Genomic DNA, 115,343 nt, shown 5'->3' with positions numbered 1-115,343 from the left:
GCGCAGAACGGTCATGATGGCGTTCCAGCGGATCGCAGAACGGATACGGCGTTCCAGATCCAGATTACCCGGGTATTCCGGCTCATCTTCAACGGCAATAGTGTTTACGTAACCGCCAGTCGATGCGCCAGCAGCCACTTTCACCCCGCCTTTGCGGGCTTCAGAAAGGAGTTGGTCAATCAGATACTGAGCGCGCTCAACACCTTCTTCACGGATGACCGATTCGATCGCTTGTAGCCAGTCGCGAGTTTCGATCGGATCCACGTCATTGGGTAAACGTTCTGACATGGGGGGTATTCCTTATCTATCTAATCGTTGATTAATCTGGAACCTGTCCCATTGAATTCTCGTCAGAGAATGCAATAAGACAGGTTCTGCGTTTAGTTGCCGCGCTCTAAAAATGGCGCTTAAGAACCGGAGTTCTCATCTTTTCGTTGCTGTAAACGACGCAATGAGCGTTCACGACGGCTCTGCTCACGACTACGATCCAGCAAAATTTCCTCAATGAACGCCAGGTGACGATGCGAGGCTTCACGCGCCTGCTCCGGCTCCCCGGCGATTATCGCCTCGAAAATCCGAGTACGATGATTGCTGACCTGCGGGAGCATCTCCCGGCGGGCGTACAACAATTCAAAATTCTGACGAACGTTCTGGGCCAGCATCGGCTCCATACAGCGTAGTAGATGGAGCAGCACCACATTGTGCGCCGCTTCGGTGACGGCTATTTGATACTGGACGACGGCATCGGATTCGGCGTCAAGGTCGCCGGACTGCTGAGCCCGCTCAATGGCCTGATGCAGTTCGCGAATGCGTTCGCGATCTTCATCGTTGCTGCGCAGCGCTGCGTAATAAGCCGCAATGCCTTCAAGCGCGTGGCGGGTTTCCAGCAGGTCAAATTGGGATTCAGGGTGGTCAGACAGTAGCTCAACCAGCGGATCGCTGAAGCTCTGCCATAAGCGGCTTTGTACAAACGTTCCACCACCCTGCCGACGAAGCAACAAACCCTTAGCTTCGAGGCGTTGAATCGCCTCACGTAGCGAGGGACGGGAAACGTCGAACTGTTTTGCCAGTTCACGTTCAGGCGGGAGTTTTTCACCAGGGCGCAACGTCCCCTCAAGGATTAAAAACTCCAGCTGCTGCTCTATCACATCGGATAGTTTTGGTTGGCGGATCTTGCTGTAGGCCATATTCCCTGTCTCTGCCATTAGCCCGGAGTCAATTGGTCTTACCAATTCATAATTCGTATCGCTAAAGTAACAAAGTATTCACCTTCTGTCCATACAGGTTTTGATTGAAATCATTAAACCAGGCACGTTTTAACAACCTTACAGAAATAACATTTCAAAAATGTAACTTTGCACAAATGTTGTGTTTACCCAGAAAGAGGTAGCGTTAACTTAATCGAAACGAAATACTACGCTATCTGAACCGATTCAACTCACCTATTAATGAATAAAAATTCATTTAATATGCATAGAATTAAAATAAGAGGTAGGAACTGACTATCAGGCCGTGATTTACAAATGGTTTCTTTTTGCTCGCTTCGTCATCATCCCTTCATAAAGCAGGTGCATTCACCAGCGCTTATCACTATTCTCCATGATACGAAAGGCCTTTTCATGAATTACCACCCTGCCTTGCGTAAAGAAATGAGTACATAAACGGAATTTCATAATTACACAAACACAACAATATGTGCGCTGCATCACTCGGGACAAAACGGACCGCAGGCTCACTGAAATTTCGCTGACTATGCTATCAGGCAGGGACGGACAGCGAAGAAGTCACCTGAAGGATGACGCGTACAAACATAATAACCATAACCACACACGAGGTTTCATGATGGAAGGTCAACAGCATGGCGATCGGCTAAAGCGCGGTCTTAAAAACCGCCATATTCAGCTTATTGCGCTGGGAGGCGCTATCGGTACCGGTTTGTTTCTGGGTAGTGCATCCGTCATCCAAAATGCCGGCCCTGGTATTATTCTGGGCTACGCCATTGCCGGTTTCATCGCATTCCTGATCATGCGTCAGCTGGGCGAGATGGTAGTAGAGGAGCCAGTGGCAGGTTCATTTAGCCACTTTGCTTACAAATACTGGGGCGGTTTTGCAGGCTTCGCCTCCGGCTGGAACTACTGGGTACTTTACGTTCTGGTGGCCATGGCCGAGCTGACCGCCGTCGGGAAATACGTTCAGTTCTGGTGGCCGGAAATCCCCACCTGGGTTTCTGCGGCTATTTTCTTTATCGCTATCAACGCCATCAACCTGACCAACGTCAAAGTGTTTGGCGAGATGGAATTCTGGTTCGCTATCATCAAAGTTGTCGCCGTTGTGGCGATGATTCTGTTCGGCGGCTGGCTGCTGTTCAGCGGCAACGGCGGCCCGCAGGCCACCGTACGTAACCTGTGGGAGCAAGGCGGATTCCTGCCGCACGGCTTCACCGGGCTGGTGATGATGATGGCAATTATCATGTTCTCGTTTGGCGGCCTCGAGCTGGTAGGTATCACTGCAGCAGAAGCGGACAACCCAGAGCAAAGCATCCCTAAGGCCACCAACCAGGTTATCTATCGCATCCTGATTTTCTATGTGGGCTCACTGGCCGTTCTGCTTTCCCTGCTGCCGTGGAGCCGCGTGACCGCCGATACCAGCCCGTTCGTCCTGATCTTCCATGAACTGGGCGATACCTTTGTCGCCAATGCTCTGAACATCGTGGTACTGACCGCCGCGCTCTCCGTTTACAACAGCTGCGTTTACTGCAACAGCCGGATGCTGTTCGGCCTGGCTCAGCAGGGTAATGCGCCAAAAGCGCTGATGAGCGTCGATAAACGCGGCGTGCCGGTTAATACGATCATGGTTTCCGCACTGGTTACCGCTCTATGCGTACTGATTAACTACTTCGCGCCGGAGTCCGCATTTGGTCTGCTGATGGCGTTGGTCGTTTCGGCCCTGGTCATTAACTGGGCGATGATTAGCCTGGCACACATCAAATTCCGTCGCGCTAAGCAGCAGCAGGGGGTAGTCACCCGCTTCCCGGCGCTGTTTTATCCGCTAGGAAATTGGATCTGCCTGCTGTTTATGGTTGGGGTGCTGGTTATCATGCTGATTACCCCAGGCATGGCGATTTCCGTCTACCTGATTCCGGTATGGATTGCCGTTCTCGGCGTCGGCTATCTGTTTAAGCAGAAAACGGCCAGCGCGATAAAAGCATAATCATACATCTCAAAAATCTGTGCCCGCTCGCAATTTGCGGGCACAGAGCATTGTTACCTGCTTCACACTTTCCCCGCAACAACCGATTTATCCATATCGTTGACCCTTTACTGCAACACATTTGTCCATTACCCGGCTAATAATTCTCTCCATACCGCAACGGGGAGATCGCCACTATGAATGGCAATAAGCTTTCAGTGAAAGAAAAAATAGGCTACGGGATGGGTGACGCAGGATGTAATATCATCTTCGGCGCCATCATGTTGTTTGTTAACTATTTTTATACGGATATTTTTGGCCTCGCACCGGCGCTGGTTGGTGTGCTGCTGCTTTCCGTACGCGTAATCGATGCGGTCACCGACCCGATTATGGGCGCGATGGCCGACCGCACCCGCAGTAAATATGGCCGTTTTCGTCCATGGCTACTGTGGATTGCTTTCCCGTACGCGCTGTTCAGCGTGCTGATGTTTACCACCCCCGAATGGACCTACAACAGCAAAGTTATCTATGCTTTCGTCACCTACTTCCTGCTCTCGCTGACCTATACCGCTATTAATATTCCCTACTGCTCATTGGGTAGCGTGATTACTAATGACCCGCAGGAACGCGTAGCCTGCCAGTCCTACCGCTTCGTGATGGTCGGTATCGCCACCCTGCTGCTGTCTCTGACGCTGCTGCCAATGGCGGATTGGTTCGGCGGCGAAGATAAAGCCAAAGGCTACCAGATGGCGATGACCGTACTAGCCTTTATCGGTATGTGCATGTTTCTGTTCTGCTTTGCCACGGTTCGTGAACGCGTACGCCCGGCGGTGCAGACTAACGACGAACTGAAAAAAGATCTAAAAGACGTCTGGAAGAACGATCAGTGGGTACGTATCCTGCTGCTAACCCTGTGCAACGTCTGTCCGGGCTTTATCCGCATGGCTGCGACCATGTACTACGTCACCTGGGTTATGCAGCAAAGCACCCACTTCGCCACGCTGTTTATCAGCCTCGGCGTGGTGGGAATGATGATTGGCAGCATGCTGGCAAAAGTACTGACCGACCGCTGGTGCAAACTGCAGGTCTTTTTCTGGACCAACATCGTACTGGCCATTTTCTCCTGCGCCTTCTACTTCTTCGACCCGCACGCCACCATGATGATTATGGTGCTCTACTTCCTGCTGAACATTCTGCATCAGATCCCGTCGCCGCTGCACTGGTCGCTGATGGCCGACGTAGACGACTACGGCGAGTGGAAAACTGGCAAACGCATTACCGGCATCAGCTTCTCCGGTAACCTGTTCTTCCTGAAGGTCGGGCTGGCAATTGCCGGGGCGATGGTTGGCTTCCTGCTTTCCTGGTACGGCTACGATGCCGGTGCGAAACAGCAAAGCGCTTCGGCGATTAATGGAATCGTATTGTTATTCAGCGTCATCCCCGGCGTCGGTTATCTGATTACCGCAGGAGTCGTGCGTATGCTGAAGGTGAACCGCGAATTCATGCGGCAAATTCAGGCTGACCTGGAGAAACGCCGCGTCAACTACAGCGAACTGAATGACTATCAGGATCTGAAAACCGGTGAACATGTAAGGAAAGCGTGATGAAAAACTGGCCGAACCCGTTTATAGAACAACGCGCAGACCCGTATATTCTGCGCCATCAGGGGCAATACTACTTTATTGCCTCAGTACCGGAATATGACCGTCTGGAGATCCGCCGTTCCGCAACCCTCGAAGGCTTACGCGATTCACAGCCGGTAGTCGTCTGGCGTAAACCGGAGAGCGGCCCGATGAGTCAGCTCATTTGGGCTCCGGAGCTGCATGAAATTGATGGTAAATGGTACATCTACTTTGCCGCGACCCATACGCACGACCTGGATGCGTTAGGGATGTTCCAGCACCGCATGTTTGCTCTGGAATGCGCGGATAGCGATCCGTTGACCGGCAAGTGGCAGGAAAAAGGTCAGGTAAAAACACCGTTTGATACCTTTGCGCTGGATGCCACTACCTTTCACCATCAGGGCAAACAGTGGTACCTGTGGGCACAAAAAGACCCCGATATTAAGGGCAATACCAACCTCTATCTGGCTGAGCTGGAAAATCCGTGGACGCTAAAAGGCGAGCCGGTGATGTTAAGTAAACCCAAGTTTGACTGGGAGTGCCGCGGCTTCCTGGTGAACGAAGGTCCGGCGGTGCTGTTCCACGGCGATAAGCTGTTCGTTAGCTATTCCGCCAGCGCCACCGATGAAAACTACTGCATGGGTTTACTGTGGATAGACGTTAACGCCGACCCGCTCTGTCCGGAAAACTGGCATAAAGCGCCGCAGCCGGTATTTCGTACCAGCTATGAGAATCGTCAGTATGGGCCCGGCCACAATAGCTTTACGCAAACGCCGGAGGGAGAAGATGTGCTGGTGTACCACGCACGTAACTACACCGAAATCGAAGGTGACCCGCTGTACGATCCGAATCGTCATACCCGTCTGAAATTAGTTCGCTGGCAAGAAAACGGGATGCCTGATTTTGGCATCCCACCAGCTGATACGTTGTAGCGCTGCGCTTGTAAGAACGTGTTTTGCAGGCCGGGCAAGGCGTAAGCCACCGCCCGGCCTACAAGCGCATCTCAGGTTGTTAAATCAACGTCCCGTAAATCGTCAGCAACGCCATAATCACCACGACCACCAGCGATGTTTTTTTCGCCATTGAGACAGCCGCTTTCGGCGTAGCCACTTTATCCACGTGCGGCTCGCGGGCCAACGAATACTGCGCCAGACGCGTCAACACCTGGTACTGCGAAGAGTGCCGGTCGCCCAGCGATGCAAACCAGGCCGGTAGGGCTTTTTCTCCATGCCCTACCAGCGCGTATACCACGCCAACCAGACGCACCGGAACCCAATCGACCACGTGCAGAATAGCGTCAATTCCCGACTGTAAGCGATGATGCGGCGTCTGATAACGCGCCAGCCACGTCTGCCAGGCTCGCAGCGTACAATAGGCAATAAGAGTTAACGGCCCCCACGGTCCGCCAACAACGAACCAGAACAGCGGCGCGAGATAGTAGCGGTAGTTAATCCACAGCAACGCGTTTTGCAGCTCGCTCAGATATTCACGCTGATCGCAGCCTGGCGGCACACCGTGGATCAGGGTGAGCTCGCTGGCCATGGCGTCGCAGGCGCGGCTATCATCGCGCGCCGCGGCCTTCAGGTAGGCGTGATAGTGCAAACGGACTTTACCTGCGCCAATGCACAGCAGACCCAGCAGGATCCAGAACACCAGCAAAGGAACGTTGAACAGCAGTCCTTGTAGCAGATGCTGAATAATAAAAACCACCGCCACCGCCGCTGCCGTCATCAGTACGGTAGTAAAAAGGGAATAATGTTTCACCCGGCGAAACAGGACCTCCAGCCGGTGATCGAGCTGCCAGTGCTCGCCCAGCTTAAACAAACGCTCGGCAATAAGTACTAACAGCGTAGTAAACAACGTCATGGCATCTCCTTATTCTGACGACAAGGTCAACAGACCGCGAAATTTTACCCAGTCAAAGGCCGGGCCGGGATCCGTTTTACGCACCGGCGCAATATCGCTATGGCCAGTGATATTGTCAGCCATCGCCGGATAGAGCGAAATAAGCTGGCGAGTCACGGCGGCCAGTTGCTGATACTGCGCGTCGGTATAGGCCAGCGTATCGGTCCCTTCCAGCTCAATGCCTATCGAAAAATCATTGCAGCGCTCGCGCCCGTGGTAGCTGGAAATGCCCGCGTGCCATGCGCGTTTATCGAAAGGGACATACTGCACGATTTCGCCATCGCGGCGAATCAGACAATGCGCTGAAACACGAAGATGCGCTATCTCAGCAAAGAAAGGATGCGCACCCGGATCGAGCGTACCGCTGAACAGGGCATCAATCCATGGACCGCCAAATTCACCGGGCGGCAGGCTAATGTTATGCACCACCAGCAAAGAAGGGGTTTCATTATCCGGGCGGCTATCGTGGTGCGGCGAAGGAACCCGACGCGCGCCTACCAGCCATCCTCCGTTCAACTGCATGCTGAGTCTCCTTTTGCCTAACTTATGCGTGGCTAAATAATGCCAGCTGTCTCCACCATTCCGTCGTAAAAAACCGCTCCGATATCAACCCTAAAGCCGCCTGCGCAATGAAGTGAATGTGGTACAGAAACGTCGTTCAGGTTAGCATGTTTCCCACTTCTGAATCTTATCTATCTGGAGCTTTATCATGACGCCTCGTCGCTACAATCCCGACCGCCGCCGTGACGCGCTGCTGGAGCGTATTAATCTTGATATCACCAATGCCGTCGCCCAATCCCTGCGGGAAGATTTAGGCGGCGAAGTGGATGCGAACAATGACATTAGCGCACAATTATTGCCAAAAGACGCGCACTCTCATGCGGTAGTGATCACCCGAGAAGATGGCGTATTTTGCGGTAAGCGCTGGGTAGAAGAAGTCTTTATTCAGCTTGCGGGAGATGACGTCAACTTCACGTGGCATGTTGCAGATGGCGACGCGGTTAAAGCTAACCAGCCGTTGTTCGAGCTGGAAGGTCCCTCGCGTATTTTGCTCACCGGTGAGCGTACCGCACTCAATTTCGTCCAGACATTATCCGGAGTAGCAAGCGAAGTCCGTCGCTATGTCGACCTGCTGGCGGGCACCAAAACGCAGCTTCTCGATACGCGCAAAACGCTGCCTGGCCTGCGCACGGCGCTGAAGTACGCGGTCCTGTGTGGCGGCGGCGCTAACCATCGTCTGGGCCTTTCCGATGCCTTTCTGATTAAAGAGAACCATATTATCGCTTCCGGGTCGGTACGCCAGGCGGTAGAAAAAGCGTTCTGGCTGCATCCTGATGTTCCGGTAGAAGTGGAAGTTGAAACGCTTGAAGAGCTGGACGAAGCGCTGAAAGCCGGCGCCGACATCATTATGCTCGACAACTTTACCACTGACCTGATGCGCGAAGCGGTCAAACTGACCAATGGCCAGGCGGCGCTGGAAGTCTCCGGCAACGTCACTTTCGACACCATTCGGGAATTTGCCGAAACCGGCGTCGATTATATCTCCGTAGGCGCATTGACCAAGCACGTTCGCGCACTCGACCTTTCTATGCGTTTTCGCTAGCCTCTCTGCCCCGGTTTGCACTTTATACCGGGGCCCTCTTTTGCGAGCACACTCGCACGTCATTAACCCGCCAATGCAACCTCGCTAAAAAGCCCGGAACCTTGCTTCCTTAGTCGCAATCTGCAACTCGTCGCGCTGAAAAAAGCCCGGCAAAGTGCTCCCGGAGATAACAAGGAGCAACTTATGGACAAACAACGCGGCTTTACCTTAATCGAATTAATGGTGGTCATCGGGATCATCGCGATTCTCAGCGCAATCGGCATACCGGCTTATCAGAACTACCTGCGAAAAGCGGCGCTTACCGACATGCTGCAAACCTTCGTCCCTTTTCGCACCGCCATTGAGCTTTGTGCGCTGGAACACGGCGGATTAACAACCTGCGACGGCGGCAGCAACGGCATCCCTTCGCCTGCTACCACCCGCTACGTCTCGGCAATGACTGTAGCCACGGGCATCGTTACGCTCACGGGCCAGGAGAGCCTCAATGGATTAAGCGTCACGATGACGCCGAGCTGGGATAACGCCAACGGCATCACCGGCTGGCAGCGCGTTTGCAGCATTACTGGCGATAGCGCGCTTAAGCAGGCCTGCGAAGACGTGTTCCGTTTTAATTGAGGACGAGGCAATGAAAACTGAGCAATTAATACCTCTCTGCCAACGCTATCAGGCATTGCTGCTCGATAGCGATGAGCACACTATCGCCATCGCCGTGGTTGATGCACCAGCACCGGAACTCATGGAAGCGTTACGCTTCGCCACCCAGAAAAGAATCGACATTGAGTGCTGGAGCCAGGACCGGATGGACAAACGGCTGCAGGCGCCGGGAATAGCGGTACTCTCAGCCCATAGCGAAGCTTCAGCCAGCATCGTTGAACAGGTTAATCATCTGCTGGAACAAGCTCTGCGCCAGCGCGCATCGGATATCCATATCGAGCCGGGCGAGAATCATCTGAGGGTGCGCCTGCGGGTAGATGGCGTACTCCACTCGCTTGCACCACTTGCCCCGGAGCTCGCCGCTCCGATAACCGCCCGGCTTAAAGTACTTGGCAATCTGGATATCGCCGAACACCGCGTGCCGCAGGATGGTCAGTTTACCCTCACGCTCTCAGAGCGCCCGATCTCGTTTCGGATCGCCACGCTTCCCTGCCGCAGTGGAGAAAAAATCGTTCTTCGTTTATTGCACCAGGTCGAACAGGCGCTGGATTTGGAAGCGTTGGGACTCTCCTCTCAGCAGCTTGCCGCTTTCCGGTCGGCGCTTAACCAGCCTCAGGGCCTGCTGCTGGTCACTGGCCCCACAGGGAGCGGAAAAACCGTCACTTTATATAGCGCGCTACAGGCGCGAAATCGTGACGAGGTAAATATCTGCAGCGTCGAGGATCCGCTGGAGATCCCTATTGTCGGCATGAATCAAACGCAGATCAATCCCCGAGCCGGGCTGACTTTCCACAGTGTGCTCCGCGCGTTGTTAAGGCAGGATCCCGACATTGTGATGGTAGGCGAAATACGCGATGCGGAAACCGCTGAAATTGCAATCAAAGCGGCACAAACCGGGCATCTGGTACTCTCGACCCTGCACACCAATTCGACCAGCGAAACCCTGGTGCGCCTGCAGCAGATGGGGGTTGCCCGCTGGATGATCTCCTCTGCGCTTTCACTGGTTGTGGCTCAACGTCTGGTCCGAAAGCTATGCCCACACTGTCGCCGGCAAACCGGTAGCTCAACGGATGTTCCGCACAGTCTGTGGCCGCGAGCCCTTCCCCGCTGGCAGGCCCCGGGCTGTCAGCACTGCTATCATGGCTACTACGGTCGCCTGGCGCTCTTTGAACTCATGCCCGTCAATACTTCACTACGCCAGGCCATTACCCAGGGCCTTAGCGCCACAGAAATCGAATCTCTGGCGCGGGAATCAGGCATGATGACGCTGTTTGAAAGCGGCTGTCAGGCCGTAGAGAGGGGGATGACCAGCCTCGAAGAAGTAGTTCGAGTTTTAGGGATCCCTCATGGCGACTAAACGACTCTGGCGCTGGCGCGGCATCAACATTCAGGGTATGCCCTGTCAGGGAACGCTCTGGCAGGATAATCGTCCTGAGGCATTGCAGATGCTACAGCGTGAGCGAATCATCCCGCTGACGCTACGCCGCTGTAGCGTGCAAACTGCGCTCTGGCATCCTCGACACAGCGGTGAAATCATTCGTCAACTTTCCGCGCTCCTTCAGGCCGGTCTTCCGCTGGCTGAGGGGCTGGAACTGCTGGCGCAACAGCAACCTAACGCGCAATGGCAGGCGTTGCTACAAACCCTGGCAGAGGATCTCGCTCAAGGCATTTCGCTGTCTGGCTCCCTGGAAAAGTGGCCTGAAGCATTTCCTCCGCTCTATCTGGCGATGATCCGCACAGGTGAGCTCACCGGTAAACTGGACCTTTGCTGCGCTCATCTGGCCCGCCAGCAGCAAGAACAGCTGCTTCTTACCGAGAAAGTGAAAAAAGCACTGCGCTATCCGATCATTATTTTATCCCTGGCGCTGCTGGTGGTGATGGGAATGCTGTGCTTCGTTTTGCCTGAGTTTGCCGCTATCTATCAGACCTTTAATACCCCACTTCCGCTGCTGACTCGCGCGGTAATGAGCGTCGGCGAGGGACTAACCCATTATTGGCCATTGCTCGCTGTACTGGGCATTTTACCGGTGATTCTCAACCGGCTGATTTACCAGAAGCCCGGCTGGCTGCTGTATCGCCAGAAGCTGCTCCATAAGCTGCCGGTGTTTGGCAAACTGCTGTGCGGGCAGAGGCTTAGCCAGATTTTTACCGTACTCTCCCTAACGCAAAGCGCAGGTATCAGCTTTCTACAGGGTCTGCAAAGCGTGGAGGAAACCCTGAGCTGCCCGCTGTGGCGTCAAAGACTCCAGCAGGTTTGCATAGAGATTACCCACGGCGAGCCCATCTGGCAGGCGATGACTCATAGCGGAGGTTTTACACCGCTCTGCCTGCAGCTGATTCGTACCGGCGAAGCCTCTGGTTCACTGGATACCATGCTGGAGAATCTGGCTCGCCATCATAACGAACAGACACATCAGCAGGCAGATAACCTGGCCACCTTACTTGAGCCCATGATGCTGGTTATAACCGGAACGATTGTCGGCGTGCTGGTGGTGGCGATGTATTTACCCATTTTTCATCTGGGCGACGCCATTAGCGGGATGGGGGGATAAAGCTGGCGCAAACGCGCCAGCAAGCAGCATTACAGACTGTTGAACACGCGGTTCTCTTGTTCCTGTACGCGAATAAAAGTGGTGCGTTTGGTCAGCTCTTTCAGGCGTGAAGCGCCAACGTAGGTACATGCGGAGCGCAGGCCACCCAGGATATCGCGAGCGGTGTTATCAACCGGACCGCGTAGAGGCAGCTTGACGGTTTTGCCCTCAGCCGCACGATACTGGGCGACGCCACCAACGTGACGGGTCATCGCTGACTCAGAGCTCATACCGTAGAACAGCATGAATTTTTCACCGTTCTCTTCTACCACGGTACCGCCGCTCTCTTCGTGACCGGCCAACATACCGCCCAGCATCACGAAATCAGCGCCGCCGCCGAACGCTTTAGCCACATCGCCAGGCATAGTACAGCCGCCATCACTGATAATCTGTCCGCCCAGACCATGCGCCGCATCGGCGCATTCAATCACTGCGGAAAGCTGTGGGTAGCCAACGCCGGTTTTTACGCGAGTCGTACATACGGAACCCGGGCCAATCCCTACTTTCACAATATCGGCGCCAGAAAGAACCAGTTCTTCGCACATTTCACCAGTAACGACGTTACCCGCAATAATGGTTTTCTGCGGCCATGCTTCGCGAGCTTTCGCGACAAACTGCACAAAATGCTCGGAATAACCATTCGCCACATCAATGCACACAAAGCTAAGCTGCGGGTTCTGGGTAAGGATCTGTTTAGTTTTTTCGAAATCCGCATCGGAGGTCCCGGTGGAGACCATTACGTGCTGCAGTACGTCTGCCGATACGCTCTGAACAAACGCCTGCCACTGCTCAACGCTGTAATGTTTATGTACCGCGGTCAGAACGCCAAAAGAAGCCAGGGCTTTAGCCATCGCAAACGTGCCGACGGTATCCATGTTAGCGGCAATAATCGGTACACCAGACCAGGTCTGGCCTGAATGTTTGAAAGTGAATTCACGTTCCAGCTGTACGTCAGAACGGCTTTTAAGGGTAGAACGTTTCGGGCGGATAAGAACGTCTTTAAAACCAAGCTTCAAATCTTCTTCAATACGCATGTGCGAATTCCTGGGGTTAATTGCATTATTGTGAGAGCACAACTCCAGTGACGTTATCATACGCACGAATCATGGCTGCGCAAGACTGCGATTTTCACTTTTTTTACGCTACAATCGTATAAATTTACCTGGTGAATAGCCAAAAGCGAATTCGCGATATTCAATCATCAGCGTATCATTTTTAACCACTTGATTTACATGCGCAAAAGAATTCAGAATGCGTGGTAACAGCAGCTTATTGGTTTGATATCACGTCAATAAAACAGTTGCCGCAGTGTCGTCGTGCCGTCAATAACGGCTCTGTTTATTGAAAAATGTGCATGTAGTCAGTTGCAGGATTGAGGTGTATGGCATACACGGTAGCGTTAACAGGCGGCATCGGCAGTGGTAAAAGTACCGTAGCCGACGCATTCTCACACCTCGGGGTTAACGTTATTGATGCTGACATTATCGCACGTCAGGTTGTCGAACCTGGAACCCCAGCGCTAAGCGCTATTGCTGAACGCTTCGGTCCGCAGATGCTTAATGAAGATGGCACCTTAAACCGTCGCGCTCTGCGTGAACATATCTTCGCTCATGCAGAGGATAAGAGCTGGCTAAACGCACTGCTGCACCCGCAAATCCAGCAGGAAACGCGCCGGCAGATGCAGCTTGCCACCTCGCCTTATATTCTCTGGGTCGTACCATTACTGGTCGAAAACCGTTTGTCTGCCAAAGCCGATCGCGTGCTGGTTGTCGATGTGCCAAAAGAGACGCAAATAGAGCGCACGATGCTTCGCGATCGAGTAACTCGACAACATGCGGAACATATTCTTGCCGCTCAGGCGACGCGCGAGCAGCGCCTTGCCGTAGCGGATGATGTAATTGAAAATATGGGTCCACCTGATGCCATCGCATCGGATGTCGCCCGCCTGCATGCCAAGTATCTACTGCTGGCATCGCAGGTCGCCTCACAGGAAAAACCGTAATGCATACCCCTGTTCTATTTGAACATCCGCTAAATGAAAAAATGCGCACCTGGCTGCGTATCGAATTTTTGCTGCAGCAGCTATCCGTACATCCGGCAATTACCAGCCATGCGGATGCACTTCATTTTTTCCGCAATATCGGCGATCTTTTAGATGTTTTTGAACGCGGCGAAGTTCGTACGGACCTGATGAAAGAGCTGGATCGCCAGCAGAGGAAGCTACAGTCCTGGGCAGAAGTTCCCGGAGTTGATAGGGATCGTATCAACGAGCTGCGGCAGCAGTTGAAGCAAACAGGCAGCACGTTAATGTCAGCTCCGCGTATCGGCCAGTACTTGCGAGAAGACCGCCTGATTGCCCTGGTACGCCAGCGCCTAAGCATTCCAGGAGGCTGCTGTAGCTTTGATCTCCCGACACTGCACATCTGGCTGCATATGCCGCAGGAATATCGCGATGAGCAGGTCGGTAAGTGGCTATCCAGCCTTGAACCACTGACGCAATCGCTGGTGCTGATCCTCGATCTCATCCGCAATTCTGCCCCCTTCCGCAAACAGACCAGCCTGAATGGTTTTTACCAGGACAACGGCGAAGATGCCGATCTGCTGCGTCTGCGTCTGGATCTTGCCAGCCAACTCTATCCACAAATTTCAGGCCATAAGAGCCGCTTTGCTATCCGCTTTATGCCGCTGGACAGCGAACACGGTATCGTACCGGAGCGTTTTGATTTTGAACTGGCCTGCTGTTAAGGAGGAAATATGTCAGAAGAGATAACCGTCAATTGCCCAACATGCGGCAAAATCGTTCTCTGGAATGAGCAGAGCCCGCATCGCCCGTTTTGCTCCAAGCGCTGTCAGCTTATTGATTTAGGTGAATGGGCGGCGGAAGAAAAACGCATCCCGAGCAGCAGCGATCTATCCGACAGCGACGGCTGGAGCGAAGAAAAAGAGTAATCAACTCAAGGCGGGTTCGCGCTGCGCTCTCGCCTTAACTTACCGGGTGGTCATACGGCCTTTATCCGACCTTAGCGTGTTGAATTAATTTCGTAATCACCGGTTCGTTTGCAGGAGGGAAATCCTCAGCAATCAGAGCGCTCTGCGCAATCCATTGTCCCGGCTGCCCTTCTTTACCCCACGGCTCGCCCTCCCAGTTTTCCACCAACCAGAACCAGAGCGTAATGTGGCGGTCAGGAAACTGATATTCCAGCTTATCGAACAGGCTGGGCGACTGTATCGTAATGCCGACTTCTTCCTGTAATTCGCGAACTACCGCCTGTTCTGCTGATTCACCGGCTTCGATTTTTCCGCCAGGGAACTCTAGTTTATTCGCCATGTGCGCGTCAGCTGCCCGCTGGGTGATAAAAATCTCCCCTTGCGAATTACGAATAATACCTACTGAAATTTGCAGATTTTTCATTGTACTTATTCCATAAAAAAGGCGCAGATATCTGCGCCTTAGTGTTTAACGTTGCAGAGCTTAGCTCAGACGACCGTGGCACTGTTTATATTTTTTACCAGAACCGCATGGGCAAGGATCGTTACGGCCCACTTTACGATCGCCAGTTTGTTCGGCCAGCGCGGCGGCAGCGGCAGTATCATCATCCTGATGGCTCAGCTGTTGCATCTGCGCCAGGCGTTCCGCCTCTTCACGACGCTGTTGCTCCATTGCTTCAACCTCTTCCGGCATCCGCACCTGAACCTTGCTCAGCGTGCTGATCACTTCATATTTCAGTGATTCCAGCATCGAAGCAAACATAGAGAAGGATTCGCGCTTATATTCCTGTTTTGGATCTTTCTGCGCATAACCGCGCAGGTGGATGCCCTGACGCAGGTAGTCCATCGCAGCGAGGTGCTCTTTCCACAAAGAATCCAGAGTTTGCAGCATGACGCCTTTTTCAAAATGACGCATCATCTCAGCGCCAACCACTTCCTCTTTACGATGATAGGTTTCAATGGCGTTTTGCAGAATACGCTCGCGCAGAGTCTCTTCGTGCAGCTCCGGCTCTTTATCCAACCACTCCTTGAGCGGCAGATCGAGGTCAAAGTCATTTTTCAGACGCTCCTGCAGACCTTCAACATCCCACATCTCTTCCAGCGACTGCGGAGGAATATGGGCATCAATAGTCGCTTTGAATACGTCTTCACGGATGCTGTTAATGGTTTCGCTCACATCAGACACATCCAACAGCTCGTTACGCTGGCTGTAGATTGCGCGACGCTGGTCGTTAGCGACATCATCATATTCCAGCAGTTGCTTACGAATATCGAAGTTGCGACTCTCGACCTTACGCTGAGCGTTAGCAATCGCTTTGGTCACCCACGGGTGCTCGATAGCCTCGCCCGGTTTCATGCCCAGTTTACGCATCATGCCGGATACGCGGTCAGAAGCGAAGATACGCATCAGAGCATCTTCCATCGACAGGTAGAAACGGGAAGAACCAGCATCCCCCTGACGACCTGAACGACCGCGCAGCTGGTTATCGATACGACGGGATTCATGGCGCTCGGTACCGATGATATGCAGACCGCCCGCAGCCAGCACCGCATCGTGGCGAACCTGCCAGTCGGCTTTGATTTGAGCAATCTGTTCCGGAGTCGGATCTTCCAGCTGAGCGACTTCTGCCTGCCAGCTACCGCCGAGCATAATGTCAGTACCACGACCGGCCATGTTGGTCGCAATGGTCACCGCTGACGGGTAGCCCGCTTGAGCAACGATGTCCGCTTCGCTGGCGTGGAATTTCGCATTCAGCACGTTGTGTTTGATACCCGCTTTCGTCAATTCATTGGAGACCACTTCTGATTTTTCGATAGAAATGGTACCCACCAGAACCGGCTGGCCCGCAGCGGTACGCGTTTTAATATCTTCGATAATGGCCTGAATTTTTTCCGCTTCGGTCATGTAGACCAGATCCGCCATGTCTTTACGAATCATCGGACGGTTGGTCGGAACTACTACGGTATCCAGTTTGTAGATTGAGCTAAACTCAAACGCTTCAGTATCGGCAGTACCGGTCATCCCTGCCAGCTTCTCATACAGACGGAAATAGTTCTGGAAGGTAATGGAAGCCAGCGTCTGGTTTTCGTTCTGAATATCAACGCCTTCTTTCGCTTCAACGGCCTGGTGCAGACCATCGGACCAGCGACGCCCCTGCATCGTACGGCCCGTATGTTCGTCGACGATAATAACTTCACCGTCTTTAACGATGTAATCAACATCGCGGGTGAACAGCACGTGCGCGCGCAGTGCAGCGGTCACATGGTGCATCAGCATGATGTTAGTCGGTGAATACAGTGATTCACCTTCGTCCATAATGCCTTCATTAACCAGCAGCTCTTCAATCAGCACCAGGCCGCGTTCGGTCAGGTTAACCTGACGCGCTTTCTCATCAACAGAGAAGTGACCCTCGCCGGTAAAGGTCTCAGAGTCTTCTTTCTCCTGACGCACCAGGTGCGGGATGATTTTGTTCACTTTCTTATACATTTCGGAGCTGTCTTCAGCCGGGCCAGAAATGATAAGCGGCGTACGCGCCTCATCGATCAAGATGGAGTCGACCTCATCCACCAGCGCATAGTGCAGCTTGCGCTGTACGCGTTCTTCAGGGCTAAACGCCATGTTGTCACGCAGATAGTCAAAACCATATTCGTTGTTGGTACCGTAGGTGATATCAGCAGCGTAAGCTTCGCGTTTGGCCGGAGCCGGCAGGCCGGACATGTTAATCCCAACGGTCATGCCGAGGAATTCAAACAGCGGACGGTTGTTTTCCGCATCACGTTGCGCCAGGTAGTCGTTGACGGTTACCACGTGAACGCCTTTGCCCGTCAGCGCATTAAGATAGGCAGGTAAGGTCGCGGTCAGGGTTTTACCTTCACCTGTACGCATCTCCGCAATGCAACGATCGTTAAGTACCATGCCGCCCAGCAGCTGGACGTCAAAGTGGCGCATACCGAAGACACGTTTACTGGCCTCGCGAACGACCGCAAAGGCTTCAGGAATCAGGCTTTCCAGACTTTCGCCTTTTTCCAGGCGAGCGCGGAACTCAACGGTTTTTCCCTTGAGCTCATCATCAGAAAGCTTCTCCATGGAGGGTTCCATGGCATTGATGACGTTGACGGCTTTGCGCATACGACGCAGCGTACGGTCGTTACGGCTACCGAATACTTTAGTTAATAATTTAATTAGCATAATAAAATCTCAAACGCCCCGCGGTGCGGAGTCAAAAAAAATTGGATGGTCCGTTTTTGGTTTAGCTGAGACGTTGAGGCCCGGCGCGGATGCCCGTTACCTGGCTAATCCAGGTACCGACATGAAACGCGCAAAGGGAACATGATGGGTTGTATGCCGCCAGTCGAACAATAGCCGGAGGTTTGCTCTCCTGCGTTAACAAAGCGCTAAGGGTATCGAGCAGAGCCAGATGCTGTGCCTGAAGCGGCGAAGACTCTTCAACTACCGGCAGCGCCTGCGGCGCCATCGCGAAAGACAGATGGCGGATTACCGTACGAATGGCATGCTGATGCCAGTAGTCAACGGTAAAGTTAGGCCGACGATTGGAAGACTCCAGCAGCGCCAGCTGAGAAAAATTAACTTTAGCGGGGTTGTGATTGCTGGATGTCGTTTTTGCAGGCGATGCGGTCTCATGTTCATGACCGTTGCTAAGCGCAGGCAGGCCAAGGCTAGCCGCGACCATCCCCAACAGGAGATGCGGCCAGAAATACCGTCTGCCAAACTGTCGCCAGCGCGTCAGCAATCCACTCACTTACGTTACCTTTTGTTGGTAGCTACCCTAAGAAATATTTTGCGCCCAAATATTAACATTAATACGCTATCACAGCAGCAGGAATGAAAGCTTCATCGTGGTAAAAACGTTCAAAAAAGGAACGAACGAGCAAGAAAGGCAGCAGCTAAATCAGAGCTGAATAAAGTTCAGAAGGGGGGAAAAAGAAAACGACTGGCTCCCTGGCCGGAGAGAGTACCAGGTTACCAGTCGAATTTAGTGCATGGTCTGACTTATGCCAGAACCAGTGTCGGCGCGCGGAACGCCAGAGGCATTTCTGCGTCGTCTTCGAAGGTCACATACTCCCAGGCTTCCTGTTTTGCCAGAACAGCCTGCAGCAGTTTGTTGTTCAATGCGTGACCTGATTTGTACGCCGTAAATGCGCCAATGATATTGTGACCACACATAAACAGGTCGCCAATCGCATCCAGCATTTTGTGACGGACAAACTCGTCTTCAAAGCGCAAGCCGTCTTCGTTCAGTACGCGATAATCGTCAACAACGATGGCACAATCGAAGCTGCCGCCCAGGCACAGGCCGCGGGACTGCAGATATTCGATATCACGCATGAAACCAAAGGTACGTGCGCGGCTGATCTGGCGCATGAACGCATCAGCCGAGAAGTTCATCGCATAGCGCTGGCTGCTGGAATCAATTGCCGGATGGTTAAAATCAATGGTGAAGTCCAGTGAAAAACCATTGTACGGTTTGAATTCAGCCCATTTATCGCCATCTTCAACGCGAACCGTCTCTTTAATACGCACAAATTTCTTAGCGCTGTTCAGTTCATCAATGCCGGCATCCAGCAACAGATAAACGAACGGAGCCGCACTACCGTCCATAATCGGGACTTCCGGGGCATCGACCTCAATAACGATGTTGTCGATACCTAAGCCAGCCAGTGCGGCATTGAGGTGCTCGACCGTCGATATCCGCACGTCATGCTCGTTCACCAGGCAAGTACAGAGCATGGTATCACGCACAGATTTGGCATCAGCCGGAAAATCAACCGGTGGATTCAAGTCGGTGCGACGATAGATGACCCCGGTATTTGCCGGCGCAGGGCGTAACGTCAGGGTGACTTTCTTGCCGGTATGCAAACCGACGCCAGTCGCCTGAACGATACGTTTAAGAGTCCTTTGTTTGATCATCGTATAATCTCGCCAAGTTACCTATCCAACCGAAGTGTACTATACATTCGGCAGGCCAGTTTAGCACAAAGAGCGCAGATGCCCAACTTCCAGCCAATTCTTAATCGGCTTGCTTACGCAGGAAGGCTGGGATATCCAGATAATCCGGCTCTTTTGCGGCTTGCGTCGTATTGTCGTTGACCACTTTCGCAACCGGTTTCTGCTCCTGATTCAATGGAGACATACCGTGCTGCTGGTAACGATCCATCACCGGCTGCTGAACCTGTTTGTTGGTCACCAGGGTAATTTCCGGACGTTTGTCCATGCCGATACCGGTGGCCACAACGGTTACACGCAGTTCGTCGTTCATATCCGGGTCCAGAGAGGTACCGATAACCACGGTCGCGTTATCCGAAGCAAATGCACGGATAGTATTACCCACGGTTTCGAACTCATCCAGACGCAGGTCGAAGCCCGCGGTGATGTTGACCAGTACGCCGCGCGCGCCGGACAGATCGATATCTTCCAGCAGAGGAGAAGAAATAGCCATTTCAGCCGCTTCTTCTGCACGATCTTCACCGCTCGCCACGCCGGAACCCATCATCGCGTAGCCCATTTCAGACATCACGGTACGCACGTCCGCAAAGTCAACGTTCATCAGACCGGGACGGGTGATCAGCTCTGCGATACCCTGTACAGCGCCTTTCAGCACGTCGTTTGCTGCGCCGAAAGCGTCAAGCAGCGAAATGCCGCGGCCCAGGACTTTCAGCAGCTTGTCGTTCGGGATAGTGATCAGCGAGTCCACATGCTTGGACAGCTCGGTAATACCCTGCTCAGCGAATGCCATACGCTTCTTGCCTTCGAAATTGAAAGGCTTAGTCACAACGGCAACGGTCAGGATACCTAAATCTTTTGCAACTTCAGCAACCACTGGCGCAGCACCGGTTCCGGTACCACCGCCCATACCTGCCGCGATAAACACCATGTCGGCGCCATCAAGGGCTGCGCGCAGCGCTTCACGGTCTTCATCAGCCGCGTTACGACCAACTTCCGGGTTTGCGCCTGCGCCCAGACCTTTGGTAATACCGCTACCGATCTGGATAGTCTGGCCAACCGCCGTTTTGCGCAGAGCCTGCGCATCGGTGTTCACCGCGAAAAATTCAACACCCTCAATGCGCTCGCGCACCATGTGCTCAACGGCGTTACCGCCGCCGCCACCGACGCCGATGACTTTAATCACCGCGTCGTTGGTTAGTTCCATTGGTTCAAACATAGTTTCTCTCTCCGTTGTGCCTGTCGCCTGAGAACGCTAATTTTCTGCGTTCTCTTAAAAAATTAAAACTCTTTTCGCAACCAACTGTTAAGCCGCTTGATCCACGACCCGACAGTCACGCGTTTTTCCACTTCTGCTTCACCACTGAGATGAGACTCCTTCCCGTAGTGCAGCAGCCCAACCGCCGTTGAGTAATACGGCTCCTGGGCATAATCCGTTAATCCGGTAATGTTCAGCGGTGCGCCAATGCGTACCTGCGTATGGAACACACGCTGCGCACAGGCGGCAAGCCCTTCAATTTGCGCCGCGCCGCCGGTTAATACAATCCCCGCAGCCAGATGGTGCTTCACACCTTGCTGGCGGAGTTGTTCCTGCAGTTGCAAGATCTCTTCATTGACCAGGTTGAGCAGTTCGGTATATCGCGGCTCAATAACCTCCGCCAGCGTCTGACGCTGCAGGCTGCGGGGCGGACGCCCACCCACGCTCGGTACTTCGACGTTTTCGTCTTTACCTACGATGGAGCCCAGCGCACAGCCGTGGCGCACTTTAATAGCTTCTGCGTCGCTTGGCGGCGTACCGAAGGCGTAGGCAATATCGCTGGTCACTACGTTGCCCGCATACGGGATCACTTTGGTATGACGCAGCGCGCCGCCGGTATACACCGCGATGTCCATTGTACCACCGCCGATATCCACAACGCAGACGCCCAGTTCACGTTCGTCTTCTGTTAATACGGAATAGCTGGCGGCTAAACCGGCAAATATGAGCTGGTCGACTTTCAGACCACAGCGCTCTACCGCTTTGACAATATTTTTCGCCATATCGTTATGGCAGGTAATCAAATGCACTTTTGCCTGCATACGGACGCCAGACAGTCCTACCGGGTTTTTAATCCCCTCCTGGTAGTCGATCGCGTACTCTTGCGGAATAACGTGCAGAACGCGATGCTCATCGCGCACACGAACCGATTTCGCGGTATGCACCACGTTCTCGACGTCATCCTGCGTCACTTCTTCTTCCGAAATCGGCACCATACCAATTTCATTTTGACAGCTGATATGTTTGCCTGAAAGCGCCAGATAAACTGACGAGATCTGGCAATCCGCCATCAATTCGGCCTGGTCAATGGCGCGCTGTACGCATTTCACCACGGATTCCAGGTCATTCACTCCGCCTTTATCCATACCACGCGACGGGCAACTGCCCACGCCAATGATATTAATCATACCGTCGGGCAGAACTTCCCCTACTAAAGCGGCAACCTTAGCGGTGCCGATCTCCAGTCCAACTACCAGTTTTCTGTCCGTCGCCTTGATCATTGTTGTTCTGCCTGTGCCTGATTCTGTTGTTGATGAGTTTCCTCTACGGGAACCGGTTCCCAACCGACTGCCGCTCCCGAGTCATAACGCAAATCAACGTAGCTTATCCGTTTGCCGTCGGTCTGCGCCTGCTGCTGAAGAACCGGGTAGAGTTCCATAAAGCGCTGAAGCCGTTTCATGGTGTCGCCCCGACCAAGATTGAGCTTAATATCGTTATTAAGCGTCAACTGCCAGGAACGGCGCGCGGTCATTGCCGCCACTTTCAACGTGAATTTATCCTTTGCCAGCACCTGCCCCATGTCGCGGTATCCTTGAAGAACTTCGTTCTCGCTACCTTCCGGGCCGTATAACATCGGTAAATTCTGTTTACTGGTGCGATCTGACGGCACGCTGAAAGAATTTCCTTCCACGTCGACCATATGCTGATCATTCCAGCGCGCAATCGGCACATATTCAACCAGATGAATCTTCAATTCGTCCGGCCACTGCTTTCTGACGCTCGCCTGCTTAATCCACGGCAGGCGTTCAATCTGGCTTTGAATAATATTCACGTCCTGGGTCATAAAGGTACCCGGAGACCCTAACGCCAGAATCGCCTGACGGATATCATCGTTGCGCGTATAGTGACGCTCGCCGGTGACCACCATCTTTGACAGCGGTAAACGCTGTGCATCTTCCATCCAGCCCAGAACCATCCATCCGCTGACCAGCACGGTACAGAGCACCGCCAGCAGGAAGAAAATACCTGCCAGACGAGTCCCATTATTTCGACGCGAAGAGGACTCTTCTTCCTCTTCGTGGTTCCGCGTATTCAGCGCAGCCTGCGACATATCACCCCGCCAGGTCCAGAATTCGTACAACAAGCTGCGAGAAGCTCATCCCAGCCTGACGCGCCGCCATGGGCACCAGGCTATGGCTGGTCATACCAGGGGAGGTGTTTGCTTCCAGCAGATAAAACTGGCCATTGCTGTCCAGCATGACATCAATTCGCCCCCACCCTTCGCAGCCAAGGCTATCCCAGGCTTTTTGTACCAGAGTCTTAATTTCTGACTCTCGAGAGGGTTCTTCAAAACCAGGGCAGAAATATTGCGTCTCATCAGAGAGATACTTCGCTTCATAATCATAGAAGGTTCCAGCCGCCTGGATACGTATTGACGGTAAAATTTCTTCTCCGACGATAGCGACGGTAAATTCTGGCCCACTGAGCCATTTTTCGATTAAAACTTCATCATCATGCTGAAAAGCCAGCACCAATGCATTTTGTAATGCACAGCTTTCGTTCACTATCGACATGCCGACGCTTGAGCCTTCACGACTGGGTTTAACCACCAGCGGTAAGCCAAGTGCCGTAATTTGCTGTTCTACGTCAGCAGAAAGCCCTGCATTAAACTGTTTACGTGTCAAAGCAACCCAAGGCGCAACGGGTAATCCTGCCCCTTGCCATAGCAGCTTGCTGCGTAACTTATCCATTGAAATAGCCGAGGCCATCACGCCGCTACCGGTATAAGGTAGTTGAATCAGCTCCAGCAGCCCCTGCAACGTACCATCTTCACCGCCGCGACCGTGTAACGCAATAAACGCTTTCTGAAAACCCATATTTTTCAATTGGGTAATATCGACATCGCGCGGGTCAACAGGGTGCGCATCTACACCAGCCTCACGCAGACCGGCAAGCACCGCCGAACCTGAATTGAGAGAGACTTCACGTTCAGCGGAGGTTCCGCCAAGGAGGACCGCGATTTTATCAGCCATGGCGCTCCTCCTGCATTTTTTGCGGTTGCAATTTGATTTCAGCCAGGTGACGGGCGATTTTACCGATATTTCCCGCGCCCTGGACCAACACCAGATCGTTGCCGGTTAATACGGAAGCCAGCATCTCCGCCGCCTGTGCCGGATCGGATACCAGAATCGGATCCACTTTACCGCGCCCGCGAATCGTACGGCACAGCGAACGGCTATCAGCCCCAGGAATAGCAGCCTCACCAGCAGAGTAGACGTCGAGCATCAGCAGAGCATCAACCTGGGTCAGGACATTGGCGAAATCGTCGTACAAATCGCGCGTACGGGTAAAACGGTGCGGCTGAAACAGCATGACCAGGTTTTTATCCGGCCAGCCCGCGCGCGCCGCTTTAATGGTGGCATCAACTTCCGTCGGATGATGACCGTAATCATCAATCAACATGGCGGTCCCCTCTTTGCCATTAACGCCGGCTAATGGGTATTCGCCAAGGAAGTCAAAACGACGTCCGGTTCCCTGGAAGCTTTCCAGCGCCCGCAGGATCGCTTCATCGTCAATTCCCTCTTCCGTCGCAACGGCAACCGCCGCCGCCGCGTTCAGCGCGTTATGACGACCCGGAGCGTTTAGCGTCACCTGAATAACGTCTTTATCCTGGCGAATCAGACGGAAATGGCCCTGAGCGCCGGCCTGATGATAATCCTCTACGCGAACGTCGGCGTCATCGCTAAATCCGTAGGTGGTTATCTGGCGGCCAACGCGCGGCAGCAGTTCACGGATAACCGGGTCGTCCACGCACATCACCGCGCGTCCGTAGAACGGCAGGTTGTGCAGGAAGTTAATAAAGGTCTGCTTCAGGTTTTCGAAGTCGCCATGGTAAGTATCCATATGATCGGCTTCGATATTGGTCACAATGGCGACCATCGGCTGCAAATGCAGGAACGAGGCATCGCTTTCGTCCGCTTCGGCAATCAGATAACGGCTATGGCCCAGACGCGCGTGCACGCCCGCAGCTTTCACCAGACCGCCGTTAACGAAGGTAGGATCCAGTCCTGCTTCAGCGTAAATACTCGAAACCATCGCTGTGGTCGTCGTTTTTCCGTGCGTCCCGGCAATGGCGATGCCGTGGCGAAAACGCATCAGCTCTGCCAGCATTTCAGCGCGACGAATAACCGGTATACGCGCTTCATGGGCGGCGACGATTTCCGGGTTCTCCGCAGAAATCGCGCTGGAAACCACAACAACGCTCGCATCGCGCACGTTCTCAGGGCGATGGTTGAAATAAATAGTGGCGCCAAGCTGAGTCAACTGCTGGGTCACCGGATTCGGCGCCAGGTCGGAGCCGCTAATCTGATACCCTTCGTTGGCCAGAACTTCGGCAATACCGCCCATGCCGGCACCGCCAATGCCAACAAAGTGAATGTGCCGGACGCGACGCATCTCGGGCACTATGGAACGCAGTTTCGCCAGATCTTGTGTATTCATTCTTTACGCCATCAACTTCTTTATTCGGACGGTGATAATCACCGCGATTAGCGCGCCAGTGCTGCGGCGCTCACTTCTTCTGCTACCCGTTCGGTAGCATCCGGAATCGAGGCTCTACGCGCTCGCTCCGCCATATCCAGCAGCGTTTCGCGATCCCAACCCGCCAGGGTTTGCGCGACGGCATCCACGGTAAACTGCGGCTGCTCGAGGATCTTCGCTGCCCCCGCTTTCTCCAGCGGTAGTGCATTCCAGTACTGCTGCCTGTCTTTGTGCTGAAAAGGCACAAATAGCGCCGGTAAACCAGCGGCGGCAATTTCACTCACCGTCAGCGCCCCGGAACGGCACACAACAACATCGGCCCAGGCATAAGCCGCCGCCATGTCGTCAATAAATTCGGTCACTTTGTGCTGCGGCTGCCCGGCATCGGTATAAGCCTGCTGCACGGTTTCCTGCCCGCCTTTACCGCTCTGGTGCCATATGGTGACAGAAGAACCCAGCTTCGCCGCCACCTGCGGCATCGTCTGGTTAAGTACGCGCGCCCCCTGCGAGCCGCCCACGACTAATACGCGAATGGGCCCCTGACGCCCGACTAAGCGCTGTTCCGGCAGCGGCAGCGCTAGTACATCGGTGCGCACCGGGTTGCCTACCACATCGGCATGCGGGAAAGCGCCGGGAAACGCCTGCATCACCTTTTTGGCAATTTTCGCCAGCCATTTATTCGTCAGACCAGCAATACCGTTCTGTTCATGCAGCACAACAGGGATCCCGAGCGACCATGCCGCCAGACCGCCGGGACCAGAAACATATCCGCCCATTCCCAGTACCACATCCGGTTGAAAACGCTGCATAATCGCCCGCGCCTGGCGCCAGGCATTGAATATCCGGACCGGCGCCAGCAGTTGCGCCTTCAGACCCTTGCCGCGCAGGCCAGAGATCTGAATGAAATCAATTTCAATGCCATTCTTTGGCACTAAATCCGCTTCCATACGATCCGCGGTACCAAGCCAGCGAACCTGCCAGCCCTGGTCCATTAAATGGTGCGCAACCGCCAGTCCCGGGAACACGTGTCCTCCGGTACCGCCCGCCATCACCATTAACCGCTTTTCCTGACCGCTCATCGAACACCCCGTGTAAACGCCTGGGCTTTTTCCAGACGCGTTTCATAATCAATTCGTAACAGCAACATGATGGCCGTCGACATAATCAGCAGGCTCGAGCCACCGTAGCTGATCAGCGGCAGCGTCAGGCCTTTAGTTGGCAGCATTCCCGCTGCCGCACCGACGTTAACCAGCGCCTGAAAGCTGAACCAGATCCCAATGGCGCAGGCCAAAAAACCGGAGAAACGGTGGTCAATCTCCAGCGCTTTGCGGCCAATGGACATGGCGCGAAAAGCGACGAAGAATACCATTAAAAGTGCGAGTACCACACCGATATAACCGAGTTCTTCACCGATAATGGCGAAGATGAAATCGGTATGAGCCTCGGGTAAATACTCCAGTTTCTGTACCGAATTACCCAGGCCCTGCCCCCACATTTCACCGCGACCAAAAGCCATCAGCGACTGGGTTAGCTGGTAACCACTGCCGAACGGATCTTCCCACGGGTTCCAGAATGAGGTTACGCGGCGAATACGATACGGTTCGGCGAGAATCAACAGCACAACCGCCGAAATCCCCATCCCGATAATCGCGATAAACTGCCACAGCTTGGCTCCCGCCAGGAACAGCATGGCCAGAGTGGTCACAAACAGCACAACGACGGTACCGAGGTCAGGCTGTGCCAGCAGCAAAATCGCCAGCACGAAAATCACGCCCATTGGCTTCAGGAAGCCGCGGAGGTTGTTACGTACTTCATCGCCTTTACGCACCAGGTAGTTGGCGATGTAGCAGAACAGCGACAGCTTGGTAAACTCCGCGGGCTGAATACGCAGCGGCCCCAGCGCAATCCAGCGCGATGCCCCGTTGACCGAGCTGCCAACCACCAGAACGATCAACAGCATTACGATAGAAGCAATCAACATCGCGGTACTATGGCGCTGCCAGAACTCCATCGGCAGGCGCAGCGTCACCATCGCCAGCCCTAACGCCAGCAGGATGTATAAACCATCACGCTTGGCAAACAGAAACGGATCGTTGGCCAGGCGCTGTCCTACCGGCATCGACGCCGAGGTCACCATAATGAAACCGATAGCCGCCAGGCCAAAGGTCAACCACAGCAGCATCCGGTCATACATTACCAGGCTATCGGTATCTTTCTGCCGAGAGCCCATTACCCAGCCTTTCAGCGCGGCAAATAGCCATGCGAAAATAAACATTCCCGGCATACGCGGCAGTCTCAGCCGTGGCATTTTCAGGCGCGGGAGTGATAAACGCATCAACCTAACTCCTTCGCCAGGCGAGCAAAAATATCGCCGCGTTGTTCAAAGTTTTTAAACTGATCGAGGCTGGCGCACGCCGGCGACAGCAGCACCATATCACCAGCAACAACCAACGGCGCGATCTGGCGCATCGCCTGCTCCATGGTTTCTGTTTGCACGGCGACATCCGGGCGAAGCGCCGCCAGCTGCGCGCCGTCGCGACCAAAGCAGTACAGACGAACATTGTCGCCGCTCAGGTAACGGCTTAACGGTGTGAAGTCAGCCGATTTTCCATCGCCGCCCAGCAACAGATACAGTGTTCCGTCAAGATGAAGCCCATTAAGCGCAGCTTCGGTGCTACCGACGTTAGTGGCTTTGGAATCATTGATCCAGCGCACGCCGTTATGCTCCAGCACCTGCTGGAAACGATGCGCCAGTCCGGTGAATGTCGTCAGCGCCTTCAGGCTGCTGGCGCGCGGCAGGCCTGCGGCATCCGCCAGCGCCAGCGCTGCCAGGGCGTTGCTGTAGTTGTGCTGACCGCTAATCTTCATCTCTTTGACGTTGAGCACTTTCTCACCTTTAACGCGCAGCCAGGTTTCACCCTGCTGGCGGTTCAGGTGATAGTCACCAACGTCAACGCCGAAGCTAATGCAGCGCTCGTCGGCGCCGCGTACCGGCATGGTTAAGGCATCATCAGCATTAACGATGCAGGTCTGCGCATTCTCGTAAATTCGCAGTTTGGCGGCACGATACTGCTGAAGACCCAGCGGGTACCGGTCCATATGATCTTCGGTGACGTTAAGGATCGTCGCTGCGACCGCACGCAGGCTGGAGGTCGTTTCCAGCTGAAAGCTGGAAAGTTCCAGAACGTAGAGTTCGCGTTCAGGATCCAGCAGCATCAGCGCCGGAAGGCCAATATTGCCCCCAACGCCAACGTTCAGCCCCGCCGCTTTCGCCATTTCACCCACCAGCGAAGTTACGGTGCTTTTACCGTTAGAGCCGGTGATAGCAACAATCGGTGCCTGCGCTTCGCGGCAGAACAATTCGATATCGCCGACAATCTCCACGCCAGCGTCCGCCGCAGCGCTCAGGGAAGGATGGGCCAGCGCAATACCGGGGCTGGCAACAATCAGGTCTGCCGTCAGCAGCCAGTCATCGTTCAGACCACCGACATAGCGCTCAACAGCTTCCGGTAGTTTATCCAGCCCAGCAGGCGCGACGCGGGTATCCATCACCCGCGGCGTCACGCCGTGAGCCATGAAAAAGTCCACGCATGACAGGCCGGTCATACCCAGCCCAATAATGACGACTTTTTTACCCTGATAATCTGCCATGATTAACGTACCTTCAGCGTCGCCAGGCCAATCAGCACCAGCATCAGCGAAATAATCCAGAAGCGCACGATAACGCGCGGTTCCGGCCAGCCTTTCAGTTCATAGTGATGGTGAATCGGCGCCATGCGGAAGATGCGCTGGCCGCGCAGCTTAAAGGAGCCGACTTGCAGAATCACCGAGAGCGTTTCTACGACAAAGACGCCGCCCATAATCACCAGCAGGAATTCCTGGCGCAGCAGCACGGCGATAATGCCCAGCGCGCCGCCAAGAGCCAGCGAACCGACGTCGCCCATAAAGACCTGCGCCGGGTAGGTGTTAAACCACAAAAAGCCCAGACCTGCGCCGACAATCGCCGTACAGACGATCACCAGTTCACCAGCGTGACGCAAATAAGGGATATGCAGATAGTTGGCGAAATTCATGTTACCGGTCGCCCAGGCCACCAGCGCGAACCCGGCGGCAACGAATACGGTCGGCATAATTGCCAGCCCATCAAGACCGTCAGTCAGGTTGACCGCATTACCGGTCCCCACGATGACAAAGTAGGCCAGCAGGATATAGAACAAGCCCAGTTGCGGCATTACGTCTTTAAAGAACGGCACCACTAACTGAGTCGCTGGCGTATCTTTGCCCGCCATATACAGTGCAAAGGCAACGCCCAGCGCAATCACCGACATCCAGAAGTATTTCCAGCGGGCGATCAGGCCTTTAGTGTCTTTGCGTACCACTTTGCGGTAGTCATCAACGAAGCCGATAATCCCGTAGCCGATCAGTACCGTCAGCACGCACCAGACGTAAGGGTTGGATGGATAAGCCCACAGCAGCACAGAGACGACAATGGCAGTCAGGATCATGATCCCGCCCATGGTCGGCGTACCGCGCTTGCTAAAGTGAGATTCCGGGCCATCGTTACGCACAACCTGGCCAAATGAGAGTTTTTGCAGGCGGGCAATCATGCGCGGTCCCATCCACAAAGAGATGAACAGCGCGGTCAGCAGGCTGACAATGGCGCGAAACGTCAGATAGGAAAAGACGTTAAAGCCTGAATAATATTTGACCAAATGTTCGGCCAGCCATACTAACATGTTCCGTTCTCCTGTAATGCGCGTACTACCACTTCCATGGCGGCACTACGTGAACCCTTCACTAAAATGGTCATAATTTTGTGTTCTGACATCAGCTCTTGCAGGCGCGTCACCAACAACGTCTTATCGCTAAAGTGCTCGCCAACGCCGCTAGCGCCACTAATATCTGCACTCAATGAGCCAACGCTTAGTACGCGATCGAGTCCAGCGGCTTTCGCCGCTTCACCCACTTGACGATGGCACGCCTGGCTTTCCGCGCCGAGTTCGGCCATATCGCCGACAACCAGTACCCGGTAGCCCGGCATTTCAGACAGCACCTGTACCGCAGCGGTCATTGAGCCTACGTTCGCGTTGTAGGAGTCATCCAGCAGCAACTGGCTGTCAGTCAACGGAATTGGAAATAATCTCCCCGGTACCGCTTTCAGATCCCGCAATCCAGCTTTAATTGCCTCATGCGTTGCGCCTACCGCCATTGAAAGCGCGGCGGCAGCCAGCGCATTGGCGATGTTGTGACGCCCCGGCAGCGGCAGCAGTACATCAACGTTGCCCGTTGGGGTTTGCAGGGTAAATTCAGTCCCGCGCGTAGTTACATGAACGTTAGTCGCCGTGAAGTCGCTATTGGCGGCATTTGGTGAGAAACGCCAGGTTCTGCGCTCGCCAATGATGCTTTGCCAGTTCAGCCAGTCATTGTTATCGGCGTTCATAATGGCAATGCCGTTGACCGGCAGACCGGTATAAATTTCGCCCTTGGCTTTCGCCACACCTTCCAGCGAACCAAAACCTTCCAGGTGCGCGGCGGCCAGGTTATTGACCAGTGCGGCTTCAGGACGCGTCAGGCTGACGGTCCAGGCGATTTCCCCCTGGTGATTGGCGCCTAGTTCGATAACCGCGTAATCATGTTCTTTCGTCAGGCGCAGCAGCGTCATTGGAACGCCGATATCGTTGTTCAGGTTGCCAGCGGTATACAGCGTATTGCCGCACTGGCTCAGAATCGCCGCGGTCATCTCTTTGACCGAGGTTTTTCCGGAAGATCCGGTCAGCGCGACTACGCGCGCCGGAACCTGCTGACGCACCCACGCGGCCAGTTCGCCAAATGCCAGACGCGTATCCTTCACCACCACCTGCGGCAAATCGCACGCCAGTTGACGGCTGACCAACAGCGCGCCCGCACCGGCAGCCTTAGCCTGTTCGGCAAAGTCATGGGCATCAAAGCGCTCGCCTTTCAAGGCCACAAACAGGCAGCCTGTCGTGACCTTACGGGTATCTGACGTGACCTCATCAATCGCCACATCGCTGCCGTGCAGTTCGCCGCGCGTAATGTCGGCAAGCTGGCTGAGAGTCAAGCGAATCATGCTATCACCCCCAGCAGACGCGCAACGGTGACGCGATCGGAGTAATCGAGTCGGCGATTACCGACGATTTGATAGTCCTCGTGGCCTTTACCCGCCACCAGAACGACGTCATTGTCTTTCGCCTGCATTACCGCATTAGTGACCGCTTCCGCACGCCCCTCCACCGCTTTGGCACGACCCGCATCGAGCATACCGGCCAGGATATCGTTAATAATCGCCCGCGGCTCTTCGGTGCGAGGATTGTCATCGGTGACAACCACGATATCAGCAAATTCTTCGGCGATAGCCCCCATCAGAGGGCGCTTGCCTTTGTCGCGGTCACCGCCGCAACCAAATACACACCACAGTTTACCGTTACAGTGCAAACGCGCCGCCTGCAGCGCTTTTTCCAGGGCATCAGGCGTGTGGGCGTAATCAACCACGACGGCCGGTTTACCCGGCGCGCTGAACACTTCCATGCGCCCGCAAACCGGCTGTAAACGAGAAGCCGTTTTCAGCAGGTCGGCCAACGGATAGCCCAGCGCCAGCAGCGTTGCTAATGCCAGCAGCAGGTTGCTAACGTTGAACGCACCCATCAGGCGGCTTTCGATCTCGCCGTTCCCCCAGTTCGATTCAAACTGGATAGTCGCGCCGCTGTCGTGATAGTTCACAGCAGTCGCTTTCAGCCAGCGGCCCCGGCAGTTTGGGTTTATATGATTTTCCATTGATACGGCAACCGCATCCGGCAGCAACGCCAGCCAGCGACGACCAACTTCATCGTCCGCGTTGACGATAGCCTGACCACAATGATGGGTTGAGTAGAGCAACCATTTTGCCGCTTCGTAATGTTCCATATCACCGTGGTAGTCCAGGTGATCGCGGCTGAGGTTTGTGAAGACCGACGCGGCAAACTGCAGCGCAGCTACTCGATGCTGCACCAGGCCATGGGAGGAAACTTCCATCGCCGCAAAAGTCGCCCCCTGCCCTGCCAGGCCAGAGAGTACGTGTTGAACATCGACGGCCGACCCGGTGGTATTTTCCGTTGGAATGACTTTCTCCAACAGGCCGTTGCCTACGGTTCCCATGACCGCACTGGTTTCACCGAGCAGTTGTGCCCATTGCGCCAGCAACTGAGTCGTGGTGGTCTTGCCGTTAGTCCCGGTGACGCCAACCAGGCGCAGTTGTTCCGAAGGCTGATGGTAAAAACGCCCGGCCAGCGCGGATAAGCGCTCGTTGAGTTGGCTCAGATAAATAACCGGCACGCCGTGCATTTCACGGATTTCACCGTCATGAGCCTCATCTTTGGCCTCAGCAATAATGGCAGCAACACCTTGCGCTATCGCCTGCGGGATATAACGACGCCCGTCCGCCTGATGACCTAAAACCGCGATAAAAAGATCGCCAGAAGCAGCCACCCGGCTGTCCAGCGTCATTTCTCGCAGAATTCGCTCCGGCGCATTTGGCACCCACGGAGCGAGAAGGTCGCGCAAATTACGATCTGCCACCTGTTCCCTCGCCTTGATTAATCACTAATTCACTTTTTTCAGCCGTTGCCAGCGCATCCGGCTCGATGTTCATGGTACGCAGGACGCCGCCCATGATGGCACCGAAGACCGGCGCGGAAACGGCGCCGCCGTAGTATTTACCCGCCTGCGGATCGTTGATCACCACCACCAGCGCAAAGCGCGGATGGCTGGCGGGCGCAACGCCTGCGGTGTAAGCAATATATTTGTTGATGTAGCGGCCATCGGGCCCTACTTTTTTCGCCGTACCGGTTTTAATCGCGATGCGATAGCCTTTAATCGCCGCTTTCACGCCGCCACCGCCCGGCAGCGCCACGCTTTCCATCATGTGAACAACGGTACGAACGAGTGATTCCGGGAAGACGCGCTCGCCCGGAACCGGTGGATCAACTTTAGTAATCGACAGCGGACGATAGATGCCGTAGCTGCCGATCGTTGCGTAGACTCGCGCTAACTGTAACGGTGTTACCATTAGCCCGTAGCCGAAAGAAAAGGTGGCCCTCTCTATGTCAGACCACCGTTGTTTTTGAGGATATAAGCCACTGCGTTCTCCGACCAACCCCAAATTGGTCGCTTTTCCAAGTCCAAAACGTGAGTAAGTATCTACTAACGCTGAGGACGGCATCGCTAACGCCAGCTTAGAAACACCGACGTTACTCGACTTCTGTAGTACCCCGGTCAGGGTCAATTCGCTATAGCGCGCCACGTCTTTAATTTCGTGACCGTTAATTCGGTAAGGAATGGTATTCAGTACGGTATTTTCGTTAACGATGCCGCGCTGCAGCGCCGTCATCACCACCATCGGTTTCACCGTTGAACCTGGCTCAAACACGTCGGTAATGGCGCGGTTACGCATGGTGTCTTTCGACGTGCCCGCGAAATTATTCGGGTTGTAGGATGGGCTGTTAGCCATCGCCAGCACTTCGCCGGTGTTCACATCGACCAGAACCGCAGTACCTGACTCTGCTTTGTTAAACGCCACGGCATTATTCAGCTCGCGATAGACCAGCGCCTGCAGGCGTTCGTCGATGCTCAGCGCGAGGTTATGCGCCGCCTGGCTGTCGGTGGAAGAGATGTCTTCAATCACGCGACCATAGCGGTCTTTACGAACGATACGTTCGCCAGGCTGGCCGGTAAGCCACTTATCGAAGCTCTTCTCAACGCCTTCAATCCCCTGGCTGTCGACGTTCGTGAAGCCAATGAGGTGAGCGGTTACTTCTCCCGACGGATAGTAACGACGCGATTCTTCGCGTAGATGAATCCCCGGCAGCTTCAGCTTGCGGATGTAATCGGCCATATCAGGGTTAACCTGACGCGCCAGATAGATAAAACGCATCCGCGGGTTGCTATTGATGCGCGATGCCAGCTGATCCAGCGGCATATTCAGAGCATCGGCCAGCGCCTTCCAGCGGTTGTCCAGCGTTACGCCGCCGGCATCATGCAGCTCTTTCGGGTCAGCCCAGATGGCTTTTACCGGCACACTTACCGCCAGCGGGCGACCGGAGCGGTCGGTTATCATTCCGCGCGCGGTGGAGACTTCCTGCACGCGCAGAGAGCGCATGTCACCCTGGCGCACCAGCATGTCCGGGCTAATCACCTGTAACCAGGCCACACGGCCCAGCAGGAAGCCCAGCGCCAGCAGAATACAGCCGCACAGCAACGCAAAACGCCAACTGATAAAGTTGGCCTGTTCTTCCTGACGTTTTGCTTTTGGCGTTTTCGGCGCTGCTTTCATGCGTCGCAATAATCCTTATTTCTGTACAACGATATTTTCTTGTGATGGATCGACGTGTTGCATCTGCAACTTCTCAGTCGCGATCCGCTCAACCCGACTGTGATCGCCGAGAGCGTTCTCTTCGAGGATCAGGTTGCGCCATTCAATATCCAGCGCATCGCGTTCCAGAACCAGCTGTTCGCGCTGCGCGGTTAACAGGCGAGTATGGTGCGCCGTTGTCACCACCGTAATCGCCGTAATAATGATGCAAATGAACAGACAGAGTGGCAGCTTCCCAAACCGCAGAAGGTCGTCTCCGATCACGCCAGGCAAAGCATGGCGCTCGTTGCTTCCTATCGACCCTTTTACCTTGCTTAGGGCTTCTGTCACTCTGCCGATCATGCGTTCGTCCTCTCTGCAATGCGCAGAACTGAACTACGGGCACGAGGATTTTCAGCTACCTCTTTTTCACCCGGCATCAACTTGCCTAGTGCTCTTAACTCACGGCCGCCCAGTTTTTTGAGCTGCTCTTCGGTCATAGGTAGCCCTGCCGGAACCTGCGGACCGCGGCTTTGTTCACGCATAAAGCGCTTCACAATACGGTCTTCCAGCGAGTGGAAACTGATGATTGAGAGCCGCCCGCCCGGAGCCAGCACGCTGAGCGAGCTTTTTAGCGCCTGCTCTATCTCCTCCAGTTCACTGTTCACCCAAATGCGCACCGCCTGGAAGGTACGGGTCGCAGGATGTTTGAATTTGTCTTTCACCGGCGTTGCCGCCGCAACAACTTCCGCCAGCTCTTTGGTGCGCGTCATCGGTTCAATACGGTTGCGTTCAACAATGGCGCGAGCAATTCGTTTCCCAAAGCGCTCTTCGCCAAAGGTTTTGATGACCCATGCGATATCAGCCTCGTCGGCGGTCTGTAGCCATTCAGCGGCAGATTGACCGCGAGTGGGATCCATACGCATGTCCAGCGGACCATCGCGCATAAACGAAAAACCACGTTCAGCATCATCCAACTGCGGTGAAGAAACGCCAAGGTCGAGCAGAATACCGTCGATCTTGCCGGTTAGATTGCGCTCGCCAACATAGTCGGCCAACTGAGAAAAAGGACCATGAACGATGGAAAAGCGGGGATCATCGATAGTTTTCGCGACGGCGATAGCCTGCGGGTCGCGATCGATCGCCAACAGGCGTCCCTCCGCTCCCAGTTGGGAGAGAATAAGACGTGAGTGACCGCCGCGGCCAAAGGTACCATCAATGTAGATACCATTCGGACGAATATTCAGGCCGTTAACGGCTTCATCCAGAAGTACCGTAGTGTGTTTAAAATTTTCCATCATTTTACAAAGACAAATCCTGCAGGCGCTCCGACAGTTCCCCGGAAGCGGACTGCTCAGCGTCGATATCTTCCTTGACCCGTTGATACCAGGTCGTTTCGTCCCACAGCTCAAACTTGTTGAACTGCCCGACCAGCATCACTTCTTTTGTCAGCCCGGCATGTTGCCGCAGCACCGGGGCTATTAATAGCCGCCCGGCGTTATCCATCTGACATTCGCTGGCATGCCCCAGAAGCAAACGCTGTACGCGCCGCTCGGTGGGATTCATGCTCGATAAACGCGACAATTTTTGCTCGATGATTTCCCATTCAGGCAAAGGGTAAAGCAGCAGGCATGGGTGATGAATGTCAATCGTACACACCAATTGACCGGAAGCGTCCTCGATCAGCCCGTCGCGGTAGCGCGTCGGTACGGCCAAACGGCCTTTGCTGTCGAGATTGACTAACGTTGCCCCACGGAACATGCCAGCCTCACCCCTTTTCGCCACTTTACCCCACAAATTCCCACAAGAAGGAGTTTACGGAGCGGAGGAAAAGCTTGTCAAGCCAGCACGAATGCTAACAGAGCTTAAAAACCCATTATTTACAGCCGATATTCGCCCTGACGAAAAATCAACCAACAAACGAGGCAAATTAACGTTATGAATATCGGTAAGAAAATAACCAACAAACTTGTAACAGTTAAAAGCAGCAAAATATCTTCGAAGGGAAAATATAAAGTGTCAGTTTGCGACGCGAGCGGCATTTTAGGCCATTCTGATGCCCGTTAACAGCACCAGTTTTCATCAGAGAGCCTCTCTTACTGCGGGGTACAGCGCTCAGGGCTACCATAATGGCGAGGAAATGATTGTTAATTCAGCAACTCGCCCAATGAATGTAACAAAATAATACCAATATATTCACTAATCCTTTTATGGATTAATAAAAATGCGAAATAGATGCCCCTAAGAATAGAATTAAAAGAGATGTCAGGAAGATTAAGGATTTGTCTGAAAGATCGTTAACCCTAAAATTTTTACGTCATTGATAGGGATTCTCGCCAGACGCGGATCCGTCCGGCGAACTTTCTACGAATAATCCTGGTAACACACGGGAGAATATACTCAACGACGGTTCAGGCTGCCGCGGCGATACAGGTTGCGGCGAATACGGCTCAAACCCGGCTTGGGCTTACGTGGTTCATCAAGGCTAGCCAGCACGATCTCCAGCACGCGTTCCGCAACATCGCGATGGCGCTGAGCAACGGCTAAAACGGGGCACTGGAGGAAATCCAGCAGCTCATTATCACCAAAAGTTGCAATAGCCAGTTCAGAAGGCAACTTCCCTTCCCGGCGCAGCGTCACATCCATCACCCCCTGCAACAGCGGAAAGGAAGTCGTGAACAGCGCCTGCGGCATTGGGTGGGTTTCCAGCCATTTCTCAAACAACTGCGCTGCGGCTTCGCGTTCATAACTGTTTGCGTAGAGGAAATGCACTTCTCGCGGATCGTCCTTCCACGCCGTACGGAACCCCTGCTCACGCAGGAAGCTCACCGAAAGCTCCGGCAGCGCGCCAAGGTAGAGCACGGTTTCAGCCGGGAATTTACGTAATTCCGCGCCAAGCATTTCCGCATCATCCTGATCGGCGCCGACAACGCTGGTGAAGTGCTCTCTATCGAGAGCACGGTCGAGGGCGACAATCGGGAAAGGATCGTTAGCCCAGCGCTGATAGAACGGATGCTCAGGAGGCAATGAGGTAGAAACGATAATCGCATCGACCTGACGCTGCAGCAGGTGCTCAATGCAGCGCATTTCGTTGTCCGGTTGATCCTCGGAGCAGGCAATCAGCAACTGATAGCCACGCTGGCGCGCCTGACGCTCCAGGTAATTAGCGATACGCGTATAGCTGGTATTTTCCAGATCCGGGATAACCAGACCAATAGAACGCGTGCGTCCCGCACGCAGGCCCGCAGCAACCGCATTCGGATGATAGTTGTGCTCACGAACGACCGCCATCACCTTTTCAACAGTCTTATCGCTAACACGATACTGCTTCGCTTTACCGTTAATCACATAGCTAGCAGTGGTTCGCGAGACACCGGCCAGCCGGGCGATTTCATCCAGTTTCACAATTGCCCCTTGGGTAATAAGTACAGAACATAACCATTCTTCAGGTATGGATTCATTTTTATAACATCTAAGCGCAGAAAAGTAAGCGCAGCAACCGCTTTAGTCTACAGTTCCCACCGATTTCGCAAAAAAATAGCCCGACAGGCTGTGTCGGGCTATTTTTACGTCAGTTTCAGAGGCTCAGCGCATGATTTTGTCGCCACGCGACAAACCGACGACGCCCGAGCGGGCCACTTCAACAATTCGTGCAACATCGCGCAGGGAAGCCAAAAACGCATCCAGCTTATCGCTGGTTCCTGCCAGTTGAACAGTATAAATAGACGGCGTCACATCGATAATTTGGCCACGGAAAATTTCCGTATTGCGTTTGACCTCATCGCGTCCATAGCCGCTGGCCTGTACTTTCACCAACATAATTTCACGCTCAACGTGCGCCCCTTGCCCAAGCTCATTAACGCGGAGAACGTCCACCAGCTTGTGCAACTGCTTTTCAATCTGCTCGATCGCTTTCTCATCGCCAACGGTCTGGATAGTCATTCTCGACAGCGTCGGATCGTCCGTCGGTGCTACCGTCAGGCTTTCAATATTATAACCACGTTGTGAAAAGAGGCCGATCACGCGGGATAATGCACCCGATTCGTTCTCCAGTAATACTGATAATATCCGGCGCATAATCAGGTCCTCTCCGTTTTGCTCAGCCACATCTCGTCCATACCGCCGCCGCGAATCTGCATAGGGTATACATGTTCACTACCGTCCACCGTTACATCAACGAAAACCAGACGGTTATTGCGTACCTGCTCCAGCGCCTCGGTGAGTTTAGCTTCCAGCTCCTGCGGGTCGCTAATTCGAATCCCGACATGGCCGTAGGCTTCCGCCACGCGAGCAAAATCAGGCAATGACTCCATATAGGATTGCGAATGACGGCCGGAATAGAGCATATCCTGCCACTGCTTCACCATCCCGAGATAGCGGTTATTCAGATTCAGCACCAGTACAGGCAGCTCGTATTGCAGCGCAGTGGAGAGCTCCTGAATATTCATCTGGATACTGCCATCGCCAGTCACGCAAATGACCGTTTCTTCCGGCAGCGCCATCTTCACGCCAAGCGCAGCAGGAAGGCCGAAGCCCATGGTTCCCAAACCGCCAGAGTTAATCCAGCGCCGCGGTTTATCGAAAGGATAATAGAGGGCTGCGAACATCTGATGCTGACCCACATCGGACGTCACGTACGCATCGCCGTCAGTCAGACGCCAGATAGTCTCAATCACCGCCTGCGGCTTAATTTTGCCGCTTTGGGTGTCGTATTGTAGGCAATGACGCGCGCGCCACTGCTCAATCTGCTGCCACCAGTCGCGGATTTCATCGAGCGGCTGCTGGGTCTCCTCATGTTCGAGCAGTTCCAGCATCTGTTCCAGCACCAGACGGGCGTCGCCAACGATGGGTACATCGGCGGGAACGGTCTTTGAAATAGAGGTCGGATCGATATCAATATGCAGTACCGTCGCGTTCGGACAGTATTTTGCCAGGTTGTTCGTCGTACGATCGTCGAAACGCACACCGACGGCGAAAATCACGTCGGAATTATGCATGGTCATATTGGCTTCATAAGTCCCATGCATGCCAAGCATCCCTAATGCCTGCTGGTTCGACGCAGGGAAAGCCCCTAGCCCCATCAGCGAAGAAACCACCGGCAGCTTCAGCTTTTCTACCAGAGCATATAGCTGCGGCTCACATTTCGCGTTAATCGCCCCACCGCCGACATAAACCACCGGTTTTTTAGCCGCCATCAACGTTTGCAACGCACGCTTAATCTGCCCTTTATGGCCAGTAGTCGTTGGGTTATAAGAACGCATGCTAACCGTATCCGGCCAGGCGTAAGGCAGCTTTTTCGCTGGATTCAGAATATCCTTGGGTAAGTCCACAACGACCGGGCCTGGACGCCCGCTGGCGGCCAGCCAAAACGCTTTCTTCAGTACGCCAGGAATATCTTCAGTTTGCTTGACCAGGAAACTGTGTTTCACCACCGGTCGGGAGATGCCCACCATGTCACATTCCTGGAAAGCATCGTAGCCAATCAAGGAGGTCGCGACCTGCCCGGAAAGAATCACCAGCGGAATGGAATCCATATATGCCGTCGCAATACCGGTAATGGCATTGGTCGCTCCAGGCCCTGACGTGACCAGCACAACGCCAACCTCGCCCGTCGCCCGCGCCAGCCCATCCGCCATGTGAACAGCGGCTTGCTCATGACGAACCAGAACATGATCGATACCGCCAAGGGTATGTAACGCATCATAGATATCGAGGACCGCGCCCCCGGGGTAACCGAACACTTGCTTGACGCCCTGATCGACTAGCGACTGGACGACCATTTCGGCTCCTGACAACATCTCCATGGTTTGCCTCCCGGCTTATTGTTTTTTACGACAGCGGAATCCGATTTCCGCGCGCTCGCTCAAAACGAAGCATAGTCGCTCCGCATTGAGGTGAATAGACTGCATGCCGCTACCATAACTGCTCACTAACGGGCAGGCAATTGGCGACCCTCGGCGCATAACGAGCATTAAAAGAAGAAAAGAAAGAATCTAAGGTAAAACGCGGTGAAAAACTTCAGGGATAAGAAAATATGATAGCCAATACTCGGATAAAATAACCAACTACAGTAAATCATCCATTTTTTGTCTGAAACGAACGGCGGATGAAAATCATAAACAGCACAAAATTCTGTATTTTTAGCTTTCTGTCATACAAAGCAGGAGCCGAAGCCCCCGTTTGTATCGCGACCGTTTAGCGCTGACAAATACTAACCAGCAATTCTTCCATCCATTGATGGCCTTTATCGCGACCCGCCGCTTCATGCCAGGAGAGATAGCAGGTACGGCTATTCACTTTCAACGGTAAAGGTAATATTTGCAGATCCAGTTTATCGGCAAACTCGCTGGCCAACCAGCGAGGCGCGATGGCGACCATATTAGTCTGGGAAACCACATTTAATACGCTCACCATCGCGTTCCCTTGATAAGCAATACGGGATTGTTTATCTGCGGTGTCATACCACGGCTGGCTGAATGACGCATAGCGATCGAGAGCAACAACAGCATGCTCTTCCTGATAAATATCATTTTCCATCAGCGGCCCGGAAATGCGCGGATGTTTGCGGCTCGCCACCAGCACCATTTCGTCTTTAAATAAAGGTACACAGGCAAACTCAGGGCGACGAAACTCTTCATAACCGATAACAAATTCAATTTCCTGATAACGTAATTGATGTTCGGTGTTTTGGTTCAGTGCCGATTTAAAAACTAAATGAATGTTCGGCGCAATCTCGCCAACTTTATTGAAAATAACTGAAGTCAAAGCGTTATCAAGCGGGCTGCAAACGCACAGATTAAAGACCCGCTCGCTGCTGAGCGGCTCAAAGCCCGAACCCGGTAATTCGTTCTGCACCAATTGCAATGCCTGACGTACAGAACCAAATAGCTGAAAAGCGCGCGCCGTTGGCTGGATGCCGCGTCCATAACGAACAAACAGCTCATCATTAAACATCACTTTCAGTCGCGATACCGCATTGCTGACCGCTGGTTGCGACATCCCCAGGGAATGCGCTGCGCGGGTGATATTCTGTTCCTGCATGACCGCATCAAATACGGTCAGTAGATTGAGATCAACCATACGTAGCTGAGGTTTTGTGTTTTCCATCTCAGAGGCTGATTTATATTCAGTACCTTCATTTAACATATCTAACTCCACTGTCACGCTAAATTCCCTTTGCCAAAGTGCAGTAATTAATATCGAGAATATCATTTACCATGCATATGACATTTGCAAAAGAGCAAAGATGAATTTTAGGAATATATCAAGGTTATGAGTGGTGACGAAAAATCTGCTGGTTTGAAAGTACTCGCAACCACTTAAACCATATCGTTTACTTGATAGAATTGAGTTTACCCATAAATATTAAAAATAAACAATAACACCAGCAGTTAACTATAATTTAAGCATTATTAAATTATCAATTTAAGCTCCTCTTAAAATTCACATTTCATTATCATTGATAATTCATCCCTATACGCACTAATACATTCACAATAAAAATAATTCTATACTTTTCATTAAGATATCTTTTTATCTAAGTCCCTCCCCCATAACGTCAGAAACGAAAAGAAAAATGACCAAATGGTAAAAATGTCTCGGCATGAAGCGATGTCCCAAAAAGGATCATCGGCAAAAAAGCGCGATCGTCAGCACAATTAGCTAATTCACCTTTCGGGTAAAAAGACCTTTTCTTCCCCCAGGGGTTGACATCAAAACCCATATCCAGTAACTCTAAAAGCATAACGATTTCATCTGGAGCATGACGTAATGATTCGCAGCATTCGCTTTCTCAGCCTACTACTACTAAACGCATCCATTTTGCGCGGTAGGCTGTTGGGCGACATTCATCATTAAGTCATCTTCCAGCAAGACTATAAAACCCGCGCCAATGCGCGGGTTTTTTTATGCTCGCTAGCAAGGCGCCAGGACACAGACCAAGGATCTAAACCATGAGCCAGCAAGTCATTATTTTCGATACGACCTTACGCGACGGTGAACAAGCGTTACAAGCCAGCCTGAGTGTGAAAGAGAAACTGCAGATTGCCATGGCCCTGGAGCGGATGGGCGTTGATGTGATGGAAGTGGGTTTTCCTGTGTCATCACCAGGCGACTTCGAGTCCGTTCAGACCATTGCGCGCACAATCAAAAACAGCCGCGTTTGCGCGCTGGCTCGCTGCGTAGAGAAAGACATTGACGTTGCGGCAGAATCACTGAAGGTCGCGGAGGCATTTCGTATCCACACGTTTATCGCCACCTCGCCGATGCATATTGCGACCAAGCTGCGCAGCAATCTGGATGAAGTGATTGAACGCGCTATCTATATGGTTAAACGCGCACGTAATTATACTGATGATGTCGAGTTTTCCTGTGAAGATGCAGGCCGTACGCCGATTGCCGATCTGGCTCGCGTCGTAGAAGCCGCCATTAATGCTGGTGCGAAGACTATTAATATCCCGGATACCGTCGGCTACACCATGCCGTTCGAATTCGCCAACATTATCACCGGCCTGTACGAACACGTTCCTAATATTGATAAAGCCATTATCTCCGTCCATACCCACGACGATTTGGGCATCGCGGTGGGCAATGCCATTGCAGCAGTCCACGCCGGTGCTCGCCAGGTTGAAGGCGCGATGAACGGCATCGGTGAGCGCGCAGGCAACTGCTCGCTGGAAGAAGTCATTATGGCCATCAAAGTGCGCAAAGACATTATGGATGTGCACACCCGCATCAATCACAACGAAATCTGGCGTACTAGCCAAACCGTCAGCCAGATTTGTAATATGCCGATCCCTGCTAACAAAGCGATCGTCGGCACCGGCGCCTTCGCACACTCATCCGGTATTCACCAGGATGGCGTGCTGAAAAATCGCGAAAACTACGAAATCATGACGCCGGAATCCATCGGTCTGAACCAGGTACAGTTGAACCTGACTTCCCGCTCCGGCCGTGCAGCGGTGAAACACCGTATGGAAGAGATGGGCTACAAAGATACTGACTACAACATGGATCATCTGTATGACGCTTTCCTGAAGCTGGCGGATAAAAAAGGCCAGGTCTTTGATTACGATCTGGAAGCGCTGGCGTTCATCAACAAACAGCAGGAAGAGCCAGAACATTTCCGTCTGGATTACTTCAGCGTGCAGTCAGGTTCCAGTGATATTGCTACCGCGTCGGTAAAACTGGCCTGCGGTGAAGAGACAAAAGCTGAAGCGGCAAACGGCAATGGCCCGGTTGACGCAATCTATCAGGCAATTAACCGTATCACCGGCTATGACGTCGAACTGGTCAAATATGACCTGAACGCCAAAGGCCAGGGTAAAGACGCCCTGGGCCAGGTAGACATTGTGGTTAACTACAACGGCCGCCGCTTCCACGGCGTGGGTCTGGCAACGGATATCGTGGAATCTTCCGCCAAAGCAATGGTTCATGTGCTGAACAATATCTGGCGTGCCGCCGAAGTCGAAAAAGAATTGCAACGCAAAGCTCAGAATAAAGAGAACAACAAGGAAACCGTGTAATGTCGAAGAATTACCATATTGCTGTGTTACCAGGTGACGGTATTGGCCCTGAAGTCATGACACAGGCATTGAAAGTACTGGAAGCCGTGCGCCAACGTTTTGATATGCGTATTACCACCAGCCACTACGACGTTGGCGGCATCGCCATCGACCGTCACGGTGAGCCTCTGCCGCAGGCAACCGTTGAGGGCTGCGACCAGGCCGACGCTATTCTGTTTGGCTCCGTGGGCGGCCCGAAATGGGAAAATCTGCCGCCGAACCAGCAGCCGGAGCGCGGTGCGCTGCTGCCGCTGCGTAAACACTTCAAGCTGTTCAGCAACCTGCGCCCGGCAAAGCTGTACCAGGGACTGGAAGAGTTTTGCCCGCTGCGCGCCGATATCGCCGCCAACGGCTTCGACATTTTATGCGTCCGCGAACTGACCGGCGGCATTTACTTCGGCCAGCCTAAAGGTCGCGAAGGCAGCGGCCAGCACGAGAAAGCATTTGATACCGAGGTCTATCACCGTTTTGAGATCGAGCGTATTGCGCGTATCGCCTTTGAGTCAGCCCGCAAACGCCGGCATAAAGTGACCTCAATCGATAAAGCTAACGTGTTGCAGACCTCTATTCTGTGGCGCGAAATTGTCAACGAAATCGGCAAAGAGTATCCGGACGTCGAGCTGGCGCATATGTATATCGATAACGCCACCATGCAGCTGATTAAGGATCCGTCCCAGTTTGACGTCCTGCTGTGTTCCAACCTTTTTGGCGATATCCTGTCTGATGAATGCGCCATGATCACCGGCTCGATGGGGATGTTGCCGTCTGCCAGCCTCAACGAACAAGGTTTTGGCCTGTATGAGCCTGCAGGCGGCTCAGCCCCGGATATCGCCGGTAAAAACATTGCTAACCCGATCGCGCAAACTCTCTCGCTGGCGCTGCTGCTGCGCTATAGCCTGGATGCCGATAACGCGGCAACGGCAATTGAGAATGCTATCAACCGTGCATTAGAAGAAGGCGTACGTACCGGCGATTTAGCGCGCGGTGCGGCGGCGGTCAGTACCGATGAAATGGGTGATATCATTGCCCGCTATGTCGCTGAAGGGGTGTAATCATGGCGAAGACGTTATACGAAAAATTGTTTGATGCTCATGTGGTTTATGAAGCACAAAATGAAACCCCGCTGCTGTACATCGACCGCCACCTGGTGCACGAAGTCACCTCGCCGCAGGCATTTGACGGCCTGCGTGCCCATAAACGCCCGGTGCGCCAGCCGGGTAAAACCTTCGCCACCATGGACCACAACGTGTCGACGCAAACGAAAGACATTAATGCGTCCGGCGAAATGGCGCGCATCCAGATGCAGGAATTGATCAAAAACTGCAAAGAGTTTGGCGTTGAACTGTATGACCTGAACCACCCTTACCAGGGCATCGTCCACGTAATGGGACCGGAACAGGGCGTTACCCTGCCAGGTATGACTATCGTCTGCGGCGACTCGCATACCGCGACTCACGGCGCATTCGGCGCGCTGGCTTTCGGTATTGGTACCTCTGAAGTCGAACACGTACTGGCGACCCAGACCCTGAAGCAGGGACGCGCCAAAACCATGAAGATTGAAGTCAAAGGCAAAGCGGCTCCGGGCATTACCGCCAAAGACATCGTGCTGGCGATCATCGGCAAAACCGGTAGTGCTGGCGGTACCGGTCACGTCGTTGAGTTCTGTGGTCAGGCAATCCGCGATCTGAGCATGGAAGGTCGTATGACCCTGTGCAATATGGCTATCGAGCTGGGCGCGAAAGCGGGCCTGGTGGCGCCAGATGAGACCACCTTTAATTACGTGAAGGGTCGTCTGCATGCACCAAAAGGCCAGGATTTTGACGATGCGGTCGCATACTGGAAAACCTTGACCACCGATGATGGCGCAACTTTTGATAGCGTTGTCACCCTGCAGGCGGAAGATATTGCCCCGCAGGTCACCTGGGGAACGAACCCAGGCCAGGTTATCTCCGTCACCGACATCATCCCGGACCCGGCATCCTTCACCGATCCGGTAGAGCGTGCGAGCGCGGAAAAAGCGCTGGCCTATATGGGCCTGAAATCTGGCGTGCCGTTAACCGAAGTCGCAATCGATAAAGTCTTTATCGGTTCCTGCACCAACTCGCGTATCGAAGACTTACGCGCTGCCGCTGAGATCGCTAAAGGCCGCAAAGTGGCGCCGGGCGTTCAGGCGCTGGTTGTGCCAGGCTCTGGTCCGGTAAAAGCGCAAGCTGAAGCAGAAGGTCTGGATAAAATCTTTATTGAAGCCGGTTTTGAATGGCGTCTGCCAGGCTGCTCTATGTGTCTGGCGATGAACAACGACCGTCTGAACCCGGGCGAACGCTGTGCATCCACCAGCAACCGTAACTTTGAAGGCCGCCAGGGCCGCGGCGGACGCACCCATCTGGTCAGCCCGGCAATGGCCGCTGCGGCAGCCGTGACCGGCCATTTCGCCGATATCCGTAGCTTGAAATAAGGAAACCATCATGGCAGAGAAATTTACCCAACATACCGGCCTGGTGGTTCCGCTGGATGCCGCGAACGTCGACACCGATGCAATCATTCCAAAGCAGTTTCTGCAGAAAGTGACGCGTACTGGCTTTGGCGTACATCTGTTTAACGACTGGCGCTTCCTGGATGACAAAGGCGAACAGCCTAATCCGGAATTTGTGCTGAACTTCCCTGAGTACAAAGGCGCGTCTATCCTGCTGGCACGTGAAAACTTCGGCTGCGGCTCTTCGCGCGAGCACGCGCCGTGGGCATTGACCGATTACGGTTTTAAAGTCGTTATCGCACCCAGCTTTGCGGATATCTTCTACGGCAACAGCTTTAATAACCAGCTGCTGCCGGTTACGCTGAGCGAAGAACAGGTTGATGAGCTGTTTAAGCTGGTTCAGTCTCAGCCAGGTATTAAGTTTGAGGTCGATCTGGAAGCTGAAGTCGTTAAAGCAGGTGATAAATCCTGGAGCTTTAAAATTGACGCTTTCCGCCGTCACTGCATGCTTAATGGCCTGGACAGCATCGGCCTGACTCTGCAGCATGAAGATGCCATCTCAGCCTATGAAAACAAGCAACCGGCCTTTATGAATTAAGACGCCGGCAATGAATATCTCAGCCCGGACTTCGGTTCGGGCTTTTTTTCCACTATTGAAAATGAGATCTGGCGCACATATATCAATATTAGTCCGTATGATAGATAGAAATATTTTAAGTTATAAAAATAAATCATTATCAATTGGGCATCTATTCAATCATTCCCACACTTTTTTTGTGTCAATCCACAAGTACAAGTAAAAAATCGATTGAAATATTTAAAACAAAAACATGAATATGTGAATTAAATGTTAATTCCATAGAATCCCCCTATAGCTCCACGCAAAAAAAAGCATTATTTTTCCATTTGGCGCCTCGTTATCTTTCCCCACAGAGAAATATTAACTTTGGACAGGCCAGGATCGCCGTATAGCGGCCATCAGGCATCCAGTGGAGAGAGCATATGAGCCACTACCCCCATCTTTTTTCCCCGATGACCATTAACGGGATGACAATAAAAAACCGTATCATCATGCCGCCAATGGGTACCAACCTGGCAAGCCTGAACGGTGAAGTCACTCAGGAACAGATTGAATACTATGAGTTACGCGCGCGCGGCGGCACGGGACTCATCACTATCGAGAATATTTGCATCGATTTTCCCTTCGCCTCTAACGGTACAACGCAGCTACGCATCGATAACGATCAATATATTCCGCGCCTGTTCAAATTAACCGAGACCTTACATAAACATGGTGCCTGCGTCAGCATCCAATTAAACCATGCTGGCGCTTCGGCTTATGCATATCGCCTGAATGGTGAAATGCCGCTTTCTTCTTCAAGCACGCCGTCCAAAAAGAACGGAAATATTCCGCGCCCGATGACGCACGACGAAATTTATCATGCCGTCGATAAATTTGGCGACGCAGCGGAACGCGTACGTCGCGCCGGATTTGATTGCGTAGAAATTCATGCGGGTCACTCTTATTTAATTAGCCAGTTTTTATCGCCGCTGTTTAATAAACGCACCGATGAATTTGGCGGCAGCATAGAGAATCGCGCCAGAATATTAACCTTAATCGTTGATAAGGTACGCGCCTGCGTTGGCCCACGTTTCCCGATCAGCCTGCGTATTAGCGCCGATGACTTCCTGAAGGGCGGAAATACGCTTGAAGATTCTCTGCGTATCCTCGAACTGTGCCAGGATAAAGTCGATATTATCAACGTTTCCGCCGCGCAAAACGACAACCTGAATTTCCAGATTGACCAGATGTCTCTGGAAGATGGCTGGAAGCGTTACCTCTCCCGCGCAGTACGCGACAAATTCAACAAACCAACGGTTATCGCCGGCAACATTCGTTCGCCAAAAGTTGCTGAAGACATTATCGCCAGCGGCGATGCCGACCTGATTGCCATTGGCCGCGGGCTTATTGCCGAGCCGGAGTGGGTACAAAAAGTCCAGAGCGGTAACGAACGCCTGATGCGTAAATGCATCTCCTGCAATATTGGCTGCGCGGACCATCGTATCGCCCGCTCTCGTCCTCTGCGCTGCTCGATCAACCCGGATATCATCCACGGCGACGCTTACAAACAGCAGCGCGTTAATCGCGATACCAACGTTGTCGTCATCGGCGCAGGAACTGCGGGAATGGAAGCAGCCTGCACCGCGGCTGAAGTCGGCTGCCATACCTGGCTGCTGGAAGAAAAACATAGCATCGGCGGACTGGCCAGCGAGATCTCGCTGCTGCCGGAGAAAAAGCGTATTGCTGACTTCCCGCAGTTTATGAAAAACCGTATCGCCTCTCTCGATAATCTGATGCTGCAGGTTGGCAAGCGCGCCACCGTCGAATCCGTATCCGCTCTGCATCCCGATTTAATCGTTAACGCAACCGGTTCGGTTCCCCTGCTGCCGCCGATTGAAGGACTACGCGAGAACATTGATGTCGAAGGCGGCAGCGTCTTCTCGATTACCAATATGATTCATCATCTGGACCAGTTTGCCGATGCAACGGGTAAACGCATCGCCGTTGTCGGCGCAGGTGCCGTTGGTCTGGACATGATTGAATACTTCTCCGCACGCGGCGCCAGCGCCGTACTGATCGAGATGCAGGATGCGCCAGGTCGCGACCTGGACATCATTACTAAAAACGCCATGTTGACCATGCTTGATGAACATCACGTGGAACAGCACATGCGCACGCAGCTGGTTGCCGTCACCCCAACCCATTTCACCGTTAAAAACGCAGATGGCACCTTCGACATTCCTTTTGATTACGGCTTCGTCTGCCTGGGAATGCGCGCCAACACCACCGGTCTCAATGAGATTGAGCAATGGGCCAGAGCCAATAACGTAAAAATAATGAACATCGGCGACAGCCTGATGGCCCGGCGAATCATTGATGGCGTGCGCGAAGGGCGCAACGTGCTGGACACCCTCGAAGATATGGGTGCTCTGGGCAGCCGCGAATCAACACAAATTCCATTTCTAACATATTGAGGATTTTATCATGGCAGAACGTATTACTGGACACACTGAGCTGATTGGCCTGATTGCGACCCCGATTCGTCACAGCATGTCGCCGACAATGCATAACGAAGCCTTTGCCAAACTGGGGCTGGACTATGTTTATCTGGCGTTCGAAGTCGGTAATGAAGAGCTGAAAGATGTCGTACAGGGTTTTCGTGCGTTAAAACTGCGCGGCTGTAACGTCTCAATGCCGAACAAAACCGAGATTTGCCAGTATCTGGACAAACTCTCTCCGGCAGCGGAGCTGGTTGGCGCGGTAAATACCGTGGTGAACGACAACGGCGTGTTGACCGGCCACATCACCGATGGTACCGGATACATGCGCGCGCTCAAAGAAGCGGGCATCGACATCATCGGTAAGAAAATGACCGTTCTGGGCGCAGGCGGCGCAGCAACCGCACTGTGCGTACAGGCAGCGCTGGATGGCGTTAAAGAGATCTCCATCTTTAACCGTAAAGATAAATTCTTCGCCAATGCTGAACAGACCGTCGCCAAGATCCGCAACAACACCAACTGCGCGATCCACCTGTTCGATCTGGACGATCATGACAAACTGCGCGCCGAGATCGACAGCAGCGTGATTCTTACTAATGCTACCGGCGTTGGCATGAAACCGTTTGAAGGCCAGATGCTGCTGCCTGACGACAGCTTCCTGCGCCCAGATCTGATCGTTTCCGACGTGGTTTACAACCCGCGCAAAACCTATCTGCTGGAAGTCGCTGAGAAAAAAGGCTGCCGCACCATCAACGGTCTGGGGATGATGCTTTGGCAGGGTGCGCGCGCTTTTGAAATCTGGACAGGCAAAGAAATGCCGGTTGAACACATCAAAAGTATCCTGTTCTAAGGATGGGCGCGATGAAAAATCAATATGTCCCAACGGCAGCTGGGCTATATCTTAACTATCTGATCCACGGCATGGGGGTATTGTTAATTACCCTCAACATGGCGAATTTACAGGAACAATGGGGAACCGATGCTGCTGGCGTCTCCATCGTTATTTCGTCGCTCGGGATTGGTAAGCTTGCCACGCTGGTGACGGGATTCCTGTCCGATCGCTTTGGCCGTAAGCCCTTTATCTATCTCGGGATTGCCAGCTATATCGTGTTCTTCCTCGGCATTTTGTTGACGAAAAACATCTATCTGGCCTACTGCTGCGGCATTATGGCGGGACTGGCGAACAGCTTCCTCGACTCCGGTACCTATCCGGCGCTGATGGAATCTTTCCCTAACTCCGCCAGTCGTGCAAACGTGTTGATCAAAGCCTTTGTTTCTGCAGGACAATTCCTGCTGCCGTTCATTATCGGTGCGCTGATATGGGCGAATATGTGGTATGGCTGGTCGTTTATCATTGCCGCAGTATTAATGGTTTTAAGCGCCATCTATTTGATAAAAATGCCTTTCCCGGACCATCGGGCGAAAAAGGAAGCCGCAGAAAAATCTTCGGCTGCCGCCGTTGCTCCGAAAGCGGACTCCGGCAAACTGGATATGGTCATCTTTACTTTGTACGGCTATATCGGCATGGCGACTTTCTATCTGGTCAGTCAATGGTTAGCGCAATACGGCGAGTTCGTTGCCGGGATCCCTCATGAATCGGCGATTAAGCTGCTGAGCGTCTATACTGCGGGTTCCCTGACCTGTGTATTTGTCACCGCGGCCTTTGTCAAAGAGGTGTTCAGTTCAGCTGTCGCCATGATCATCTACACCTTCCTGTCGATGATTTCACTGCTGATAGTCTGCCTGTTCCCTACGCCAATGGTGGTTACCGGCTTCGCCTTTATCATCGGCTTTGCCGCCGCTGGCGGCGTACTGCAGATAGGTGCGACCATTATGGCAATGAGCTTCCCTAACGGGAAAGGCAGAGCCACCGGGATCTTTTATACCGCAGGGAGTCTGGCCAGCTTTACGATTCCGCTAATCACGGCAAAACTGTCGAAGATTGGTATCGCCAGCATTATGTGGTTCGATCTTCTGATCGCTATCGTCGGCTTTGTGATCGCTCTGTACATCGGTTATCGTCAGTTTCAGGTTCGCGCCGCTGCAAAAACATCTCATGTTGCAGCAACCGCCTGATGGTCAATGACAAAAAGAATAATGGATACCAACATGACTAAAGCAGTAACAGTAAAAAACATCACCTTCCAGGAAGGGGAAACCTTAATTTGTGTGCCGCTGATCGGTAAAACGCTTGCCGAACTGCAGACCAACGCTCGCGCGCTGGCTACCGCCGGAGCCGACATTATCGAGTGGCGCGTCGATCACTTCACGCAGGTTAGAGAGATTGAGCAGGTTCTGCTGGCGCTGGCTGAAATTCGCCAGCAGCTGAAAGATGTTCCGCTGCTGTTCACCTTCCGTAGTAAAAAAGAGGGTGGCGAAACGGAAATCAGCGATGAAGCCTATTTTGAACTAAATCGCCAGGCGGCCGTTAGCGGTCTGACCGACGTGATTGATATCGAGTTGTTCAACGACGAAGCGCAAATTCGCTCGCTGGTGAGCGACGCCCATGCTGCTGGCGTAAAAGTCATCATGAGCAATCATGATTTCCATAAAACCCCGGCTCAGGAAGATATCATCTATCGTCTACGCCGCATGCAGGATCTGGGTGCTGACCTGCCGAAGATCGCGGTTATGCCGCAGTCGCCGCAGGATGTACTGACTCTGCTTTCAGCAACCCTGACGATGAAAGAAAAATATGCCACTCGCCCATTAATTACTATGTCGATGGGTAAATCCGGCGGCGTTAGCCGGGTAACCGGCCGTCTGTTTGGTTCAGCAATGACCTTCGGTACCGTAGGTCAGGCCTCCGCGCCAGGGCAAATCGCCATTACCCAGTTGCGTGAGTTGATGGATATTCTTTCCTGATAAAACAGTGCCCGGAGGTTTCCTCCGGGCATCTTGCTTACTAACTGATTTTTTGACTGTCATTAATAATGACGTCTTTAAATGACTGAATAGCAGGAGAAAGTACCCGTTCTTTCATTGTCGCCAGATAGATATAGCGTGGAGGAATTGCGTTTTTAATCGTCAGGATATGCACGTTGTAATACGAGAGCGCGGAAATTCGCGGCATAATCGCAATACCATAATCAATACTGACCAGCCCCGCCATCGCCGTATCCTCATCAACGTAGCAGGCAATATCCGGAACCAGCTTTTGCTGCATAAACACGTTATCAATAAAAGGGCGCAGACCGCTGTTTTCTGAAAAATAGATATAGGGATAGTGAATCGTCTCTACAAGATCGACTTCATTTTCATAAAGTCTGGCCAGAGGATGATCTTTTGCCGTCACCACCACCAGCTCTTGCTGGATAATAGGAATAAAATCAATGTCCGGCTCGTCTGCAATATAGGAACAAATAGCCAAATCAGTTTTTCCAGCCTTAAGTTCCTGCAACAACGTTAGCGAGGTACCCTGAGTAAAGGAAAACGTCACATTGTGACGAGAAGGTGAAAGCGAATATTTATTAATTAACTGCGGAACAACATACTCGCCCATCGTATAAATAAACGCGATGCGAATGTTTTCCTTGTTCTCTGCACTATTTTTTTGCAGCGTCATACGGCCATTTTCTAAAGAAGCCAGCGCATCTTCCACGTAGGGCAGGAAGCGCTTACCATTCTGCGTAATCTTGACATTGCGCCCCTTTCTGGCGAATAGCGCCACTCCAAGCTCTTTCTCCAGCTCTGATATGGCATGGCTCAGGGAGGGTTGGGTGATAAAAAGACTGGAGGCTGCTTCAGTGTAATGCTCAGTTTCTGCCAGTCGCTTAAAATAATAAAGTTGCTTTAGGTTCATTATTTTTGCTCGTATAATATAAGAATAAAACTAATGCACCTAATATACCATACAAGCCATCTATGATGAGCCAGAAAGGAGAAATATCGGAGTCATATCAAATATTGCTTTGCGATTTCATTCTGCGGGTAACAAAGCATTGCTAATTATCAACAGAGTCAATCTTTTAAAAGAGTATTTCTGCATGCATAAATACATGCAAAAATATTTTAAACTTTAAAGGAACTCTTTATGAGGACGATCGATGCTCAGGAACGGCCGATTTTGCCGTCGGCCACGCAAAAGCGAACTAAAACGCGAATTGTAATTTTAATGTTACTATCGATAGGTACGATGATAAATTATCTCGATCGTACCATTTTGGGTATTGTTGCGCCCCAGTTAACAAGCGAAATACATATTGACCCGGCCATGATGGGCATCGTTTTTTCCGCTTTCGCCTGGACCTATGCACTGGCACAAATTCCAGGCGGGATGTTTTTAGACCGTTTCGGGAATAAATTAACCTACGCGCTTTCTATTTTTTTCTGGTCAACCTTTACCCTATTACAAAGCTTTTCGGTAGGTTTAAAATCTCTACTGCTGCTGCGTTTAGGTTTAGGCATCAGCGAAGCGCCCTGTTTCCCGGTGAATAGTCGGGTAGTGAGTAAATGGTTTCCTCAGCATGAACGCGCCCGGGCGACGGCAACTTACACCGTCGGAGAATATATTGGGCTGGCCGCATTCTCTCCCCTACTATTCTTAATTCTTGAGCACCACGGCTGGAGAACATTATTTTTCCTGACCGGTGGGTTAGGTATTATATTTACCTTTGTATGGTGGAAATTTTACCATGAACCGCATCAATCAAAAACGGCAAATAAAGCCGAACTGGAATATATCGGCGTAGAAAATACGGCTAAAGCCGATGAAAACGTCCCCTTCAACTGGCCTGATGCCAAACGCCTATTGTGCTGCAGGCAAATAATCGGTGCCAGCCTTGGGCAATTTGCCGGTAACACCACGCTGGTTTTCTTCCTGACATGGTTCCCCACTTACCTGGCTAACGAACGCCACTTACCGTGGCTTCACGTGGGTTTCTTCGCCTCCTGGCCATTCCTGGCTGCGGCTATTGGTATATTTTTTGGTGGCTGGGCATCCGATAAAATATTAAAGAAAACTAACTCCGTTAATATTAGCCGGAAGCTACCAATTATTTCCGGACTATTACTTTCAAGCTGTATCATTGCTGCTAACTGGGTTGATAGCAACACCGCCGTCATTATTGTTATGTCGATAGCCTTTTTCGGTCAGGGCATGGTTGGGCTTGGCTGGACGCTTATTTCAGATATCGCGCCAAAAAACATGGGTGGGCTGACCGGCGGGATCTTCAACTTCTGCGCAAATATGGCATCGATTATTACCCCATTAATTATTGGCATCATCATATCAATGACCGGTAATTTCTTCTATGCGCTAATTTATATTGGATTAACCGCGATCGTTGGTGTTATCGCCTATGTCTTTATTATCGGTGATATCAAACGGATTGTGTTGAAATAACCGCAGGACATTGCCCCGGCAGCCAACCGGGGCAATAAAAACAATTAGATATCTTTCACTCTGCTGGTCATAAACAGCGTCACCAACGAAATAGCCGCAATGGTCCAATAAACGCTGGCGTGCCCATAGCTCTGCGACAGCGCCCCCTGAATAACCCCGGCCAAAATCACTCCGGTAGAAATACTGTTGGTAAACAGCGTCGTCGCGGCTCCCGCCCGCCCAGGCATCAGATCCTGAAACCACAGCATACCAATACCCGCAACAATCCCAATGAATATGGCATTAAACAATTGCAGGGCCAGCAACGCCACGCGGTCGTGAAACAAAATCAGACCGACATAAAACAGCACACCCGCCGCAACCGCTGTCACCATCATATTGCGCTTGCCCCAGCGCTTAACATAGTAACCCGCAAGAATCATCGCCGGGATCTCCAACCCCGCCGCAGTCCCCATCAAAATCCCCGCGAGGCTGTCGGGCAGGCCCAGATCGCTGCTGATCCACAGCGGCATATCAATGATATACATGGTGTTGCAGGTCCACATCAACGTGGAAGCAATAAACAGCATACGTACGTTTTTATCATGCCATCCGCCAGCCTGTACCAGGACTTCGGCACCTTCCGAAGGTTGCTCAACGCGGGCGACCGACGGAAGCTTGAAGGCGATCAGCGCCAGGCTAATGACGAAAATCCCCGCGGCAATCGAAAACATCGTGGTAAAGCCATAATTCAGCGCCAGCATAAAAGCGAGCGGCGGGCCAATGACCCACGCCAGCGACAGCTGCGCACGCATTATCGAACTGAACATCACCACTTCACGCGCCGAACTGTCGGCATATTCCCGCGCCAGCGCAAAAAGCTGCGGCATCGCAGCATTGGCAATCGAAGCCAGCATCACCCCACAGGTAATCAGCGTCAGATAGTGACGATTAAAGGCAAAAAGCAGCGCATTACCGACAGCCATCAGGCAGCAAAACATTATCAGGCGTCGACGATCGCCCCGACTATCTGAGCGTTTGGCCAGCGCCAGGCTCACAAGGATCCCGGCAATCGCGTTAACCGTATAGAACAGGCCGACCCAGAACGGCTGCGCGCCCACTTCGCGGCTGAGAAATAAACTGAGCGTCGGCGCCTGCAGCGCGCCTGCGATTCCCATCATGAAAGCGACAAGCATAAAAGCGGCGTAAACGCCGTTAAGACGTCGCCCCATCGTCATTAACCACAGCATGAAATATCCTTAAGCACGCGAAGAAAACGAAAAAAGCCAGCAGAAGTTTTCTGCTGGCGGGTGATTCTATACTCTATGGATTTCGAGTTGCGGGCAGGCGGCCAGAACGTAAGTCCCTGGGAACATAGATAACTATGTGACCTGGGCGAGCGGGCGCAGCCAACGCACCAGCAGCTTGAAAGACGACGAGTATAACACCAATACTCAGTCACACATGATGTCTGCAAGTCAATGATCAGAGGTCTGCGACGTAACTCCCCACTGCATCAGTTCGCCGAGAATTTCCTGCTGTCTTCCTGCCATCAGGCGGGCCAGCCAGGACGCATCCTGCGTCGCAGAAAAGTAGCGTTGGTAGAACTGTTTTGTGGTTGACCCCATCATATTCACCTCCTCGCTTCATCGACGTTGATTATTGACTTAATATAGGAAGTAATAAATTGCTGAGTTTTAATCAGGAGTTCCCCTTTTATGTCTTCCGGTCGTTTACAACAGCAGTTCATCCGCTTATGGCAGTGCTGCGACGGCAAGTCGCAAGAAACAACGCTTAATGAACTGGCGGACATGCTGAGCTGTTCACGCCGCCACATGCGTACCTTACTGAACATGATGGAAGAACGCGGCTGGCTGACCTGGGAGGCGGAAGCCGGGCGCGGCAAGCGTTCTCGGCTCTCTTTTCTCTATACCGGCCTCGCGCTGCAACAGCAGCGGGCGGAAGATCTTCTGGAGCAGGACCGGATCGATCAGTTGGTACAGCTGGTTGGCGATAAGGCCACCGTCCGACAAATGCTGGTTTCCCATCTTGGTCGCAGCTTCCGCCAAGGGCGGCATATCCTGCGTGTCCTCTACTATCGGCCGATGAAAAACCTGTTGCCCGGCAGCGCGCTGCGCCGTTCGGAAACCCATATCGCCCGGCAGATTTTTAGCGCCCTGACGCGAGTAAATGAGGAAAATGGGGAACTGGAAGCCGATATTGCTCACCATTGGCAGCAGATCACCGCAACCCACTGGCGTTTTTTTCTTCGTCCTGGCATTCATTTTCACCATGGGCGGGAGCTGGAGATGGAGGATGTCATCAACTCGTTGCAGCGTAGCAACGCGTTGCCGCTGTTCTCTCATATCGAGCGCATCGACTCCCCCACCGCATGGACTCTCGACATTCATCTTAGCCAACCTGACCGCTGGCTACCGTGGCTGTTAAGTCAGGTCCCGGCAATGATCCTGCCGCATGAGTGGCAGTCTATGGATAAATTCTCCAGTATCCCTGTTGGTACCGGGCCTTACTCGGTGGTACGCAATAACCAGAATCAGCTCAAAATTCATGCTTTCGACGACTATTTCGGCTATCGGGCGCTGATTGATGAGGTCAATGTCTGGGTGCTGCCAGAAATTAGCGAAGAACCTAACGGCGGATTGACGCTGCAGGGCACGACGCAAAGCGAGAAAGCGGTGGAAAGCCGTCTGGAAGAGGGGTGTTATTATCTGCTGTTCGATGCACGCAGCCCGCTCGGCGGTAACAGCGCGGTACGCCAGTGGCTAAGCTATGTGTTCCAGCCTGCTAACCTGCTCTATCACGCGGGCGAGCACTATCAGGGCAACTGGTTTCCGGCCTACGGTCTGCTGCCTCGCTGGCATCACGCGCGCAGCCACGCTTGCGAAAAGCCGGCCGGTCTGGAAACAGTCAAACTGACCTACTACCAGGACCACGTCGAGCATCGCGTGATCGGCGGGATTATGGCGGCGCTGCTGGCTGAGCACCAGGTTAAGCTTGAGATCCAGGAGCTGGAGTACCAGGAGTGGCACCGCGGTGAAGTGGTCAGCGACGTGTGGCTCAACAGCGCCAACTTTACGCTGCCGATCGATTTCTCCCTGTTTGCCTGGCTCTATGAAGTCCCGCTGATTCGTAACTGTATCCCCATCGACTGGGAACAGGACGCCGCTCGTTGGCGCGCGGGAGATCTTAACCCGGCCACGTGGAGCCAGCTGCTGCTGGCCAATCAAACCGTTGTGCCGCTTATTCACCACTGGCTGATGATCCAGGGACAGCGCAGTATGCGCGGCGTACGCATGAACACTCTCGGCTGGTTTGACTTTAAATCCGCATGGTTTGCGCCGCCGGAGCCGTAATGCTTTCAGTCGACAGACAAAATCATTACACTAACTGCCGTTCTCAACGGGGTGCTAATAAACATACACAATATCATTCAAGTTGCTTCAACGTGCGGTTAGCACAGAAGTGACCTGAAAGATGAAGCGTATGGGCTGAGAAAATACCCGTCGAACCTGATCCGGATAACGCCGGCGAAGGGATTTGAGGCCCACTCAAAATCCTTTGCCACCCCTTTTTTCTGAGGTGCAAAGTGTTGAAAAAATTACTTCCCCTGCTGGCGCTGGTCGCCGCGCCCGTATTTGCCAAACCGCTGCTTACCGTTTATACCTACGATTCGTTCGCTGCCGACTGGGGCCCAGGCCCGGCGGTCAAAAAAGCCTTTGAGGCCGACTGCGACTGCGAGCTGAAGTTCGTGGCGCTGGAAGATGGCGTCTCGCTGCTTAACCGTCTGCGTATGGAAGGCAAAAACAGCAAAGCCGATGTGGTCCTTGGGCTGGATAACAACCTGCTGGAAGCTGCTTCGCAAAGCAAGCTGTTCGCCAAAAGTGGCGTACCGAACAGCGCGGTCAGCGTACCCGGCGGCTGGAACAACGATACTTTCGTTCCATTCGATTACGGTTATTTCGCCTTTGTTTACGATAAAAACAAGCTCAAGAATCCGCCGAAAAGCCTGAAAGAGCTGGTTGAAGGCGAGCAAAAATGGCGGGTGATTTATGAAGACCCGCGCACCAGTACGCCAGGTCTGGGCCTGCTGCTGTGGATGCAAAAAGTGTACGGCGATAAAGCGCCTGAAGCCTGGCAGAAGCTGGCGGCAAAAACCGTCACCGTCACTAAAGGCTGGAGCGAAGCCTACGGCCTGTTCCTGAAAGGCGAAAGCGACCTGGTGCTGAGCTATACCACCTCCCCGGCTTACCACATTATTGAAGAGAAGAAAGATAACTACGCCGCGGCCAATTTCGCGGAAGGCCACTATCTGCAGGTTGAAGTTGCCGCCCGCACCGCGGTCAGCAAGCAGCCGGAACTGGCGGAGAAATTCCTCAAATTTATGGTTTCGCCAGGTTTCCAGAACGCTGTCCCTACCGGCAACTGGATGTACCCGGTCACCCAGGTTGCGCTTCCGGCAGGCTTTGACGCGCTGATGAAGCCGCAAACTACCCTCGAATTTACCCCGCAGCAGGTCGCGACCGACCGCCAGAACTGGATCAACGCATGGCAACGCGCCGTCAGCCGCTAACGTTCGGCTGGCTTCTGCCGGGCCTGACGGCGGCCGCCTTACTGGTCGCCGTCGCGCTGGCCGCGTTTCTGGCGCTGTGGTTCAGCGCACCGGAAGCGGCCTGGCGTACAATCGTTAGCGATAGCTATCTCTGGCACGTGGTGCGTTTCTCTTTCTGGCAGGCCTTTCTTTCCGCGCTTTTTTCGGTGATACCGGCAATATTTCTTGCCCGCGCCCTTTACCGACGTCGATTCCCCGGACGTACGCTGCTGCTACGCCTGTGCGCAATGACCTTAATCCTGCCGGTACTGGTGGCGGTGTTCGGCATTCTCAGCGTTTACGGACGTCAGGGATGGCTGGCTGAATTATTTAACGCCCTTGGCTGGCAATGGGAATTCTCGCCTTACGGACTGCAGGGGATCCTGCTGGCGCATGTGTTCTTCAATATGCCGATGGCGACGCGTCTGTTGCTGCAGACGCTGGAAAATATCCCCGGCGAGCAGCGGCAAATCGCCGCCCAGCTAGGGATGCGCGGCTATGTCTTCTTCCGGTTGGTTGAGTGGCCGTGGCTACGTCGGCAAATTCCCCCGGTGGCGGCACTGATCTTTATGCTCTGCTTCGCCAGCTTTGCCACCGTTCTGTCGCTGGGCGGCGGCCCGCGGGCAACGACAATCGAACTGGCAATTTACCAGGCCCTCAATTTTGACTATGACCCGGCGCGCGCGGCGATGCTGGCGCTTATCCAGATGATCTGCTGCCTCGGGCTGGTATTGCTCAGCCAGCGCTTAAGCAAAGCCCTCGCCATCGGGGCCAGCAATATCCACGGCTGGCGCGATCCCGACGACCGGCTGCATAGTCGGCTGAGTGATATTGCGCTGATCGGCGCAGCGCTTTTGCTGCTGCTGCCTCCGCTGCTGGCGGTGATATTCGACGGTCTGAATAGCAATCTGTTTAGCGTTCTGCATCAGCCCGCGCTATGGCAGGCGCTATGGACTTCACTGCGCATCGCCCTTGCTGCTGGCGTCTTAAGCGTCATTCTGACCATGATGCTGCTGTGGAGCAGCCGCGAGCTTCGCGCCCGCAGTTACCCGCTGGCCGGACAGGCGCTTGAACTCAGCGGGATGTTAATCCTCGCGATGCCGGGCATCGTGCTGGCGACCGGTTTCTTCCTGCTGCTCAATAACAGCGTGGGCCTGCCGGAATCCGCCGATGGCATCGTGATTTTCACCAATGCGCTAATGGCGATTCCCTATGCGCTTAAGGTGCTGGAAAACCCTATGCGCGACATTGCTACCCGCTATGGCACGCTGTGCCAGTCGTTGGGGATGCACGGTTTTACCCGCTTGCGGGTGGTTGAGCTTCGCGCTTTAAAACGTCCGCTGGCCCAGGCTCTGGCCTTTGCCTGCGTGCTGTCGATTGGCGATTTCGGTGTCGTGGCGCTATTTGGCAACGAAAACTTCCGCACCCTACCATTTTACCTGTATCAACAAATTGGCTCTTATCGCAGCCAGGACGGCGCCGTCACCGCCCTGCTGCTTCTGCTGCTGTGCTTTTTACTCTTTAGCGTGATTGAAAAACTTCCGGGGCGCGATGCTAAAACTGAATGATGTCACCTGGCTTTACCAGCACCTGCCGATGCGTTTTACCCTTTCCGTTGAACGCGGCGAGCGCATTGCGGTACTTGGGCCCAGCGGTGCCGGAAAAAGCACGCTGCTGAACCTGATTGCCGGTTTTTTGCCCCCCGCCAGCGGCAGTATTGCGATCGACGGCCAGCCCCATACCCACACGCCGCCCGCGCGCCGTCCGGTATCGATGCTGTTTCAGGAAAACAATCTGTTTAACCACCTCACCATCCGCCAGAATATTGCCCTGGGCATGCATCCGGGGCTGAAGCTGAACGCGGAGCAGACCGCCCGCTTGCAGACCATCGCCGGGCAAATGGGCATTGACTCGATGCTGGAGAGAGTACCGGGCGAACTTTCCGGCGGCCAGCGTCAGCGTGCGGCGCTAGCGCGTTGCCTGGTGCGCAAGCAGCCGGTTCTGCTGCTGGATGAGCCCTTCTCGGCGCTCGATCCTGCGCTGCGTCAGGAGATGCTGACGCTGGTTGCCGACGTCTGCCAGCAGCAGCAGTTGACGCTATTGATGGTGTCGCACAGCGTGGAAGATGCGGCGCGCATTGCGCCGCGTTCGGTAGTAGTGGCTGAAGGCCGAGTTGCCTGGGACGGTGAAACCGCAGCGCTGCTCAGCGGCAACAGCAGCGCCTCATCGCTGCTGGGAATTAGCGCACAATAACTTTATGCAGGATGTCGAGATAGACCGGCATCAGCGGATCGCGGAAGGTGAAAACCAGCGCCACTCCGGCGGCGCAGACCATTAGCGGCGCCAGCCATAGCAGACGCGAACGCGGAAGGAAGCGGGTTAAGCGGTCGCCCGAGCTTTTGGCGCTGCGCCACAGCCGCCAGCACAACCACGCCGCCAGCCACGCCAGCAGCACCGCCCCCAACAGCAGCCACTTAAAGTTAGCGCTGTGTTCATCGGCTGGAATATCAATGGCCGCTCCGGCAAGAATACCCGGTAAGAAGTAGAGCGGCGGCCACAGCAGGCAGCCAATGATATTGGGTGGGATAAATTTTGCTACCGGTAGATCAAGCATCCCGGCGACCATCGGCACCAGCGGACGCGTCGGCCCAACGAATCGGCCAATCAAAATGGTGAACATACTGTGCTGATGCAGCGCATGTTCGGTTTTATCGAGCAGCGCTTTGTTTTTCTTCAGAAAAGACCAACGGTGCAGCGGCTTCTTAAAGCGCCAGCCAAGCCAGAACGAAATCCAGTCACCGAGCAAGCAACCAATAATCCCCGCCAGCCACGCCTGCCAGAAGTTAACTTCACCGCTGCCGATCAGCGCGCCCAATCCGGCCATCATCACCGTTCCCGGCAAGATAAGTCCTACCAGCGCCAGCGATTCGAGGAAGGCGACCAGCAAAACGGCTATCAGGGAATAGACCGTAGACTGAGTAATAAAGTGTTCCAGCAATGCTTGCATAATGTACCCGACAGTGTGATCAGCAAAGGATTGTGCGGAGAGGTGCTATTTGCGTCAATACATTATTTGTATTAATGAATTTAGCAGTAATACAGGAATTTACGTATGCGGTTGGAGGAAATGAGGGAGGGACCGCTTCCAGGAGAAGCGGCCCTTTGCATCAGGCCCGACGCTGGAACGAACGATAAATATTCGTCAGCTGTAGAGCGACCACGAGGAAAAAGCAGGTGGCCAGAACCATAGAGATCGGTCTGGCAACGAATGCCATCGGATCGCCTCCGGCCTTAATCATGGATGACAGGAGGTTTTTCTCAAGCATAGGTCCGAGGATCATATCCAGAATAATTGGCGAAATAGGATACTCTTTGCGCTGTAGCCAATAGCCAACAACGCCCATCACCAGCATCACCACCACTGAAGAAACGGAGTTATCGATAGCAAAGGAGCCGACAATGCTGAAGATAAGGATAATCGGGTACAGAATCGCTTTATCAATCCAGATAATGCGCTTAATAAAGCTGACGGCCAGCGTAGCCAGCGGCAGCAGCGCCAGGTTGGCAATCAGAAACAGAATAAACACCGCGTACAGCTTATCGGCCTGGAACAAAAACAGCGTCGGCCCGGGGTTCATATCCTTCATGTACAGCACGCCAATGATGATCGCCGCGGCGGAGTCGCCTAGAATACCAAAAACTAAGGATGGGATCCAGCTTCCCGCCAGGCTGGCGTTATTACTGCTGGAAGAGTCAACAATCGCCTCTTCTGAACCGTGGCCGTACAGCTGCGGCTGTTTAGAGAACTTCTTCGAAATCGCGTAGCTAATCCAGGCGGCAATATCCGCACCGGCGCCGGGCAACGCACCGATAAGCGTGCCGATGATACTGCTACGGCCGAGGTTTAACTTGCGCGACCAGATAACCTGCCCCATACCTTTAAACAGATTAATATCCGACTGCGTTTCCGGCACGCTACGTACCGCCTCGACCACCCGATCGCGGTAATATTCTATCGCGCCAGAAATCGCGAACAGACCGATCATTGCCGGAATAAAATTCACCCCTTGCAGCAGGCTTATCTGACCAAAGGTAAAGCGCGGTACGCCGGAGATCTGGTCGTAGCCAATACAGGCCATCAGCAGACCCAGACATAACGTAACCATACCCTTTAACGGCTGGTTACCCACCACCAGGGTCGCGCAGGTCAAGCCCAGCAGCGACAGCCAGGTATATTCGTAAGAGCTAAATTTCAAAGCGAATTTCGCCAGCATCGGCGCCGCGCCCATCAAAATAAACGAGCCGATAATGCCGCCGATCACCGAACTGACTAAACCGATACCTAATACGCGGTTAACCTTACCCTGCTTCACAAGTTCGTTTGAGTCAGCCACGTAGGCAGCCGATGCCGGCGTTCCCGGTATTCTTAATAGCGCTCCCGGGATATCCCCGGCGTAAATGGATGATGCGCCAACGGAAATCATCAACGCCAGCGCCGGAATCGGATCCATAAAAAAGGTGAACGGTACCATCAGCGCCACGGCCATCGTCGCCGTTAAGCCAGGAATGGAGCCGACAAATAAACCAAATGCGCTAGCAGCGAGCACCGCTAAAATCGCGCTGAGATTAATATAGGCAAATGCCTGTAAAAAGATGTCCATATCTCCCCTTAAAACCAGATACCCGCAGGAAGCGCCACCAGCAGCACGCTGGCAAACACGTAATAGATAATGAGCGATGCGGCAATGGATGTTCCCGTCGCCAGCAGGAGTTTGACGCCTCTGATTTTCATTAAAATAAACAGCAGCAAACAGGAGCAAACAACAAAGCCTAAAATATCAAGCAATAAAACAAACAGCATCACCGCAATAATAATCAGCGCCAGCGCTTTACATTCCGCCCGGCTGAATAATGACTGCCGAGTTCCACGGTTTTTGATATCGATAACAGCATCAATGGCGGTAAGAAATAGCAGCAGCCCGCTAATCAGCGTCGGCATAAACCCCGCGCCATGCTGTCCGGCACCGCCGTATTCCGTCACGCTGATAGAGAAAATGGTGATAGCAAATATAAGAATTAAAAAAGGGGTTAACGGTAATGCACGCATGATGATATCCCTTCATAACGGCGACGGCACTCAGCCGCCGCCAGGCTTGCGGTAACTATTTTATTTTGTTAATTAACTTGCCGTATTTTTCATCTTCCTGAGCCATAAAGGTCTGCATTTCAGCACCAAAGAGCGGATAGACTTCAAACCCTTGCTTAGTCGCGAACTCCTGCAACTTGCCCTCTGCGAAAACGGCTTTCATCGCCTCGGTTAGCTTCTGCGAGATGTCATCCGCCGTTCCGGCAGGAACCACCAGCGAGTTCCAGGTCGCGAGGCTATATTTATAAGCTGTCGCCTGCTGGAAGACCGAAATATCTTTATATAAACCTTCCGGTTTCTCCGCCATGGTGGTCAGGTTACGCACCATTTTGGCATCAACCATACTTTTCGCCTCACCGGGTGAAGAGGTCGTGAAATCAATACCGCCGGAAACCAGTTCCATTAGCGCGGAGTTAGCGCCCTCGGACGGCACCCAGGTCACCGCAGACGGCGGCAGCCCCATGCTATCCAGCATCCCTATGAGGTTAAGATGCCAGCCGGAATTCAGGCCACTACCGGAAGCCTTCAGCTTACCCGGATTGGCTTTGATGAAATCGGTAAGCTGAACAATGTTTTCAAACTGAGAATTGGCCGCCACCTGAACGCCGCCAAGATTTACCGCCAGACGGGTTATCGGCGTGTAATTTTTGTAGCTCAGATTGGTCATACCCTGATGATGCATCATCGCAATTTCGACCGTGGCGATCCCCAGCGTATAGCCGTCCGCTTTCGCCCGCGCAATGGCATCATGCCCGACAACGCCCGCGCCGCCGGTGCGGTTCACCACGTTGACGTTAACGCCAAGCTGCTTTTGCAGACCTTCGGCCACCAGCCGCGCCACGGTATCGGTGTTGCCGCCCGCCCCCCAGGGAACGATTATCTGAATAGGTTTATCCGGCCATGCGGCGAGTACGGAGGTGGAAACAAAGAGTGAAGCAACCGCTAAACTTGCGAAGGTACGTTTCATGTTCTGGACTCCTGTCTGATGTTCTGTCGTAGGTCAGTTCGTTTACTTCGGTAGATCCGCGAGCTGTTTACGCTGCCACTCGCCGCTATCGGCAATCTGCTGCAAAATCACCTCCAGCCCCCAGTATTTTTTCAGCACATCGTCCGCGGTGACGCGGCAATGAACGCTGGCGAAGGTTCCGCGCTTCTGATGGAAAATTTTGGCATTTTTCGGGTAGCCGATAGTCTCGGTAACGGCGCTGAGGGATAAAAACCAGGCCAACGGCTCTGCGGCATCACGGTGCTGTGCGCCATGGTGGTAGAGCCAGTGGTACAGGTCCGGATGGAAGTTGGTAAACACGCCGCAGAATCCTTTTGAACCTGCCTGCATCGCCTCCCAGGCAATGGCCGCGTTGGCGTTTACAATAGCCATCGGCGTCTCTTTCACCAGTTCAACGCGGCGGATGACGGTTGGCAGATCGCAGCTCACATCTTTCAACACCCGGAAGCGACCGCTGGCGACGCAATACATCAGCTCTTCGTCGGAAAGCAGGCGGCGGTACGGGGCCGGGCACTCATAAAGCCCTAACGCCATTGAAGACGGAAGCGCGGCCAGAATGGCGTCCAGATGATGTTTAAAGGCATCCGTCCCCTGATTCTCAGGATCAAGATGGTTAGTCACTAACACCAGTGCATCAATGCCGGTTTGCGCCATCGCCGAAAGCTCGGCAATCTGCGCGTCCAGATCGTCGGAAATATGCCCTGAAGCGATGACCGGAATCCGCTTTTGCGTATAATCGACGACAAATTTCGCCAGTTCGACGCGCTCTTCCAACGTTAAGAATTGCATCTCGCTGGACTGGCAAACGGCAAATAGCGCATCCGCGCCGTTGGCAATATACCAGTCAATTAAATTCCCCAGTCCCGGATAATCAACAACATTATCATCAGTAAAAGGGGTTAACATAACGGGAATAATACCTTCAATTTTTTTCATTTCATCAATCCTTTATTCGGCAATAAATCAGAGAGTCTGAATAGCGACGTTCTGTTGTTTCATTCGGGCGGCGACTAATGAGTCATCCGGCATATTGGCAGCCCCTTCCTGCTCAACCGCTAAAGAAGCAAAGGCGCTGGCGTACCAGGCCGACCTGACCAGCGATTCTCCCTTCGCCAGCGATGCGGCCAGCGCGCCGTTAAACGCATCGCCCGCGCCGGTGGTATCCACCGCCACGGCGGAAAACGCCGGAATATGCGAATAATGTTGCCCGTCAAAAATTAAGGCACCCTGCTTGCCCATGGTAATAATAACGGCGCACTGCCCGGCATTATAAATATGCGTAGCCGCCTGCATCGCCGTAGGAATATCATGTACCTGCACGCCGGACATGGCTGCGGCCTCGGTTTCATTCGGCGTAACAATATCCGAAAATGGCAGTAAACTGGCGACATCAGGCGACCATGGGGCCGGGTTTAATATTGTCGTAACCTGCAATTCCTTCGCGCATTTCAGTGCTAACTGGGTTGCCGAAATATTATTTTCCATTTGCACAACGAAGACATCGGATTCGGCAATAAAATGCGAAAGTTGCGCAATATCGCCATCCGTCAGTTCAAGGTTGGCGCCGGGGGAAATAGCAATCATATTTTCCCCCTCGTCATTAACATAAATAACGGCACACCCCGTTGCGGCATTATCTGTTTCATACAGCGTAAATGAACCCATACCAACGGATTCAATATGGTTACGGGCAAAAAGATTAAACTGATCGCAACCGACCTTACAGGCGAAATGAATCTGAGCGCCTGCACGATGCGATGCCAACGCCTGATTAGCCCCTTTGCCTCCTGGACCCAGCGTCGTTTCTCTGGCAATCAGGGTTTCGCCATCACGGGGGAAGCGATGTACTTTGGCAACGATATCGACATTAAACGAACCTAATATGCAAACTTTTCCGACCATAATGCGTCCTTTTTCATCCTGAGATGTTAAATAACCAATTCCCCGTTGCTGCTGTTTTAGCAGCAAGCTCATATCCACATAGTCGTGTTGGAAAAGCGCGCTTTGCATCAAATGTTTTTTTAATGAAACGCCTCCGTGATGGCGGGTAACAATCCCTCGTTTTTGCAGCCATGTTAAATCCGCACGAATAGTTTCTTTGGTCACGGAAAAATGTTCCGCCAAATCACTTACGCTGCACTCTTCCCTGGAACGTAGTAGCCTGACGATATGCTCACGGCGAGTATCACGATACATAAGTCATCCTTTTCTTTTATTATCACCGAAAAGAAAAAATTTACCTGGAGTTCACTCAAGAAAAAAACAGAGAAACAAAAATAAACAAAAATCGGGGGAAGAGAAATCGTAAATTAATACTAAATAACATTATATATACCCCACATAAATACATATAATAAATCACAGCAACGGAATATATATAAATAAGAATCAGGTGCTGAGTATAAATATAAATCTCAGCACCTTTTTATCAGATTATTCACACCCGGCGCGGAATTCGCTCGGGCTGGCGCCGGTACACTTTTTAAATACCCGCGAAAAGTAGAGCTGGTCTTCAAAGCCCACGTTGCGCCCCACGGTGGCGATCGGCATTCGCGTGGTGCTGAGCAGCAGCTTGGCCTGGCTTATTCGCTGATCCTCACGCCACCCCAGCACGCTAATCCCTAGCTGCTGGCGGAACAGATGCGACAGGCGCGACGGCGACAGACAGACGTGCTGGGCGACGCTGGCAATATCGAAATGGCTGTCCGCCAGATGATCGCTGATGTACTGGCAGGCATCGCGCACTCGGTTATCCAGCGGCGGATGCAGGGATTCGTTGATCGCCTCCATGCGTCGCAGCAGCAGCTGTTCCATCAGATTGATTGCCAACAGCTCGGAATAACGCCCCGCGCCCTGCCCGGCCTCCACAATCTGCCCGAACAGCTCGCCAAAACGCGACTGCCACTGTTCATCAGGACGGAAAAAACCAGTCTGGGCAAAAATAGTCGGCCAATTAAGCCACTCATGCCAGTAGGCGCGCGGACGGAAATAGACCCACTGGTGATACCATTCGCGCGCATCAGGGTGGCGACCATAATGGTGGATCTCCCCCGGCGGGAACAGCAGCATGTCGCCAGGGCGACAGATAAATTGCTCCCCGTGGTTATTAATTATCCCTTCGCCGCGAATCGTCAGGTTAAGGATGTAACCCTTCATGCCCAGCGGGCGGTCAATAAAGAAATCCAGATAGCCGTCGGCGTCAATTGGCGTCAGGCCCGTCACCAGATGGGCGTTAAAAGAGTAACCCGGCAACAAAGGATCGTTTTGCGTTTCGGCCATAAACTCTGCTCTCCCGGAGACATTAAGGACACCAATTGTCCATACCTTGTATTTTATCCTCTGGCTGGCAGCCCGTACTGCGACGCGGGTTAGAAATCGAATTAAAACCCGCCACCTCTCGGCAAAAACTGAGCACAGCGCACAATTCAGGCGCTTTAAGCGCATAACTGAAGTGTCTATAAAGACGGCAGGAAAGTCCACATTGAATATTTGCACGACGTCACACTTTGCGACGTCACAGCAATATAATCCATAAGATTAGCGAATACAGCCTGACGGTTTTCGGCCCAGATATCTACTGTTTCACCATGAATGATTTTTAGCATGGAGTAACAGTATGGCAATTGCGATTGGCCTCGATTTTGGCAGTGATTCAGTACGCGCCCTGGCAGTAGAGTGCGCGACCGGCGAAGAGCTCGCCGCAAGCGTCGAGTGGTATCCGCGCTGGCAGGAGGGGCTGTTCTGCGATGGCCCGAATAACCAGTTCCGCCATCATCCTCGTGACTATATCGAATCGATGGAAGCCGCGCTGAAAAGCGTTCTGGCATCACTCAGCGCCGAACAACGCGCAGCCGTTGTGGGTATCGGCGTCGACAGCACCGGCTCAACGCCTGCGCCAATTGACGCCGACGGTAACGTGCTGGCGCTGCGCGAAGAGTTCGCCAGCAACCCGAACGCGATGTTCGTACTGTGGAAAGACCATACCTCGGTGGAAGAAGCGGAGGAAATTACCCGCCTGTGCCATCAGCCGGGAAAAGAGGATTACTCTCGCTATATCGGCGGCATCTACTCCAGCGAATGGTTCTGGGCCAAGATCCTCCATGTCACCCGCCAGGATAGCGCCGTCGCCGAGGCCGCCGCTTCGTGGATTGAGCTGTGCGACTGGGTGCCAGCCCTGCTTTCCGGCACCACTCGCCCGCAGGATATTCGTCGCGGCCGCTGCAGCGCCGGGCATAAATCACTGTGGCACGACAGCTGGGGCGGTCTGCCGCCAGCCACCTTCTTCGATGAACTCGATCCCATTATCAACCAGAACCTGGCATACCCGATGTTCAGCGACACATGGACTGCGGACGTACCGGTCGGCACCCTGACCGCCGAGTGGGCCGAACGTCTGGGGCTGGCGCAAACTGTTGCCATCTCCGGCGGCGCTTTCGATTGTCACATGGGCGCAGTGGGCGCCGGGGCGCAGCCAAACGCGCTGGTCAAAGTTATTGGTACTTCAACCTGTGACATCCTGATTGCCGACAAACAAAGCGTCGGCGAGCGCACGGTGAAGGGGATCTGCGGCCAGGTAGACGGCAGCGTCGTGCCCGACTTTATCGGTATGGAAGCCGGGCAGTCCGCGTTTGGCGACATCTACGCCTGGTTTGGCCGCATCCTCGGCTGGCCGCTGGATCAGCTTGCGCAGGCCCATCCGGAACTGAAAGAGCAGATCAAAGTCAGCCAGAAACAGCTGCTGCCCGCACTCACCGAAGCCTGGGCGAAAAACCCTTCTCTCGATCACCTCCCGGTGGTGCTGGACTGGTTTAACGGTCGCCGCACGCCGAATGCAAACCAGCGCCTGAAAGGGGTGATTACCGATCTCAACCTCGCCACCGACGCCCCGGCGCTGTTCGGCGGGCTGATTGCCGCCACCGCCTTCGGCGCGCGCGCGATTATGGAGTGCTTCACCGAGCAGGGGATCCCGGTCAACAACGTGATGGCGCTCGGCGGTATCGCGCGGAAAAACCCGGTGATCATGCAGGCCTGCTGCGATGTTCTGAATCGTCCGTTGCAAATCGTCGCCTCCGATCAGTGCTGCGCGCTGGGGGCGGCTATCTTTGCCGCCGTTGCCGCTGGCGTGTACCGCGATATCCCTGCCGCGCAGGAGAACATGGCCAGCCAGGTGGAAAGCACCCTGCAGCCGCGCCCTGAGCAGGCACAACGTTTTGAACAACTCTATCAGCGCTACCAGCAGTGGTCGGTCAGCGCAGAACAACGTTATCTCCCTTCGACTGCAAAGGCGGAAACCGCACCGCAATCCCAGGCAGCTCTCACCCATTAAGGACATGAAAATGACTATTTTTAATAATTATGAAGTGTGGTTCGTCATCGGTAGCCAGCATCTGTATGGCCCTGAAGCGCTACGTCAGGTGACGAAGCATGCAGAACATGTGGTGAACAGCCTGAATGCGGAAGCCAAACTGCCGTGCAAACTGGTGCTTAAACCGCTGGGCACCACGCCAGATGAAATAACCCATATCTGCCGCGACGCGAACTACGATGATAAATGCGCCGGGATGGTGGTGTGGCTGCACACCTTCTCACCTGCAAAAATGTGGATTAACGGCCTGACTATCCTCAATAAACCACTGATGCAGTTCCATACCCAGTACAACGCGGCTCTGCCGTGGGACAGCATTGATATGGACTTTATGAACCTGAACCAAACCGCACACGGCGGCCGCGAGTTTGGCTTCATCGGCGCACGTATGCGTCAGCAGCACAGCGTGGTAACCGGCCACTGGCAGGATCAGGAGGCCCATCAGCGTATCGGCGCGTGGATGCGTCAGGCAGTCTCTAAACAAGATACCCGTCACCTGAAAGTATGCCGTTTCGGCGATAACATGCGCGAAGTGGCGGTCACCGACGGTGATAAAGTCGCCGCGCAGATCAAGTTTGGTTTCTCGGTCAACACCTGGGCGGTAGGTGACCTGGTGCAGGTAGTCAACGCCGTCACCGATGGTGAAATCAGCGCGCTGATCGATGAGTATGAAAGCAGCTATCGCCTGACGCCTGCGGCGCAAATCCACGGAGATAAGCGTCAGAACGTCATTGATGCCGCACGCATTGAACTGGGGATGAAGCGCTTCCTGGAACAGGGTGGGTTCCACGCATTCACTACCACATTTGAAGATTTACACGGTCTGAAACAGCTTCCGGGTCTGGCCGTACAGCGTCTGATGCAGCAGGGCTACGGCTTTGCGGGCGAAGGTGACTGGAAAACCGCCGCTCTGCTTCGCATCATGAAGGTGATGGCAACCGGTCTGCAGGGCGGCACCTCCTTTATGGAGGATTACACCTACCACTTCGAGAAAGGCAACGATCTGGCGCTGGGCTCGCACATGCTGGAAGTTTGCCCAACCATCGCTACCGCCGAGAAACCGATTCTCGACGTGCAGCCGCTGGGCATCGGTGGTAAAGCCGATCCGGCGCGTATCATCTTCAATACCCAGACCGGCCCGGCTATTGTCGCCAGCCTTATCGATCTCGGCGATCGTTATCGTCTGCTGGTTAACACCATTGAGACGGTGAAAACCCCGCACGACCTGCCGAAGCTGCCGGTAGCCAACGCGCTGTGGAAAGCGCATCCGGATCTGCGTACCGCATCCGAAGCCTGGATCATTGCTGGCGGCGCGCACCACACCGTCTTCAGCCATGCGCTGACCCTGGACGATATGCGCCAGTTCGCTGAGCTGCAGGATATCGAGCTGACCGTGATTGATAACGAGACCCGCCTGCCGTCCTTCAAGGATGCGCTGCGCTGGAACGAAGTTTATTACGGTTCAAAACGCTAAGAGGCCGTCCCCTCGCCCTCTTCCTCAGGGAGAGGGCCGGGGTGAGGGGAATCCAGATACGGAGCACACTATGTTAGAAGATCTCAAACGCCAGGTACTGGAAGCCAACCTGGCCCTGCCAAAGCACAATCTTGTCACTCTCACCTGGGGCAACGTCAGCGCCGTCGACCGCGAGCACGGCGTACTGGTGATTAAACCTTCCGGTGTCGACTACAGCGTGATGACCGCCGAAGACATGGTCGTGGTCAGCCTTGAGACTGGCGAAGTGGTTGAAGGCAAGAAAAAACCCTCTTCGGATACGCCAACTCACCGCCTGCTGTATCAGGCATTTCCAACACTGGGCGGCATCGTCCACACCCATTCGCGCCACGCCACCATCTGGGCGCAGGCCGGGCAGTCGATTCCCGCCACTGGTACCACCCACGCCGACTATTTCTACGGCGCGGTCCCCTGTACTCGCCTGATGACCGACGACGAGATCAACGGTGAATACGAGTGGCAAACCGGCGAAGTGATCGTCGAAACCTTCCGGGAAAAAGGTATTGACCCGGCACAAATGCCCGGCGTACTGGTGCACTCTCACGGTCCGTTTGCCTGGGGCAAAAACGCTGAAGACGCGGTGCATAACGCCATCGTGCTGGAGGAGATCGCCTATATGGGCATTTTCTGTCGCCAACTGGCACCGCAATTACCGGATATGCAGCAAACGCTGCTGGATAAACACTATCTGCGTAAACATGGCGCGAAAGCCTATTACGGGCAGTAAAACTCCACAACCGTCTGCCAGTCTGGTAGCCCGGACAGGTGCGAAGCGCCGCCTCCGGGAACGGATGCCACCCACACCTGTATAAAACCCCAGCATCATTGCATGAACCAGGCTATAATCAGGCCTGGTTTTTACTGATGAGAGCACGGCGTGACGCAGCCACGAGAAGGTTTTTTACTGACCCGTCACTGGCGGGATATCCCGCAGGGCACCGAACTGACTTTCTGGCTGGCGACCGATGACGGCCCGCTTGAGGTCACTCTACCGCCGCAGGAGTCCGTCGCATTCATCCCCGAATCCCATCGCGCGCAGGTTGAACGCCTGCTGCAAGGGGAAAACGGCCACCGCCTTGCCGCGCTTACTCTGCAAGATTTTCATCGCCAGCCGGTGTTTGGCCTTTACTGCCGCGCTCACCGCCAGTTGATGCGGCTGGAAAAAAAGCTGCGCGAAAACGGCATCACCGTATATGAAGGCGATATTCGTCCACCGGAGCGCTATCTGATGGAGCGCTTTATCACCGCCCCGGTGTGGGTCGAAGGTGACGCGCGCGGCCAGCAACTGATCAACGCACGGATGAAGCCCAACCCCCACTACCGCCCGCCGCTAAAATGGGTATCGCTGGATATCGAAACCAGCCGCCACGGCGAGCTTTACTGCATCGGCCTTGAAGGCTGCGGTCAGCGCATCGTCTATATGTTGGGGCCAGAACCCGCCTCACCGCCTGACGTCGACTTTCAGCTGGAGTACGTCGCCAGCCGCCCACTGCTGCTGGAAAAGCTTAACGCCTGGTTTGCCAAACACGACCCGGACGTACTGATCGGCTGGAACGTCGTGCAGTTCGATTTACGCGTCCTGCAAAAGCACGCCGAGCGCTACCGTATCCCGCTAATGCTCGGACGCGGCAACAGCGGGCTGGAGTGGCGCGAGCACGGGTTTAAAAATGGCGTCTTTTTCGCTCAGGCCAACGGCCGCTTGATTATCGACGGCATCGAGGCGCTGAAATCCGCCTTCTGGAACTTCTCCTCTTTTTCCCTGGAATCGGTCGCCCGCGAGCTGCTCGGCGAAGGGAAAGCCATTGATAATCCCTGGGATCGAATGGACGAAATCGACCGCCGCTTTAACCAGGATAAACCGGCGCTGGCCACCTACAACCTGCAGGACTGCGAGCTGGTCACGCGCATCTTCCATAAAACCGAGATCATGCCGTTTTTGCTGGAGCGCGCGACGGTCAACGGCCTGCCTGCGGATCGTCACGGCGGCTCGGTGGCCGCCTTCAGCCATCTCTATTTCCCGCGGATGCACCGGCTGGGCTACGTCGCGCCAAACCTTGGCGAAGTACCGCCGCAGGCCAGCCCCGGCGGCTACGTGATGGACTCGCGCCCGGGCCTGTACGACTCGGTCCTGGTGCTTGACTATAAAAGCCTGTACCCGTCAATTATCCGCACCTTCCTGATCGACCCCGTAGGGCTGGTTGAAGGACTGGCGCAGCCCGATGATGCTCACAGCACCGAAGGTTTTCTTGGCGCGCGCTTCTCGCGAGAAAAGCACTGCCTGCCGGGGATTGTCGGGCAAATCTGGCACGGGCGCGATGAGGCTAAACTGCACAAAAACAAACCGCTGTCGCAGGCGCTGAAGATCATCATGAACGCCTTCTACGGTGTACTCGGTACCAGCGCCTGCCGCTTTTTCGATCCGCGCCTGGCCTCATCCATCACCATGCGCGGCCACGCGATTATGCGCCAGACCAAAGCGCTGATTGAATCCCAGGGCTATGACGTCATCTACGGCGATACCGACTCCACCTTCGTGTGGCTCAAACGCCCCCACAGCGAAGAGGAAGCCAGCAGCATCGGCCGCTCGCTGGTGGCCTTTGTTAACGAGTGGTGGGCGACGGAGCTTGGCAAAGATAACCTGACCAGCACCCTGGAGCTGGAGTTTGAAACCCACTTCTGCCGCTTTTTAATGCCGACCATTCGCGGCGCGGATACCGGCAGTAAAAAGCGCTACGCCGGGATGATTCAGGAAGGAAGCGAACAGCGCATGGTGTTTAAAGGGCTGGAGACGGTACGCACCGACTGGACGCCGCTGGCGCAGCAGTTTCAGCAAGAGCTCTACCTGCGCATCTTCCGCAATCAGCCCTATCGCAACTACGTGCGCGAAACCATTGATAAACTGATGAACGGCGAGCTTGACGATCGGCTGGTCTACCGCAAGCGCCTGCGCCGTCCGCTGGCAGAGTATCAGCGTAACGTGCCACCGCACGTGCGCGCGGCAAGGCTCGCTGACGAGCACAACGTCAGGCTGGGCAGACCGCAGCAGTATCAGCAGCGCGGCAGCATTAAATACGTCTGGACCACTGGCGGGCCGGAGCCGGTGGACTATCAACAGTCCCCACTGGACTATGAGCACTATCTCTCTAAGCAATTAGAGCCTGTCGCCGAAGGAATTCTTCCCTTTGTTGACGACGATTTTGCTACAATAGTGACGGGGCAGCTGGGGCTATTTTGATTTTTTCTCACTCATTCCATTGGCACAAAAGCCGCAAAATGAAGGGTGAGGAGGACGTGACGAACGTTCCGCCATCCAGTAATATAGCGCCCTTTCCATTCCTGGACCCAATTTTGACGCATCTCCGATTCTCCATGGAGATGATCAACTATTGCCTGCAATTAAAGAACTAAAGAGCCGAACATATATGCCTTTTACACTTGGTCAACGCTGGATTAGCGACACAGAGAGCGAACTGGGATTAGGGACGGTTGTTGCGCTGGATGCGCGCATGGTCACCCTGCTTTTCCCTGCCATCGGCGAAAATCGTCTGTACGCACGCAACGATTCCCCGATCACCCGCGTGATGTTTAACCCGGGCGATACCATCACCAGCCACGAAGGCTGGCAGCTCCAGGTTGACGAAGTTAATGAAGAGAACGGTCTGCTAGCCTACACCGGCACTCGCCTTGATACCCAGGAAGCCAACGTCACCCTGCGTGAAGTGCTGCTCGACAGCAAGCTGTCCTTCAGCAAACCGCAGGACCGCCTGTTCGCCGGGCAGATCGACCGCATGGACCGTTTCGCCCTGCGCTATCGCGCGCGTAAATTTCAGAGCGAACAGTACCGTATGCCGTGGAGCGGTCTGCGCGGCCAGCGTACCAGCCTGATCCCGCATCAGTTGAATATCGCCCACGATGTTGGCCGCCGCCACGCGCCGCGCGTTCTGCTGGCGGACGAAGTCGGCCTCGGTAAAACCATTGAAGCCGGGATGATCCTGCATCAGCAGTTGCTCTCCGGCGCCGCCGAACGCGTGCTGATTGTCGTCCCGGAAACCCTGCAGCACCAGTGGCTGGTGGAAATGCTGCGCCGTTTTAATCTGCGCTTTTCGCTGTTTGATGATGAGCGTTACGCGGAAGCCCAACACGACGCCATTAACCCGTTCGAAACCGAACAGCTGGTTATTTGCTCGCTGGATTTCGTGCGCCGCAGCAAACAACGTCTGGAACACCTGTGCGATGCCGAATGGGATCTGCTGGTCGTCGATGAAGCGCATCACCTGGTGTGGAGCGAAGACGCTCCAAGCCGCGAATACCAGGCCATTGAACAGCTGGCTGAACGCGTACCGGGCATTCTGCTGCTGACCGCAACGCCGGAACAGCTGGGGATGGAGAGCCACTTCGCCCGCCTGCGCCTGCTCGATCCTAACCGTTTCCACGATTTCGCCCAGTTTGTTGAAGAACAGCAAAACTACCGCCCGGTTGCCGACGCTGTGGCCCTGCTGCTGGCGGGTAATAAGCTGAACGACACCGAGCTAAACGCCCTGAGCGATCTGATCGGCGAGCAGGATATCGAGCCGCTGTTGCAGGCGGCAAACAGCGACCGCGATGATGCCCAGGCTGCGCGCCAGGAGCTGGTCTCGATGCTGATGGACCGCCACGGCACCAGCCGCGTGCTGTTCCGCAACACCCGCAACGGAGTCAAAGGCTTCCCGAAACGCGAGCTGCATACGATTCGTCTGCCGTTGCCGACCCAATACCAGACGGCCATCAAGGTTTCTGGCATTATGGGCGCACGTAAAACCGCCGAAGAACGCGCCCGTGACATGCTCTATCCAGAGCAGATTTATCAGGAATTTGAAGGCGATACTGGCACCTGGTGGAACTTCGACCCGCGCGTCGAATGGCTGATGGGCCATCTCACCAGCCATCGCTCGCAAAAAGTGCTGGTAATCTGCGCCAAAGCAGCCACCGCGCTGCAGCTGGAGCAGGTCCTGCGCGAGCGCGAAGGCATTCGTGCGGCAGTGTTCCACGAAGGGATGTCAATCATCGAGCGCGACCGCGCCGCCGCGTGGTTTGCCGAAGAAGATACCGGCGCACAGGTGCTGCTGTGTTCTGAAATCGGCTCCGAAGGCCGTAACTTCCAGTTCGCCAGCAACCTGGTGATGTTCGACCTGCCGTTCAACCCCGATCTGCTGGAGCAGCGTATTGGCCGTCTTGACCGTATCGGCCAGGCCCACGATATCCAGATCCACGTACCGTATCTGGAAAGAACCGCTCAGTCGGTACTGGTGCGCTGGTATCACGAAGGTCTGGACGCCTTCGAACACACCTGCCCGACCGGCCGAACCGTCTACGACAGCGTACATAACGAGCTGATTAACTATCTCGCCACGCCTGAAAACACCGACGGCTTCGACGACCTGATCAAAGCCTGCCGCCAGCAGCATGAAGCGCTGAAAGCGCAGTTGGAGCAAGGCCGCGACCGCCTGCTGGAAATCCATTCCAACGGCGGAGAAAAAGCCCAGGCACTGGCGGAAAGCATTGAAGAGCAGGATGACGACACCAGCCTGATCGCTTTCTCCATGAACCTGTTTGATATCGTCGGCATCAACCAGGACGATCGCGGTGAAAACCTGATTGTGCTGACCCCATCCGACCACATGCTGGTCCCGGATTTCCCGGGCCTGCCGGAAGATGGCTGCACCATTACCTTCGAGCGTGATGTTGCCCTGTCCCGCGAAGACGCGCAGTTCATCACCTGGGAACATCCGCTGATTATCAACGGTCTGGATCTGATCCTTTCCGGCGATACCGGCAGCAGCACCATCTCGCTGCTGAAGAACAAAGCGCTGCCGGTGGGAACCCTGCTGCTGGAGCTGATTTACGTTGTTGAAGCCCAGGCGCCGAAGCATCTACAGCTCAACCGCTTCCTGCCGCCGACGCCGGTGCGCATGCTGCTCGACAAAAACGGCAACAACCTCGCCGGTCAGGTGGAGTTTGAAAGCTTTAACCGCCAGCTGAGCGCGGTTAACCGCCATACCGGCAGCAAACTGGTCAACGCTGTTCAGCAGGACGTTCATGCGATTTTGCAGCAGGGCGAAGGCCAGGTCGCAAAAGCGGCCCAGGCGCTGATCGACGCCGCTCGTCAAGAAGCTGACGATAAACTAACCGCTGAACTATCGCGCCTTGAAGCGCTGCGTGCCGTTAACCCGAACATCCGCGATGATGAACTGGCGGCTATCGAGAGCAACCGTCAGCAGGTTATGGACGCACTGGCTCAGGCGGGCTGGCGTCTTGATGCGCTGCGCTTAATCGTGGTCACTCACCAGTAACGGAACGCGAAGATGGCGATGGAAAACTACAATCCGCCGCAGGATCCCTGGCTGGTAATCCTCTACCAGGATGAGCATATTATAGTGGTTAACAAGCCGAGCGGCTTGTTGTCCGTGCCGGGTCGGCTTGCTGAGCACAAAGACAGCGTGATGACGCGCATTCAGCGCGACTTCCCGCAGGCGGAGTCGGTGCACCGGCTGGATATGGCCACCAGCGGCGTGATTGTGGTGGCCCTGACCAAAGCGGCCGAGCGCGAGCTAAAGCGTCAGTTCCGCGAACGCGAGCCGAAAAAGCAGTATGTCGCCCGCATATGGGGGCACCCGGAAAAAGCGGAAGGTCTGGTTGATTTACCGCTAATTTGCGACTGGCCGAACCGGCCAAAGCAGAAGGTGTGTTACGAAACCGGCAAAGCGGCGCAAACCGAGTATGAAGTGCTGGAGTACGCGGAGGATAATACCGCCCGCGTGCGCCTGAAGCCGATTACCGGACGTTCGCATCAGCTGCGCGTACATATGCTGGCGCTGGGCCATCCGATTCTTGGCGACCGCTTTTATGCCTCGCCGGAAGCGTTGGCTATGGCGCAGCGTCTGCTGCTGCACGCCGAAACGCTGACCATCACCCACCCTTCGTTCGGAAACACGATGACGTTTCGCGCACCGGTCGATTTCTGACCGTTCAGATCTGTCCCGGGTCGTGCCGCTAGCGGCTCACCCGGGCTATCCCATCGCTTATTCAGCAAACGAGACGTTCACGTTAATCGCGGGCAAACCACGCATCAATCATCTGCTCAACGCGAGCAACAACCTGATCGGTGTCATGACGGCGGCTGCGGGCACAGGCATGCGCAGGTTCGTCGCACAGCAGGCAGCGGCGCTGGTTTTCACCCATTGACTGACGGCCAACCAGGCCATTTTTCGGGCAAATCACGTCGATATCCCACAGGCGGCCCAGCGGGTGGGTCTGCTCGAGGTCAGTACAGAACGCTTTAACTTCGCTGGCGGTATGATCAATGCACCACAGCGCTTCCGGCCCGGTCGGCAGCCACAGCACCTGGCGATCCAGCGTTTTCCAACGGTGTTGCCACAGCATCTGATCGCAGGCCTGCAGCGCTACGCCCATGGTATTACGGTAGCGAATGCTGTCTTTCACCGCGCCCGGCGTCACCAGGGTCAGCGAAATCACCGGCTGTTGATAATGGGCTAACCAGTCGGCCTGGCGAGCCGCACGCAGCTCTTTCGCCGCCAGCAGCGCTTCCATGCTTACGCCCATACGGGCGAGACTATCCACTGACATTTGTTCCTCTCCTCACTTAATAAATGGCAGCGTTCGGGCTGCCGTCGCAGTAGCGATTAATGGCGCTGATTGTATCGCTAAACGATCCCTGTTTTGGAGACGGGGCGCAGAAATTTTCTGCGCCCCGAAGCGGAAAATGACAGATTTACCTGTTACCACAGAGTTAAATCATATCCGGAAGTAACTGGTGAATCATGAAGAAGAGGAACATTCATCGTACTGATAATAAAAATCGATGCCTTTAAACAATATCGCCCGAAAAAGCGCCAAAGGATAGAGTCTTAAAACCCGCGCTGCTCTTTAATCAGCTCCCAGGCTTTCTGGATCTCCTGCGCTTTTTGCTTAGCCATCTCCATCATTTCCGGCGGCAGACCTTTCGCCACCAGCTTATCCGGATGGTGCTCGCTCATCAGCTTACGGTAGGCGCGCTTGACGGTCGCGGCGTCGTCGGTTGGCTTCACCCCTAATACGTTACAGGCATCTTCGAGGGTTGGTCCGCGCTGCGCCTGCTGCCAGCCGGCATTGCCGCCGTGCTGACCGTACGATTGCTGCTGCGAACCGCCGCCAAACTGGGCGCCGCCCTGCATCATACGCAGGAACTGCTCGAACTGGGCGCGAGAAATGCCCAGCTCATCGGCGATGACAAACAAAACCTCGCGCTCATTCGGATGCAGCTCACCGTCGGCGAAGGCCGCCTGCAGCTGAATTTCCAGAAACATCCGAATCAAATCGAAACGGCCAAAGCAGACGCTGCGCAGCTGGCGCATTTTCTCACGCAGCGGGTAATCGTCTGATTTCCCTACCCGAAATGCGTGCTGAGCCGCAGTTCGCGCTTCGCCGTGCAGATTCATCCGATCCATCAGCAAATTGGCGACATGAATATCGGCTTCGGTGACGCGGCCTTTAGATTTGGTCAGATGCCCCATCACTTCGAAAGTGGTGGAGAAGAACAGCGACTGGCGCTCCTGCTGGTTGGCAAAAACATTCAGCCGGCGACTGCGCGCACGGTCAAACATATGCCCGACTAAAAAGCCCAGCACCACGCCCCAGAAGCCGCCCCCCATCATCAACGCAACCGCAACGCCAATTATTTTACCCAAATACTGCATAGACTCCCCAATCTCTCTGCCGCCAGTTAAGCTATATATGACCGCACGTTACAAAGCGCTGACGCCTCGGTCAATTGTGGGACATAGCCTATAATTTGCTTTATCATACTCGTCATTCTACACGGTGCCTAACGCTCGGGAAGTAAACGGGCAGGATTAACACTAGCGCGATTAAGATGAGTACGTTAGGCTCTGACCGTTTGCAAGCCGCTGCCACACGATGACGGAACAACAAATACAACGTATGAAAAAACGTATTCCCAGCCTCCTGGCCACCATGATTGCCAGCGCCTTGTATAGCCAGCAGGGTCTCGCTGCCGATCTCGCCACGCAGTGTATGCTTGGCGTCCCAAGCTACAATCGTCCTTTGGTCGAAGGGAAACCTAACGACCTGCCGGTGACGATCGATGCCGACCATGCGAAAGGCAATTACCCTGATAACGCCGTATTTACCGGCAACGTTGATATCAATCAGGGAAACAGCCGCCTGCAGGCCGATGAGGTTCAGCTTCACCAGCAGCAGGCCGCAGGTCAACCGCAGCCGGTGCGCACGGTTGATGCCCTCGGTAATGTTCACTATGACGACAACCAGGTGATCCTTAAAGGGCCGAAAGCCTGGTCGAATCTCAACACCAAAGATACCAACGTCTGGCAGGGCGATTACCAAATGGTCGGTCGTCAGGGGCGCGGTACCGCAGACCTAATGAAACAGCGCGGCGAAAACCGCTACACCATCTTAGAAAACGGCAGCTTTACCTCCTGTCTGCCGGGTTCTGACACCTGGAGCGTCGTCGGCAGCGAAGTTATCCACGACCGCGAAGAGCAGGTGGCGGAGATCTGGAACGCGCGCTTTAAGCTCGGTTCCGTGCCGATTTTTTACAGCCCCTACCTGCAGCTGCCGGTGGGCGACAAGCGCCGCTCAGGCTTCCTGATCCCCAACGCCAAATACAGCACCAAGAACGGCGCGGAGTTCTATCTTCCTTACTACTGGAACATCGCCCCGAACTTCGATGCCACGCTGACCCCGCACTATATGAGCAAGCGCGGCGGCGTGATGTGGGAAAACGAATTCCGCTATCTGACTCAGGCAGGAGCAGGCTTAATCGAATTCGATTACCTGCCGTCGGATAAAGTTTACGAGGACGATCACTCTGGCGACAGCAACAGCCGCCGCTGGCTGTTCTACTGGAACCATTCTGGCGTCGTAGATCAGGTGTGGCGTTTTAACGCCGACTACACCAAAGTCAGCGACCCGGACTACTTTAACGATTTCAGCTCCAAATACGGTTCAAGTACCGATGGCTACGCTACGCAAAAACTCAGCGCAGGCTATGCAAATCAGAACTTTGACGCCACCGTATCCACCAAGCAGTTCCAGGTCTTTGACCGCGACTCCAGCAACGCTTACTCCGCCGAGCCGCAGTTGGACGTGAACTACTACCAGAACGACGTCGGCCCGTTTGATACCCATTTTTACGGGCAAGCTGTGCATTTTGTTAACTCGAACAGTAATATGCCGGAAGCGACCCGTCTTCACTTCGAGCCAACCATCAACCTGCCGCTGTCTAACGGCTGGGGAAGCATCAATACTGAGGCGAAGCTGCTGGCAACCCACTATCAGCAGAACAACATCGATGAATACCGCGCTTACGCTAAGCGGCAGTACAACAATAATCCTTCAGACTCAAATCAAAATGCGCTTAATTCCGCAAATGCTCTGAAGGATTCGGCAAACCGCGTGATGCCGCAGTTTAAAGTCGATGGCAAAATGGTTTTCGAGCGCGATATGCAGGAGAGCTATACCCAGACGCTCGAACCGCGTATGCAGTATCTGTATATTCCGTATCGTGACCAGAGCCATATTGGCACCTACGACTCAACGTTGCTGCAATCAGACTACAGCGGCCTGTTCCGCGACCGTTCATACAGCGGCCTCGACCGCATTGCCTCTGCCAACCAACTCACTACCGGCGTCACATCTCGCGTTTATGATTCCGCCGCAGTTGAACGTTTTAATATTTCCGTTGGTCAAATCTACTATTTCACCGAGTCGCGTACCGGTGATGACAACATCAACTGGGAGAATAACGACACGCGAGGTTCACTGGTATGGGCTGGCGATACCTACTGGCGCATCACCGATGACTGGGGTTTACGCGGGGGAATTCAGTACGATACACGTCTGGATAACGTCGCTACCGGTAGCGGAACCGTGGAATACCGTCGCGACGAAAACCGTTTAGTACAACTTAACTATCGTTACGCGAGCCCGGAATATATTCAGGCGACTCTGCCTTCGTATTCCACCGCTAAGCAGTATAAAGATGGTATTTCGCAGGTGGGGATGACCGCCAGCTGGCCAATCGTCGATCGTTGGGCCGTCGTTGGCGCGTACTACTACGACACGAATACCAGAAAGTCAGCGAACCAGATGTTAGGGGTGCAGTATAGCTCCTGCTGCTACGCTATCCGCGTCGGCTATGAACGTAAGATCAACGGCTGGGATAACAGCAGCAGCGAAAGCAAATACGATAACACCTTCGGCTTTAACATTGAGCTGCGCGGCCTGAGCTCCAATTACGGTCTCGGCACTCAGCAAATGCTGCGTTCGAACATTTTACCGTACCAGAGCTCCCTGTGATGTGGCTGGTTTAAAACGTAACCCGCAATTGCGGTTAATTGAAATGGAAAAAGTATGAAGAACTGGAAAACGCTGCTTCTCGGTATCGCCATGATCGCGAATACCAGTTTCGCTGCCCCGCAGGTTGTCGATAAAGTAGCGGCTGTCGTCAATAATGGCGTTGTTCTGGAAAGCGACGTCGATGGTTTGATGCAATCGGTAAAGCTTAACGCCGGCCAGGCCGGGCAGCAGCTGCCGGATGATGCAACCCTGCGTCATCAGATCCTTGAGCGTCTGATCATGGACCAGATAGTCCTGCAGATGGGCCAGAAAATGGGCGTGAAGATCTCTGACGATCAGCTCGACCAGGCTATCGCCAACATCGCGAAACAAAACAATATGACCATGGATCAGATGCGCAGCCGTCTGGCCTACGATGGCATTAACTACAACACCTACCGTAGTCAGATTCGCAAAGAGATGACGATTTCGGAAGTGCGTAACAACGAAGTGCGTCGTCGCATCACCGTTCTGCCGCAGGAAGTTGAAACTCTGGCAAAACAGATTGGCGATCAGAACGACGCCAGCACCGAGCTGAATCTCAGCCACATCCTGATCCCGCTGCCGGAAAACCCGACCTCCGAGCAGGTTGCAGAGGCTCAGGACCAGGCAAACTCAGTCGTTGAGCAGGCGCGCAGCGGTGCAGACTTCGGCAAATTAGCTATCACCTATTCTGCCGACCAGCAGGCGCTGAAAGGCGGCCAGATGGGCTGGGGTCGTATTCAGGAGCTGCCGGGTATCTTCGCCCAGGCGCTGAGCACAGCGAAAAAAGGCGACATCGTCGGTCCGGTACGTTCCGGCGTTGGCTTCCATATCCTGAAAATTAACGATATGCGCGGCGGCAGCAAAAACATCTCGGTTACCGAAGTTCACGCCCGCCATATCCTGCTGAAACCGTCGCCGATCATGAACGACGATCAGGCTCGGGCGAAGCTTGAACAGATCGCGGCTGACATTAAGAGCGGAAAAACTACCTTTGCGAAAGCGGCTAAAGAGTTTTCGGAAGACCCAGGCTCTGCTAACCAGGGCGGTGATTTAGGTTGGGCGACGCCGGATATCTTCGATCCGGCCTTCCGCGACGCGATTCTACGCCTCAACAAAGGCCAGACCAGCGCGCCGGTTCACTCCTCCTTTGGCTGGCACCTGATTGAGCTGCTGGATACCCGCAACGTCGACAGAACCGACGCCGCGCAGAAAGACCGTGCTTACCGCATGCTGATGAACCGTAAATTCTCTGAAGAAGCGGCGACCTGGATGCAAGAACAGCGCGCCAGCGCCTACGTTAAGGTTCTGAGCAACTAATAGCATTAGCCTCATACACAACATCACTCAGGGTGTATCGAGGCGGCTAGCAAATCGCCCCGGTCTCTGACCAGGGCGACGAAACGTAGCCAGTGAGAAGCCTGAAGGATGAAGTGTATGAATCGAGTTGTTATCACTCCCGGTGAACCCGCCGGGATTGGCCCCGACCTCGTGGTGCAGCTTGCACAACGCGACTGGCCGGTAGAGCTGGTGATTTGCGCCGATGGCGCGCTGTTATCTGACCGGGCGAAGCTGCTCGGTCTTCCTTTATCTCTTCTGCCTTACGACCCCACCGTTCCCGCTACGCCGCAGCGCGCAGGCACCCTGACGCTTCTCCCCGTTGCGCTCAATGCGCCTGTTGAACCAGGCCTGCTCAACGTGAGCAACGGAAGCTACGTGGTGGAAACGCTGGCTCGCGCCTGCGATGGCTGTCTGAACCGCGAATTCGCCGCGTTGATTACCGGGCCGGTACATAAGGGGATTATCAACGATGCCGGTATCGCTTTTACCGGCCATACCGAATTCTTCGAAGAGCGCTCGCAGGCCAGTAAAGTGGTGATGATGCTGGCAACCGAAGAGCTGCGCGTGGCGCTGGTGACCACTCACCTGCCGCTTAAAGCGATAAGCGATGCGATTACGCCTGAGCTGCTGCGCGAAATCATCACTATCCTGCATCACGATCTGCGGACCAAATTTGGCATTAAAGATCCGCACGTGCTGGTTTGCGGCCTGAACCCGCACGCGGGCGAAGGCGGCCATATGGGCACAGAAGAGATCGATACCATTATTCCGGTGCTGGAAGAGATGCGCGCAAAGGGCATGAATCTGAGCGGCCCGCTCCCGGCAGACACCCTGTTTCAGCCAAAATATCTCGACCATGCCGATGCGGTACTCGCGATGTATCACGATCAGGGCCTGCCCGTGCTAAAATACCAGGGCTTTGGCCGCGGCGTGAATATTACGCTCGGTTTACCATTTATTCGCACTTCCGTTGACCATGGCACCGCGCTTGAACTTGCGGGCCAGGGGAAAGCGGAAGTCGGCAGTTTTATCACGGCGCTTAATCTCGCCATCAAAATGATTGTTAATACTCAATGAATAATCGAGTCCATCAGGGCCACTTAGCCCGTAAACGCTTCGGGCAAAACTTTCTCAACGATCAGTTTGTGATCGACAGCATTGTCTCGGCCATCAACCCGCAGAAAGGTCAGGCGATTGTTGAAATCGGCCCCGGCCTCGCCGCGCTGACCGAACCGGTTGGCGAGCGTCTCGACCAGCTGACCGTTATCGAGCTGGACCGCGATCTGGCCGCGCGACTGCAAACGCATCCGTTCCTCGGACCGAAGCTAACGATTTATCAGCAAGATGCGATGACCATGAACTTCGGCGAGCTGTCGCAGAACATGGGCCAGCCGCTGCGCGTATTCGGCAACCTGCCGTACAACATTTCGACCCCGCTGATGTTCCATCTGTTCAGCTATACTGATGCCATTGCCGATATGCACTTTATGCTGCAAAAAGAGGTGGTCAATCGTCTGGTTGCCGGGCCGAACAGTAAGGCGTATGGTCGACTAAGCGTAATGGCGCAGTACTACTGCCAGATTATCCCGGTGCTTGAAGTCCCGCCGAGCGCCTTTACGCCGCCGCCTAAAGTCGATTCCGCCGTGGTGCGCCTGGTGCCTTACCGCACGCTGCCGCATCCGGTGAAAGAAGTGCGCGTACTGAGCCGTATCACGACCGAAGCGTTTAACCAGCGTCGAAAAACGATCCGCAACAGTCTCGGCAATCTGTTCAGCGTTGAGGTTCTGACCGAACTGGGTATCGATCCGGCGAAACGCGCAGAGAATATTTCCGTGGCGCAGTACTGTCAGCTAGCTAACTGGTTATCTGAGAACGCGTCCACCAAGGAGAGCTAACCATGATTAATTCGCCCCGAGTTTGTGTGCAGGTGCAAAGCGTCTATATCGAATCGCAATCTTCTCCCGAAGAAGAGCGCTACGTCTTCGCTTATACCGTCACCATACGTAATCTGGGGCGGACTCAGGTTCAGCTTCTTGGTCGCTACTGGCTTATCACCAACGGCCACGGTCGTGAGACCGAAGTACAGGGTGAAGGGGTTGTCGGCGAGCAGCCGCATATTCCGGCCGGTGGCGAATTTCAATATACCAGCGGCGCGGTTATTGAAACGCCGCTGGGCACCATGCAGGGACATTATGAGATGATCGATGTGAACGGCGCGCCGTTCTCCATTGACGTCCCTGTTTTCCGTCTCGCAGTACCCACTCTCATCCATTAAAACAATGTCTACATACCTTATTGGCGACGTTCACGGTTGCTACGATGAACTGATCGCATTATTAGAGCAGGTGGAGTTTAATCCTGAGGTTGATACGCTGTGGCTCACGGGCGACCTGGTCGCGCGCGGCCCTGGTTCACTCGAAGTACTGCGTTTCGTGAAACTGCTTGGCGATAGCGTACGCATTGTGCTGGGCAATCACGACCTGCATCTGCTGGCGGTCTTTGCCGGTATCAGCCGCAACAAACCGAAAGACCGACTGAAATCGCTGCTTGAAGCGCCGGATGCCGACGAACTGCTCAACTGGCTGCGGCGTCAGCCGATGATGCAAATCGATGAAGAGAAAAAGCTGGTGATGGCTCATGCCGGGATCACCCCACAGTGGGACCTGGAAACCGCCAAACAGTGCGCTCGCGATGTGGAAGCCGTACTCTCCAGCGATTCCTATCCCTTCTTCCTCGATGCCATGTACGGCGATATGCCGAACAACTGGAGCAACGAACTCAGCGGTCTGGCGCGCCTGCGCTTTATCTCTAACGCCTTTACCCGCATGCGCTACTGTTTTCCTAACGGACAGTTGGATATGTATGCCAAAGAGGCGCCGGAAAATGCCCCCGCGCCGCTCAAACCGTGGTTTGCTATTCCTGGCCCGGTGGCCAGCGAGTACAGCATTGCCTTTGGTCATTGGGCTTCGCTGGAAGGAAAAGGGACGCCGGAAGGGATTTACGCGCTGGATACCGGCTGCTGCTGGGGCGGCGATCTCACCTGTCTGCGCTGGGAAGATAAGACATACTTCACGCAACCTTCGAACCGGCAGACTAATCTTGATGAAGGCGAAGCGATCGCTTCCTGAGAAAAGTCCCCCGGTGAGCCATAGCCACCGGGGAAAGCTTTAACGACGCTCCAGAATCTCGAAGCAGTAGCTGTGGGAGTTCTGCGCATCAGCGTCGTGAAACTCGCTGAATACCGACTCCCACTCATCCGGATCGTAATCCGGGAAATGGGTATCGCCTTCCACTTCCGCATCAATATGCGTCAGATAGAGCTTATGCGCTTTCGGCAGAAACTGCTCGTAAACGCGACCACCGCCGATCACCATCATCTCTTCAACATCGCCGCAGGCGGCAATGGCTTCGTCGACCGATTTTACCCACTGCACGCGATCGTCGGTACCGGGCTGGCTGCTAATCACGATATTTTTACGTCCCGGTAACGGGCGACCGATGGATTCCCAGGTCAAACGACCCATCACTACCGGTTTGTTTAAGGTATTGCGCTTAAACCAGGCGAGATCGGCAGGCAGGTTCCATGGCATGGCGTTTTCCATACCGATGACGCGATCTACCGCTAACGCCGCAATCAGACTGATCATTGATTAATTCCCGAATGCAAAAAATTGCCGCCACTATACGGAAAGCGTAATACTTCGTCGACTGGGCGGAGAGTAAAGAATCAGAAAATTTTAAGATTTGCTGGCAAGCCCACGTAAGCCACGTGAGCCGCCAGAACAGGATCTAAATTGAAAACAAATTGTTACTTGTAAAGCTAGCGTAACACCCTGAATGCACTTTATGCCGAGGGCTTATCCTGCGGCTCATCAGCGACGTCACCCGTGTGCCGCCCCTCTTCCGTCCCCTGCCAACCGTGACGCTGCACCAGCGACAGATGATTACGATCTTCGTTGATAATGCCTGTCAGCATATCGCTGGTACGCTTGAACACCGCCACTCGGGATGCCGCATCGTTTTCCGCCATCGCTACCATCTCTTCAACCATTTGCAGGTTGAAACGGCGGAACAGGTCAGCTCGTTCGCGAGCCTCGTACGCCCCCAGACCTAGCGCCTCCAGGGTCATACGCCCGGATTTCAGCGCCGCTTCGAAAGTTTCACGTTCCGGCGCTTCGACGCCGGCCTGGCGCAGTTTGATGTAATGATCGACATCGCGGGCGCGGGAGATTATCTGCAGATGCGGGAAGTGTTCTTTTGCCAGCTCCGCCAGCTGCAGGCTGGTCTGCGGATCGTCGATGGCGTTAATCAGCACTTCCGCTTTTTCCGCCCCTGCGGATTCCAGCAGATCAACCCGCGTCGCGTCGCCGTAAAACACCTTCATATCAAACTTACGCAGGGTATCGACGTGGTCGGGGTCGTGATCGAGGATAACCATCTTCACGCCGCTGGAGAGCAGCACGCGACCAGCAATCTGCCCATAGCGCCCGAATCCGGCGATGATGACTCGCGGTTGCTCTTCATCAATCTCATCGGCTTCACGCTCCTGGCCGCTGGCGGATTTTTCCAGACGGGTCAGCAATACCAGCAGGATTGGCGTCGCCGCCATTGATAGCGCAACGGCCAGGGTCAGCGCCTTCGCCCACTCGCTATCCAACACATCGGCCATCTGCGCTGCGCCGAACACCACAAAAGCAAACTCACTTCCCTGCCCCAGCAGTACCGCAAACCAGCGACGCTGGGCGCGCGGTACGCCTAACGGTTTAGCAATCAGCCACAGCATCACGGACTTGATAACCAGGAAACCCACCAGCAGAATAAGAATGCGCAGCGGGTGAGTCACCAGGGTACCGAAGTCGATAGACATCCCGACGCCGATAAAAAACAACCCCAGCAGCAGGCCTTTAAACGGCTCAATATCGCTTTCCAGCGCATGACGGTACTCGGAGCTTGCCAGTAATACTCCGGCAAGGAACGCCCCCATCGCCATCGACAGCCCAACTTCTTCCAGCAGCAGCCCGAAGCCAAACACCAGGAACAAGGCCACGGCGCTGAACACCTCACGCAGGCCGGAGCGCGCGACAAAGCGCAGCATTGGCCTCGTCAGATAGCGGCCGAGCGCCACCACCAGCGCCAGCGCGCCCGCCACCTTCAGCGCTGACAGAGCAAACGCCCCCAGCGTCGTTGAACCGCCGCTCGCCGCCAGCAGCGGGATCATCGCCACCAGCGGAATTGCCGCGATATCCTGGAACAGCAACACCGCAAAGGCGCTCCGGCCCAGCTGCGTCACCGTCAGGTTACGTTCGTTCATCGCCTGCATAGCGATCGCCGTTGAGGAGAGCGCCAGCGTCATGCCAATCAGCTCCGCTACCTGCCAGCGCAGGCCTAGCGACATACAGAACAGGCCGATCAGCGCCCCGCAGACCACCATCTGCAACGCCCCGCCGCCAAATACCGAAGCGCGCAGCTTCCAGAGACGCTGAGGATCCAGTTCCAGGCCAATAACAAAAAGCATCAGCACCACGCCGATTTCGGCAAAATGCAGAATCGACTCGGCATCGGTGACCAGCCGTAGCCCCCACGGGCCAATAATACAGCCAGCGATTAAGTAGCCGAGCACCGACCCCAGCCCAAGACGTACGGCAATCGGCACAATCAGCGCCGCGGACCCCAAATAGATGAGCGCCTGTATGAGCGTATGGCTATCCATTATTGTGCGCCTCCTGCCATTCAATTAAGCGTTGCCGATAGTGGCGCGCTTGCGCCTGAAGAGTTTCGTCATCGCAGACAAAGGTGCAATGCATGGCAAACGGCGGCAGCCATTTCATCCCGCAGTACAGACCCGTCGCCTGCAGCGGTTGCGCCAGAACGTCAAAACCGGGGAATGAACCGATAGCAAAGTGGCTTTCGCCGCCACCGGTGGTCACCGCCCACATCAGCGATTTCCCGCGCAGCGCGATACCATTGTGGCCGTATGCCCAGCCGTGCGATAACACCTTATCCATCCACAGCTTCAGTAGCGGCGGCACGCTGTACCACTGCATCGGATGCTGCCAGATAACCAGATCGGCGCGGGCCAGCGCCGCCTGTTCGGCGGCGATATCGATATTGAAATCGGGGTAAAGTTGATAGAGGGAGCGTATCTCTACGCCATCAAGCGTCCCTGCCTGCTCAAGCATCCGCTTATTCGCATGCGAGTGCTGCGGATAAGGGTGCGCATAAATTATGAGAATCATTGATTAGCCTGCGTTAGCTCTTGTTGTAATCAGCAAGAGTGTAGACAGTTAATTGAATCGCTTACAATGATAAGTGTGATTTATACCCGTCATACTTCAAGTTGCTTATGCGTTGGCTACGCGCGTTCACCCCAGTCACATAGTTATCTATGCTCCCGGGGATTTACTCCCTTGCCGCCTTTAAGCAACTCGAATTATTTAGGGTTTAATCTCATAGTGTTACGCATTCCGCGGTTGTTTGGTGGCCGCGACATCCGGCTGAGTGGTATCGAGGTCGCACTTCTTCGGCAGCAGGAAGGTAATGGTCCCGGCAATAATTAACGATCCGGCCAGTGCGCAAACCGCCACGTTCTGCCCGTAAAGATAAATCATCACCCCCACCAGATAAGGACCGCAGAACCCACCAAGGTTACCCAGGCCGTTAATCACGCCGCGCGCGCTACCGGCTACCTCCGGCGAGGCGATACGTCCAGGCATCGACCAGAAGGGGCTGGTTGCCGATTTCAGGAAGAAGCCGCAGACCACCAGCGCGATATAGGCCGCCACCACATGTTCACGCAATAATACCGAGGCCACCAGCGCCGCTGCGAAGCAGTAAAGCGAGAAACGAACCCACAGACGGCGTTTGCCGCTGCGGTCGCTGAACAGCGAAATCACGTAGATCCCTGCCAGCGTCGCCATGAACGGCAGTATGGCGAGGAACCCGACGCTGGCCATGCTACCGCCGGTCAGCCCCTTCAGGATGGTCGGCAGCCACAGCGTGTAGCCATAATCACCGGTCTGGTAGAAGAAGTTGAGGATCACCAGCTTCATCAGGCCAGGGTTGCGAAACACGTCTTTGACCGGCGCGTTGCTTACCGGCGCTTCCGCCAGCTTCGCCGCCCGCTCGGCGGCCAGGGTGCTGACCAGATAATGGCGTTCACTTTCCGGCAACCAGCGCGCCTCTTCCGGACGGTCGCTAATCATAAACCACCACACCACCAGCACCACTATCGACAGCAGACCTTCGATAATAAACAGCCAGCGCCAGTCGAGCGCCGCGATAATCGCACCCGACACCGGCGCGGTCAGCATGCCGCCCAGCGGGGCAAACATCATCACGAAAGCATTCGCCCGACCGATCTCTTTCTCCGGGAACCAGTTGCTGATCATGGTCAACACTACCGGCAGCATTCCCCCTTCAGAAACGCCGAGAATAAAACGCAGCACCAGCAGCTGATATTCGTGCGTGACAAAACCGGTGGCGATAGAGACCACCGCCCAGGCCACCAGCGACCAGGCAATAAATTTCTTCCCACTGCCGTTTACCGCAATTCTGCCGCCGGGAATTTGCAAAAATAAATAGCCAATAAAAAATATTCCGCTGGCGACACCGGCCATCTGGCTGGTAATACCTAAATCGGTTTCCATTCCACCGGGCAGCGCAAAGCTAATATTAACCCGGTCCATAAACGAAATAATACAGGCGATCAACACCGGCGTAATAATACGCAGCCAGCGGGTGCTGGGAATTTTATCGTTCATATATCGCACTCTCTATGCAGAGGTTATCATTGTAATAAAGTGAGCGTAGGGGCAGAGAAAAAGAGATGATAATTAATTAATCGCGTTGGGTAATTCCGCACCGGAGAAATAAGCGACTACGTTGGCGTATACCACATCGCTCATTTTCTGCCGCGTCTCGTGAGTGGCGCTGGCAACGTGCGGTTGCAGGACCACATTATCGAGCGCAATGAGTTCAGCCGGTACGTTTGGCTCATCTTCGAAGACATCAAGACCCGCTCCGGCGATAACACCGTTTTGTAACGCATGAATCAGCGCTTTTTCGTCCACCAGCGAGCCACGGGCGATATTAATCAGCCAGGCGTGTTTCGGCATGACGTTAAACACGGAAGCATCAATCAGCCCGCGGTTAGCTTCGCCGCCCGAAGCCGCGATCACCAGAAAGTCGCTTTCGTGGGCCAGCGTGTGCAGATCCGCGCACCACTGATAGCGCAGTCCTTTAACCTTTTTGCGATCGGTATAGAGCACTTCCATATCGAATCCGCTCGCGCGGCGGGCGATAGCCTGACCGATATTGCCCATCCCCAGCAGGCCAATGCGTTTGCCGCTCACCTGGGTTGCCAGCGGCAGTCCGCCGTTCAGCCAGCGCCCTTCTCGTACAAAACGATCGCCCTGACACAGCTGACGCGAACCGGCCAGCAACAGCCCCATCGCCAGGTCGGCAACATCGTTGGTCAACACGCCGGAAGTGATAGAGACGGCAATTTGCCGGGAACGCGCGAAATCTACATCGACGGCATCAGTACCCACGCCGAAGATAGCAATCAACCCAACGTGCGGCAGCAGCTCCAGAACGCTATTCTGTACGCCAACATCGCCTCGGGTCACGACGGCAGCAATGTTCTCCCCCTGCTCGCGCAGAAAAGCGATCGGGTCTTCCTGCTCATACAGGCGATACAGCGGAAACTCGGCGGCCAGTTGCGCCTGCAGAGTGTCAATAACGGGGGCCACTAAAAGGACGGCGCGGGTAATAGCATTATTCATCAGATCACCTGTTTGATAGTTCAGTACGACGGTAGTCACTATCAAACGGGTTTTCTGTGTGGTTTTTTGCGATCTGCGTCACGCTGAATCGTGTTAAAAATAGCTGTTACGCTCTCCGTGATCGCTAAGACAAAACCGGCCTTCTGCAGGTGGGCTGTGGGCAATGCGTTAACTTTCTGCTAACACCGCGCTATCTGCGCTCTACCAGGTTTAAATCGTTTCCCCCATCGACAGCCGATAATGCAGATCCACTTTTTCAATGGTAGGCAGTCCTTTGATTTTCTTAATTAAGATCTCTGTCGCGACTTTACCCATTTCAAAGCGCGGGGTCAGCACGCTGGCAAGACGCGGGGACACTATCTGCCCAATCTCCAGGCCATGAAAACCGGCGATCGCCAGCTCCTGCGGTACATTGATACCGGAAGCGAGGCACTCCTGTAACACGCCGACCGCCAGATCGTCATTGGTACACAAAATTGCGTCCATATCGGCATACATCTGCCGCGCCAGGGTCATCATTCCAGTCCCTATCGATACCGACGATACCTTATTCGGTGCGATACGTCCCTGCGGCAATCCGGCACTGGTCATCGCCTGGCAGTAACCCGCGTAGCGCTGCTCGTCGCGCACGTCAGACATCGAGCCAAAGTAGATAACCCGCCGCTTGCCGCTCGCCAGCAGCATATTGGTCATATCAAATCCGGCTTTGACGTTATCGAAGCCGACATTAATGCGCCCGACGTTGTCCGTCAGCCCCATCACTTCAGCCACGGGAATTTTCGCCGCATTGAGGTATTTATCCGCCCGTAGCGTGTGGGCCGACTCGGTTAGCAGCAGACCTTTGACGTTGAAGGCCAGCACGGCGGCAATTTGTTCCTCTTCACGCTGGCGGTCGTAATCATAGTTCACCACCAGCGTCTGGTAGCCGTGGGCTGCGGTGACTGATTCAATCCCGGCCAGCAGATCGGCAAAAATTTGATTATGAAAGGAGGGAATAAGTACGCCAATACGCGGAACGGCAACGCTAATCATCGCCGGGTTATCGGGATCCGGCTCATAGCCGATTTCGGCAATGACGCTGGCGATACGCTCCGCCGTTTCAGGCTTCACTTTATCCGGCGTGCGTAAATAGCGGCTAACGGTCATTTTGGTTACGCCCGCCAGCGCTGCAATATCATTGAGCGTAATGCGTTGTGCTTTCATCTATCGGCCTGTCAAATACATCCACTGCATCAGGCCATTATGCCTGCCGCTGGTTGAAAAGAGAATCTTACCGCTGTCCGGTTAACCCGCTGAGCGACGGTAATTTCCGCCCCGCTTCACGTTTAACGTAACCCCTTTTAGTAACATGATTTTGAGTGATCTGCATCACAGTTTTACCCGTCGAAAATCCGTGAGATAGAGCACAGGTTATTCCACTTACGTTGAAGTATGACGGGTATATATTCAGCCGTTAATCAGGATATCAAGATGAAAGATCTTTTCAGCTTACAAGGCAAACGTATTTTAATTACTGGCGCGGGACAGGGTATTGGTTTTGTCATGGCGCAGGGCCTTGCGCAATATGGTGCAGAAATTATTATTAACGATATTTCGGCATCGCGCGCTGATGATGCGGTAATGAAATTACGCGATGAAGGCGCTATCGCACATGCGGCAGTATTTAACGTTACCGATGCCGATTCCGTAGAAAAAGCCATTAATCAAATTGAAAATGAAATTGGCGTAATTGACGTGTTATTTAATAATGCCGGAATTCAGCGCCGCCACCCGTTTACCGAATTTCCGGTACAGGAGTGGAACGACGTTATTTCGGTCAACCAAACCGCCGTATTTCTCGTTTCCCAGGCCGTCGCCAAACGCATGATTGACCGCCGGCAGGGAAAAATCGTCAATATCTGCTCAATGCAGAGCGAACTCGGGCGCGACACGATAACCCCATACGCTGCGGCGAAAGGCGCAGTAAAAATGCTGACCCGTGGGATGTGCGTCGAGCTGGCGCGCTATAACATCCAGGTCAACGGTATTGCGCCAGGCTACTTTAAAACCGCCATGACCCAGGCGCTGGTTGATGATAAAGCATTCACCGACTGGCTGTGTAAACGTACGCCCGCCGCCCGCTGGGGCGACCCGCAGGAGCTGGTTGGCGCAGCGGTCTTTTTATCATCCAAAGCCTCGGATTTCGTTAATGGCCACCTGCTGTTCGTCGACGGCGGGATGCTGGTTGCCGTCTGAACAAGGAGCTCACTATGGCAGGGCAATGCATTATTTTAATGGGCGTCTCCGGGACCGGCAAAACCACCGTCGGTCAGGCTTTAGCCCAGGCGCTTGGCGCAAAATTTATTGATGGCGACGATCTGCATCCACGCAAAAATATCGTCAAAATGGCCGCCAGCCAACCGCTTGATGATGACGATCGCCAGCCGTGGCTGGAACGTATCGGCGATGTGATTTTCAGCCTCGGGCAGAAGAACGAATCCGGCGTGCTGGTGTGCTCGGCGCTGAAAAAGCGCTACCGCGACCAGCTGCGAGAGGGCAATCCCCATTTACGCTTCCTGTGGCTGACCGGCGACTACGACTGCATTTTGCAGCGTATGCAAGCACGTAAGGGCCACTTTATGCCGGAGGCCCTGCTTCGCAGCCAGTTCGCCGCGCTGGAAACCCCGGACGCCAGCGAAAACGACATTTTAGCCGTCGATATTGCGCCCGATGTCGCGAGCATTGTGGCGCACTCCATCACGTTACTCGACCATCATCAATTACAGGGGATCCCGGCATGATTATCGATACCTTAACCGCCGCCGCCAATAATAGCTTTTACCCGCCGGTCATCCGTCAGGCGCTGCTGGCAGTTCTGCAGCAGGAGCCGCACGCTCTGCCGCCGGGGAAATACACCGTCGATGGTGATAATCTGTTTTTTACCGTCGTTGAAGGCAGCACTAAACCGCTCGCGGAGCAGCGTCCGGAATATCATCGTCAGTACATAGATATTCATATTGTGCTGAAAGGCGAAGAAATTATCGGTGCCGGTAATAAGGGTCTGGAGATCGTAGAAGATGGGCCATTTAATACGGCGCATGATATTGGATTTTGCCGGACAATCAGCAGCGAAACGCTGATTCATCTTCATCCTGAAGAGCTGGCAATCCTGTTCCCTGGCGAACTGCATCGGCCCATGGCGGCGATGGATGCGGGCGCGCCGCTGCGCAAGATTATCGTCAAAATCGACAAGGCCTTGCTTTAATCATCCGGCCCCGCCGCACTTCTCGCGGGGCCAGGGATAACGCTTAGTTATCCAGTTCATCCATCGATTTCACCTGATCGCGATTGATCTGCTCGGTGCGGCCAGTTTCCGCGTTTTTGTAAGACACCAGCCCGGTGTCTTCATCTACCTGTGGTTTGCCATCAGTCACAATGGTTCTGCCATCGGTAGTTTTTAGCGACTGATTGGTTGAACACCCGGCGACGGTAAACAGTGCAGCAGCGGTAAAAATCGCCGCAGTGAGTGGTTTGAATTGCATCGTGTTTCTCTCCCGTTATTCAGTCAAAAATAATACCCCAAATAATTCGAGTTGCAGGCAGGCGGCGACGCAGCGAACACCAGGAGCTTACTCCAGTAAGTGACTGGGGTGAGCAAGTATAGCCAACACACCTGCAACTTGAAGTATGACGGGTAAATCACCCTAACCACTTTAGGCTAGCTGACTGAACAGGGAGAGAAAACCAGAACTCTCCGAAGTGGCGTTTTAGCGCGAACGCGTCTGTTTTTGCTCGAAGCTCACCGCCGCGCCAATCAGGTTGGCTTCGTTACGATACTGGCAGAGCAGAACCTGCGGCAGGAATTCTGCCAGTTCTTTCTCTTGCACCAGTTCAGCCAGGCGCTGCTTAATACCGGCAAAAATCTTATCGCTGGCGGAGATACCGCCGCCGATAATCAGGCAGTCAGGGTCGTAGCACACTTGTAAATTAAACAGCCCCACGGCCATCCAGTGGTAAAACTGCGCCACTTCCTGCTGTGCGATATCGTCCCCCTCTTCCGCCAGGCGAAACACGTCAGCGCCAGCGATCGAATCTATCGGCAGAGACATTCTCTGCGCATAGCGTCGCGCCATTGCCACCGCGGTGGCCAGCTCGCTAAAGGTCTGCCCATCGTCGAGCGTCATCAGGCCAAACTCTCCCGCATAGCGATGGCTGCCGCGCCGCAAGGCCTTGTTTTCGACGATCGCCCCGCCCACGCCGGATCCGACGATCACAAATAGCACGTGGTTATAGTCACGCCCCGCCCCCAGCGCCGCCTCGGCGATCCCCGCCGAATTGGCGTCGTTCTCAATGCACACCGGCAACGAGAATAGCGTCTCCAGCTCTTCGACAATCGCAAAGTGGTGGATATAAGGAATGGCGCTCAGTCCGCCAATCACCCCGCGCTGCGCGTCAACGCTTCCCGGCGCGCTGATGGAGACGCCCTCAATTTCATAGCGTTGCTGAAACTGCTGGCAGATGCTCAGCAGCTGCGCTTTCATCTCCGGCCAGCTGGCTGGCGTCTTGATAGACGCAGTATCGGCTAATGCACCTTGCTGCCAGACGCCATACTTTATCGCGCTACCGCCCCAATCAAACAACAGAATAGCCATAACAGATCCTTGATTATATTCCTGTAAACAGGCTGATTTTGTCCGGAATGACAATTTTGCCCACCCCCGAACGTTTTTTAATTTTCATCAATATTAAAATAAATAGCCTTGTTATTCATATGCCTTTAGACACAAACAAGGGTAGCCATCGCCAGCTCGTCATCGAGCGATAAATTTTTAGCCACAGGGAGCCTCACGGTTATGGACAGGATTAAAAAATTGCTCATCCCATTAACAATATCAACCCTGGCTGGATGCGCCGATATGGCCCCTCCGGATTACAGCCAGATAAAACTGAATCCCCACTACGACGAATGCCGCGAGTTTGCCGATAAGGTCTACAAGAACGGTGGCTATGTTGAGTTTGTTGATGACTGGATAGTGAAAATGGACGAAAAAAAAGCGAGGGCAATCGTCAGTGGATGCGTGGTCAACATGGAAAAAGGGAGCGTACAAGAAATCAAAACTGACATAAACCTCAAAGCCGCGCGCTATGGGCTCCTCGCTGGCATGTGCACCAGTACGGATTGTGAATTCGACAGCGAGCAGCAATTGAAGGCTTATACCCTGGGCAGCTACTACTCAGCATTTAAAAAATACCCCGAGCAGCTTAAAACGAGTTATTAAGCCTGTTTGAACGGGTTTATTAGCTGTATTAGCTCAAACTTGATCTGGCACTGTTACTGCACAGGGCTTAACCTAAGCTGACAGTCCGCTTTGTGCCAAAAACGGACATTAATACGTGGGGGTCAACAATGGGTGTGAATTCTTCTGCTGAATCGATTCCTGTGCTAATATAACCTCATAGGGGATGGCATTCCCCCTTGAACCGCCATGTGGCTAATGATGCCTGCATTTATTCCCGGACCGGGAAGATGCAGGCTTATCGTTTTATCAGCTATGCAGCGTTGTGTGTCCGGGATGATTAACCATCTGAGGATGCTTCAATGCGCTCAAATCACTTCCTGCTCAATAATTCAATCAGTTCTCTTGCGCAATGGCTTGGCCTTGCTTTCCTGATCGCCGTGCTGACCGGCACAGCTTCTGCGTTTTTTCTGTTTTCCCTTGACTGGGCTACGGCGACCCGGCTCAGACACCATTGGCTTATCTGGCTGCTTCCCTTTGCAGGATTTGCCGTGGGATGGGTTTATCTGCGCTACGGAAGTTCAGTAGAAGGCGGGAATAACCTGGTGCTCGATGAAATTCATGATCCCCAAAAAATTATCCGTCTGCGCATGGCCCCGCTGGTATTTATCGGCACTGTTGTTTCGCATCTCTTTGGTGCTTCTGTTGGGCGCGAAGGGACCGCAGTACAGATGGGGGCCTCCATAGCCGATCAGTTTACTCGCATGTTTGGCCTGACGCCGGATACCCGACGTATTGTCCTGATGGCCGGTATCAGTGCCGGTTTCTCATCAGTATTCGGCACCCCTCTCGCGGGCGCCATTTTTGGGCTTGAGGTTCTGGCCGTAGGGCGGATGAATTACAACGCATTAATACCGTGTATTTTCGCTGCCATTGTGGCCGATCAAACTGGGTTATTATGGGGAGTACATCATACTCATTACTCTGTCTCGTTTATTCCTCATATGTCTGCCTGGGCACTGATTGCTGTCATCATCGCCGGTGGGCTCTTTGGTCTGACTGCCAGGGCTTTTGCCAGCGCAACACATGCCATCGGCAGTTTCATGAAGAAGACTATCCATTATGCGCCACTGAGACCGTTCATTGGCGGACTGGTAGTGGCTGTGTCGGTCTTTTGCCTGGGTGCTGATCGCTATATCGGTCTAGGTATTCCCGTTATCGTTGACGCCTTTCATCAGCATCTGGCTCCATGTGATTTCCTGGGAAAACTGATATTTACGGTCACTTCTCTGGGCACAGGTTTTAAAGGTGGGGAAGTCACACCGCTCTTTTATATTGGGGCCACACTGGGTAACGCGCTGGCTCCAGTGCTGCATTTACCGGTCAGTTTTCTGGCCGGGATTGGCTTTGTGGCCGTCTTTGCCGGAGCTGCGAATACCCCTGTGGCTTCAACACTGATGGCGATTGAGTTATTTGGCTCTGAGATGGGCGTTTATGCTGCACTGGCCTGTGCTGTTGCCTGGCTGATATCGGGTTATACCGGCATTTATCGGTCCCAGCGCGTAGCCTGCCTGAAACATGGCTTCGTGCCAGAGCATATTAAACTTGCTGATGTCCCTGACTGGTTGGCAAACAATGTAAAGTCCCGGAAACCGAAAAGCAGCGAAACCTGTTCGGCAGAGGTGAATAAGTGAAGATGGAAACGCTATCGACGCTACGAATCTATATCCCGTCAGGCACCAGGGTAAAAGCATCGGGATTTATGAAAAAACTTACTGCTCCTACATTGAGCCATTATCTGCTGCGTCAGGCCAGGGCAGAGGGAGTACCTCAGGCTATCATCCACAACGTAAGTGCAGGGTATCTTGTCGGGATGAAAATAAGCTATTCCCATCATGAAATTAAAGCAGATGCTCACCCGGAATGCCTTGAACTGATTGGGCATGTAGCTGAATTAAAAAAATTCATCGCTGATTATGAAGAGCATCTCGAAGGATTGCGCTGCATCATCTCAATGTCTGAGGAACACACCATCATTTCTGAAGAAGTATGACCATGAATGAAATACATCCGTTGTAATAGCTCGGATAGCTCTGAGTCACCATGGGTTCAAAGGCAACTGCGTGCAAGTAATGGGCTGGGATTAGCCCATTACTTGCAGACACAGACAAATATCATGAATGTCCGTTATTCGCTCAAAGCAGACTGTCAGATTTGATTGTATGCTGCCAGTGAAAATCGTCAGGTCAAGTCTGAGCTAATACATATTAGCATACAAAAAAAAGCGCCTCCGGTGTCAACCACCGGAGGCGCTTTATCCGCAGATAATATTACTTTTTAATCTGCGCGTGCATTTCCTGTACCGACGTCACTTTCTCCATCGCGTTGGCATTCAGCGCCATCGCGGTAGCGAAACCGCCGTTCAGCGTGGTGTCGTAATGTACTTTGTACTGCAGCGCGCTGCGGCGAATCAGCTTGGAGTCTTCAATCGCCTGGCGACCTGCGGTGGTGTTGATGATGTAGGTATATTCGCCATTCTTGATACGGTCCTGAATGTGCGGACGGCCTTCATGCACCTTGTTCACCAGACGCGGGTTAATACCCGCTTCACCCAGAACAATCGCGGTACCGTGGGTCGCATCCAGCTCAAAGCCGAACTTCAGCAGTTTTGCCGCCAGGTCCACCACGCGCTCTTTGTCGCCTTCGCGAACGGAGAGCAGCGCACGGCCCTGTTTCTTCATCGTCGAGTTGCTGCCCAGTTGCGCCTTAGCAAACGCCTCCGCGAAGGTGCGGCCCACGCCCATCACCTCGCCGGTAGAGCGCATCTCTGGCCCTAACAGCGGGTCAACGCCCGGGAATTTGTTAAACGGCAGCACCACCTCTTTCACCGAATAGTACGGCGGAATGATCTCTTTAGTGACGCCCTGCTGAGCCAGGGTTTTGCCCGCCATCACGCGCGCCGCGACTTTCGCCAGCGGTACGCCGGTGGCTTTCGACACGAACGGGACGGTACGCGCCGCGCGCGGGTTGACTTCAATCAGGTAGACTTCGTTGTTTTTGACCGCAAACTGCACGTTCATCAGGCCGCGAACCTGCAGTTCAAAGGCCAGCTTCTGCACCTGCTCGCGCATCACATCCTGAATTTCCTGGCTCAGAGTGTAGGCAGGCAGTGAACACGCGGAGTCGCCGGAGTGCACGCCCGCCTGCTCGATATGCTCCATGATGCCGCCAATCAGCACCATTTCGCCGTCGCAGATAGCGTCGACGTCAACTTCAACCGCATCGTCAAGGAAGCGGTCCAGCAGCACCGGCGCATCGTTAGAGACGCTGACGGCGGTCTGGAAGTAGCGACGCAGGTCAACTTCGTCATAGACGATTTCCATCGCCCGCCCACCGAGAACGTAGGACGGACGCACCACCAGCGGGTAGCCAATCTCTTTCGCTTTTTCGACAGCCATTTCGATGGCGGTCACGGTGGCGTTCGCTGGCTGCTTCAGCTTCAGACGATCAACCGCATGCTGGAAGCGCTCGCGGTCTTCGGCGCGGTCAATCGCATCCGGGCTGGTGCCGATCACCGGCACGCCAGCGGCTTCCAGCGCGCGCGCCAGCTTCAGCGGAGTCTGGCCGCCGTACTGCACGATAACGCCTTTCGGCTTCTCGATGCGCACGATTTCCAGCACGTCTTCCAGCGTCACCGGCTCAAAGTACAGGCGATCGGAGGTGTCGTAGTCAGTGGAGACGGTTTCCGGGTTACAGTTGACCATAATGGTCTCGTAACCGTCTTCGCGCAGCGCCAGCGAGGCGTGTACACAGCAGTAGTCGAATTCAATGCCCTGACCGATGCGGTTCGGGCCGCCGCCGAGAACCATGATTTTGTCACGGTCAACGGACGGGTTCGCTTCGCACTCATCTTCATAGGTGGAGTACATGTAGGCGGTGTCGGTGGCGAATTCCGCCGCGCAGGTATCCACGCGCTTGTAAACCGGGTGCAGGTCATACTGGTCGCGCAGCTTGCGGATTTCCGCCTCGCGCACGCCCGAAAGCGCGGCCAGACGCGCATCGGCAAAGCCTTTGCGCTTGAGCTGACGCAGGAAGTCGGCGTCAAGGCCGGTAATGCCGACTTCAGTCACTTTCTCTTCCAGACGCACCAGCTCTTCAATCTGCACCAGGAACCAGCGGTCGATATTGGTCAGGTTGAACACGCCGTCAACGGACAGACCAGCGCGGAAGGCGTCGGCGATGTACCAGATGCGCTCGGCACCAGCGTCTTTCAGCTCGCGGCGAATCTTGGTCAGCGCTTCCGGGTCATCCAGGCTCACTTTCGGGTCGAAACCGGTCGCGCCCACTTCGAGACCACGCAGCGCTTTCTGCAGGGACTCCTGCTGCGTGCGGCCAATAGCCATCACTTCACCGACAGATTTCATCTGGGTAGTCAGACGGTCGTTAGCACCGACGAATTTCTCGAAGTTGAAGCGTGGAATTTTGGTCACAACGTAGTCGATGGAAGGCTCAAACGACGCCGGAGTACGGCCGCCGGTGATGTCGTTCATCAACTCGTCGAGGGTATAGCCCACCGCCAGCTTCGCCGCCACTTTGGCAATCGGGAAGCCGGTGGCTTTCGAGGCCAGCGCCGAGGAGCGGGAGACGCGCGGGTTCATTTCAATAACAATCAGGCGGCCATCTTTCGGGTTCACCGAGAACTGAACGTTAGAGCCACCGGTTTCTACGCCGATTTCACGCAGCACCGCCATCGAGGCGTTACGCATGATTTGATATTCTTTGTCGGTCAGAGTTTGTGCCGGCGCAACGGTAATGGAGTCGCCGGTATGAATACCCATGGCGTCGAAGTTTTCGATGGAGCAGACGATGATGCAGTTGTCGTTCTTATCACGCACCACTTCCATCTCGTACTCTTTCCAGCCAATCAGCGATTCATCTATCAGCAGCTCGTTGGTCGGAGAAAGATCCAGCCCGCGTTCGCAAATTTCTTCGAACTCTTCACGGTTATAGGCGATACCGCCGCCGGTGCCGCCCATGGTAAAGGATGGGCGGATGATGCACGGGAAGCCGACGTCAGCAGCAACCGCCAGCGCTTCTTCCATGGTGTGCGCGATACCGGAACGCGCGGTGTCGAGGCCGATTTTCTTCATCGCCACGTCGAAACGGCGGCGGTCTTCGGCCTTATCAATCGCGTCGGCGGTAGCGCCAATCATGGTCACGCCGAACTCTTCGAGTACGCCCTGACGCTCCAGCTCCAGCGCGCAGTTCAGCGCCGTCTGGCCGCCCATGGTCGGCAGCACCGCATCCGGACGCTCTTTTTCGATGATTTTGCGTACCACTTCCCAGTGAATCGGCTCGATATAGGTGGCATCAGCCATTTCCGGGTCGGTCATGATGGTCGCCGGGTTGGAGTTCACCAGAATGACGCGGTAGCCCTCTTCACGCAGCGCTTTACACGCCTGGGCGCCGGAGTAGTCAAACTCGCACGCCTGACCGATAACAATCGGGCCCGCGCCCAGAATCAGGATGCTTTTTATATCTGTACGTTTTGGCATGGCTCTCTTAACTCCTGATTATTTCGCGGACTGACGGTACTGCTCAATTAACTCGATAAAATGGTCGAACAGCGGTGCGGCATCGTGCGGGCCCGGGCTCGCCTCCGGGTGTCCCTGGAAGCTGAACGCCGGTTTGTCGGTACGATGAATCCCCTGCAGGGTGCCGTCGAACAGTGACTTGTGGGTCACGCGCAGGTTAGCAGGCATCGAGGCTTCATCTACCGCAAAGCCGTGGTTCTGCGCGGTGATCATCACCACATTATTATCAATATCTTTTACCGGATGGTTGCCGCCATGATGGCCGAACTTCATCTTCACGGTCTTCGCACCGCTCGCCAGCGCCAACAGCTGATGGCCAAGGCAGATGCCAAATACCGGAATCTCGGTTTCGAGGAATTTCTGAATGGCTTCGATAGCGTAATCGCACGGAGCCGGGTCGCCGGGACCATTGGACAGGAAGATGCCGTCCGGATTCATCTTCAGCACCTCTTCGGCGGAGGTCTTCGCCGGAACCACCGTCAGACGGCAGCCGCGGTCGACCAGCATGCGCAGAATGTTGCGTTTCGCGCCGAAGTCATAGGCCACCACGTGGAACGGCAGATCGCTTTCCGCTTTGGCTTCCGGCAGATCCTCCGCCAGCGTCCAGCTACCTTGCGTCCAGCTGTAGGTTTCTGCGGTAGTCACTTCCTTCGCCAGGTCCATCCCGTTCAGCCCCGGGAACGCTTTTGCTTTTTCCAGCGCCAACTGTGCATCCGGGCTATCGCCCGCAATGATACAGCCGTTCTGTGCGCCTTTTTCACGCAGCAGGCGGGTCAGCTTACGGGTATCGATATCGGCAATCGCCACAATGTTATGGCGCTTCAGGTAAGAAGAGAGGTCTTCGGTATTGCGGAAGTTGCTGGCAATCAGCGGCAGGTCGCGAATAACCAAACCCTGCGCATGTACCTGAGAAGACTCTTCATCGGCGGCATTGGTGCCGACGTTACCGATATGGGGATAAGTTAAAGTGACGATTTGGCGGGAATAGGAAGGATCAGTGAGGATTTCTTGATAACCGGTCATTGAAGTATTGAAAACGACTTCCCCAACCGCCGTGCCGGTAGCCCCGATGGCCCGACCGTGAAACTGGGTTCCGTCTTCCAGAACCAATAGCGCTGACTTAATCAAAACACCCTCCAGAGAATATCCACTCACTTTATTTGCATATTAATTCACAATGTAGATCTGAATCAATGCAAATCTGTTGCCCGCAGAATTTTGGCAAACGGCGGCATTCTGGAGAGATGGCAGGTAAAAGTCAACTTAAAGCGGATATTTTTAATCTCATTTCAGGAGACTATTCAGTAATACCTGTCTTAATGGGCAAAAAGATCAACTAACTCGCCTGGGAAAACGCTTGCGGAGCCGGATGATTGTAAAATCGCCGAACACGAGAAAGAAAAGTAGACCAAACGGTCAAAATTTACAATAAAACAACAAAAAATAAGATGATAATATGTATTTTTGCCCACTTAATTATAAAAACAATGCCAAGTGATAAAAAATAAAAAGGGCAATAAAATATTGCCCTTTGCAATCAATTACATATTGAATGCAATAACCACATCACGATAGGTAATAATCGTTATAAAGAGTTCAGTTCAAGCACATCACGCATATCGAAAAGACCGTTTTTCTTACCTTTCAACCATAATGCAGAGCGAACTGCACCATTGGCGAAAGTCATCCGGCTGGAGGCTTTGTGGCTGATTTCGATGCGTTCGCCGATATCGGCAAACATCGCCGTATGCTCACCGACGATATCTCCGGCACGCACGGTGGCAAAACCAATGGTTCCAGGCTCGCGTTCACCCGTATAGCCTTCACGGCTGTAGACCGCGCAGTCCTTCAGGTCTTTATCCAGCGCACCGGCAATCGCCTCGCCCATCGCCAGCGCCGTACCTGATGGCGCATCCACTTTGTGACGGTGATGCGCTTCGATAATTTCGATGTCGGTGTAGTCACCCATCACCTTCGCCGCCTTTTCCAGCAGCTTGAGCATCACGTTAACACCGACGCTAAAGTTGGCAGCGAATACGATGGCAATCTCCTGTGAAGCATCGCGAATCGCCTGCTTTCCGGCGTCATCGAAACCCGTCGTGCCAATAACCATTCCTTTACCGTGCTGACGGCAAAAGGCGAGGTGGTTCAGCGTGCCTTCCGGGCGGGTAAAATCGATGAACACGTCGAAATCGTCTTTTACCGCCTCAAGGCTGCTTTGCACCACAACGCCTGACTGACCCACGCCCGCCAGCTCGCCCGCATCGCTGCCAAGCAGCGAAGAACCTTCGCGCTCCAGCGCCGCGCCAAGCGCCGCGCCTTCCATTTGCTGTACCGCCTGAATTAACTGGCGTCCCATCCGGCCGCCCGCGCCCGCGATGGCCACGCGGATTTGTGCATCATGCATAGCTATTCTCTTTTGTTAACACTACGTAAATTGTTTTCAGAGTAACCAGCCCGTCGATGAGCCGCTACTCAAAAACACCGATAATTAGAAATTTATGACAAACTGCCGCCGATATCAGTAAAAACTATAAGATTGTGCCGGGAATCGGCCATTGAGCAGTGAGAAGGGGTATGCAAGCAGAGTCTGAAAGCCCGGATCGGCCATTTTGTGGCAAATCCGGGCGTAAAATCGAGCGATTAGTGCAGGAACATCTCTCCGGCAGGGAAACCGTACAGGAACCAGGTCACCGCCAGCAGGTCAGCGCTGCCGCCGGGACTAAGGTGGCGCACGATCAGTTCATCATCCAGCTGACGCAGCGCTTCCAGACCGCCATCGGCCAGCACTCCACCTTCCCATAGCAGTTTTTGCGCCTGCTGTTGGACAAAGTTAAGCCCTTCCAGACCGCCGCGCGAAACCAGATTGGTGTCATCATTCCACGCCATCAAGTGCAGCAGAGTCTGTAATAACGCCAGATTGGTATCGCCGGTTTCCTCCATCACGCGGTTAAATACCGGCATCGCCTGAGTGCGTACGGTACGAAAGCCGCTCTCGGCCTCACCTCTGGCGCCGGAGAGCCCATAGCGCAAAAAATGCCCCTCTCCTTTACTCACCTTCTTTCCTTCTGAAGCGGAAAGCTCGCGCCCCACCAGGCCTCGACAGAAGCGGGCCACCTGATCGCAGACCCGGTGCTGTTCAACCGGTTCGTCCCGAGCAACCAGTCTTCCCGCCGCCGCGCTAAGCAGACCAAAAGCGAAGATCGCGCCACGATGGGTATTCACCCCGCCGGTCACTTCCAGCATATCTGTTTCGCAGGCCATCCCTACCGGGCGCAGCATCGTCAACACCTGTTCCGGTGTAATATTGGCCGTGTCATGCCCCATGATGAAAAATTTCTCCATCCACGGAGCGACAACCGCCGTACTGGCCTCAAAAGCCGCCAGATCCATATCCTGATGCGCACCGGTATTACGAATATCCACCAGCCCAGGCTTCGGGGTCAGGCGAACTTCGGTTAACAGCGCCCGCTCCACGCGAGAAACAATATCTTCCGCCGTAACCGTTTGACGGCTTAACGGGCGATGCTGGATTATAATCGCTTCGCTCATGCCTTCCTCCTCAGCGGATTTAACCGGCGGTTTTAACCTGGTGAATCACATCGATAACCGAACCGTCGCGATAGCGTACAACGGCCACAACCCGGTCAGTAAATTCGATCGATTCGGGTTTCCCGGTTAAAAGCTCGGCGCGCTGCTGTAGCTCTTCGATGGTCATGAGCGGGATGCCCGCGTTACGCAGGTTATCAATCAGATCCTGGCGCGCCGGGTTAACGGCAATACCGTGGTCGGTCACCAGCACATCCACGCTGGCGCCCGGCGTGACGCGAGTCAGCACTTTCTCCACCACGCACGGAATACGCCCACGCACCAGCGGCGCGGTGATAATGGTTAAATCAGCCCCAGCCGCCGTATCACTATGGCCACCAGATGCCCCGCGCAGCACGCCATTGGAGCCGGTCATCACGTTGACGTTGAATCCGGTGTCGATTTCCAGCGCGCTGAGCATCACCACGTTCAGGCGTTCGCAGGAGATGCCTTTAGAACTCGGATTCGCGTACTGATTAGCGGAGATTTCGATATGGTTCGGGTTGTTCGCCAGCGAACGCGCGGCATCTCCGTCGAAAGACTGGGTATCCAGCAGCGCTTTAATTAAGCCCTTTTCATGCAGATCGACCATCGTGCCGGTGATCCCGCCGAGGCCAAAGCTGGCGGTGATCTCATTGCGACGCATCTTATCTTCGAGGAAGCGGGTCACCGCCAGCGATGCGCCGCCGGTACCGGTTTGTAAAGAGAAGCCATCTTTGAAGTAGCCAGAGTGTTCGATCACTTTGGCTGCCTGGCGGGCGATCAGCAGCTCGCGCGGGTTACTGGTCAGACGGATCGCGCCAGCGGTGATTTTCGCTGGATCGCCAACTTCATCAACCTGTACGATCAGATCAACCTGATCCTGAGCGATACTGGCCGGATAGTTCGGATAATCCACCCACTCTTCGGTCAGCAGCACTACGCATTTTGCGGCGTCGGCATCCACTTTGGCGTAGCCGAGCGAACCACAGCGCGATTTGCCGCTAAAGCCGTTGGCGTTGCCGTACTCGTCGCAGCACGGTACGCCGAGGAACGCCACGTCAATGCTCAGTTCGCCGGTCTGCACTAAATGCGCGCGACCGCCGTGAGAGTGGATCTGTACCGGGTTTTCCATCAAGCCCGCAGAGATCTCTTCCCCCAGCTTGCCGCGCAGGCCGGAAGTGTAAATCTGGCGAACCACGCCGTTTTTAATATGCTCAATCAGCGGCCAGTGGGCATCAATCAACGAACTGGAAGCCAGCGTCAGATCGCGAAAGCCCATTTCGGCCAGCTTCGCCACCACCATATTGACCACCTTGTCACCGCCGCGAAACGCGTGATGGAAGGAGATGGTCATACCGTTTTGCAGCCCGGAGCGGCGAATAGCCTCCTCCAGCGAAGCACAGATTTTACGCTGGCGCTTTTCCGTTTCGCTGGCCAGCCACGGGCTCTTCGCCGTCACGCCCGCATAGGGCTCTAATCCTTCCGGCACAACGTACTGCTGATTAAGCATTGCCACGGTCTCTTTCATTATTTCCTCCTTAATCACGAATGCCGGAAGCCGACAGCGCCACGACTTTGCGCGCATGATCGATAATCGGTCCATCTATCATCTTGCCGTTGAGCGATACCACGCCCAGGCCGCGCTCTTCCGCCTCTTCCGCCGCTGCAATCACATCCCGTGCATGTTCGACTTCTTTAAGCGTTGGGGCGTAAACCTGATGCAGCAGCTCAATCTGGCGCGGGTTGACCAGCGATTTGCCGTTAAAACCGAGGTTTTTCGCCAGATTCGCTTCCGCGAGGAAACCGTCTTCATTGTTGATGTCCGACCACACCACGTCGTAGGCCGCAATCCCGGCGACGCGCGCCGCGTGCAGCACCGCACAGCGAGCGTAAAACAGCTCGGTACCGTCGCCACGGCAGGTACCCATATCCATGACGTAGTCAAAGGCCGCCAGCGCAATGGCCGACAAACGCGGGCTCGAGCGGGCGATCTCGACCGCGTTCACCACCCCCAGCGCCGACTCAATCGCCGCCATTAATTTGGTGCTGCCCACTTCCCGACCGCACTCGCGTTCAATGCGCTCAACGTGGACTTCCAGCTCGTGGATATCTTCTTTGCTATCGGTTTTCGGCAGGCGCACCATATCCACCCCCGCACGCACTACCGCCTCAAGATCGGCAAGGCCAAACGGCGTGTTGAGCGGGTTAATACGCACCACGGTTTCCACATCCTGATACAGCGGATGCTGTAGCGCGTGATGAACCAACAGGCGAGCGGTATCTTTTTCACGTAGCGAAACGGCATCTTCGAGGTCAAACATCACCGCGTCTGCGCCATAAACAAAAGAGGTGCTTAACATCGCGGCGTTGGCGCCGGGGATAAACAGCATACTGCGACGAGGTTTCATAGCTGGCTCCATTGCAGTTGAGATTGTTGCGCTGCGCGTAGCGCCGCCGCCTGAACGCGGGCCTTCAGTACGCATTCCAGCGCGCCTTTATCATCGACGACCACATTCGCCTGAGTAACACCAAGCTGCGCCAGAGTCTCCCTGACCACCTGCTCAATCGCCGCGCCAAACTGCTGCTTCACAATGCTGTCGATTTCAAGCTGAATGCCCGGCTCAATAGCAGGCCCGATCCTGACCATCACATCGCTGGATTCCAGCGTGCCGGCCAGGGCGTCAATCATTATTTCCATAGAGGCTGATCCTTAGTTATGGAGGTAAAATCAGGCGGTTTGATGTTCGCTTTCCGCCAGATGCATCAGAAAAGAGAGCGTTCCCGGCGGCACCAGCGGCTCGATAGCCGACCACTGCCGCGCGTGATAGAGCTTGCGCACTCGGGAAGCGGAAATTGGCTCGCCGCCCTTCTCAACCCGCTCCAGCTCAACCACCTTGATTGCAGGCGCCTTGCCCGGCGCTTCCAGCAGTTGCCGCATGCGCAGGTTGTAATTGCGGGTTAATCCACACAGCGGTTCGCTGCCGACAAAGCGGTGAGTGACGCCCAGCGCCGGGGCGAGATGTTCGCGGAAGAGCTGCAGATCGATCTGGCAATGGCAATCGTCAACCACGCCTTTGTCTTTGAGGAAATAGCCGGGGAAGGTTGCCCGGGAAATAACGTAAGACGAGCCCGGATGCAGGGTGACGTTTTCAATTCCCGCAATCCCCTGCTCAATGAGCGCAACGCGATCGCGATAACTGAAAAATGACGCATCTTCCTTCACTACGAACAGATGCAGCCAGTCGCACTGGCGGGCGGCCTGTTCCACCAGCCAGCGATGCCCCAGCGTAAAGGGATTGGCGTTCATCACGATAGCGCCGATTTTTTCCCCCGGCTGACGATACATCGTGAGCTGGCGACAATAGCGGGCCAGACGTTCGCGGCTATTTTCCATTAATACGGCCTGGTCGCCCGCGCGGGCGATTGGCCAGAATCCAGCACAGGAAAAGAGCGCCGCGTTATAGGGTTTGGTGAACAGAAACAGCTCGCTGCGGCCCAGTTCATACGCCTGAGTCATCAGTTCAGTCAGCAGCTTCAGACTAAGCCCTTCCCCCTGTAACGACGGATCGACGGCAATACACTTCAGCACGCATCCGGCAATCGCACCGCAGCCGACAATACGCCGCTGATACTCGGCGACAATCACGATTTCGCAATCCGCTTCGAGAGAGAGCTGATGCTGGTGAAGGAAGAGATCAACCGCCTCTCGCCGCCGGGGATCTTTTTGTACCGCGACGCGTTTTAATATCAGATTCATTTTTTCGCGCTTCATTAACCAAAAACGGACTGTATTTCGCCACCGTTCCCGTAGCGGTTCTTTTATTTAAATCACACTTTTTCTCGTGCCTTAATTGGCTTTATGGTTTTTATGTTGTTAATTAATTCAGAAGAATAAAAACAATTAAATTAATAAAAAACACAACCAATCAGTGAAGATAATCACATATCCACCCGGAGCATATTTACTATTATGCCGCCGTCTTATTATTACTTTTTTCAACGGCATTATTCCTTTTTTTAACAGGGTGACGTCTTATGACTAACATGAGCCAGGCTCCAGCGACGGAGAAAAAGGGCATTAGCGAGATACTGGGGTTTAAAATCTTCGGTATGCCGCTTCCGCTTTACGCGTTTGCATTTATTACTTTATTACTTTCACATTTTTATAACGCTTTGCCAACCGACCTTGTCGGCGGCTTTGCCATAATGTTTATTATCGGTGCCATTTTTGGAGAAATTGGCAAGCGCCTACCAATCTTTAATAAATATATTGGCGGCGCGCCGGTAATGATTTTCCTGGTAGCCGCATATTTTGTCTATGCCGGTATTTTTACCCAGAAAGAAATCGACGCCATCACCAATGTAATGGATAAAAGTAATTTCCTTAATTTATTCATTGCCGTGTTGATCACCGGTGCAATTCTGTCCGTTAACCGTAAACTGCTGCTGAAATCCCTGCTCGGCTATATTCCGACCATCTTAATGGGGATCCTTGGCGCATCAATCTTCGGTATCGCTATCGGCTTGTGCTTCGGTATTTCCATCGATCGCATCATGATGCTGTACGTCCTGCCGATTATGGGCGGCGGCAACGGCGCAGGCGCGGTTCCGCTGTCTGAAATTTATCACTCCGTCACCGGCCGTTCTCGTGAGGAGTATTACTCAACCGCGATTGCCATTCTGACCATCGCCAATATCTTTGCCATCGTCTTTGCCGCACTCCTCGATATTATCGGTAAAAAACACACCTGGCTGAGCGGTGAAGGCGAACTGGTGCGTAAAGCCTCCTTCAAAGTAGAAGATGATGAAAAAGCAGGCCAGATCACTCATCGCGAAACGGCGGTCGGCATGGTGCTCGCCACCACCTGCTTCCTGCTGGCCTACGTGATTGCCAAGAAAATTCTGCCAAGCATTGGTGGTGTATCCATTCACTACTTCGCCTGGATGGTGCTGATCGTCGCGGCGCTGAATGCTTCTGGCCTTTGCTCACCGGAAATCAAAGCCGGTGCCAAACGTCTGTCTGACTTCTTCTCTAAACAACTGCTGTGGGTGCTGATGGTCGGCGTCGGCGTGTGCTACACCGACCTGCAAGAGATCATCGACGCGATCACCTTCGCCAACGTGGTTATCGCTGCGGTAATCGTGGTGGGTGCAGTGGTAGGCGCGGCTATCGGCGGCTGGATGATTGGCTTCTTCCCGATTGAATCCGCGATTACCGCCGGACTGTGCATGGCTAACCGCGGCGGTTCCGGCGACCTGGAAGTGCTCTCTGCCTGTAACCGTATGAATCTTATCTCCTATGCGCAAATCTCCTCCCGTCTGGGCGGCGGTATTGTGCTGGTCATCGCGAGCATCGTGTTCGGCATGATGATGTAATAAACACGCACGATGGCGATGTTTGAGCGTAAACCACAGCGGTGCAAATTAGGGTCCAGAGCCGGGGGCGGCTTCGGGAAATCCACCCTACTCCTTAGCCGGATGCACCAACGGGTTTACCTTCAAACACGCCATCGTGCCCTTACTTTAAGGTCTTTCAATGACTGAAGCTGTACTGCTGGGTGAAGGCTTCACCCTGATGTTTCTCGGCATGGGATTCGTGCTGGCGTTTCTGTTCCTGCTGATTTTCGCCATCCAGGGCATGTCCGCTGCCGTCAACCGCTTCTTCCCTGAACCGGTCCCGGTACCGAAGGCGACACCCGCCGCCGCGCCCGCGGACGACTTCGCCCGCTTAAAGCCGGTGATTGCCGCCGCTATCCACCACCATCGCCGCCTTAACCCTTAATTCACGGAGCATTCCATGACCGTTGCCATTACCGATGTCGTCCTGCGCGACGCCCACCAGTCCCTGTTCGCCACCCGCCTGCGTCTTGACGATATGCTGCCGATTGCCGCTCAGCTTGACGACGTGGGCTACGGCTCCCTCGAATGCTGGGGCGGCGCCACCTTTGACGCCTGCATCCGCTTCCTCGGCGAAGACCCGTGGGTCCGCCTGCGCGAGCTCAAAAAGGCCATGCCGAAGACCCCCCTGCAGATGCTGCTGCGCGGCCAGAACCTGCTCGGCTACCGCCATTACGCCGATGACGTGGTCGCCCGTTTTGTCGAGCGCGCCGTCAAAAACGGCATGGACGTGTTCCGCGTCTTCGACGCCATGAATGACTCGCGCAATATGAAGGCGGCCCTGCAGGCGGTGCGCAGTCACGGCGCCCATGCCCAGGGCACCCTGAGTTACACCACCAGCCCGGCGCACACCCTGCAGACCTGGCTGGATTTAACCGAACAGCTGCTGGAAACCGGCGTCGATTCCATCGCGATTAAAGATATGTCCGGCATCCTCACCCCGATGGCCGCCTTTGAGCTGGTGAGCGAAATCAAAAAACGCTACGACGTGCGCCTGCACCTGCACTGTCACGCCACCACCGGGATGGCGGAGATGGCCCTGCTGAAGGCCATCGAGGCGGGCGTGGACGGCGTCGATACCGCTATCTCCTCCATGAGCGCCACCTACGGCCACCCGGCCACCGAGGCGCTGGTCGCCACTCTCGCCGGAACGCAACACGACACCGGGCTGGATATCCTGAAGCTGGAGAGCATCGCGGCGTACTTCCGCGAGGTGCGCAAGAAATACCACGCCTTCGAAGGCCAGCTGAAGGGCTACGACAGCCGCATTCTGGTGGCCCAGGTGCCGGGCGGAATGCTCACCAATCTCGAAAGCCAGCTGAAGCAGCAGAACGC

The 115,343-nt window shown here is 54.2% G+C and carries 102 protein-coding genes and 2 riboswitches (1 of these 104 running past the window's edge); of the genes, 45 read left to right on the top strand and 57 right to left on the bottom strand.

The window, feature by feature from the left end:
- A protein-coding gene (gene aceE / locus FN082_RS06880; RefSeq protein ID WP_139536983.1) for a pyruvate dehydrogenase (acetyl-transferring), homodimeric type crosses the window boundary here: on the bottom strand, positions 1–288 show its 5' portion. The gene continues 2,376 nt to the left of window position 1, outside the view; only the first 288 of its 2,664 coding nucleotides appear in the window; the start codon lies at positions 286–288; the stop codon falls past the left edge of the window.
- A gap of 119 nt (positions 289–407) precedes the next feature.
- The gene (gene pdhR, locus FN082_RS06875) at positions 408–1,187 is read right to left on the bottom strand and encodes a pyruvate dehydrogenase complex transcriptional repressor PdhR (protein WP_004098632.1); all 780 of its coding nucleotides are present in this window, start codon (positions 1,185–1,187) and stop codon (positions 408–410) included.
- Positions 1,188–1,839: 652 nt separating this feature from the next.
- Between pdhR and aroP the strand changes: the two genes are divergently transcribed.
- The 3 genes from aroP to FN082_RS06860 all read left to right on the top strand — a co-directional run bounded on the left by aroP (position 1,840) and on the right by FN082_RS06860 (position 5,743).
- A complete protein-coding gene (aroP, locus tag FN082_RS06870) occupies positions 1,840–3,210 on the top strand; it encodes an aromatic amino acid transporter AroP (protein WP_180349507.1) in 1,371 nt (456 codons plus the stop codon).
- A 176-nt stretch (positions 3,211–3,386) separates the two neighbouring features.
- Positions 3,387–4,793, top strand: coding sequence for a glycoside-pentoside-hexuronide (GPH):cation symporter (locus FN082_RS06865; RefSeq protein WP_139536982.1), 1,407 nt, complete (start codon positions 3,387–3,389; stop codon positions 4,791–4,793).
- Positions 4,793–5,743: a glycoside hydrolase family 43 protein gene (locus FN082_RS06860; RefSeq protein WP_142981340.1), complete on the top strand. Its 951-nt coding sequence runs from the start codon at positions 4,793–4,795 to the stop codon at positions 5,741–5,743. Before FN082_RS06865 ends, FN082_RS06860 begins: the two co-directional genes overlap by 1 nt.
- Positions 5,744–5,822: 79 nt before the next feature.
- Here the strand turns inward: FN082_RS06860 and ampE are convergent, their stop codons facing one another.
- The gene (gene ampE, locus FN082_RS06855; protein WP_139536980.1) at positions 5,823–6,677 is read right to left on the bottom strand and encodes a beta-lactamase regulator AmpE; all 855 of its coding nucleotides are present in this window, start codon (positions 6,675–6,677) and stop codon (positions 5,823–5,825) included.
- A gap of 9 nt (positions 6,678–6,686) precedes the next feature.
- Entirely contained in the window at positions 6,687–7,238 is a 552-nt protein-coding gene (gene ampD / locus FN082_RS06850) for a 1,6-anhydro-N-acetylmuramyl-L-alanine amidase AmpD (RefSeq protein ID WP_139536979.1), read from the bottom strand.
- Positions 7,239–7,425: 187 nt separating this feature from the next.
- Here ampD and nadC point away from each other — a divergent pair, with 187 nt between their 5' ends.
- From nadC to hofC, 4 genes are all read left to right on the top strand, one after another.
- Positions 7,426–8,319: a carboxylating nicotinate-nucleotide diphosphorylase gene (gene nadC / locus FN082_RS06845; protein WP_139536978.1), complete on the top strand. Its 894-nt coding sequence runs from the start codon at positions 7,426–7,428 to the stop codon at positions 8,317–8,319.
- 183 nt (positions 8,320–8,502) lie between these two features.
- The gene (gene ppdD, locus FN082_RS06840; protein ID WP_139536977.1) at positions 8,503–8,934 is read left to right on the top strand and encodes a prepilin peptidase-dependent pilin; all 432 of its coding nucleotides are present in this window, start codon (positions 8,503–8,505) and stop codon (positions 8,932–8,934) included.
- Positions 8,935–8,944: 10 nt separating this feature from the next.
- Positions 8,945–10,330: a type II secretion system protein GspE gene (gspE, locus tag FN082_RS06835; RefSeq protein ID WP_142981339.1), complete on the top strand. Its 1,386-nt coding sequence runs from the start codon at positions 8,945–8,947 to the stop codon at positions 10,328–10,330.
- Positions 10,320–11,525: a protein transport protein HofC gene (hofC, locus tag FN082_RS06830; RefSeq protein WP_142981338.1), complete on the top strand. Its 1,206-nt coding sequence runs from the start codon at positions 10,320–10,322 to the stop codon at positions 11,523–11,525. Before gspE ends, hofC begins: the two co-directional genes overlap by 11 nt.
- Before the next feature lie 29 nt (positions 11,526–11,554).
- Here hofC and FN082_RS06825 read toward each other — a convergent pair whose 3' ends face one another.
- Complete coding sequence (locus FN082_RS06825) at positions 11,555–12,598, bottom strand: GMP reductase (RefSeq protein WP_139536974.1); 1,044 nt, start codon at positions 12,596–12,598, stop codon at positions 11,555–11,557.
- 347 nt (positions 12,599–12,945) lie between these two features.
- On the opposite strand from FN082_RS06825, the gene coaE reads away from it, so the two are divergent.
- From coaE to yacG, 3 genes are read left to right on the top strand one after another with little or no spacing between them, the layout of a single operon-like run.
- A complete protein-coding gene (gene coaE, locus FN082_RS06820) occupies positions 12,946–13,566 on the top strand; it encodes a dephospho-CoA kinase (RefSeq protein ID WP_139536973.1) in 621 nt (206 codons plus the stop codon).
- Complete coding sequence (gene zapD / locus FN082_RS06815) at positions 13,566–14,309, top strand: cell division protein ZapD (protein WP_139536972.1); 744 nt, start codon at positions 13,566–13,568, stop codon at positions 14,307–14,309. Before coaE ends, zapD begins: the two co-directional genes overlap by 1 nt.
- Positions 14,310–14,318: 9 nt before the next feature.
- The gene (gene yacG / locus FN082_RS06810) at positions 14,319–14,513 is read left to right on the top strand and encodes a DNA gyrase inhibitor YacG (protein WP_139536971.1); all 195 of its coding nucleotides are present in this window, start codon (positions 14,319–14,321) and stop codon (positions 14,511–14,513) included.
- A gap of 61 nt (positions 14,514–14,574) precedes the next feature.
- Here yacG and mutT read toward each other — a convergent pair whose 3' ends face one another.
- The 24 genes from mutT to FN082_RS06690 form a co-directional block, all read right to left on the bottom strand.
- The gene (mutT, locus tag FN082_RS06805) at positions 14,575–14,976 is read right to left on the bottom strand and encodes an 8-oxo-dGTP diphosphatase MutT (RefSeq protein WP_139536970.1); all 402 of its coding nucleotides are present in this window, start codon (positions 14,974–14,976) and stop codon (positions 14,575–14,577) included.
- A 60-nt stretch (positions 14,977–15,036) separates the two neighbouring features.
- Entirely contained in the window at positions 15,037–17,742 is a 2,706-nt protein-coding gene (gene secA / locus FN082_RS06800; protein WP_139536969.1) for a preprotein translocase subunit SecA, read from the bottom strand.
- A 61-nt stretch (positions 17,743–17,803) separates the two neighbouring features.
- Positions 17,804–18,313 carry a secA translation cis-regulator SecM gene (gene secM, locus FN082_RS06795; protein ID WP_180349506.1) on the bottom strand — a complete coding sequence of 170 codons (510 nt, stop codon included), beginning with the start codon at positions 18,311–18,313 and terminating at the stop codon, positions 17,804–17,806.
- Positions 18,314–18,564: 251 nt separating this feature from the next.
- Complete coding sequence (gene lpxC / locus FN082_RS06790; protein ID WP_139536968.1) at positions 18,565–19,482, bottom strand: UDP-3-O-acyl-N-acetylglucosamine deacetylase; 918 nt, start codon at positions 19,480–19,482, stop codon at positions 18,565–18,567.
- A 100-nt stretch (positions 19,483–19,582) separates the two neighbouring features.
- Complete coding sequence (gene ftsZ, locus FN082_RS06785) at positions 19,583–20,734, bottom strand: cell division protein FtsZ (protein WP_139536967.1); 1,152 nt, start codon at positions 20,732–20,734, stop codon at positions 19,583–19,585.
- Between the two features lie 62 nt (positions 20,735–20,796).
- A complete protein-coding gene (gene ftsA / locus FN082_RS06780) occupies positions 20,797–22,053 on the bottom strand; it encodes a cell division protein FtsA (RefSeq protein ID WP_004098594.1) in 1,257 nt (418 codons plus the stop codon).
- Positions 22,050–22,883, bottom strand: coding sequence for a cell division protein FtsQ (gene ftsQ / locus FN082_RS06775; RefSeq protein WP_139536966.1), 834 nt, complete (start codon positions 22,881–22,883; stop codon positions 22,050–22,052). Before ftsQ ends, ftsA begins: the two co-directional genes overlap by 4 nt.
- A 1-nt stretch (position 22,884) precedes the next feature.
- Positions 22,885–23,805, bottom strand: a complete 921-nt coding sequence (locus tag FN082_RS06770; protein ID WP_139536965.1) for a D-alanine--D-alanine ligase — start codon at positions 23,803–23,805, stop codon at positions 22,885–22,887.
- Positions 23,798–25,273, bottom strand: a complete 1,476-nt coding sequence (gene murC, locus FN082_RS06765; RefSeq protein WP_142464305.1) for a UDP-N-acetylmuramate--L-alanine ligase — start codon at positions 25,271–25,273, stop codon at positions 23,798–23,800. Before murC ends, FN082_RS06770 begins: the two co-directional genes overlap by 8 nt.
- A gap of 47 nt (positions 25,274–25,320) precedes the next feature.
- Positions 25,321–26,391: an undecaprenyldiphospho-muramoylpentapeptide beta-N-acetylglucosaminyltransferase gene (murG, locus tag FN082_RS06760; RefSeq protein ID WP_139536963.1), complete on the bottom strand. Its 1,071-nt coding sequence runs from the start codon at positions 26,389–26,391 to the stop codon at positions 25,321–25,323.
- Positions 26,388–27,647, bottom strand: coding sequence for a cell division protein FtsW (ftsW, locus tag FN082_RS06755; protein WP_139536962.1), 1,260 nt, complete (start codon positions 27,645–27,647; stop codon positions 26,388–26,390). Before ftsW ends, murG begins: the two co-directional genes overlap by 4 nt.
- A complete protein-coding gene (gene murD, locus FN082_RS06750) occupies positions 27,647–28,963 on the bottom strand; it encodes a UDP-N-acetylmuramoyl-L-alanine--D-glutamate ligase (RefSeq protein WP_142981337.1) in 1,317 nt (438 codons plus the stop codon). The genes ftsW and murD overlap by 1 nt, the downstream gene beginning before the upstream one ends.
- Before the next feature lie 2 nt (positions 28,964–28,965).
- Complete coding sequence (gene mraY / locus FN082_RS06745; RefSeq protein ID WP_142981336.1) at positions 28,966–30,048, bottom strand: phospho-N-acetylmuramoyl-pentapeptide-transferase; 1,083 nt, start codon at positions 30,046–30,048, stop codon at positions 28,966–28,968.
- Positions 30,042–31,400, bottom strand: coding sequence for a UDP-N-acetylmuramoyl-tripeptide--D-alanyl-D-alanine ligase (gene murF, locus FN082_RS06740; RefSeq protein ID WP_142981335.1), 1,359 nt, complete (start codon positions 31,398–31,400; stop codon positions 30,042–30,044). The genes mraY and murF overlap by 7 nt, the downstream gene beginning before the upstream one ends.
- A complete protein-coding gene (gene murE, locus FN082_RS06735; protein ID WP_142981334.1) occupies positions 31,397–32,884 on the bottom strand; it encodes a UDP-N-acetylmuramoyl-L-alanyl-D-glutamate--2,6-diaminopimelate ligase in 1,488 nt (495 codons plus the stop codon). The genes murF and murE overlap by 4 nt, the downstream gene beginning before the upstream one ends.
- Positions 32,871–34,637 carry a peptidoglycan glycosyltransferase FtsI gene (locus FN082_RS06730; RefSeq protein WP_139536957.1) on the bottom strand — a complete coding sequence of 589 codons (1,767 nt, stop codon included), beginning with the start codon at positions 34,635–34,637 and terminating at the stop codon, positions 32,871–32,873. The genes murE and FN082_RS06730 overlap by 14 nt, the downstream gene beginning before the upstream one ends.
- 15 nt (positions 34,638–34,652) lie before the next feature.
- Positions 34,653–35,018 carry a cell division protein FtsL gene (gene ftsL / locus FN082_RS06725; protein ID WP_002888550.1) on the bottom strand — a complete coding sequence of 122 codons (366 nt, stop codon included), beginning with the start codon at positions 35,016–35,018 and terminating at the stop codon, positions 34,653–34,655.
- A complete protein-coding gene (gene rsmH / locus FN082_RS06720) occupies positions 35,015–35,956 on the bottom strand; it encodes a 16S rRNA (cytosine(1402)-N(4))-methyltransferase RsmH (RefSeq protein WP_139536956.1) in 942 nt (313 codons plus the stop codon). Before rsmH ends, ftsL begins: the two co-directional genes overlap by 4 nt.
- Before the next feature lies 1 nt (position 35,957).
- Positions 35,958–36,416: a division/cell wall cluster transcriptional repressor MraZ gene (gene mraZ, locus FN082_RS06715; RefSeq protein ID WP_110272565.1), complete on the bottom strand. Its 459-nt coding sequence runs from the start codon at positions 36,414–36,416 to the stop codon at positions 35,958–35,960.
- Positions 36,417–37,055: 639 nt separating this feature from the next.
- Positions 37,056–38,060, bottom strand: a complete 1,005-nt coding sequence (gene cra / locus FN082_RS06710) for a catabolite repressor/activator (RefSeq protein WP_004098577.1) — start codon at positions 38,058–38,060, stop codon at positions 37,056–37,058.
- Between the two features lie 180 nt (positions 38,061–38,240).
- Positions 38,241–38,732, bottom strand: coding sequence for an acetolactate synthase small subunit (gene ilvN / locus FN082_RS06705; protein WP_004098573.1), 492 nt, complete (start codon positions 38,730–38,732; stop codon positions 38,241–38,243).
- A 2-nt stretch (positions 38,733–38,734) separates the two neighbouring features.
- Entirely contained in the window at positions 38,735–40,459 is a 1,725-nt protein-coding gene (ilvI, locus tag FN082_RS06700) for an acetolactate synthase 3 large subunit (RefSeq protein ID WP_139536955.1), read from the bottom strand.
- Positions 40,460–40,850: 391 nt separating this feature from the next.
- Positions 40,851–41,819 (bottom strand): transcriptional regulator LeuO, encoded by a 969-nt coding sequence (gene leuO / locus FN082_RS06695; RefSeq protein ID WP_139536954.1) that lies wholly within the window; start codon positions 41,817–41,819, stop codon positions 40,851–40,853.
- Between the two features lie 394 nt (positions 41,820–42,213).
- Positions 42,214–42,399, bottom strand: coding sequence for a hypothetical protein (locus FN082_RS06690; RefSeq protein ID WP_139536953.1), 186 nt, complete (start codon positions 42,397–42,399; stop codon positions 42,214–42,216).
- Between the two features lie 26 nt (positions 42,400–42,425).
- Here FN082_RS06690 and leuL point away from each other — a divergent pair, with 26 nt between their 5' ends.
- The 9 genes from leuL to aroD all read left to right on the top strand — a co-directional run bounded on the left by leuL (position 42,426) and on the right by aroD (position 52,616).
- Positions 42,426–42,512 (top strand): leu operon leader peptide, encoded by an 87-nt coding sequence (leuL, locus tag FN082_RS06685; protein WP_139537068.1) that lies wholly within the window; start codon positions 42,426–42,428, stop codon positions 42,510–42,512.
- Between the two features lie 95 nt (positions 42,513–42,607).
- Entirely contained in the window at positions 42,608–44,179 is a 1,572-nt protein-coding gene (gene leuA / locus FN082_RS06680; RefSeq protein ID WP_139536952.1) for a 2-isopropylmalate synthase, read from the top strand.
- Complete coding sequence (leuB, locus tag FN082_RS06675; RefSeq protein WP_142981333.1) at positions 44,179–45,270, top strand: 3-isopropylmalate dehydrogenase; 1,092 nt, start codon at positions 44,179–44,181, stop codon at positions 45,268–45,270. The genes leuA and leuB overlap by 1 nt, the downstream gene beginning before the upstream one ends.
- Before the next feature lie 2 nt (positions 45,271–45,272).
- On the top strand, positions 45,273–46,673 hold the full coding sequence (gene leuC, locus FN082_RS06670) for a 3-isopropylmalate dehydratase large subunit (RefSeq protein WP_142464311.1): 1,401 nt from the start codon (positions 45,273–45,275) through the stop codon (positions 46,671–46,673).
- A 10-nt stretch (positions 46,674–46,683) separates the two neighbouring features.
- Positions 46,684–47,289, top strand: coding sequence for a 3-isopropylmalate dehydratase small subunit (gene leuD / locus FN082_RS06665; RefSeq protein WP_139536949.1), 606 nt, complete (start codon positions 46,684–46,686; stop codon positions 47,287–47,289).
- A 404-nt stretch (positions 47,290–47,693) separates the two neighbouring features.
- On the top strand, positions 47,694–49,727 hold the full coding sequence (locus FN082_RS06660) for an oxidoreductase (RefSeq protein WP_142981332.1): 2,034 nt from the start codon (positions 47,694–47,696) through the stop codon (positions 49,725–49,727).
- Between the two features lie 10 nt (positions 49,728–49,737).
- Positions 49,738–50,601, top strand: a complete 864-nt coding sequence (locus tag FN082_RS06655; protein WP_139536947.1) for a shikimate dehydrogenase — start codon at positions 49,738–49,740, stop codon at positions 50,599–50,601.
- 11 nt (positions 50,602–50,612) lie between these two features.
- On the top strand, positions 50,613–51,827 hold the full coding sequence (locus FN082_RS06650; RefSeq protein WP_142981331.1) for an MFS transporter: 1,215 nt from the start codon (positions 50,613–50,615) through the stop codon (positions 51,825–51,827).
- A 33-nt stretch (positions 51,828–51,860) separates the two neighbouring features.
- The gene (gene aroD, locus FN082_RS06645; RefSeq protein ID WP_139536945.1) at positions 51,861–52,616 is read left to right on the top strand and encodes a type I 3-dehydroquinate dehydratase; all 756 of its coding nucleotides are present in this window, start codon (positions 51,861–51,863) and stop codon (positions 52,614–52,616) included.
- 40 nt (positions 52,617–52,656) lie between these two features.
- Here the strand turns inward: aroD and FN082_RS06640 are convergent, their stop codons facing one another.
- The gene (locus FN082_RS06640) at positions 52,657–53,553 is read right to left on the bottom strand and encodes a LysR family transcriptional regulator (protein ID WP_139536944.1); all 897 of its coding nucleotides are present in this window, start codon (positions 53,551–53,553) and stop codon (positions 52,657–52,659) included.
- Positions 53,554–53,784: 231 nt separating this feature from the next.
- Here FN082_RS06640 and FN082_RS06635 point away from each other — a divergent pair, with 231 nt between their 5' ends.
- On the top strand, positions 53,785–55,095 hold the full coding sequence (locus FN082_RS06635) for an MFS transporter (protein WP_139536943.1): 1,311 nt from the start codon (positions 53,785–53,787) through the stop codon (positions 55,093–55,095).
- A gap of 44 nt (positions 55,096–55,139) precedes the next feature.
- Here the strand turns inward: FN082_RS06635 and FN082_RS06630 are convergent, their stop codons facing one another.
- Both FN082_RS06630 and sgrT read right to left on the bottom strand, forming a co-directional pair.
- On the bottom strand, positions 55,140–56,324 hold the full coding sequence (locus FN082_RS06630; RefSeq protein WP_139536942.1) for a sugar efflux transporter: 1,185 nt from the start codon (positions 56,322–56,324) through the stop codon (positions 55,140–55,142).
- 228 nt (positions 56,325–56,552) lie between these two features.
- Positions 56,553–56,705, bottom strand: a complete 153-nt coding sequence (sgrT, locus tag FN082_RS06620; RefSeq protein ID WP_139536940.1) for a glucose uptake inhibitor SgrT — start codon at positions 56,703–56,705, stop codon at positions 56,553–56,555.
- A gap of 87 nt (positions 56,706–56,792) precedes the next feature.
- Here sgrT and sgrR point away from each other — a divergent pair, with 87 nt between their 5' ends.
- From sgrR to thiQ, 4 genes are all read left to right on the top strand, one after another.
- Positions 56,793–58,448: an HTH-type transcriptional regulator SgrR gene (gene sgrR, locus FN082_RS06615; protein WP_142981330.1), complete on the top strand. Its 1,656-nt coding sequence runs from the start codon at positions 56,793–56,795 to the stop codon at positions 58,446–58,448.
- A gap of 37 nt (positions 58,449–58,485) precedes the next feature.
- A riboswitch (TPP riboswitch) is annotated at positions 58,486–58,649 on the top strand.
- A gap of 32 nt (positions 58,650–58,681) precedes the next feature.
- Positions 58,682–59,665 (top strand): thiamine ABC transporter substrate binding subunit, encoded by a 984-nt coding sequence (gene thiB, locus FN082_RS06610; RefSeq protein ID WP_139536938.1) that lies wholly within the window; start codon positions 58,682–58,684, stop codon positions 59,663–59,665.
- On the top strand, positions 59,641–61,251 hold the full coding sequence (gene thiP, locus FN082_RS06605; protein WP_142981329.1) for a thiamine/thiamine pyrophosphate ABC transporter permease ThiP: 1,611 nt from the start codon (positions 59,641–59,643) through the stop codon (positions 61,249–61,251). Before thiB ends, thiP begins: the two co-directional genes overlap by 25 nt.
- Positions 61,235–61,936, top strand: a complete 702-nt coding sequence (gene thiQ, locus FN082_RS06600) for a thiamine ABC transporter ATP-binding protein ThiQ (protein ID WP_139536936.1) — start codon at positions 61,235–61,237, stop codon at positions 61,934–61,936. The genes thiP and thiQ overlap by 17 nt, the downstream gene beginning before the upstream one ends.
- On the opposite strand, the gene FN082_RS06595 is transcribed toward thiQ, so the two are convergent.
- The 7 genes from FN082_RS06595 to araC form a co-directional block, all read right to left on the bottom strand.
- A complete protein-coding gene (locus FN082_RS06595) occupies positions 61,923–62,690 on the bottom strand; it encodes a DedA family protein (RefSeq protein ID WP_142981328.1) in 768 nt (255 codons plus the stop codon). The genes thiQ and FN082_RS06595 overlap by 14 nt on opposite strands.
- A gap of 160 nt (positions 62,691–62,850) precedes the next feature.
- Positions 62,851–64,344, bottom strand: a complete 1,494-nt coding sequence (locus tag FN082_RS06590) for a tripartite tricarboxylate transporter permease (RefSeq protein WP_142981327.1) — start codon at positions 64,342–64,344, stop codon at positions 62,851–62,853.
- A gap of 8 nt (positions 64,345–64,352) precedes the next feature.
- On the bottom strand, positions 64,353–64,790 hold the full coding sequence (locus tag FN082_RS06585) for a tripartite tricarboxylate transporter TctB family protein (RefSeq protein ID WP_112215547.1): 438 nt from the start codon (positions 64,788–64,790) through the stop codon (positions 64,353–64,355).
- Between the two features lie 55 nt (positions 64,791–64,845).
- Positions 64,846–65,796 carry a tripartite tricarboxylate transporter substrate binding protein gene (locus FN082_RS06580; protein ID WP_142981326.1) on the bottom strand — a complete coding sequence of 317 codons (951 nt, stop codon included), beginning with the start codon at positions 65,794–65,796 and terminating at the stop codon, positions 64,846–64,848.
- Between the two features lie 42 nt (positions 65,797–65,838).
- The gene (locus tag FN082_RS06575) at positions 65,839–66,771 is read right to left on the bottom strand and encodes a dihydrodipicolinate synthase family protein (protein ID WP_142981325.1); all 933 of its coding nucleotides are present in this window, start codon (positions 66,769–66,771) and stop codon (positions 65,839–65,841) included.
- A gap of 27 nt (positions 66,772–66,798) precedes the next feature.
- Complete coding sequence (locus FN082_RS06570; RefSeq protein WP_142981324.1) at positions 66,799–68,031, bottom strand: PfkB family carbohydrate kinase; 1,233 nt, start codon at positions 68,029–68,031, stop codon at positions 66,799–66,801.
- A gap of 237 nt (positions 68,032–68,268) precedes the next feature.
- Positions 68,269–69,114, bottom strand: a complete 846-nt coding sequence (gene araC, locus FN082_RS06565; protein ID WP_139536932.1) for an arabinose operon transcriptional regulator AraC — start codon at positions 69,112–69,114, stop codon at positions 68,269–68,271.
- Between the two features lie 337 nt (positions 69,115–69,451).
- Between araC and araB the strand changes: the two genes are divergently transcribed.
- The 6 genes from araB (at position 69,452) to rluA (ending at position 79,714) form a co-directional block, all read left to right on the top strand.
- A complete protein-coding gene (gene araB / locus FN082_RS06560) occupies positions 69,452–71,161 on the top strand; it encodes a ribulokinase (RefSeq protein WP_142464319.1) in 1,710 nt (569 codons plus the stop codon).
- Between the two features lie 10 nt (positions 71,162–71,171).
- Positions 71,172–72,674, top strand: coding sequence for an L-arabinose isomerase (araA, locus tag FN082_RS06555; RefSeq protein WP_139536930.1), 1,503 nt, complete (start codon positions 71,172–71,174; stop codon positions 72,672–72,674).
- 70 nt (positions 72,675–72,744) lie between these two features.
- The gene (gene araD / locus FN082_RS06550) at positions 72,745–73,440 is read left to right on the top strand and encodes an L-ribulose-5-phosphate 4-epimerase (RefSeq protein ID WP_139536929.1); all 696 of its coding nucleotides are present in this window, start codon (positions 72,745–72,747) and stop codon (positions 73,438–73,440) included.
- 150 nt (positions 73,441–73,590) lie between these two features.
- Positions 73,591–75,948, top strand: a complete 2,358-nt coding sequence (gene polB / locus FN082_RS06545; RefSeq protein WP_142981323.1) for a DNA polymerase II — start codon at positions 73,591–73,593, stop codon at positions 75,946–75,948.
- Positions 75,949–76,135: 187 nt separating this feature from the next.
- Positions 76,136–79,042, top strand: a complete 2,907-nt coding sequence (rapA, locus tag FN082_RS06540; RefSeq protein ID WP_139536927.1) for an RNA polymerase-associated protein RapA — start codon at positions 76,136–76,138, stop codon at positions 79,040–79,042.
- Between the two features lie 12 nt (positions 79,043–79,054).
- Complete coding sequence (rluA, locus tag FN082_RS06535) at positions 79,055–79,714, top strand: bifunctional tRNA pseudouridine(32) synthase/23S rRNA pseudouridine(746) synthase RluA (RefSeq protein WP_139536926.1); 660 nt, start codon at positions 79,055–79,057, stop codon at positions 79,712–79,714.
- Positions 79,715–79,796: 82 nt separating this feature from the next.
- Here the strand turns inward: rluA and citX are convergent, their stop codons facing one another.
- Together citX and djlA are read right to left on the bottom strand one after the other, a co-directional pair.
- Complete coding sequence (gene citX / locus FN082_RS06530; RefSeq protein WP_142981322.1) at positions 79,797–80,336, bottom strand: citrate lyase holo-[acyl-carrier protein] synthase; 540 nt, start codon at positions 80,334–80,336, stop codon at positions 79,797–79,799.
- A 281-nt stretch (positions 80,337–80,617) separates the two neighbouring features.
- Positions 80,618–81,445 (bottom strand): co-chaperone DjlA, encoded by an 828-nt coding sequence (gene djlA, locus FN082_RS06525; protein ID WP_139536924.1) that lies wholly within the window; start codon positions 81,443–81,445, stop codon positions 80,618–80,620.
- A gap of 244 nt (positions 81,446–81,689) precedes the next feature.
- Here djlA and lptD point away from each other — a divergent pair, with 244 nt between their 5' ends.
- From lptD to apaH, 6 genes are all read left to right on the top strand, one after another.
- Positions 81,690–84,086, top strand: coding sequence for an LPS assembly protein LptD (gene lptD, locus FN082_RS06520; RefSeq protein ID WP_142981321.1), 2,397 nt, complete (start codon positions 81,690–81,692; stop codon positions 84,084–84,086).
- Between the two features lie 54 nt (positions 84,087–84,140).
- Positions 84,141–85,427: a peptidylprolyl isomerase SurA gene (gene surA / locus FN082_RS06515; RefSeq protein WP_139536922.1), complete on the top strand. Its 1,287-nt coding sequence runs from the start codon at positions 84,141–84,143 to the stop codon at positions 85,425–85,427.
- 108 nt (positions 85,428–85,535) lie between these two features.
- Positions 85,536–86,525: a 4-hydroxythreonine-4-phosphate dehydrogenase PdxA gene (gene pdxA / locus FN082_RS06510; RefSeq protein WP_185931950.1), complete on the top strand. Its 990-nt coding sequence runs from the start codon at positions 85,536–85,538 to the stop codon at positions 86,523–86,525.
- Entirely contained in the window at positions 86,522–87,343 is an 822-nt protein-coding gene (rsmA, locus tag FN082_RS06505; protein ID WP_142981320.1) for a 16S rRNA (adenine(1518)-N(6)/adenine(1519)-N(6))-dimethyltransferase RsmA, read from the top strand. The genes pdxA and rsmA overlap by 4 nt, the downstream gene beginning before the upstream one ends.
- Before the next feature lie 2 nt (positions 87,344–87,345).
- The gene (apaG, locus tag FN082_RS06500; RefSeq protein WP_139536920.1) at positions 87,346–87,723 is read left to right on the top strand and encodes a Co2+/Mg2+ efflux protein ApaG; all 378 of its coding nucleotides are present in this window, start codon (positions 87,346–87,348) and stop codon (positions 87,721–87,723) included.
- Between the two features lie 4 nt (positions 87,724–87,727).
- Positions 87,728–88,576, top strand: a complete 849-nt coding sequence (gene apaH, locus FN082_RS06495) for a bis(5'-nucleosyl)-tetraphosphatase (symmetrical) ApaH (protein WP_139536919.1) — start codon at positions 87,728–87,730, stop codon at positions 88,574–88,576.
- Between the two features lie 39 nt (positions 88,577–88,615).
- Here apaH and folA read toward each other — a convergent pair whose 3' ends face one another.
- From folA to FN082_RS06465, 6 genes are all read right to left on the bottom strand, one after another.
- Complete coding sequence (folA, locus tag FN082_RS06490) at positions 88,616–89,095, bottom strand: type 3 dihydrofolate reductase (protein WP_004098524.1); 480 nt, start codon at positions 89,093–89,095, stop codon at positions 88,616–88,618.
- 197 nt (positions 89,096–89,292) lie between these two features.
- Positions 89,293–91,158, bottom strand: coding sequence for a glutathione-regulated potassium-efflux system protein KefC (gene kefC, locus FN082_RS06485; protein ID WP_142981319.1), 1,866 nt, complete (start codon positions 91,156–91,158; stop codon positions 89,293–89,295).
- Complete coding sequence (kefF, locus tag FN082_RS06480) at positions 91,151–91,684, bottom strand: glutathione-regulated potassium-efflux system oxidoreductase KefF (RefSeq protein ID WP_139536917.1); 534 nt, start codon at positions 91,682–91,684, stop codon at positions 91,151–91,153. Before kefF ends, kefC begins: the two co-directional genes overlap by 8 nt.
- Before the next feature lie 219 nt (positions 91,685–91,903).
- Positions 91,904–93,208 carry an MFS transporter gene (locus tag FN082_RS06475; protein WP_139536916.1) on the bottom strand — a complete coding sequence of 435 codons (1,305 nt, stop codon included), beginning with the start codon at positions 93,206–93,208 and terminating at the stop codon, positions 91,904–91,906.
- A gap of 72 nt (positions 93,209–93,280) precedes the next feature.
- Positions 93,281–94,231, bottom strand: coding sequence for a 2-hydroxyacid dehydrogenase (locus FN082_RS06470; protein ID WP_139536915.1), 951 nt, complete (start codon positions 94,229–94,231; stop codon positions 93,281–93,283).
- Positions 94,232–94,441: 210 nt separating this feature from the next.
- The gene (locus FN082_RS06465) at positions 94,442–95,434 is read right to left on the bottom strand and encodes a LacI family DNA-binding transcriptional regulator (protein ID WP_142464326.1); all 993 of its coding nucleotides are present in this window, start codon (positions 95,432–95,434) and stop codon (positions 94,442–94,444) included.
- Between the two features lie 267 nt (positions 95,435–95,701).
- On the opposite strand from FN082_RS06465, the gene idnO reads away from it, so the two are divergent.
- Genes idnO through FN082_RS06450 form a run of 3 tightly spaced genes read left to right on the top strand, consistent with a single transcriptional unit; the run spans position 95,702 to position 97,475 of the window.
- Positions 95,702–96,466 (top strand): gluconate 5-dehydrogenase, encoded by a 765-nt coding sequence (gene idnO, locus FN082_RS06460; RefSeq protein WP_139536913.1) that lies wholly within the window; start codon positions 95,702–95,704, stop codon positions 96,464–96,466.
- 14 nt (positions 96,467–96,480) lie between these two features.
- Complete coding sequence (locus FN082_RS06455; protein WP_139536912.1) at positions 96,481–97,011, top strand: gluconokinase; 531 nt, start codon at positions 96,481–96,483, stop codon at positions 97,009–97,011.
- A complete protein-coding gene (locus FN082_RS06450; RefSeq protein ID WP_139536911.1) occupies positions 97,008–97,475 on the top strand; it encodes a YhcH/YjgK/YiaL family protein in 468 nt (155 codons plus the stop codon). Before FN082_RS06455 ends, FN082_RS06450 begins: the two co-directional genes overlap by 4 nt.
- Positions 97,476–97,518: 43 nt before the next feature.
- Here the strand turns inward: FN082_RS06450 and FN082_RS06445 are convergent, their stop codons facing one another.
- Both FN082_RS06445 and FN082_RS06440 read right to left on the bottom strand, forming a co-directional pair.
- Entirely contained in the window at positions 97,519–97,752 is a 234-nt protein-coding gene (locus FN082_RS06445; RefSeq protein WP_139536910.1) for a YgdI/YgdR family lipoprotein, read from the bottom strand.
- Positions 97,753–97,977: 225 nt separating this feature from the next.
- On the bottom strand, positions 97,978–98,862 hold the full coding sequence (locus tag FN082_RS06440; RefSeq protein ID WP_142981318.1) for an ROK family protein: 885 nt from the start codon (positions 98,860–98,862) through the stop codon (positions 97,978–97,980).
- A gap of 201 nt (positions 98,863–99,063) precedes the next feature.
- Here FN082_RS06440 and FN082_RS06435 point away from each other — a divergent pair, with 201 nt between their 5' ends.
- From FN082_RS06435 to FN082_RS06425, 3 genes are all read left to right on the top strand, one after another.
- The gene (locus tag FN082_RS06435) at positions 99,064–99,489 is read left to right on the top strand and encodes a hypothetical protein (protein ID WP_142464328.1); all 426 of its coding nucleotides are present in this window, start codon (positions 99,064–99,066) and stop codon (positions 99,487–99,489) included.
- Between the two features lie 171 nt (positions 99,490–99,660).
- A riboswitch (Fluoride riboswitch) is annotated at positions 99,661–99,722 on the top strand.
- 87 nt (positions 99,723–99,809) lie between these two features.
- Positions 99,810–101,141 (top strand): voltage-gated chloride channel family protein, encoded by a 1,332-nt coding sequence (locus tag FN082_RS06430; RefSeq protein WP_142981317.1) that lies wholly within the window; start codon positions 99,810–99,812, stop codon positions 101,139–101,141.
- Entirely contained in the window at positions 101,138–101,500 is a 363-nt protein-coding gene (locus tag FN082_RS06425) for a hypothetical protein (RefSeq protein WP_142981316.1), read from the top strand. Before FN082_RS06430 ends, FN082_RS06425 begins: the two co-directional genes overlap by 4 nt.
- Before the next feature lie 277 nt (positions 101,501–101,777).
- Here FN082_RS06425 and carB read toward each other — a convergent pair whose 3' ends face one another.
- From carB to citC, 8 genes are all read right to left on the bottom strand, one after another.
- On the bottom strand, positions 101,778–105,002 hold the full coding sequence (gene carB, locus FN082_RS06420; protein ID WP_139536905.1) for a carbamoyl-phosphate synthase large subunit: 3,225 nt from the start codon (positions 105,000–105,002) through the stop codon (positions 101,778–101,780).
- 18 nt (positions 105,003–105,020) lie between these two features.
- Positions 105,021–106,169, bottom strand: a complete 1,149-nt coding sequence (gene carA / locus FN082_RS06415; RefSeq protein WP_139536904.1) for a glutamine-hydrolyzing carbamoyl-phosphate synthase small subunit — start codon at positions 106,167–106,169, stop codon at positions 105,021–105,023.
- A gap of 457 nt (positions 106,170–106,626) precedes the next feature.
- The gene (gene dapB / locus FN082_RS06410; RefSeq protein ID WP_139536903.1) at positions 106,627–107,448 is read right to left on the bottom strand and encodes a 4-hydroxy-tetrahydrodipicolinate reductase; all 822 of its coding nucleotides are present in this window, start codon (positions 107,446–107,448) and stop codon (positions 106,627–106,629) included.
- 236 nt (positions 107,449–107,684) lie between these two features.
- Complete coding sequence (gene citG / locus FN082_RS06405) at positions 107,685–108,593, bottom strand: triphosphoribosyl-dephospho-CoA synthase CitG (RefSeq protein WP_142464330.1); 909 nt, start codon at positions 108,591–108,593, stop codon at positions 107,685–107,687.
- Between the two features lie 19 nt (positions 108,594–108,612).
- Positions 108,613–110,139 carry a citrate lyase subunit alpha gene (citF, locus tag FN082_RS06400; RefSeq protein ID WP_139536901.1) on the bottom strand — a complete coding sequence of 509 codons (1,527 nt, stop codon included), beginning with the start codon at positions 110,137–110,139 and terminating at the stop codon, positions 108,613–108,615.
- Between the two features lie 10 nt (positions 110,140–110,149).
- The gene (gene citE / locus FN082_RS06395; RefSeq protein WP_142464331.1) at positions 110,150–111,019 is read right to left on the bottom strand and encodes a citrate (pro-3S)-lyase subunit beta; all 870 of its coding nucleotides are present in this window, start codon (positions 111,017–111,019) and stop codon (positions 110,150–110,152) included.
- Entirely contained in the window at positions 111,016–111,309 is a 294-nt protein-coding gene (citD, locus tag FN082_RS06390; protein ID WP_142464332.1) for a citrate lyase acyl carrier protein, read from the bottom strand. The genes citE and citD overlap by 4 nt, the downstream gene beginning before the upstream one ends.
- Before the next feature lie 30 nt (positions 111,310–111,339).
- Entirely contained in the window at positions 111,340–112,368 is a 1,029-nt protein-coding gene (gene citC / locus FN082_RS06385; protein WP_142981315.1) for a [citrate (pro-3S)-lyase] ligase, read from the bottom strand.
- A 278-nt stretch (positions 112,369–112,646) separates the two neighbouring features.
- Between citC and citS the strand changes: the two genes are divergently transcribed.
- The 3 genes from citS to FN082_RS06370 form a co-directional block, all read left to right on the top strand.
- Positions 112,647–113,987, top strand: a complete 1,341-nt coding sequence (gene citS, locus FN082_RS06380) for a citrate/sodium symporter CitS (protein WP_142981314.1) — start codon at positions 112,647–112,649, stop codon at positions 113,985–113,987.
- Between the two features lie 160 nt (positions 113,988–114,147).
- On the top strand, positions 114,148–114,393 hold the full coding sequence (locus tag FN082_RS06375) for an oxaloacetate decarboxylase subunit gamma (RefSeq protein WP_139536896.1): 246 nt from the start codon (positions 114,148–114,150) through the stop codon (positions 114,391–114,393).
- A gap of 15 nt (positions 114,394–114,408) precedes the next feature.
- Positions 114,409–115,343: pyruvate carboxylase subunit B (locus tag FN082_RS06370; protein ID WP_142981313.1), on the top strand; the 935-nt coding region annotated here is incomplete at its 3' end.

It is taken from the genome of Klebsiella spallanzanii, from assembly GCF_902158555.1.
GTDB classification, from domain to species: domain Bacteria; phylum Pseudomonadota; class Gammaproteobacteria; order Enterobacterales; family Enterobacteriaceae; genus Klebsiella; species Klebsiella spallanzanii.
Note: the sequence above shows the minus strand (reverse complement) of the source record. Positions and strands in the feature narration are given on the sequence as shown.

Bases quoted from the DNA above. Each gene is read 5' to 3' on its own strand.
- pdhR (WP_004098632.1), bottom strand. From the start codon at position 1,187: ATGGCCTACAGCAAGATCCGCCAACCAAAACTATCCGATGTGATAGAG.
- aroP (WP_180349507.1), top strand. From the start codon at position 1,840: ATGATGGAAGGTCAACAGCATGGCGATCGGCTAAAGCGCGGTCTTAAA.
- FN082_RS06865 (WP_139536982.1), top strand. From the start codon at position 3,387: ATGAATGGCAATAAGCTTTCAGTGAAAGAAAAAATAGGCTACGGGATG.
- FN082_RS06860 (WP_142981340.1), top strand. From the start codon at position 4,793: ATGAAAAACTGGCCGAACCCGTTTATAGAACAACGCGCAGACCCGTAT.
- ampE (WP_139536980.1), bottom strand. From the start codon at position 6,677: ATGACGTTGTTTACTACGCTGTTAGTACTTATTGCCGAGCGTTTGTTT.
- ampD (WP_139536979.1), bottom strand. From the start codon at position 7,238: ATGCAGTTGAACGGAGGATGGCTGGTAGGCGCGCGTCGGGTTCCTTCG.
- nadC (WP_139536978.1), top strand. From the start codon at position 7,426: ATGACGCCTCGTCGCTACAATCCCGACCGCCGCCGTGACGCGCTGCTG.
- ppdD (WP_139536977.1), top strand. From the start codon at position 8,503: ATGGACAAACAACGCGGCTTTACCTTAATCGAATTAATGGTGGTCATC.
- gspE (WP_142981339.1), top strand. From the start codon at position 8,945: ATGAAAACTGAGCAATTAATACCTCTCTGCCAACGCTATCAGGCATTG.
- hofC (WP_142981338.1), top strand. From the start codon at position 10,320: ATGGCGACTAAACGACTCTGGCGCTGGCGCGGCATCAACATTCAGGGT.
- FN082_RS06825 (WP_139536974.1), bottom strand. From the start codon at position 12,598: ATGCGTATTGAAGAAGATTTGAAGCTTGGTTTTAAAGACGTTCTTATC.
- coaE (WP_139536973.1), top strand. From the start codon at position 12,946: ATGGCATACACGGTAGCGTTAACAGGCGGCATCGGCAGTGGTAAAAGT.
- zapD (WP_139536972.1), top strand. From the start codon at position 13,566: ATGCATACCCCTGTTCTATTTGAACATCCGCTAAATGAAAAAATGCGC.
- yacG (WP_139536971.1), top strand. From the start codon at position 14,319: ATGTCAGAAGAGATAACCGTCAATTGCCCAACATGCGGCAAAATCGTT.
- mutT (WP_139536970.1), bottom strand. From the start codon at position 14,976: ATGAAAAATCTGCAAATTTCAGTAGGTATTATTCGTAATTCGCAAGGG.
- secA (WP_139536969.1), bottom strand. From the start codon at position 17,742: ATGCTAATTAAATTATTAACTAAAGTATTCGGTAGCCGTAACGACCGT.
- lpxC (WP_139536968.1), bottom strand. From the start codon at position 19,482: ATGATCAAACAAAGGACTCTTAAACGTATCGTTCAGGCGACTGGCGTC.
- ftsZ (WP_139536967.1), bottom strand. From the start codon at position 20,734: ATGTTTGAACCAATGGAACTAACCAACGACGCGGTGATTAAAGTCATC.
- ftsA (WP_004098594.1), bottom strand. From the start codon at position 22,053: ATGATCAAGGCGACGGACAGAAAACTGGTAGTTGGACTGGAGATCGGC.
- ftsQ (WP_139536966.1), bottom strand. From the start codon at position 22,883: ATGTCGCAGGCTGCGCTGAATACGCGGAACCACGAAGAGGAAGAAGAG.
- FN082_RS06770 (WP_139536965.1), bottom strand. From the start codon at position 23,805: ATGGCTGATAAAATCGCGGTCCTCCTTGGCGGAACCTCCGCTGAACGT.
- murC (WP_142464305.1), bottom strand. From the start codon at position 25,273: ATGAATACACAAGATCTGGCGAAACTGCGTTCCATAGTGCCCGAGATG.
- murG (WP_139536963.1), bottom strand. From the start codon at position 26,391: ATGAGCGGTCAGGAAAAGCGGTTAATGGTGATGGCGGGCGGTACCGGA.
- ftsW (WP_139536962.1), bottom strand. From the start codon at position 27,647: ATGCGTTTATCACTCCCGCGCCTGAAAATGCCACGGCTGAGACTGCCG.
- murD (WP_142981337.1), bottom strand. From the start codon at position 28,963: ATGGCAGATTATCAGGGTAAAAAAGTCGTCATTATTGGGCTGGGTATG.
- mraY (WP_142981336.1), bottom strand. From the start codon at position 30,048: ATGTTAGTATGGCTGGCCGAACATTTGGTCAAATATTATTCAGGCTTT.
- murF (WP_142981335.1), bottom strand. From the start codon at position 31,400: ATGATTCGCTTGACTCTCAGCCAGCTTGCCGACATTACGCGCGGCGAA.
- FN082_RS06730 (WP_139536957.1), bottom strand. From the start codon at position 34,637: ATGAAAGCAGCGCCGAAAACGCCAAAAGCAAAACGTCAGGAAGAACAG.
- ftsL (WP_002888550.1), bottom strand. From the start codon at position 35,018: ATGATCGGCAGAGTGACAGAAGCCCTAAGCAAGGTAAAAGGGTCGATA.
- rsmH (WP_139536956.1), bottom strand. From the start codon at position 35,956: ATGATGGAAAATTTTAAACACACTACGGTACTTCTGGATGAAGCCGTT.
- mraZ (WP_110272565.1), bottom strand. From the start codon at position 36,416: ATGTTCCGTGGGGCAACGTTAGTCAATCTCGACAGCAAAGGCCGTTTG.
- ilvN (WP_004098573.1), bottom strand. From the start codon at position 38,732: ATGCGCCGGATATTATCAGTATTACTGGAGAACGAATCGGGTGCATTA.
- ilvI (WP_139536955.1), bottom strand. From the start codon at position 40,459: ATGGAGATGTTGTCAGGAGCCGAAATGGTCGTCCAGTCGCTAGTCGAT.
- FN082_RS06690 (WP_139536953.1), bottom strand. From the start codon at position 42,399: ATGCTTTTAGAGTTACTGGATATGGGTTTTGATGTCAACCCCTGGGGG.
- leuL (WP_139537068.1), top strand. From the start codon at position 42,426: ATGATTCGCAGCATTCGCTTTCTCAGCCTACTACTACTAAACGCATCC.
- leuA (WP_139536952.1), top strand. From the start codon at position 42,608: ATGAGCCAGCAAGTCATTATTTTCGATACGACCTTACGCGACGGTGAA.
- leuB (WP_142981333.1), top strand. From the start codon at position 44,179: ATGTCGAAGAATTACCATATTGCTGTGTTACCAGGTGACGGTATTGGC.
- leuC (WP_142464311.1), top strand. From the start codon at position 45,273: ATGGCGAAGACGTTATACGAAAAATTGTTTGATGCTCATGTGGTTTAT.
- leuD (WP_139536949.1), top strand. From the start codon at position 46,684: ATGGCAGAGAAATTTACCCAACATACCGGCCTGGTGGTTCCGCTGGAT.
- FN082_RS06660 (WP_142981332.1), top strand. From the start codon at position 47,694: ATGAGCCACTACCCCCATCTTTTTTCCCCGATGACCATTAACGGGATG.
- FN082_RS06655 (WP_139536947.1), top strand. From the start codon at position 49,738: ATGGCAGAACGTATTACTGGACACACTGAGCTGATTGGCCTGATTGCG.
- FN082_RS06650 (WP_142981331.1), top strand. From the start codon at position 50,613: ATGAAAAATCAATATGTCCCAACGGCAGCTGGGCTATATCTTAACTAT.
- aroD (WP_139536945.1), top strand. From the start codon at position 51,861: ATGACTAAAGCAGTAACAGTAAAAAACATCACCTTCCAGGAAGGGGAA.
- FN082_RS06640 (WP_139536944.1), bottom strand. From the start codon at position 53,553: ATGAACCTAAAGCAACTTTATTATTTTAAGCGACTGGCAGAAACTGAG.
- FN082_RS06635 (WP_139536943.1), top strand. From the start codon at position 53,785: ATGAGGACGATCGATGCTCAGGAACGGCCGATTTTGCCGTCGGCCACG.
- FN082_RS06630 (WP_139536942.1), bottom strand. From the start codon at position 56,324: ATGCTGTGGTTAATGACGATGGGGCGACGTCTTAACGGCGTTTACGCC.
- sgrT (WP_139536940.1), bottom strand. From the start codon at position 56,705: ATGATGGGGTCAACCACAAAACAGTTCTACCAACGCTACTTTTCTGCG.
- sgrR (WP_142981330.1), top strand. From the start codon at position 56,793: ATGTCTTCCGGTCGTTTACAACAGCAGTTCATCCGCTTATGGCAGTGC.
- thiP (WP_142981329.1), top strand. From the start codon at position 59,641: ATGGCAACGCGCCGTCAGCCGCTAACGTTCGGCTGGCTTCTGCCGGGC.
- thiQ (WP_139536936.1), top strand. From the start codon at position 61,235: ATGCTAAAACTGAATGATGTCACCTGGCTTTACCAGCACCTGCCGATG.
- FN082_RS06595 (WP_142981328.1), bottom strand. From the start codon at position 62,690: ATGCAAGCATTGCTGGAACACTTTATTACTCAGTCTACGGTCTATTCC.
- FN082_RS06590 (WP_142981327.1), bottom strand. From the start codon at position 64,344: ATGGACATCTTTTTACAGGCATTTGCCTATATTAATCTCAGCGCGATT.
- FN082_RS06585 (WP_112215547.1), bottom strand. From the start codon at position 64,790: ATGCGTGCATTACCGTTAACCCCTTTTTTAATTCTTATATTTGCTATC.
- FN082_RS06580 (WP_142981326.1), bottom strand. From the start codon at position 65,796: ATGAAACGTACCTTCGCAAGTTTAGCGGTTGCTTCACTCTTTGTTTCC.
- FN082_RS06575 (WP_142981325.1), bottom strand. From the start codon at position 66,771: ATGAAAAAAATTGAAGGTATTATTCCCGTTATGTTAACCCCTTTTACT.
- FN082_RS06570 (WP_142981324.1), bottom strand. From the start codon at position 68,031: ATGTATCGTGATACTCGCCGTGAGCATATCGTCAGGCTACTACGTTCC.
- araC (WP_139536932.1), bottom strand. From the start codon at position 69,114: ATGGCCGAAACGCAAAACGATCCTTTGTTGCCGGGTTACTCTTTTAAC.
- araB (WP_142464319.1), top strand. From the start codon at position 69,452: ATGGCAATTGCGATTGGCCTCGATTTTGGCAGTGATTCAGTACGCGCC.
- araA (WP_139536930.1), top strand. From the start codon at position 71,172: ATGACTATTTTTAATAATTATGAAGTGTGGTTCGTCATCGGTAGCCAG.
- araD (WP_139536929.1), top strand. From the start codon at position 72,745: ATGTTAGAAGATCTCAAACGCCAGGTACTGGAAGCCAACCTGGCCCTG.
- rapA (WP_139536927.1), top strand. From the start codon at position 76,136: ATGCCTTTTACACTTGGTCAACGCTGGATTAGCGACACAGAGAGCGAA.
- rluA (WP_139536926.1), top strand. From the start codon at position 79,055: ATGGCGATGGAAAACTACAATCCGCCGCAGGATCCCTGGCTGGTAATC.
- citX (WP_142981322.1), bottom strand. From the start codon at position 80,336: ATGTCAGTGGATAGTCTCGCCCGTATGGGCGTAAGCATGGAAGCGCTG.
- djlA (WP_139536924.1), bottom strand. From the start codon at position 81,445: ATGCAGTATTTGGGTAAAATAATTGGCGTTGCGGTTGCGTTGATGATG.
- lptD (WP_142981321.1), top strand. From the start codon at position 81,690: ATGAAAAAACGTATTCCCAGCCTCCTGGCCACCATGATTGCCAGCGCC.
- surA (WP_139536922.1), top strand. From the start codon at position 84,141: ATGAAGAACTGGAAAACGCTGCTTCTCGGTATCGCCATGATCGCGAAT.
- pdxA (WP_185931950.1), top strand. From the start codon at position 85,536: ATGAAGTGTATGAATCGAGTTGTTATCACTCCCGGTGAACCCGCCGGG.
- rsmA (WP_142981320.1), top strand. From the start codon at position 86,522: ATGAATAATCGAGTCCATCAGGGCCACTTAGCCCGTAAACGCTTCGGG.
- apaG (WP_139536920.1), top strand. From the start codon at position 87,346: ATGATTAATTCGCCCCGAGTTTGTGTGCAGGTGCAAAGCGTCTATATC.
- apaH (WP_139536919.1), top strand. From the start codon at position 87,728: ATGTCTACATACCTTATTGGCGACGTTCACGGTTGCTACGATGAACTG.
- folA (WP_004098524.1), bottom strand. From the start codon at position 89,095: ATGATCAGTCTGATTGCGGCGTTAGCGGTAGATCGCGTCATCGGTATG.
- kefC (WP_142981319.1), bottom strand. From the start codon at position 91,158: ATGGATAGCCATACGCTCATACAGGCGCTCATCTATTTGGGGTCCGCG.
- kefF (WP_139536917.1), bottom strand. From the start codon at position 91,684: ATGATTCTCATAATTTATGCGCACCCTTATCCGCAGCACTCGCATGCG.
- FN082_RS06475 (WP_139536916.1), bottom strand. From the start codon at position 93,208: ATGAACGATAAAATTCCCAGCACCCGCTGGCTGCGTATTATTACGCCG.
- FN082_RS06470 (WP_139536915.1), bottom strand. From the start codon at position 94,231: ATGAATAATGCTATTACCCGCGCCGTCCTTTTAGTGGCCCCCGTTATT.
- FN082_RS06465 (WP_142464326.1), bottom strand. From the start codon at position 95,434: ATGAAAGCACAACGCATTACGCTCAATGATATTGCAGCGCTGGCGGGC.
- idnO (WP_139536913.1), top strand. From the start codon at position 95,702: ATGAAAGATCTTTTCAGCTTACAAGGCAAACGTATTTTAATTACTGGC.
- FN082_RS06455 (WP_139536912.1), top strand. From the start codon at position 96,481: ATGGCAGGGCAATGCATTATTTTAATGGGCGTCTCCGGGACCGGCAAA.
- FN082_RS06450 (WP_139536911.1), top strand. From the start codon at position 97,008: ATGATTATCGATACCTTAACCGCCGCCGCCAATAATAGCTTTTACCCG.
- FN082_RS06445 (WP_139536910.1), bottom strand. From the start codon at position 97,752: ATGCAATTCAAACCACTCACTGCGGCGATTTTTACCGCTGCTGCACTG.
- FN082_RS06440 (WP_142981318.1), bottom strand. From the start codon at position 98,862: ATGGCTATTCTGTTGTTTGATTGGGGCGGTAGCGCGATAAAGTATGGC.
- FN082_RS06435 (WP_142464328.1), top strand. From the start codon at position 99,064: ATGGACAGGATTAAAAAATTGCTCATCCCATTAACAATATCAACCCTG.
- FN082_RS06430 (WP_142981317.1), top strand. From the start codon at position 99,810: ATGCGCTCAAATCACTTCCTGCTCAATAATTCAATCAGTTCTCTTGCG.
- carB (WP_139536905.1), bottom strand. From the start codon at position 105,002: ATGCCAAAACGTACAGATATAAAAAGCATCCTGATTCTGGGCGCGGGC.
- dapB (WP_139536903.1), bottom strand. From the start codon at position 107,448: ATGCATGATGCACAAATCCGCGTGGCCATCGCGGGCGCGGGCGGCCGG.
- citG (WP_142464330.1), bottom strand. From the start codon at position 108,593: ATGAGCGAAGCGATTATAATCCAGCATCGCCCGTTAAGCCGTCAAACG.
- citF (WP_139536901.1), bottom strand. From the start codon at position 110,139: ATGAAAGAGACCGTGGCAATGCTTAATCAGCAGTACGTTGTGCCGGAA.
- citE (WP_142464331.1), bottom strand. From the start codon at position 111,019: ATGAAACCTCGTCGCAGTATGCTGTTTATCCCCGGCGCCAACGCCGCG.
- citD (WP_142464332.1), bottom strand. From the start codon at position 111,309: ATGGAAATAATGATTGACGCCCTGGCCGGCACGCTGGAATCCAGCGAT.
- citC (WP_142981315.1), bottom strand. From the start codon at position 112,368: ATGAATCTGATATTAAAACGCGTCGCGGTACAAAAAGATCCCCGGCGG.
- citS (WP_142981314.1), top strand. From the start codon at position 112,647: ATGACTAACATGAGCCAGGCTCCAGCGACGGAGAAAAAGGGCATTAGC.
- FN082_RS06375 (WP_139536896.1), top strand. From the start codon at position 114,148: ATGACTGAAGCTGTACTGCTGGGTGAAGGCTTCACCCTGATGTTTCTC.